This is a genomic window from Streptomyces sp. NPDC052016 (assembly GCF_044548445.1).
GTDB lineage: Bacteria > Actinomycetota > Actinomycetes > Streptomycetales > Streptomycetaceae > Streptomyces.
This window is the reverse complement of record NZ_JBIUBX010000010.1, coordinates 114,447-228,597: the sequence shown is the minus strand read 5'-3', so window position 1 is coordinate 228,597 and position 114,151 is coordinate 114,447. Positions and strand designations below refer to the sequence as shown.

Genomic DNA, 114,151 nt, shown 5'->3' with positions numbered 1-114,151 from the left:
CCTCGCCCGGGGCATGAGCCTCAAGGAGGCCCTGCACTACGACCCCGGGGCCCGCTACGTCCCCCTGGGCGGAGCCAAGGGCGGCATCGACTGCGACCCCCGGGACCCGGAGGCGTACGGGCTGCTGGTGCGGTACCTGCGCGCGGTGCGGCCGTACGTCGAGAGCTGCTGGACCACCGGCGAGGATCTGGGGCTCACGCAGGACGTGGTGGACCGGGCGGCCGCCGAGGCGGGGCTCGTGTCGTCGGTCCAGGCCGTCTACCCCCTGCTCGACGACGAGGCCGCGGCCCGGGGACGGCTCGCGGACGCCTTCGCGGTCGAGGTGGACGGCATCGGCCTGGACGAGCTGGTCGGCGGCTGCGGGGTCGCCGAGGCGGTGCTCACGGCCCTGGACCGGGCCGGGGCGGCGTACGCCGGGACGCGCGTCGCCGTCCAGGGTCTGGGCACCATGGGCGGGGCCACGGCGCGCTTCCTCACGCGCGCGGGGCTGACGGTCGTGGCCGTCGCCGACGTCAAGGGCACCATCGCCCACCCGGCGGGCCTGGACGTGGAGGCGCTGCTGGCCGCGCGGGACGCCCACGGCACCGTCGACCGCGGCGTGCTGCGCCCCGGCGACCGCCAACTCCCGGGCGACGCCTGGCTGTCCGTGGACGCGGAGGTCCTGGTGCCGGCGGCCGTGTCGTACGCGATCGGGGTCCGGGAGCAGGAGCGGATCAGCGCCCGGTGGATCGCCGAGGCGGCCAACATGCCCGTCCTGCCCGAGGCGGAGGAGCTGCTCCACGCGCGCGGGGTGCGCGTCCTGCCGGACGTCGTGGTCAACTCCGGGACCAACGCCTGGTGGTGGTGGACGCTCTTCGGCGACATCGGCGCGGACGCGGACGAGGCGTTCGCGCACACGCGCCGCGCGATGCGGACGCTGGTCGAGCGCGTCCTGGCGCGTGCGGAGGCCGACGGGACGACGCCCCGGGCGGCCGCGCACGCGATCGCCGCGCAGCGGCTCGCGGTGATCGCGGAGCGGTTCGGGCGTACGGACGGCGGTCCGGTCCGTACCGGCGGCGGCTCGGCCCGTATCGACGGCGATTCGGCCTGTACCGACAGCGGTTCGGCCCGTACCGACAGGGGTCGGGCCCGTACCCCCGGGGGTTCGCCCTCTCCCGACCCGAAGGGTCCGCCGCCTCCCGGTGAAAAGGCTCCGCCGTCTCCCGAAGAGGGCGTCGGCGCAGGTCGCGGGCCCTGTGTAGGGTGACGGCGTGGCGAGGGTCCGGTTGAGTGTGGCCGAGCGGCGCGAGGAGCTGCTGCGGGCCGCCATCGAGCAGATCGAGGCGCGGGGCGTGGCGGCGGTCAGGATCGCCGACGTGGCCGCGGCGCTCGGCGTGAGCAACGCGCTGGTGCTCTACCACTTCTCGACCAAGGAGAAACTGGTCGCCTCCGCGTTCGCGTACGCGGCCGAGGACGACCTGGCGCGCCTGCGGGCACTGCTCGGCCGCCGCACCACCGCCCTGCGCCGCCTTCGTTCGGCCGTGCGCTGGTACGCCCCGACGGGCCAGGCCAAGGGCTGGCGGCTGTGGATCGAGGGCTGGGCGGTGTCGCTGCGCGAGCCCGCCCTGCGCGAGGTCGCCCGCGACCTCGACCGGCAGTGGAAGGCGGCGCTGGCCGAGGTGATCGCGGAGGGTGTGGCCGCGGGCGAGTTCGACTGCCCGGACCCGACCGGAACCGCCCTGCGCCTCACCGCCCTGCTGGACGGCCTCGCCGTCCAGTTGACGTCGTACCAGGGGGCGGTGTCGCGGGCGCGGGCGCAGGGGTGGGTGGACGAGGCGCTGATGCGCGAACTCGGGCTGGGGGCGCGGACGCCGGACGCCCGGGAGCGCTAGCCCTGAGGGGCGAGGCATCCGCCCCCTGGGGGTGCGGTGGCCGGGTGCTCGGCCGCGACACGTGCCCCCCGGCGGGAGCACCGGGCGCCCAGCCGGAAGCCCGGCGTACGGGCGTACTGGCCCGAGTCCAGGCGCAGGTCCGGAGTGCAAGCGCACGCCCGGAGTTCAGGCGTCAGGACCGCGGTTCGCGGGTGATGCCCGGAGTTCAGGTGAGGCCCGGACGCCCGGACGGAGGCCCGGACACCAGGGGAGGCCCCACACATCCCGGAAGCCCGAACGCCACGGACCCTCAGCCGGCGGCGCCGGACGCTCAGTCGGAGGGCTTGATGTCCCCCGCGAACACGATCACCTGGTCGATGAGGTTGCGCCGCAGGTGGACGACGTCCGTACCCGCCAGCCGGGGCCCCTGGCCCGGTGTCGTGAAGACCCACTGGTACCGGGCCCACTCGTCGGGCATGTCCACTCCCGAGCAGCGGACCATCGTGCCGGCTCCCGCCGGATGGCGCCGGATGTCCAGGACGAAACGCTCGACCTCCTCGATCCCCTCCCGGCGCCCCAACGGCCCCCAGAAGACCACGTCGGGGGTCAGGGCCTGGGAGAGCAGAGCGGTCACATAGGCGTCCTCCGAAGCGTTGAACGCGGAGATGAACGTGTCGATCGCCGACTGCGCGGTCTCTACCTGCATGCCCCAGTCATACCAGTCGCCCGCCCGGCACCCGCACCCGTCGCGCCGACCCGCCCTCCCGGCGGGGGTCCCACCGTCGGGCACCGGCCGCCCCGGCGACACTCCACCGCGGCACCAGCCACCCCGACGACACTCCCCGCCCGGGCACCAGCCACCCCGGCGACACTCCACCGCCGGGCACCAGCCACCCCGGCGGCACTCCCCCATCGCCCACCGCCCCTACGCCGGCCCTCCCCCACGACACACCGACCGCCTCCGGCCGCGGCCCCCGTCGGACACCGGCCCGACCCTTCGTCGCGTTCCCCCGCCGACCACCCTGTTCGTGCGCGATCTCTTGACCTGGTCCGAGGCACCGGTCTAGCGTTCCGGCGTCGATCATGATTGAAACGATTCAATCACCGTTTCAATCCTGCACCCCTTCTCTCCCTTCGAGGCGCACATGCACGAACGCATTTCGCAGCGCGGCGGAATACCCCGGCGCACGGCCCTGGCAGCGGGACTCGCGGTGGGGGCCGGAGCGACGGTCCTCGGCGCGTTGCCCGCCGCGGCCGCCGTGCCCGCCGCCCCCGGGACCGCGGACGCGGGGCGCGCCCCGGGCGCCGACTGGTTCGCGACGCCTCCGCGGTCCGTGCGTCCGAAGTTCCGCTGGTGGTGGCCGGACGGTCTGGTGGACCCGGACGAGATCGCCCGGGAGGTCGACCAGATCGCGGACGCCGGGTTCGGCGGCATGGAGATCGCCGCCGTCCACCACAGCATCAAGGACAAGTCCGTGCTGGACACCGCGCGCCGCGGCTGGGGCAGCCGGGCGTGGCGCGACGGCATCGAGGCGGCCCTGGCCAGAGCCGCCAGACGCGGCGTCACCATCGACCTGACCCTGGGCCCGAGCTGGCCCGTCGCGGTCCCCGGCGTCTCGCCGGACGACGAGGCGGCCGCCCAGGAACTCGCCTACGGCCGGGCGTCGTTGCCCGCCCGAGCCACCTACCGGGGGCCGGTGCCCCCGCCCGTGCACGCGCCCGCCTCCGGTGTCACCCGGCAGCGGCTCGTCGCCGTGCAGGCGGCACGCGTCGACCCCGCCCACTCCACCCGCAAGGAGACCGGGCTGGACCTGGCCGGCGTCCGGGACCTCACCCCCCTCGTGTCCGAGGGCGGCACCCTCACCTGGACGGCGCCGGGCGAGGGCGACTGGGTGCTGATCTCCTACTGGCGGCGCGGTTCGGGACAGCAGCCCGAGTCCGGTCCGCACTCCTCACCGGCCGCGTACGTCGTCGACCACCTCGGGGCCGCGGGCACCGCGGCCGTCACGGGCCACTGGGACCGCGAGATCCTGACCCCGTCCGTGCGGAGGCTGCTGAAGGCGGCGGGCGGCGCCTTCTTCGAGGACTCCGTGGAGCTGGAGACCGACGGGCTGGTCTGGACGTCCCGGCTGCCCGAGGCCTTCGAGCAGCGCACGGGACGACCGCTGCTGCCGTACCTGCCGGCGCTCGTGCTGGACAACAGCAACCAGGTCTTCGCCTTCGAGGCCCAGCTGACCCGCCAGATCCGGCACGACTTCTGGCAGACCGTCTCCGACCTGTTCAACCGTCACCACCTGGGCGCCCTGCGGGACTGGGCGCACGGCCTGGGCATGGAGCTGCGCTCGCAGCCGTACGGCCTGCAGACCGACGCCATCGCCTCGGCGGCCCTGCTCGACATCGCCGAGGGCGAGTCCCTCGGCTTCAAGAACCTCGACGACTACCGCTGCCTGGCAGGCGGGCGCGACATGGCCGGCCACACGGTGCTGTCCTGCGAGGCGGGCGCCTACAACGGCTCCGCGTACAGCACGACCTGGGACCGGTTCCTGCGCACCATGGGCGGCGCCTACGCGGCGGGCGTCAACCAGACGGTCCTGCACGGCTTCTCCTACGCCACCGCGCCCGGGGTGAGCTGGCCCGGCTTCGCGGCCTTCAGCCCGTACAACGGCGCCGCCGGCTACGGCGAGTCCTGGGGACCGCGCCAGCCGACCTGGCAGCACGTGGCGGACGTGGCCGGCTACCTCGGCCGCGTGCACCGCGTGCTCCAGACGGGCACGGCCCGGGCCGACGTGGCGGTCTTCCGGCAGACCGGTTACACCGCCACCGGCATCGGGGCCTCCTGGTTCACCTCGACGGGCGTCCCGCTCGGCTGGACCCACCAGTTCCTCAGCGGCCCGCTGCTCGACCTGCCCAGCGCCACCGTGAAGGGAGGCCGCCTGGCCCCCGACGGCCCCGCGTACAAGGCCCTGTTCATCGAGGGCGACTTCTTCTACGGCTCCACGCCCACCCTCTCCGTCGACGACGCCCGCAAGGTGCTCGCCCTGGCCGAGGCCGGGCTCCCCGTCGTCCTGCTCGGCGCGTTCGACCAGGGCCTGACCCCGGGCGTGCCCGCGGACGGCGAGACGGAACGGCTGCGCGAGGTCCTCGGCCGGCTGCTCGCCCTGCCGAACGTCGCCCGCGTCACCGACAAGACGGCGGTCGGGGACACCCTGAACCGGCTCGGCGTCACCCCGGACGTCCGGCACGCCACGCCGTCCACGCTGCTCAACGCCCACCGCGCGACCGCGGAGGCGGACTACTACTACTTCTGCAACGGCAAGCACGCCGAGACCGTCAAGCCGCCCGTCGCGGCAGTCGACCACGAGGTGACGCTGCGCCGGACCGGGCCGGGGGCCACGGTGCCCTACCTCCTCGACCCGTGGTCGGGCGAGGTCACCCGCCTCGCCCGGTACACGCGGGACGGCGACGACGTCACCCTGCGGATCGCGCTCCAGCCGGGCCAGTCGACGATCGTCGCGCTGGGGCGCCCCGGACTGTTCGGGAACCGCGACGGCGCCCGGCCGCACGTCGTCGCCACCGACGCCGACCAGGCGCTGTTCACCCCGGAGGGCCTGGCCGTGCGGGTGGGCTCCGCCGGCACCTGCACGACCCGCCTGGACCGGGGCCGGACGGTCACCACGACGGTCCGCTCCGTCCCCGCGGTGGTCACCCCGCAGAGCTGGCGGCTGGACGTGGAGGACTGGCGCCCCGGCACCTCCGCGACACGCACCGAACGCGTCGCGGTGACGGTGACCCTCGACGCGCTGCTGCCGTGGTCGCGCATCCCCGCACTGGCGGACAGCGCGGGCATCGGCCGGTACCGGACCACGGTCGACCTGCCGGCCGACTGGGACTCCCGCCACGGGGCACGCCTGGAACTCGGCCAGGTCAGCGACACCTGCCGGGTCACCGTCAACGGCACGCCACTCACGCCGGTGGACCGCCTGAATCCCGTCGTCGACCTCGGCACCGGCCTGCTGCGGCCCGGAGCCAACGTCATCGAGGTCGAGGTGGCGACTCCCCTGATCAACCGTCTGCGGGTGGCCCAGCCGGCGGTGTTCGGGGCCGTCGCCCGCCAGGACCACGGCCTCGTCGGACCCGTCCGGCTCGTGCCCTACGTCCAGACCCACGTGGCCTGACCCGGGAAGCGGGGCGCGCCCTACCGACCCCGTCGGACGGGCACACCCTCCCGGCCCCCACGGACGGCATACCCTCCCGTCCCTCCGCGGACGGCGGCACCCTCCCGGCCCTCGACGGACGGGCGCACCCTCCCGACGCCAAGGGACGGGTGCGCTTGTCCGACGCCAAGGGACGCGTGCGCGTGTCCGACGCCAAGGGACGGGTGCGCCCGCCCGCCGAACCCCTCCGACGAAGAAGAGCCGTGTGCCCGGGCGGGAGGCCCGGGCACACGGCTTTCGGAGCGTGCGGGTGTCAGCGGCCGTTCCCCGGTGCGCTGTGTGCGGTGTGGCGGGCGCGGGCCTGGAGCGGGCCGGGTCGGAGACCGCGGAAGCGACGGAGACGACACGTCCCGCCTCGGCCATGGCGTCGATGAGCACCGGCACAACGGCCCCGGCCCTCCGCTGACGGATCGCCAGGCAGCAGTGGCAGGCCTGGTGACCCATCACGCGTGGGTGCCGGTAGGCCCGGGCACACGGAGGACGGAGGCCGTTCGGTGCGGCTGTCCCGGTCGGCGACAACGTCAGCGCGACCGGCCTTCAGCAGCGCGCCGGCCATCCGGCCCGGGCGTCCAAGGCCGTCCTCGCGCCCGGGCGAAGGTCACCGATGTAACGGCACCCGGCACCCGGCCGGTCGGCACGCGCGTCACTCCCGGGCGCTCACGCCACCCATGGCACGGCCGGCCGTCCGGGGTGGACGGCCGGCCGTGCCGCGGCGCGACGGCTCACGCCACCGCCGCGATCCGCATCTTGATGTCGTCCGGCGACAGCGTGCCCTTGGCGGTCACGTGGTCGCCCGAGGACTCCCCGCGCAGCCGGCGCCCGATCCAGGGCACCAGGTACTCGCGCGCCCAGTGGACGTCGTCGCGCCGGACCTCGAGGGTGCCGCGCGGCGGGAGCGGCGGCCAGGGCTGCTCCGGGTCGGCCGGCACCTCGAGTCCGAGGACCTGCCCGGCGCGCAGGGCCACGCGTGTGTGCCCCTCCGGGGACAGGTGGAGCCGGTCGCCGTCCCAGGCCCGGCGGTCCTGGACCGACTTCAGGGACCACAGGTCGAGCACCGGGCAGCCGTACCGGTCCGCGATGGCGCGGACGTGCCCGTTGTAGGTGGCGATCTTGCCGCGCAGGTGCTTGAGCACGGGGACGCCACGGGTGTCGAAGCCTGTCGTCACCATGACCGTGCCGGCCGCGGAGGTCAGCGCGGCGATCGCGCGTTCGAAGCGCTCGGCGACCTCGTCCGGGTCGGTGCCCGGACGCAGGATGTCGTTGCCGCCCGCGCAGAAGGAGACGAGGTCGGGCGCGAGCTCCACGGCCTTCGGCAGCTGGTCGGCCATGATCTGGTCGAGCAGCTTGCCGCGCACCGCCAGGTTCGCGTATTGGAAGTCGCCTTCGGGTCGCCGGTCCGCGAGCAGCACCGCGAACCGGTCGGCCCAGCCCACGAACGCCCCGTCGGGGCCGGGGTCGCCCACGCCCTCGGTGAAGCTGTCCCCCACCGCCACGTACGACCCGATCACTGATCTGCTGTCATTCTTCGAATCGTCTGCCACAGGAGTGCATGATTCACCGTCGAATGTGACTTACGCGACCGTAGGCAGGGGTTGACGGGCGGTGAGATAAGCCACTCCTAAAGAATTTGCCAACCAGGGAATAGACCGTCCGTCAGCCCCGTCGGTGCGGTGACCACACCCGGAAGCCGCTGATCCGGAAATGGCTCCAGGTGGTGCGGAACGCGAAGTGCCCGCCGGTGTACGGCTCCGGGTCGGCGTGATCGAAGACGAGCCGCCCGTTGTTCCACCACTGGACGGTGGCGCCGTCGGAGACGATCCGGACATGGTTCGGCTCGTTGGCCACGAGGAGCGGCTCGGTGTAGTCGTACACGAGGGGTCGCACCCCCGCCCGGCCCACGTAACGGCGCAGCCGGGTGGTGGTGTTGTAGTTGGCGCCGTAGCCGGAGTAGTACGCCTTCAGATGGTCGTACTCCGCCAGCGCCCCGGCCCTCGGGGTGGCGAAGAGGTCGTCCGGGGAGCGGACGTCGACGGCGTTCCAGAAGTTGTTGAGGTCGGAGACGCGGTCGTTGACGCCGCCCGCGGAGACGGGGGTGGCGGTGTACTCGAGGACGTACGGCCCTTCGAGGCGCTGCCTGAACCAGACCGTCGCGCCGGCGGGTACGTCGACCTCGAGGATGCCGCGGGAGGCGGTGACGGTGCCGCCCTTCTCGAGTTCGACGGCCCACCGGCCGAGGCCGTGGCGGAAGTCGTCGCGGGCGACGAGGCGCCGGTGGCGGGGCGCGGCGGCGGCGGGCGCGGGCGCGGGGGCGGGGGGCGCGGGGGCGAGGGCGGCCAGGGCGGCGCCGGCGGCCAGGGCGCCGAAACCTCTGCGGGTGGTGGTCACGGGACACGGCTCCTTCATGCGCGGCAGAAAGCGCTTGCTCGACGGTGATCACTGTGTCCGCACACCGCCCCGGCTGTCGATACCCCCGCGCGTTCCGCCATGAGTCCGCAATGCCGCGGTCACCAACCCGGGTGCAACGCTTCGATGCGCCCCCAGGCGGGCTTCGGCCGGCCCGGGATCGCCGAGCGGACCCGGCGGCGCGTACGCCGAAGGCCGGACCCGGGATCGGGGTCCGGCCTTCGGCGTGCGTGTCGGACGGGTCGCCGCGCGGAGGGTCAGCGGACGGAGAGGCCGTGCGTGCGGAGGTAGGCGACCGGGTCGATGTCCGAGCCGTAGTTCGGCGTGGTGCGGATCTCGAAGTGCAGGTGCGGGCCGGTCACGTTGCCGGTCGCGCCGGACAGGCCGATCTGCTGACCGGCGGAGACGGTCTGGCCGGCCGAGACCGAGAGCGAGGACAGGTGGGCGTACTGCGCGTAGTAGCCGTCGGCGAGCCTGATGACGACCTGGTTGCCGTACGCGCCGCCCCAGCCCGCGGAGACGACGGTGCCCGCGCCGACGGCCTTGAGCGAGGTGCCGGTCGGGACGACGAAGTCGACGCCGGTGTGGTAGCCGCTGGACCACATGCTGCCGGACATGCGGTACGGGGTGCCGACGGTGGCGCCGGCGACGGGGAGGCTGGAGCCGCTGGAGGCGGCGGCGCTTCCGGCGGCCTGGGCGGTCGACGTGTTCGACGACGAGGACTGCGAGGACTGGGAGGCCTTCGTCGACTGCGAGGCCTTCGACGACTGCGCCGACTTCTGGGACGTCGCCGACTTCGAGGACCCGCCGGCCTTCGACGAGGAGGAGGAACCGGACGTGGCCGACGGCGACTTGGTGGCGCCGGTCGTGGCCTTCTTGCCGATCGACAGCTTGAGGCCGGGGTGGATCAGCGACGGGTCGCCGCCGACGGCCTCGCGGTTGTCCTCGTACAGCCGCTGCCAGCCGCCGCTGACGTTCTGCTCGTCCGCGATCTTCGAGAGGTAGTCGCCGGCCCGCACCGTGTACGTCCGGGTGCTCGTGGCGGCCTTCGACCCGTCGGCGCTCTGCTGCGCGACCGGCACGGTCTGGACGGCCTTCTCCGGCATCGAGGAAACCGACCGGGCCGCCGACTCGGCGGGCGCCGCCTGGGCGCCGGCGGCGCCGATGAGCGGGAGGGCGAGCGCGGCGCCGCCGGTTCCGGCGACGGCGATGGAGCGGGTGAAGCGCTGGGTCTTCGGGCGGCGGTGCTTACCCTTCGCGGGCATGACGAATTCCTCTCCGGCGCCTGCGAGGTGAGCTGTCGGGTGCGGGCTGGAGATGCCCGGCCGCGCCGAGGCACGGCTTTACCCCTAGCCGTTCCGGAGACCGGAACAGGCGGTTCTACCTGTGGGTCCCCCGCTCCTGCCGTGCACGGGTGAGTGTGTGCGGGCTCCGGGCGGCGGCAGGATTCGGCGTCCGTCCGGATTGGTGTGGAACGTAAGCGACCACGACGCACAGGGACAAGCAGAGGTTGTACCCGTCACGCCGTTCTCTTGATCCGCTGTGGGAATTCCCGGTCACCCTCCGTGCATCACACGGCCCGCAATTCACCTAACACCCCTGAGAAACAGCAGAATTATGTGAGCATGACGGGCGACGCACGGTCACGAATATGACGCTCCTCACGTGACACGTCTCCAGGTTTCCTTATTACACAGCGAGTTGTAACGAAGGATTCAATTCGGACAGATCTCTCAGATGCGACGCAGACGGATAACCGCCGCATCGAGGTCACCGCGCAGCCCGGTACGCAACCCGTGGTGCAGCAGCACCGCACCCCGGTGCACTTCGCCCGTTTCGAGGCATTCGTACGCCGCCGCCGGGTCGAGGCCGCGCAGCCGCAGCGCCGGCACGGGTTCTCCGTAGCGCTGCGCCTGGAGCCAGGCGAGAACGACGGTCTCGCCCCCGCGCACGTACTGCACGGCACTCAGTCCGCCCTCCGGGGGCCGCAGCCGGTAGAGGTCGCCCCGCTGCACCAGGGGCCTGATCTCCTTGTAGAGCTCGACCCAGCGCCGCGCCTCGGCGAGCTCCTCCTCGGTCCACTCGGAGAGGTCGCCGCCGACGCCGAGCACGCCCGCCATCGCGCTGACGAACCGGAAGCGCAGCGAACTGGCCCGGCCGTTGAGCTGGGTGTTGGGGCTGTCGGTGACCCAGGCGGCCATCACGCGCGCGGGATGCACCTGGCTGAAGCCGTGCTGGATGGCGAGCCGGTCCAGGGGGTCGGTGTTGTCGGAGGTCCACACCTGGTCGGTGCGGCTCAACACGCCGAGGTCGATCCGGCCGCCGCCGCCCGAGCAGGACTCGAAGGCGACGCCGGGGTGGGCCGCCCGCAACCGGTCCAGCAGGGTGTACACGCCACGCACGTGGTCGACCCAGAGCCGCTGCGGATAGGCGTCGTCCGGCCAGCCCGCGTCGGTGAAGCAGCGGTTGAAGTCCCACTTGACGTAGTCGATGGGCGCGCTGGACAGGAGCGTGTCGAGCTGCTGCCACAGGTACTCCTGGACGTCCTCGCGCGCGAGGTTGAGGACGAGCTGATTGCGCAGTTCCGTCCGCTTTCGTCCCGGTTGGAACTGCACCCAGTCGGGGTGCGCCCGGTACAGGTCGCTGTCGGGGTTGACCATCTCCGGCTCGACCCAGATGCCGAACTGCATCCCCAGCTCGTGCACGTGGCGGGCGAGCGGCGCGAGGCCTTCGGGGAAGCGGTCGGGGTTGGGGTGCCAGTCGCCGAGCCCGGCGTGCTCGCCGGTGCGCGCCCCGAACCAGCCGTCGTCCACCACGAACAGTTCGACGCCGATGTCCGCCGCGCGGCGCGCGAGGGCCGTCTGCTGCTCCTCGGAGATGTCGAAGTAGGTGGCCTCCCAGGAGTTGAACAGCACGGGCCGGTCCCGCCCGGCGTCCGGGATGACGTACGCGCGCTGGTAGGCGTGCCAGGCGCGGCTCGCGCCGCCGAAGCCGCCGTCGGTCCACAGTCCGGCGAAGACGGGCGTGGTGAAGGACTCCCCCGCCGCGAGCCGCAGCAGGCCGGAGTCGTCGTATCCGGCGCCGCCGGTGATCTGCACCCGCGCGTCGGGGAGTTGGGCCACGGCGATCCGCCAGGAGCCCGACCAGCCGAGCGCGCAGCCGTAGACCTCGCCGCGCTCCTCGGTCGCGTCGGTGTCCAGGGCGACCCAGGGCAGGTGCTGGTGGCCGGTGTGGCCGCGGCGGCTGCCGATGACCTTCTCACCGTAGGTGAGCGGGGCCCGGGCGAGGCGGGACTCGGCGGCCCAGCGGCCGTGCAGCTGGGACAGGCGCCAGCCGTCGCGGTCGGGCAGGGTCCAGGTCGCGGAGTCGGCGCGCAGCAGTTCCAGGTGCTCCTCGCCCTCGTTGACCAGGGTCGCCCAGCGTTCCACGACGTCGTCGCGCATCCGGTAGTGGAGGGTGACGGCGAGGCCGGCGTCCCGGAAGCGCAGCCGCAGCTCGTCGCCCTCGGTCTCGTGCCCCGCGAAGGACCACTCCGTGCCCCGCCGTTCGGCGGTGCGCACGGACAGGGCGGGCCGTACGAAGCGGGCGCCGCCCTCGACCGGGTACTCCTCCCGGCCGTCGAGCGGGGACTCGAAGGGCCAGTAGTCCGGCAGCGGGCGCACGGCGAGGGCCTCGGCGTCGGCGAGCGCGAGCCGCGGGCCCCAGTGCAGGTGCACGAGCTCGTCGGCCTCGGTGACATGGACGGCGTAGCTGCTGGCGGGCCCCGAGAGGAGCCAGGTACGGCCGTCGGCGGCGGACTCGGGCATCACAAACCCCCACTGATTCGAACAGGTGCGATCAAGCACCAACATCATCAGGGGCCGGTGTCCCACGGGGCAAACTTGTGACCACCCGTCACGAACAGGGGCGGGGCCGCGCCCCTGTGGGCAACCAGACACCTCTCACCCGCGGGCGACCGGTTGCCCCGTGAATCCTTGTCGTATCGTCGGGGAAGTGTTCCGACGGCCACCCGAGCCGCGCCGGCCGGACCGACGACTGGAGGAGCCCCTGTGACGCAGCAGATCCCGTCGACCGAGCCCGATCTGTCCGGTGTGCGCAACTTCCGTGACGTGGGCGGCCTGCCGACCGTCGACGGACGGCGGGTGCGCCACGGCGTCCTGTTCCGCAGCGGCCACCTCGCGCACGCGACCGACGAGGACGCCGCGTTCCTCTCCTCCCTGGGCCTGCACACGATCTTCGACTTCCGCAACGCGGCGGACCAGAAGCTGGAGGGCCCGGACGTCGAGCTGCCGGGCGTGCGCAACGTGAACCTGCCGCTGTCGGACCCCGCGGACGGCGCCGAGTTCTGGAAGATGGTCCGCGACGGCGACCTCGACCAGCTGCGCGGGATCCTCGCGGACGGCAAGGGCGCGGACCGGATGATCGCGTCCTACCGCACGATCGTCGTGGAGCGCACCGCCGAACACTCCCAGGTGGTGCACGCCCTCGCCGAGGACAGCGTGCCCGCCCTGATGCACTGCGCGGCCGGCAAGGACCGGGCGGGCCTGTCCATCGCGGTGACGCTGCTCGCCCTCGGGGTGGAGCGCGACGCGATCCTCGACGACTACCTGAAGTCGAACGCCAAGCACCGCCGTTACAAGGTCCACCGCAGCGGCTCCTCCGCCTCGGCCTACTCCCCCGAGGTGATGGAGCTGCTCAATCCCCTGTTCGACGCCCGCGCCGAGTACCTCCTCGCGGCGATCGAGACCATCGAGAAGACGTGGGGCGGCGTCGACGCCTACCTGGAGCAGGGTCTCGGACTCACCCCCGAGACGCGCGGGCGGTTGCGGGAGCGCCTGCTCGACTGAGGCCGGCCGCGGGCTACTGCTTCGCGCCGACCTCGAACAGCAGCCAGAGGAAGGCGGCGAAGACGTGCCCCACCGCGATGTAGATGATCAGCCGGATCCAGAGGCTCCGCGGGAACCTCTCCTCCTTGTCGCTCATGGTGTCTCCCCAGGGGTGATGCCGAGGCACAGCGCGGCCGTCGGGCTCTGCAGCAGGGTGTGGACGAACAGGAGCTCCACCCCGCCGGGGTCCTGCGCGGCGATGCGGTGCGGGGTCAGCGAGTCGAAGTGCGCCGCGTCGCCGGGTCCGAGCAGGTGCGTGGCGTCCCCGAGGCGCAGCCGCAGCCGTCCGGTGAGGACGTACAACCACTCCTCACCGGGGTGCACCCGCACGATGTCGCCCTGCGAGCCGTACGGCACCTGCAGGCGCAGGGCCTGCATGCCGCGCCCGGACGCACCGGCCTGCCAGTACGTCCACCCGCCGGCGGGGCTCGGTTCCATGTCGGCGGCGCGCACGACGGCGTCCCGGCCGGCGACCGTCTCACCGAGCAGTTCCGAGACGGTCGTACCGTAGACACGGGCGAGCGCGAGCAGCATCGGCAGCGAGGGCTGCCGGTTCCCGGTCTCCAGGCGGGAGAGGTGGGCGGGCGACAGCCCGGCGGCGCGGGCGGCGGCCTCCAGGGTGAGTCCGGCCCGTCGGCGCAGGGCCCGCAGCTGCGGTGCGACGACGGCGAGGCCGTCGCCCGGGCCGGGACCCATGCCGGAAGCGGTGCCGGTGTCGGCGTCGGCGTCGGCGTCGGCGTCGGAGGAGTTCATGACTCCATTGAGCCCGAACTTTGCCCCTGGGACAAATTTCTTGCCTCAGAGGCAAAGTGCCCGGGGACCTGTCCGGGCGCCCTCGCCCGCGTGCTCAGCGGTTGGCCACCGCCTGTTTGACCAGCGTCTTGCCGAAGTCCCACATCAGACCGCCCCCGCTGTGCGCGTCGTCCATCACCTCGGTGAAGGCGTCGACGAACCGGTCCACCTCCTTCTCCCCGATGACCAGCGGCGGGATCAGCTTGATCACCTCCAGCTCGTCGCCGGAGACCTGGGTGAGGATCCGGTGCCGCTGGAGCAGCGGCACCACCACCATCTGCGCGAACAGGCCCTTGCGGGCGGCCTGGAGCATGGCCCAGCGGCTCCGCAGCTTCAGCGACCTCGGCCGGCCGAACTCGATGCCGATCATGAGCCCGCGGCCCCGGACGTCGGCGAGCAGCTCGTACTTGCCGACGAGTTCCGCGAGCCGCGTCTTCAGCAGGTCTCCCGTGGCCCGGGCGTTGGCCACGATCCGCTCGTTCTCCATCACCGACAGCACGGCCAGGCCCGCCGCCATGGCCTGCGCGTTGGAGCCGAAGCTCGCCGAGTGCACCAGCACCCGGTCCATGGACGAGTAGACCTTCTTGAAGATCCAGTCCGTGCCGAGCGTGGCGCCCACCGGCACATAGCCGCCGGAGAGCGCCTTGGCCACGCAGACCAGATCGGGCTCGACGCCCTCCTCGTGCTGGTGGGCGTAGAAGGCGCCGGTCCGGCCGAGGCCGGTCTGCACCTCGTCCGCGATGAGCAGCGCCTTGTTCCTGTGCAGCACCTCCTGGGCGGCGCGCAGATAGCCGGGCGGGGCCTCGGTCACGCCCTTGCCCTGGATCGGCTCGACGATCAGGGCGGCGACGTCGCCCTTCCCCACCTCCCTCGCCAGTGCGTCGAGATCACCGAGCGGGACGGCGGTGTCGGGCAGCAGGGGGGCGAACCCGTCCCGGAAACCCCGCTCGCCGTTGACCGACAGGGAGCCGGTGGTCAGTCCGTGGAAGGCGTGGTCGCAGTACAGGATCCGCGGCTTCCCGGTCGCGTACCGGGCGAACTTCAGCGCGGTCTCGACGGCCTCGGTGCCGCTGTTGCCGAAGAACACCCGGTCCAGGTGCGGGCTGTGGGCGAGGAGCCTCTCGGCGAGCAGTCCGGGCAGCGGCTGGCAGTCGAAGCGGGTGAGGTCGGCGAGTTGCGCGTCGAGGACGTCGTGCAGCGCCCTGCGGACGACGGGGTGGTGGCGGCCCAGGCCCATCACCCCGAACCCGGCCAGCATGTCCAGGTAGTCGTTGCCGTCGGCGTCCCAGAAGTAGGCGCCCTCGGCCCGCTCGTACACCTTGTCGAAACCGATCGTGTGCAGCACGCGCGGCAGCTGGTGGTTGAGGTACTTGCCGTGCAGGGCGTAGCGCTCGGCTCCGCGCTCGGCCAGCAGGGCGCGCAGGTCGAACTGCCCGGCCCGCGGCGAGGGCGACTCGGATGCGGCGGTCGTCATTCCTGTTGCTCCTTGGACTGCTCTTCCTTCACGGCCAGGCTCGCGCTGATCCGGCCGGCCACCTCCACGGGCGTGAGGCCGATGTCGGCCAGCACCTCGGCCCGCTTGGCGTGCGCGAGGAACTGCTCCGGGATGCCGAACCGCCGTACCGGCACGTCGACGTCCGCGTCGCCCAGGGCCAGCGCCACCGCCGAACCGACGCCCGCGGCACGGCTGTTGTCCTCCACGACGGCCACCAGGCGGTGTCCGGCGGCGAGGGCGGGCAGGGCCGGGTCGACGGGCTTGACCCAGCGGGGGTCCACCACGGTGCAGTGGATGCCCCGCGCCCGCAGCAGCCGGGCGGCCTGCAAGCACACCGGCGCCATCACGCCGACGGCCACCAGCAGCACGTCGGCCCGCTCGCCACGGTGCAGGACGTCCATGCCGCCCACGCGGTCGACCGCCGGGATCTCCGGTCCCACCGACTCCTTCGGGAAGCGGACCAGGGTCGGCGCGTCGTCCACCGCCACGGCCTCCCGCAGCTGGGCGCGCAGCTGCTCGGCGTCGCGCGGGGCCGCGATCCGCAGGCCCGGGACGACCTGGAGGACGGACATGTCCCACATGCCGTTGTGGGACGCGCCGTCGACGCCGGTCACCCCGGCCCGGTCGAGCACGAACGTCACTCCGCAGCGGTGCAGGGCCACGTCCATCAGCAGCTGGTCGAAGGCGCGGTTGAGGAAGGTGGCGTAGACGGCGACGACGGGATGCAGTCCGCCGGTCGCGAGCCCCGCCGCGCTGACCGCCGCGTGCTGCTCGGCGATGCCGACGTCCCACACCCGCTCCGGGAAGCGCTCGGCGAACGTGCCGAGGCCCACCGGGTGCAGCATGGCCGCCGTGATCGCCACGACGTCCTCGCGCTCCTCCCCGATCCGGACGATCTCTTCGCCGAACACCGACGTCCAGGACGGCCCACCGGCGGGCACGAGCGGTGCGCAGGTCATCGGGTCCATCACACCGACGGTGTGGAAGTGGTCCTCCTCGTGTGCGAGGGCCGGTTCGTAGCCGCGGCCCTTCTCGGTGAGGCAGTGGACCAGCACCGGGCCGTGGAAGCGTTTGGCCCGCCGCAGCGCCGACTCGACGGCCCTGATGTCGTGCCCGTCGATCGGGCCGACGTACTTCAGGCCGAGGTCCTCGAACATGCCCTGGGGGGCGAAGGCGTCCTTGAAGCCCTTCTTCGCGCCGTGCAGGGACTCGTAGAGCGTGGGGCCCACCACCGGGGTCCGCTGCAGGACGTCCTTCCCCCAGGCCAGGACCTTCTCGTAGCCGTCGGTGGTGCGCAGGGTGGCCAGGTGGTTGGCGAGGCCGCCGATGGTCGGCGCGTAGGAGCGCTCGTTGTCGTTGACGACGATGATCAGCGGCCGGTTCTTGGCGGCCGCGATGTTGTTCAGTGCCTCCCAGGCCATGCCGCCGGTCAGCGCGCCGTCGCCGACGACCGCGACGACGTGCCCCTTCTCCCCCTGCACCTGGCGGGCCTTGGCGAGCCCGTCGGCCCAGCCGAGGGCGGTGGAGGCGTGGCTGTTCTCGATGACGTCGTGCTCGGACTCCTCCCGGGACGGGTAGCCGGACAGGCCGCCCTTCCCCCGCAGCTTGGAGAAGTCCTGCCGTCCCGTCAGGAGTTTGTGGACGTAGCTCTGATGGCCGGTGTCCCACAGGATGCGGTCGGCCGGCGACTCGAAGACCCGGTGGAGCGCGATGGTCAGTTCCACCACGCCCAGGTTGGGCCCGAGGTGGCCGCCGGTCCTGGCGACCGCGTGCACCAGGAAATCCCTGATCTCGTCGGACAGTTCACCGAGTTCCGCCTCGGACAGCGCCTTCAGGTCGCGTGGTTGCCGGATGTTCTCCAGGATCGTCACGCTCGGGCCCCCTTCGGTCCGTGCTGCTCAACTCACGGTGACGGCCGGCTCCCCCGCCGCGACGCCGTCCTGTCGCATCTGCTCGGCGATCTTCATCGCCTCCTCCACGAGGGTCTCGACGATCTTCGACTCGGGGACGGTCTTGACGACCTCGCCCTTCACGAAGATCTGCCCCTTGCCGTTGCCGGAGGCGACCCCCAGGTCCGCCTCCCGCGCCTCGCCGGGGCCGTTGACCACACAACCCATGACCGCGACGCGCAACGGGACTTCCATGCCCTCCAGACCGGCCGTGACCTCGTCGGCGAGCCGGTAGACGTCGACCTGGGCACGGCCGCAGGACGGGCAGGAGACGATCTCCAGCCGCCGCTGCCGCAGTCCCAGCGACTCCAGGATCTGGATGCCGACCTTGACCTCCTCGGCGGGCGGCGCGCTCAGCGAGACGCGGATCGTGTCGCCGATGCCCTGCGAGAGCAGGGCGCCGAAGGCGACCGCCGACTTGATCGTGCCCTGGAACGCGGGGCCTGCCTCGGTCACACCGAGGTGGAGGGGGTAGTCGCACTGGGCGGCGAGCTGCCGGTAGGCCTCGACCATCACGACCGGGTCGTTGTGCTTGACGGAGATCTTGATGTCCCGGAAGCCGTGCTCCTCGAAGAGGGACGCCTCCCACAGGGCGCTCTCCACGAGCGCCTCCGGGGTAGCCCTGCCGTGCTTGCGCAGCAGCCGCCTGTCCAGCGATCCCGCGTTGACCCCGATCCGGACCGGCGTGCCGTGGTCCTTCGCGGCCCGCGCGATCTCCTTCACCTTGTCGTCGAACTGCTTGATGTTGCCCGGGTTGACGCGGACCGCCGCGCAGCCGGCCTCGATCGCGGCGAACACGTACTTCGGCTGGAAGTGGATGTCCGCGATCACCGGGATCTGCGACTTGCGCGCGATGGTCGCGAGGGCGTCGGCGTCGTCCTGCGTGGGGCAGGCGACGCGGACGATCTGGCAGCCGGACGCGGTGAGTTCCGCGATCTGCTGCAGGGTGGCGCCGACGTCGGACGTACGGGTCGTCGTCATCGACTGCACCGACACCGGGGCCCCGCCCCCGACCGCCACCGGACCGACCTGGATCCGCCGCGACGCGCGCCGCTCGGCGATCGGCCGGACCGGTACCTCGGGGACGCCCAGGGAGACGGCGGTCACGGCGTCACTCCCGGTTTCCGGAGACGGTCTCGCGCATGGCGCGCAGCGACTCCTTCAGCGAGCCCATGGTGGCGAGGACGGCGGTGGGTTCGTAGCCGCAGTGCGCCATGCAGTTGGCGCAGCGCGGGTCCTTGCCGCGGCCGTACTTGTCCCAGTCGGTCTCCTCGATGAGTTCGCGGTACGTCGGCACGTACCCGTCGCTCATCAGGTAGCAGGGGCGCTGCCAGCCGAAGAGCGAGTAGTTGGGGATCGCCCAGGCCGTGCACGGGAAGTCGACCTTGCCCTCGAGGAAGTCCAGGAAGAGCGGCGAGTGGTTGAGGCGCCAGCGGCGGCGGTTGCCGCCCGCGAAGGCCTTCTTGAACAGTTCGCGGGTCTGCTCCACGCCCAGGAAGTGCTCCTGGTCGGGCGCCTTCTCGTAGGCGTAGGCGGGCGAGATCATCATCTCGTCGACCTCGAGGTCGTCGTTGAGGAAGTCGAGCACCTCGACGATGGTCTGCGGGGTGTCGGTGTTGAAGAAGGTGGAGTTGGTGGTGACCCGGAAGCCGCGTCGCTTGGCCTCCTTGATCGCTTCCACGGCCTCGTCGAACACGCCTTCCTTCGCCACCGACTCGTCGTGCCGCTCCCGCAGCCCGTCGATGTGCACGGCGAACGCGAAGTAGGGCGAGGGCCGGAACTTGTCGATCTTCTTGCGCAGCAGCATGGCGTTGGTGCAGAGGAAGACGTACTTCCTCTTCGCCACCAGCTGCCGCACGATCTCGTCGATGTGAGGGTGCATCAGCGGTTCACCGCCGGCGATCGACACCATGGGCGCGCCGGACTCGAGCACCGCCCCCACCGCCTGGGCGACCGGCATGCGCTGCTTGAGCACTCCCGCCGGATGCTGGATCTTGCCGCAGCCCTCGCACTTGAGGTTGCAGGCGAAGAGGGGTTCCAGCTCGACGATGAGCGGAAACTTGTCCCGCTTGCGAAGCTTCTGTTCAGCCAAGTATGTAGCGACCTTGATGGACTGGCGCAGCGGCATGGCCATCTGGCTCACCTCCGGGGGAGCAGCACATTGCGGTGCCATTCGAAGAATGCAGGCAGGACGGAACGAAGGACACGGAAAGCCGATATTCCACCGCGTACCGTGCCGATCCGGACGAGTTCATGTTCAGGAGCGTCCACGACCACCCGGACGGCCGCAACCGGGCGCGTCCCCGCGCCGACGGCGCTCAGCAGCGTGGCCGCCGACTCCATGTCGACCGCGATCGCGCCGGTAGCGAGCAGGTCGGAGCGCTCGGGGCCGCGCACGACGTGGTCGGAGCCGGTGAGAGGGCCGGTGTGGACGGTGCGTCCGGGCAGCGTCCGCACGAGTTCCTTGACGAGCAGTTCGGTGGCGACGCACGGCACGGTGCCGCGCGGGTCGCGGGTCTCCTCGGCGACGACCAGGTCGCCGGGGTGCATGCCGGGCGCGAGACCGGCGCAGAAGCCGGTGGCCAGCACGGCCGCGCCGCCCAGCACCGGGTCGGCCAGGACCCGGGTGACGGAGCGCTCGGCCGCCCTGGGCCCCATGCCCGTGCGCAGGACGGTGACCGGCCCGCCCGCTCCGCCGTGCTCGCCCATGCGCAGGGCGAGGTGCTCGATGCCGAGCGCGCAGGCGATCAGCAGCGGGGCGGAGGCGGGCCGCGCGCTCATCAGCCCCCCTCGACCTCGACGGGAACGGGGATCGTGGCCTTGGCGGCGAAGGGCTCCCCGTGGACGTACCGGCCGAGCGCGGTGAGCGGGAACACCTGCCGGTAGAGGTGGTAGTTGATGGAGAAGTCCCACGGGAAGCCGGTGCCGGTGAAGTGGGGCTCCTCCCAGGAGCCGTCCTCCCGCTGGGTCGTCGCCAGCCAGGCGACGCCCCGCTCGACGGCCTTGGACTCCTTCTCCCCCGCCGCCAGCAGCGCCATCAGCGCCCACGCGGTCTGGGAGGCGGTGGAGGCGCCCCGGCCGCTCCACCTCCCGGCGTCGTGGTAGGAGCGCAGGTCCTCGCCCCAGCCTCCGTCGTCGTTCTGCACCCGCTCCAGCCAGGCCACCGCCTTGCGGATCGCCGGGTGCTGGGCGGGCAGTCCCGCGGCGGTCAGCGCCGGCACCACCGAGCCGGTGCCGTAGACGTAGTTGACGCCCCAGCGCCCGAACCACGATCCGTCCGGCTCCTGCTCGGCCAGCAGCCACTCGACGCCGCGCCGGGTGCGCGGATCGTGCGCGAGCCCTTCGACGGCGAGCATCTCGACGACGTGCGCGGTGACGTCCGCGGACGGCGGGTCGATGACCTCGCCGAAGTCGCAGAACGGCAGGCGGTTGGGGAACGGGCTGGTGTTGTCGACGTCGAAGGCGCCCCAGGCGCCGCCGCGCGACTGCATCCCGAGGTTCCAGCGCACCCCGCGGCCGATCGCGCTCTCCACCCGATCCGGGTCGTGGTGCTGGACCCGGCGCAGCGCCAGGACGACCTCGGCGGTGTCGTCGATGTCGGGGTAGTTGTCGTTGTGGAACTCGAACGCCCAGCCGCCGGGCGGAAGTTGGGGTCTGCGCACGGACCAGTCACCTGGGCGCACGATCTGCTCGCCGAGCATCCAGTCCGCCGCCTTGACCAGTTGGGGGTGATCGGCGGGCACCCCCGCGTCGGCCAGCGCGATGGTGGCCAGGCAGGTGTCCCACACCGGCGACTGACAGGCCTCGATCATCCGGGCGCCGTCCTCGCGCCACACCGCGTACCGGTCCAGGGACTCCAGTCCCGCCCGCATCACGGGGTGCCGCAGGTCGTAGCCCAGCAGGTGCAGGGCGATGACCGAGTACACGGCCGGCGGCTGGATACCGCCCCAGCAGCCGTCGTTCTCCTGCCGTTCGACGATCCAGCGCGCCGCGGAGTTCATGGCGGCCCGGCGCAGCCGGCGCACCGCGACCGTGCGGTAGCCGCGCACGACCTTGTCCAGCCGCTGGAAGAGACCGTCCCAGCTGTTCACCGGCGCGAGGGGCCGGGGAGGGTTGGGGTGGGCCGGGTCGGTGTGCAGCTCGTCCAGCGGGAAGGGCGCGGGGCGGACCGGGCGCTTCGCCGAGACGATCGTGAGCGGGACGATGGTCTGCCGGGCCCAGCAGCCGAAGTTGTAGATGCTGAGCGGGAACCACTTCGGGAAGTACAGCAGTTCCGGCGGGAGTTCGGGCAGGTCCTCCCACTTCCACCAGCCGAAGAGAGCCAGCCAGATCCGGGTGAAGACCCGGGCGGCCGCGATACCGCCCTGGTCGCGGATCCAGGCGGAGGCCCTCGCCATGTGGGGCGCGTCGGGCGCGTCACCGGCCAGGCGCAGGGCGACGTACGCCTCGATGGTCGTGGAGAGTTCCCCGGGGCCGCCGTAGAAGGTGGCCCAGGTGCCGTCCTCGCGCTGCTCGCCCCTGATGAAGAGGGCGGCGGCACGGGTTGTCGACTCGTCGCGGATTCCCAGGAACTGACGGAGCAGCAGGTCCTCGGCGTCCATCGTGACGTTGGTCTCGAGGTCGCCCTTCCACCAGCCCTCGGCGTCCTGGCGAGCGAGCAGGAAGTCGGTCGCACGCCGCACCGCGCGCTCGGCGGCTTCTTGTACCCCGGCCGCCACGGGGGTGTCGATGTCGGTTTCGCTGGCCGCGGCAGCGCGGGGCGGCAGCGCCCCGGTGCTTCCGTCGGTCGTCGCTGTCATGGCTTCCCCTTCGTGCAGTGTGCATGTCGTTGCGTCTGCTGTGGGTCCGCCGTCGGCCGGTGTGCGTCTCCTCCCGCGACACCGGCCGGCGACTACGCGAGGGCTATTCGCCCGTTGGTGATCATCTCTTTCGTACGACGACGAAGTCGGCCAGCGCCGTGAACCGGTCCCGCACCTGCTCGGGCATGTCGACGGCGTTCAGGGCTTCGACGGCGATGGTGTGCTGACGACGTGCCTCCTCGGCGGTCCACTCGCGGCCGCCCGCCTCCTCGATGAGGGCGGCCCGGGCCGCGAACTCCTCCTCGGAGAAGTGCGCGACGTCGCTGTTCTTGGCGTCGGCGGCGAGGATCTCGCCGAGCCGCTCGGAGGCGGGTCCGCCCGCCGCCAGCGCGGCCACCACGGGCAGGGACTTCTTGCGCTGGCGCAGGTCGCTCCAGGTCTGCTTGCCGGTGGAGACCGGGTCGCCCCAGATGCCGAGGAGGTCGTCGACGGCCTGGAAGGCCAGGCCGAGGTGGTAACCGTACGTCTCCAGCGTGTCGGCGGTGCGCTCGTCGGCGCCGCCGAGCACGGCGCCGATGGAGCTGGCGCAGGCCAGCAGGGCGCCGGTCTTGTTGCCCTCCATCTCCAGGCACTCCTCGACGCTGACGCGGTCGCGGTGCTCGTAGGAGATGTCCTGTGCCTGACCGTCGATCAGGGCGCGGGTCGCGGTGGTCAGACGGCGGGTGGCCCGTCCGGCGTCGACGGTGCCGAGCTCCAGCAGGACCTCGTTGGCGAGGGCGAAGAGGGCGTCGCCGACCAGGATGGCCTGGGCGGGGCCGTGCACCTTCCAGACGGTGTCGCGGTGGCGGCGCTGCTCGTCGCCGTCCATCAGGTCGTCGTGCAGGAGCGAGAAGTTGTGGACCAGCTCGACGGCGACCGCACCGGGCACGCCCACCTGGGGCCCGGCGCCGGTGACCTCCGCGGAGAGCACCGCGAGCGCGGGACGCACGGCCTTGCCGCCGTCCCCGTCGGTCGGGTTGCCCTGGGCGTCGATCCAGCCGAAGTGGTAGGCGGCGACCGTGTCCATGGGCGGCGCCAGACGGTCGACGGCCGCCCGCAGCACCGGCGTGGCCAGGGTCCGGCCGCGCTCCAGGAGCGCGGTCACGTCCACCGCGGGCCTTTGAGCGACCGTCGAGGCCGGGGGCACAGTGGGCACAGTTTCTCCTCTTGTTGCGGTACCGGAGGGGGTGCGGGGATGTGCCGAGCCGTGCTGATTCTGATCGAACTTCACCGGTTACCACCTCGCAGTGGAACGCCGGTTCCCTCCGGTTCTCGGCCGGGGGTCCGGGGGGCGTCCCCCGGAACGATGCAGTACGCCGCCTCGTCGAACGCGAAGACGTGGCGGGGGCGGGGCCGGCCGAGGGCGCCGAGCGCGGCGTGCGCCGCGCTCACACCGCTGCGGACCGCACTCTCCATGGTCGCGGGCCACCCGGTGGCGGTCCACGCTCCGGCCAGGAACAGGCCGGGGGCCTCGGTGCGGGCGCCGGGCCTGAGCCGTCCGACGCCGGGGGTGGGGGCGAACGTCGCCGTGCGCTCCCTGGTCACGAAGAAGTCCTTCACCTCGGCGCCACGCGCGCCCGGCAGCAGCCGCCGGAGCTCGGGCAGGTAACGCGCGCGCAGCGCGGCGACGGGTTCGTCGATCTCGTCCTGGGCGGCGGACTGCGACAGCGCGAGGTACTGCCCCTGGTCCAGACCCGAGGGCCCGGTGCGGTCGAACACCCACTGCACGGGCGTGCCGAGCGCGGCGAGGAAGGGTGCGTCGAGCACCTTGCGGTCGTAGACGACATGCACGTTGAGGATCGGCGCGGTCCCGATCTCCAGCAGCCGCTCGGGCGCGTCCAACGCCCCGTCCGGCAGCAGGTCGTACGCCTCGCGCTGCGGTACGGCGAGCACGACCGCGTCCGCGCGGAGCGTCCCGCCGGGAACCCGGACGCTCCACGTCCCGTCGCCGTCGCGGGAGAGGGAGGTGACGCGGGTGCGGACCTCGGTACGCACGCCCGCGGCGTCGAGCGCCTTGCGCGCGAGCCGGTCGTGCAGGTCGCCGAGGGGGACGTGCGCCCAGCCGATGTCGGCCGCGCCCGGGTCGGACAGCAGACCGGTCTTGAACACCATCGCGGCGAGCGCCAGGGAGGCGTCGCCCGCGACCGCGTTGAGGGTGGCGACCCCGACCAGGTCCCACAGGGCCTCGACGGCACGCGCGGACTGGCCGTGCGCGGTCAGCCAGCTGCCGAAGTCCTGTGCGTCCAGGCTCGGATCGGCGAGGTCGAGCCCCTTGAGCGCGAGGGCGGCCCGGCCCACCCCGGCGCGTTCGGCGAGCGAGAGGTGCGGGTACGTGGCGAGGCTGCGCCCCAGGTGGAGGGGGACGGGCAGCGCGTCGCGCCGGAGCCTGCCGAGCCGCCGCCCCTCGGGCCTCGCGACGTCGACGACGGGCACGTCGAGGCGATCCTGCAGGGGTGCCAGCGACGCGCCCTCGATCCGGTCGAGGAACCAGCGGTAGGCGGTGCAGCAGCGCAGGTACACGTGCTGTCCGTTGTCGACGGTGAGACCGCCGCGCCGGAACGAGAAGGCCAGGCCGCCCAGCCGGGGCCGGCCTTCGAGCAGGGTGACGCGCACCCCCGCGTCGGCCAGCGCGAGCGCGGCGGTGACGCCGGCGAGCCCGCCGCCGACGACGACGGCCTCCCGGCCGGACGTCCCGGAGCCCTTCGGGACGTCGGAGATCAGCGCGTCGCTCATGGTGCACCCTCCCCCGCACGCCCGCCGTGGCGCCGGCACCGTGCCCGGCGGGTCGTCGCAGTCAGGGACGCCGCGCCGCGCCGGAGGGTTGCGTGCCGCTTCTCGCCGGTGCCGTCGCCCCGGCCCGCCGACGCGTCCTGGGTGTCCATCAGGGCTGCCTCCTGACGGTCAGCCGGGACACGTGCCGGGTGTCGAGGCCCGACAGCCCGCGCACGGCGACATAGGCCTTCTCCCGTCCGGGCAGGGAGACCCGGCCGCGCAGGACCGCCTCGGGGTCGCGTTCGATGCGGTCGAGGAGGCGCCGGTAGATGCCGGCCATCGCGGCGACGCAGGCGCCGCTGCGCCGGTCCAGCATGGGCAGCAGCCGGTAGCCCTCGGCGAAGAGGGCGCGGGCCCGCCGTACCTCGAAGTGCACGAGGCCCGCGAAGTCGGAGCCCTCCGGCGGTCGCGGCCCGTCGAACCCGGCCGAGCAGCCGAACTTGGCGAGGTCGTCGGCGGGCAGGTAGGTGCGGCCGCCCACGGCGTCCTCACGGACGTCCCGGAGGATGTTGGTGAGTTGCAGGGCGAGGCCGAGGGTGTCGGCGTACTCCGGCGCGCGCTCGGCGCCGCGTGCCCCCGGTTCCGTGCCGAACACGCCGAGCGAGAGCCGGCCGATGGCGCCCGCCACACAGCGGCAGTACACCTTCAGGTCGTCCCAGGTCTCGTAGGTCTCGCCGCGGACGTCCATCAGGACGCCGTCGATCAGCTCGTCCAGACCGCCCAGCGGGATCGGGAAGACCTGCGCGGCGTGCGCGAGGGCGACCGCGACGGGGTCGGTGTCGTCCTCCTCGACCTCGCCCGCGCGGACCCGGGTGAGCAGGGCGCGGGTGTCCTCGAGCCGGGCGACCTTGACGTCGTCGCCGAGCGCGCCGTCGCCGATGTCGTCGACGCGGCGCGAGAACGCGTACAGCGCGGACATCGCGCGCCGCTTCGGCGTGGGCAGCAGCCGGATGCCGTAGGCGAAGTTGCGGGCCTGCTGCCCGGTGACGGCCTCGCAGTAGCTGTAGGCGGCGAGTACCGGCGCGGACACGTGTGGCGGTGAGTCCACGGTCCGGATCACCCCTCTCCTCGCAGGGTCACGCCCGCCTCGCGCAGCAACCGGAGCTTGCCGGGCCTGGGCGGGCCGGGAAGGACGTCGTACTCGGCGGCGGCGATCGCCCGGATCGCCGCCCTTCCCCCCGCCACGAACCCCGCGAGCAGCAGCCTCAGTCTGCCGTGGACGCTACCCACCAGGGGGGCGCCCTCATTCAGCAGCTCGCGGGCGCGTTGCGCTTCGTAGGCGACCAGGGCGCGCACCGACGCGCCGGCGGTGGGCGCGGCGAGGTCGGCCTCCCGGACGTGGAAGCGCCTCATGTCCTCGGCGGGCAGGTAGACGCGGTCGCGGCCGAGGTCCTCGGCCACGTCCTGGAGGTGTTCGACGATCTGCAGGGCGGTGCAGACCGCGTCGGAGCGGCGGACGCGCTCGGGGGTCGAGGTGCCGGTGACGGCGAGGACGAGCCGGCCCACGGGGTTGGCGGACAGTTCGCAGTACGCGAGGAGGTCGTCCCAGGTCTCGTAGCGGCTGACGAGCTGGTCCTGGCGGTTGGCGGCGATCAGGCCGAGGAAGGGCTCGGGCGTGAGCGCGCGACGGCGCACGGTCGGCTGGAGGCGGCGCAGCAGGGGGTGGCGGGGCGGGCCGTCGGCGCCGCCGAAGACACGGCGCAGGTCGGCCTCGAAAGCGTCCAGCAGGACGAGGCGGTCCTCGGCGTCGGTGGCCGACACGCCGAGCAGCCGGGCGTCGGAGCCGCCCGGGGCAAGGTCGCCGTCGCCGATGTCGTCGACGAGGCGGGCGAAGCCGTAGACGGCCATGAGGTCGTCGCGCCAGGCGCGGGGGAGGAAGAACGGGGCCACGGGGAAGTTCTCGGCCGCGGCCTTGGCGAGGGTGCCGCGCTCCGGATCCACCGTGCGCGACAGGGTCGGGGCCGTCACCGCCGGCTGCCCGGGGCAGGGACGGCGCATGCTGCGTTGAGCTGGGGAGTTTCCGTAGCCATTGCCGTCACATCTCCCGTTCTACACCGACAACCCGATACCCACTATTTCGGACACGCCGCCCAACCGTCCGCACGGCAGCCCCGTCCGAGGGTGTCGCGCATTATCGACCCACTTGACGCGTTTCGGGACCGGTACAGCTTACGTTGTACAACGCAGCGGGGATCGCGGGGGTGTCCCGCGGATCACAACAACACACCGATTGGCGTCAAGCTTCCCGGAAAAGGCCGGAGTTGACGTTTCCTTTGCAGACGCCGGGCCCCGCCGGACGGTTCCGGCGGGGCCCTGGACGAACCGGGCTACTTGCCCGTGAACTTCTCGTACTCCTTGAGGACCTCTTCGGTGGGGCCGTCCAGGCGCAGCTCGCCGCGTTCCAGCCAGAGCACGCGGTCGCAGGTGTCTCGGATGGACTGGTTGCTGTGGCTGACCAGGAACACCGTGCCGGCCTGCTGGCGCAGCTCCCGCACCCGGGCCTCGGAGCGCTTGCGGAACTTGGCGTCACCCGTGGCCAGGGCCTCGTCGATCATCAGGACGTCGTGGTCCTTGGCCGCGGCGATGGAGAAGCGCAGCCGGGCCGACATGCCGGAGGAGTAGGTGCGCATCGGCAGGGTGATGAAGTCGCCCTTCTCGTTGATGCCGGAGAAGTCGACGATCCCCTGGTAGCGCTCCTTGATCTGCTCCCGGGACATCCCCATCGCCAGACCGCCGAGGACGACGTTGCGCTCGCCGGTGAGGTCGTTCATCAGTGCCGCGTTCACGCCGAGCAGCGAGGGCTGGCCGTCGGTGTAGACCTTGCCGCTCTCGGGCGGCAGCAGGCCGGCGATGGCGCGCAGCAGCGTGGACTTGCCGGAGCCGTTGGAGCCGATCAGACCGATGGCCTCGCCGCGGTAGGCGACGAAGGAGACGCCCCGCACCGCGTGCACCTTGCGCACGCCGCGCTCCTCGCCGCGCTTGACGATGCGGCTCAGGGCGGCGGTGGCGCTGCCCTTGCCCGTCTTGGCGCCGTTGACGCGGTAGACGATGTGGACGTCGTCGGCGATGACGGTGGGAATACGCTGCCCGGGAAGCTGATCAGCCACGGCCGTACCTCTCCTCCGCCTGCCAGAAGTACACGAAGCCGCCGACGGCGAACAGCACGGCCCAGCCGCCCGCGACCGCCCAGACGTGGTCGGGGAGGTTCTCGGCGCCGTACTCCTCGATGAGGGCGAAGCGCATCAGGTCCATGTAGATGGCGGCCGGGTTCCACTGGAGGATGTTCGCGATCCACTGCGGCTTGTCGGCGAGGAAGACCGGGATGGAGAACATCACGCCGGACGCGTACATCCAGGTGCGCATCACGAACGGCATCAGCTGCGCCAGGTCCGGGGTCTTCGCGCCGGCCCGGGCGAAGATCAGCGCCAGACCGGTGTTGAAGCAGAACTGCAGGACGAGCACCGGCACGATGAGGGCCCAGGAGGCGTCCGGGTAGCTGCCGAAGCCGATCGCCACGGCGAACAGCACGATCATCGAGTACAGCAGCTGCTGCAGCTGCTGGAGCGCGAAGGAGATCGGCAGCGAGGCGCGCGGGAAGTGCAGGGCGCGCACCAGGCCGAGGTTGCCGGAGATCGCGCGGACACCGCTCATGACCGAGCTCTGCGTGAAGGTGAAGACGAACACGCCCGTGACGAGGAACGGGATGTACACCTCCTTGTCCATCCCGCGGCTGGCGTTGAGGATCACGCCGAAGATCATGAAGTAGACGGCCGCGTTCAGCAGCGGAGTCGCCACCTGCCACAGCTGACCCAGCTTGGCCTGGCTGTACTGGGCGGTCAGCTTCGCCTGGGAGAAGGCCAGGATGAAGTGACGGCGCCCCCACAGCTGGCGGACGTACTCCCGCAGCGCCGGCCGGGCACCGCTCACGGCCAGCCCGTACTTGGCGGCCAGCTGCGCCGCCGTGAGGCCCTCGTCGGGCGACGGGGGCGCACTCACCGCGACTCCGCCGTCATGCGTTGTCTCACTCACCAGTAGGAAACTTTCGTCTTCGGGATGCGCAGCCTGGACGGGTCTGGCATGAGCCGGGGGGCCGCGGCACGCTCCGGGGCCCTCGGGGACGAGCTTGTCAGATCACGGGAGGCCGGCCCAGTCGGGTCAGCCGCCACACCGTACGCCACTTCATGGGCCGGCGCGGTCCGCACGGTGTGGCCCACCCTTCCCTGAATCCGCCGAGCCACGCCTTGAGGGCGGGCCCCGAAGGGCGGCGCGCCAGCGTGAGCAGCAGCCAGACCGCGAGGTAGACGGGGACCAGCGGGACGGGCAGGTTGCGACGGGCCAGCCAGACACGGTTGCGGGCGACCATGCGGTGGTAGACCGCGTGCCGCGAGGGCGCGGTCGTCGGGTGGTGCAGCACCATGTCGGACCGGTAGTCGATCATCCAGCCCGCGTCGAGGGCCCGCCATGCCAGGTCGGTTTCCTCGTGGGCGTAGAAGAACTCGTCCGGGAGTCCGCCGACCTCGGCGAGGACCCGGGTGCGGACGGCGTTGGCGCCGCCGAGGAAGGTGGTGACCCGGGAGGAGCGCATCGGGTCGGAGGCGCGCAGCCGGGGCACGTGGCGGCGCTGGGTCACGCCGGTGTCCGGGTCGGCGATGCGGAAGCTGATGATGCCGAGGCGGGGGTCGGCCTCGAAGGCCCGGCGGCACAGCTCGGCGGTGTCGTGGTGGGCGAGGAGGCCGTCGTCGTCGAGGAAGAGCAATATGTCGACGTCGCGGCCGCTGGGGCCGAAGGCCTCGATGCCGACGTTGCGGCCGCCGGGGATGCCGAGGTTCTCGGGCAGCTCGACCGTCCGTACGCCCTCGGGGACGTCGGGGACGGGTGAGCCGTTGCCGACCACGACCACCTGGACCGGGTCGCCGTCCTGCCGGGCCACCGAGTCGATCAGGGCGCGCAGCTCGTCGGGGCGGTTGCCCATGGTGATGACGACCGCGCCCACCTTGAGGGAGGAGGAAGGGGCCATGGCGCTCACCGCAGCCTGCTGGAGACGAGGATGGACACCAGGTGCAGCACGGTCTGCAGGAGCGCGATCCCGGCCAGCACCGCGACGCCGAGCCGCGAGAAGAACAGGTCGCCGCGCACCTGGTCCAGGACCGCGAGGGCCAGGATCAGCAGGGACGCCTCGATGCCGAGGATCAGCCGGTGGAACTTGAGCGCCGAGGCGGCCCGGCGGGCCAGCGCCATGCCGGAGGAGCGCGGCTCGGACGCCGCCTCCTTCACCGGCGGCAGGCCGCCCTGGTGGCGGGCGACGCCGACCAGGTCGGTCTCCGCCTTGATCAGGATCGCGCCGAGGGCGGCCAGGGTGCCGAGGAAGGCCCACAGCCAGTCGATCCGCCCGGAGCCCCACAGGTCGGCGGCGCGCAGACCGAAGCCGACGAGCACCGCCGCGTCGGTGAGGTAGGCGCCCACCCGGTCCAGGTAGACCCCGCCGAGCGAGTACTGCTTCTTCCAGCGCGCGACCTCGCCGTCGACGCAGTCCAGCAGCAGGTACAGCTGGACCATGACCACGCCGAGGACGGCGCCCGCGATCCCCGGCACCAGCAGGGCCGGGGCCGCGAGGACGCCGCAGACGGTCATCAGGTACGTGAGCTGGTTCGGCGTGACCCTGGTGTTGACCAGGTAGCGGTCGACCCGCAGGGACACCTCGCGCATGTAGAGGCGTCCCATCCAGTGCTCACCGCTGCGCCGGTCCTTCACCCCCGGGGGGTGGACGACCGGTCTGAGTTCAGCTACCGATGGCCTTGACATAGTCGGCGTAGATGTCCTTGATCTGTTCGGTCTTGAGGTCGAGGTGTTCGAGGATCGTGTAGCGGCCGGGCCGGGTCTCGGGGGCGAACTCCACGGCGCGGACGAACTCGTCCGGGGTGAAGCCGATCTCCTCCGGCAGCACCGGCAGACCGTGCCGTCGCAGCACCTCGGCCATGTAGGCCGACTCCTCGTGGGCTCCGCGCAGATACATCGCGAAGGCCGCGCCCAGTCCGCACTGCTCGCCGTGGGCGGCGGCACGCCGGGGGAAGAGCAGGTCGAAGGCGTGGTTGATCTCGTGGCACGCGCCGGAGGACGGCCGGGAGTCGCCCGACACGGACATGGCGATCCCGCTGAGGACCAGCGCCTCGGCGAGAACCTGGAGGAAGTCGGTGTCCCCGACGCCGCCCGGGTGCCTGAGGACCGCCTCGCCCGCCTGCCGGGCGATCGCGGCGGCCAGGCCGTCGATCTTCTCGCCCTTGACGCGGTGCGCGAGCTCCCAGTCGGCGATCGCGGAGATGTTGGAGACGGCGTCGCCGATGCCCGCGCGCACGAAGCGCACCGGGGCCTCGCGGATGACGTCCAGGTCGATGACGACCGCGATCGGGTTCGGGACGCCGTAGGAGCCGCGGCCCGCGTCGTTGTCGAGCGTGGCGACCGGCGAGCACAGGCCGTCGTGGGCGAGGTTCGTCGGGACGGCGACCAGGGGCAGGCCGACGCGTGCGGCGGCGAACTTGGCGCAGTCGATGATCTTCCCGCCGCCGAGCCCGACGACCGCGTCGTAGTGGCCGGCCTTTATGTCGCTCGCCAGCCGTACGGCGTCGTCGAGGGTGCCGCCGCCGACCTCGTACCAGGTGGCACCGGGCATCGACGTGGCGAGCCGTTCGCGCAACCGGGCGCCCGAGCCGCCGCTGACGGCGACGGCGAGCTTGCCGGAGTGCGAGATGCGCTCGTCGGCGAGGACACAGGCCAGGTCGTCGAGGGCACCCGGGCGGATGTCCACGACGACCGGCGAGGGGATGAGCCGGGTCAGTACTGGCACGCGATCTCCCGTCCCCGGGCGAGGTCGTCGTGGTTGTCGATCTCGACCCACGCGACGTCGCCGATCGGCGCCACGTCGATCCGGAAGCCGCGGTTGACGAGCTCCTGGTAGCCGTGCTCGTAGAACTGCTGCGGGTCGGTCTCCCACACGGTCCTCAGCGCGTCGGCGAGCTCGGGCGCCGCGTCGCCCTCGATGAGGGTGACGCCGATGTACTCGCCGGTGGCCTCGGCGGGGTCCATGAGCTTGGTGATCTTCCGGACGCCCTTCTCGGGGTCGACGACGACCTTCATCTCCTCGTCGGCCAGCGACTTCACCGTGTCGAGGGCCAGGATGATCCGCCGGCCGTCGCCGCGGGCGGCGAGCAGCGTCTTCTCGACGGAGACCGGGTGGACGGTGTCGCCGTTGGCGAGGATCACGCCGTCCTTGAGGGCGTCACGGCCGCACCACAGGGAGTAGGCGTTGTTCCACTCCTCGGCCTTGTCGTTGTCGATGAGGGTGAGCTTGAGGCCGTACTTCCGCTCCAGGGCCGCCTTGCGCTCGTACACGGCCTCCTTGCGGTAGCCGACGATCACCGCCACCTCGGTCAGTCCGATCTCGGCGAAGTTGCCGAGGGTCAGGTCCAGGACCGTGGGTTCGCCCTCTATGCCCGCGGGCCCCACCGGCACCAGCGCCTTCGGCAGGGTGTCGGTGTAGGGGCGCAGACGCCGTCCGGCGCCGGCCGCCAGCACGAGGCCGATCATGCGGGTTCTCCTTCGTCGTGTACGGCGGGGGCCCCTGCGGACACCCAGAAGCGGATGCTCTCGGCGAGCACCAGCAGGGCCACGGCCACGGCGAGGACCGTGAGCGCGACCGTGAACTGCGAGGCGGTGAGCAGCGCGGCCAGTACGGCGACGAGCAGCGTGCGCCCCTCCTGCCCCCCGACGGCGCTCACCAGCCAGGCCGGCGGCGCTCCGGCGTTCCCGCGGATGCGGTACACCGTGTCGTAGTGATGGTAGGCGACGGCGGCAACCAGTCCGAAAGCCGCCGGTAGCGCTCCGTTCACATCGGACTTGGCCGCCAGGGCCAGGACGGTGAGGTACTCACCGGCGCGGAACAGCGGGGGGACCAGCCAGTCGAGGGGGCCCCGGAGGGGGTGGGAGACGGCCTGGGCGGAGAAGAGCAGATACGCGCCGGCGGCCAGGACGACCCACCAGCCCGGTCCGGCGGTCCAGGCGACCGTCACCACCGTGGCGGCGCCGAGGGCGGCGCCGAGCGGCGCCATGGAGGGGACGCGGCCCCGGAGCAGGCGGGCCGGCGGCCCGGCGAGCGGGCCGCTGTCGGCCAGGTCCGCCAGCGCCTGCGCCGCACGGTCGGTGCGCTCGGCCCTGCGGGTCAGGGAGCGCAGCACGCGCCCGGCCGTGGTGTACGTCGCCGCGAAGGCGCAGCCGATCAGCAGGGCGTAGAAGGTGATGCGGGGGGTCGTCGCGGCCGTCAGGACGGCGATCATGGCCCATCGTTCGCCGATGGGCAGGACTATCATCCGCCGCACCCACACCGTCCAGCCGACGCTGTCCAGCCTGCCGGAGAGCGCGGCGGTGGGGCTGGTGTTGGCGGTGGCGTCGTGGTTGGCCTCGTTGAAGGAGAAGTCCACGACGTGCCGGCAGGTCTGCAGGACCATCGCGCCGAGGGCCAGCGCCCAGACGTCGTCGCCGCCGCGGGCGGCTCCCAGGGCGAGGCCGGCGTAGTAGGCGTACTCCTTGGCCCGGTCGAAGGTGGCGTCGAGCCAGGCGCCGAGGGTGGAGTACTGCAGGGAGTAGCGGGCGAGCTGCCCGTCGGTGCAGTCCAGGACGAAGGAGCAGATCAGCAGGAGGCCGGCGGCGACGAAGCCGCCGCGCGTCCCGGTGGCCGCGCAGCCGGCCGCGATGAGCGCGGTGATCAGCGAGGCGGTGGTGACCTGGTTGGGGGTGAGGCCCCGGCGGGCGCACCAGCGGGCGATGTAGCGGGAGTACGGGCTGATGAAGAAGGTAGTGAAGAAGCCGTCGCGGGCCTTCACGGCCGACTTCAGGCGGACGGCCTCGTCGTCGACGGCGGAGACGGCCTGCCGTGCCTCGTTGCGGGCCTGCGGGTCGGTGGGTACCGCGGCGACGAGGCTGCCGAGCTCGGGCCGGTGGACGCCGGCCCCGTCGGCGTCCAGGGCGGTGACGACGCGGTCGGCGAGGCTGTCGACGTCCCCCACGCTCGACTTCGCTCGCGCGGGGGCACCCCCGTGCGCCGTACCGCCGGTCGCGGAGTGCTCGCGGGCCATCGCGCGGGTGAGCGCCTGACGGCCGGCGGGCTGGGCGGCGACGGCGCCCGGGATCGCGGCGAGCGGGAAGCGCGGGTCGGTCAGGCCGAGGCGCAGCGCGTGCAGGTGACCGACGAAGCGCGGGTCGACGACGGCGACGCGCTGGTCACCGGGGACCGCGGCGAGGAGTGTCTCCGCCTCGGCGGCGTCGGCGGCGGTCCGGACGTCGAAGCCGAGGGACCGCAGGTCCGACTCGATCGACGATCCGGGGACCGGCTGACCGGTGAGGATGGCGGTCGGCAACCGAACTCACTCCCTGGGTCCCGACGCGTCCACGTCGGTCATTCGCATGGTGGGCGCCCCTTGGCTGAACCAGCCGGGCGGCATGTCGGCAGAGGCTATCGGATGCCGCGAAGGCCGTGTTCACCGGCCGTTCAGGTCGGTGCGCGGTCCGGCGGCACGGTGCACCGCTCTTTGCCGAGATCATCATGGGTGATCGGCGGCCCGGCCGACAAACCGCGGTCCGGGCAGCTCGCGCGAGGCGGCCGGACCGGAGGGGAGGCCAGCCTGACCTGCGGTTCGTTTCCGCAGGTCAGAGCAGATGACAACGGTGTTCAGTGCCGCGTTGCCCGGTACCCCCCGCCCGTAGTTCACTGAAGCTTCCGGACGGATCACAGGAGGGCTTTCCGCATGGGGGCTGGGCACGACCACGGCCATACGCACGCGCACGCGCCGACGAACGGCACGGCGGCGGCGGCGTACCGCGGAAGGCTGCGGGTGGCGCTGGCGATCACGCTCACCGTGATGGTGGTGGAGATCGTCGGCGGGGTCCTCGCGGACTCCCTCGCCCTGATCGCGGACGCGGCGCACATGGCGACGGACGCGGTGGGCCTCGGCATGGCGCTGCTGGCCATCCACTTCGCCAACCGGCCCGCGAGCACCAACCGCACGTTCGGCTACGCCCGCGCGGAGATCCTGGCCGCCCTCGCCAACTGTCTGCTGCTGCTCGGGGTGGGCGGCTACGTCCTGTACGAGGCGGTCCAGAGGTTCTTCACGCCGGCGCCCACCGAGGGCGGGCTGATGCTCGTGTTCGGCGGGATCGGCCTGGTCGCGAACATGGTGTCGCTCACGCTGCTGTTGCGCGGCCAGGCGGAGAGCCTGAACGTGCGGGGCGCGTTCCTCGAGGTGGCGGCGGACGCGCTGGGCTCGGTGGCGGTGCTGCTCTCGGCGGCGGTGATCCTCTCCACCGGCTGGCAGGCCGCGGACCCGATCGCCTCGCTCGTCATCGGCCTGATGATCGTGCCGCGGACGTGGAAGCTGCTGCGCGAGACGCTGGACGTGCTGCTGGAGGCGGCGCCCAAGGGCGTCGACATGGCGGAGGTGCGGGAGCACATCCTGGCGCTGGACGGGGTGGAGGACGTCCACGACCTGCACGCCTGGACGATCACCTCGGGGATGCCGGTGCTGTCCGCGCACGTGGTGGTGAGCTCGGAGGCGCTGAGCGCGATCGGCCACGAGAAGATGCTGCACGAGCTCCAGGGCTGCCTGGGCGACCACTTCGACGTCGGCCACTGCACCTTCCAGCTCGAGCCGGGCGGGCACGCCGAGCACGAGGCGCGGCTCTGCCACTGAGCGGCTCCGGCCCGGGCCCGAGGTCCGCGATCCGCACAACCGTTCCGTGCGGTTCCCCGCGTACCCGCGCGGGGAAGCTCAAGCGGGCCCTCCTGCCGTGGCGGGACATGCGGTCGTTCGTGTGGAGTGCCGGGAGTGCCCGACGCGTACGGCAGACTGGGGGCGCGAGGACCGATGCTAAGGATGGGTATGCCGATCACACCTGCCACCGCGACGACCGGCTCGTCGAACGGCGCCGCGGACGCGATTCTGCTGGAGCTGGTCGACGAGGACGGCGTGACCATCGGCACCGCGGAGAAGCTCGACGCCCATCAGCCGCCGGGGCGGCTGCACCGGGCGTTCTCCGTGTTCCTCTTCGACGAGCGCGGCCGGCTGCTGCTCCAGCGGCGGGCGCTCGGCAAGTACCACTCCCCCGGTGTCTGGTCCAACACCTGCTGCGGTCATCCGTTCCCGGGTGAGGCGCCGTTCGCGGCGGCCGCGCGGCGCACCTTCGAGGAGCTGGGGGTGTCCCCGTCGCTGCTCGCGGAGGCGGGCACGGTCCGTTACAACCACCCGGACCCGGCCTCGGGCCTGGTGGAGCAGGAGTACAACCACCTGTTCGTCGGGATGGTGCAGCAACCGCTGCGGCCGGACCCGGAGGAGGTCGGCGGCACGGCGTTCGTGACGCCCGCAGAGCTGGCCGAGCGGCACGCGAAGGACACGTTCTCCGCGTGGTTCATGACCGTGCTGGACGCGGCCCGGCCGGCGGTCCGGGAGCTGACGGGCCCGTCGGCCGGCTGGTGACCTGAGCGCCGGCCGGTCTAGAGGGCGCCCGCGGTCTTGAGCGGCAGGGCGGCCCAGATCACCTTTCCGCCGCTCGCGGTGTGCTCGACGTCGCACACCCCGCCCGCCTCCCTGGTGATCTCCCGTACCAGGAGCAGTCCGCGGCCGCCCGTCCGGCCGTGGTCGGTCTCCAGGGCGGTCGGGCGGTAGGGGTGGTTGTCCTCCACGGACACCCGCACCCATTCGGCGCCGACGGCGACCTCCACCGCGAGCACCGGCGACAGCAGCGCCGCGTGCCGGACGGCGTTGGTCACCAGTTCCGAGACGATGAGCAGCAGTCCCTGGACGAGGTCCTCCGAGACCGGCACCCCCTGGCGGAACAGCAGGTCCCGCACGGCGTGCCGCGCCTGCGGGACCGAGGCGTCCACGGCGGCGGCGGTGAACCGCCAGACCCCTTCGTACGGCAGCGGTCGCGCCACGCCGGTCCCGAGGGGTTCGGTGTGCTCCGGGTCTCCGGGAGGTGTGCCTGTCCCGCCCTCCGGGCGTGGGGCGGGCCCGCGCCCGTGGTCGTCCATCGTCCGGTCGCCACCCTCGCGCTCGATTGTCACCACACGTCGAGTGTTGGTAACGCGGCGCTCCCCTCCGAATGACTGAACACAAGTCAGCACTTATCGACTGCTCCCGACCGGTGATGTCCGAGACGGTCCGGCATTCGGCGTCTCCTGCCGCGTTCGCGCCGCCTTCGCGCACTAATCGGGTTGTACGGGTTCGGCGGGACACGCTCGCCCGGTTCGTCCCTCGATGTGGCGGCGCTCACCCGGACGCGGTCGATGACGCCTGGGAGCGGGCGGTTAGCATCCGGCGCATGGAGCCCGAGCTGCTGCACGGCGTCGCCGACGACGTCGCCACCGTCGTCCTGCACCACCCGGCCAAGCGCAACGCCATGACGGCCGCGATGTGGCGGGCGCTGCCGCCGCTGCTGGACAAGCTGGCCGCCGACCCGGGCGTACGGGCGCTCGTGCTGACCGGCGCGGGCGGCACCTTCTGCGCGGGGGCCGACATCTCCACCCTCCAGGGGTCGCCGGACGAGGCGCAGAACCTGGCCGTGCGCGCCGAGGAGGCCCTCGCCGCGTTCCCCAAGCCGACGCTGGCGGCGGTGAAGGGCCACTGCGTCGGCGGCGGCGCGCAGCTCGCGGCCGCCTGCGACCTGCGGTTCGCCGAGGACGGCGCCCTGTTCGGGGTGACACCGGCCAAGCTCGGGATCGTCTACCCGGCGTCCGCGACGCGCAGGCTGGTGGCGCTGGTGGGGCCGGCCACCGCCAAGTACCTGCTGTTCTCCGGCGAGTTGATCGACACGGAGCGCGCGCTGCGCACCGGGTTCGTCGACGAGGTGCTGCCGGCCGGCGAACTCGACGAGCGCGTCGCGGAGTTCGCGCGCGTGCTGGTGTCCCGCTCACAGCTCACGCAGGCCGCCGCCAAGGAGTTCGCGAACGGCCGCACGGACCGGGACGCGCACTGGGCCGCGCAGGCCCGCGGCAGCGGCGACACCGCCGAGGGCGTCGCCGCGTTCCTCCAGCGCAGGGAGCCGCGCTTCACCTGGACTACGTCAGGATGAAGCGGCTCCTGGACCGGAACTCCTCGACGAGGTGCGCGGGCGCCTTCTGCGGGGACCCGGCGTCGTAGGGCGGCTGCGGGTCGTACTCGGTCAACAGCTGTACGGCCTGGGCGTGCTCGTCGCCCGCGAGCCTGCCGAGCAGGGTGAGGCCCATGTCGATGCCCGAGGAGACGCCGGCCGCGGTGACGTACTTCCCGTCGGTCGCCACCCGCTCCCCCGTCGGCTCGGCGCCGAACCGCCTGAGGTGGTCGAGCGCGAGCCAGTGCGAGGTCGCGCGGCGGCCTTCGAGGAGTCCGGCGGCGGCCAGCAGCAGGGAACCGGTGCACACCGAGGTCGTCCAGGTGCTGGCGGCGTCGGCGGCGCGCAGCCAGTCCAGCAGCACGGTGTTCTCCATCTGCGGGGTCTGCCCGGGCCCGCCGGGCACCACCACGATGTCGGGACTCGGCACCTCAGCGAACGTCCGGTCGGCGACCAGCGCGAGGGTCCCGGTGTCGGTGCGCACGGGGCCGGCCCGCTCGGCGACGAACACGGTCCGCGCGTCCGGGAGACGGCCCAGGGTCTCGTAGGGGCCGACGGCGTCCAGGGCGGTGAAGCGGTCGAAGAGGACGATGGCGATCTGCATGAGGGCCTCTCTCGGTGTCGGGGGCGGTGTGCCGCCGGCGTGGGTCAGTGGGTGTGCGCCGGGTGGAATCGGCGCCGGTACTCGGCCGGGGCGGTGCCGAGGGCCCTGACGAAGGCGCGGCGCATCGCCTCGGGGGTGCCGTAGCCGCTCGCCCGGGAGATCTCCTCGACGCCGTCGCCGGTGTCCTCCAGGAGGCGGCGGGCGTGTTCGAGGCGGACCCGGTCGACGTAGCGGCCGGGCGTGGTGCCGGTCTCGGCGCGGAAGGCCCGGGCGAAGTGGCGGGGCGACAGGCGGGCGCGGGCGGCGAGCGCCTCGACGGTCAGGTCGTCGGCGGGATGCTCGGTGATCCACTGCTGGACTTCCCGCAGCGGTTCGCGCTGCGCGGTCTGGGCGGCGAGCTGGGCGCTGAACTGGGCCTGGTTGCCGGGCCTGCGCAGGAAGACGACCAGGTGGCGGGCGACGGTGAGGGCCGCCTCCCGGCCCAGGTCCTCCTCGACCAGGGCCAGGGCCAGGTCGATGCCCGAGGTGACGCCGGCCGACGTCGACACGTGCCCGTCCCGTACGTAGACGGGGTCGGCGTCGACCTCGACGGCCGGGTGGTCGCGGGCCAGGGTGTCGCAGTACGCCCAGTGGGTCGTGACGCGTCGGCCGTCCAGCAAGCCGGCCTCGGCGAGCAGGATCGCGCCGGTGCACACGGAGACCAGCCGTTCGGCCCGGGGGCCGTTCTCGCGCAGCCAGCCGGTCAGGCGCGGGTCGGGACGGCGGGTGCCGCGGCCGCCCGGGACGAGCAGGGTGTGCGGGCCGGGCGCGCCGGCGAGCGTCCCGTCGGGTACGAGCGTGAGGCCGCTGGAGGTGCGCACCGGCGCGCCGTCCAGGGAGGCGGTGCCGATGCGGTACGTCCCGGGGACGAGCTGCTCGGCTCCCGCGAAGACCTCCACGGGCCCGGTGACGTCGAGACTCTGGACGCCGTCGAAGAGGACGACGAGAACGGTTCGCTGCGCCATGCGGTCGATTCTTGACGGACCGACAGATGGCGGCAATGACCGGTTCCCCACCTTTCCTGCCATGCCTCCCCGAGGGATGACGGGCATGCCCGGGCGCCCTCGAGGTACCCGTGCCTCTCCGGCCGTGGCGGCCGGAGACGAAAGGAGAGTCACGTGTTCCGTGCGATCGCAGACGTCCTGCGACAGATCGGCGGCGCCGCCGCCACCGTGGTGACCCTGCCCTTCCGGGCCCTGGCCCGGCTCTTCGGCGGGGCGTCGGCCTCGACTCGGCACGGCAGGGCCTGAGCGGTCCGGGCCGCCGGGGCGGTGGGGCGCCCGCGACACGGGACGCGCCGGGACCCGGCGCCGACGGGAGGCGGGGGCGCGGCGGACGAGGACGCTCGCGCCCGCCCTGCCCGCCTCCCCGGCCCGCCGGGAGTCCGCCCTGATCCCCGAGTGTCGGTGTCACCTGCCACAATTGCCGCGCAACCTCAGTGGAGAAGGCGGTACGGGATCGTGACGACACCCGGGTCCATCGAAGTAGGGTCCATCGAAGGCAGGATCGCCGAGGAGCTCGGCGTACGGGAGCGGCAGGTGAAGGCCGCCGTGGAGCTGCTCGACGGCGGTTCGACGGTGCCTTTCATCGCCCGCTACCGCAAGGAAGCGACCGAGATGCTCGACGACGCGCAGCTGCGCACGATCGAGGAGCGGCTGCGCTATCTGCGGGAGCTGGAGGAGCGCCGGGCGGCGATCCTGGAGTCCGTGCGCGAGCAGGGCAAGCTCACCGAGGAGCTCGAGGCGCGGATCCTCGGCGCCGAGACCAAGGCGCGGCTCGAGGACGTCTACCTGCCGTACAAGCCGAAGCGGCGGACGAAGGCGCAGATCGCGCGGGAGGCCGGGCTGGAGCCGCTGGCCGAGGGGCTGCTCGGCGACCCGACCGTGGAGCCCCTCGCGGCGGCGGCCGCCTTCGTGGACGCCGGCAAGGGCGTCGCCGATCCGCAGGCCGCGCTGGACGGCGCGCGGGCGATCCTCACCGAGCGGTTCTCGGAGGACGCCGACCTGATCGGCGAGCTGCGCGAGCGCATGTGGGTGCGTGGGCGCCTCGCCGCGAAGGTGCGGGAGGGCAAGGAGGAGGCGGGCGCGAAGTTCGCCGACTACTTCGACTTCGCCGAGCCGTTCACGGAGCTGCCCTCGCACCGCATCCTGGCGATGCTGCGCGGCGAGAAGGAGGAGGTCCTCGACCTCGTCCTGGAGCCGGAGGAGCCGACGGACGGGCCCTCGTCGTACGAGGGGATCGTCGCGCACCGCTTCGGCATCGCCGACCGCGGCCGCCCCGCCGACAAGTGGCTGACCGACACGGTCCGCTGGGCCTGGCGGACGCGGATCCTCGTGCACCTCGGCATCGACCTGCGCCTGCGGCTGCGTACGGCCGCGGAGGACGAGGCCGTCGACGTGTTCGCCGCCAACCTGCGCGACCTGCTGCTGGCCGCCCCGGCCGGCACCCGCGCCACGCTGGGCCTGGACCCCGGCTTCCGTACCGGTGTGAAGGTGGCCGTGGTCGACGCGACCGGCAAGGTCGTCGCCACCGACGTCATCCACCCGCACGTCCCGGCGAACCGGTGGGACGAGGCGATCGCCAAGCTCGCGCGGCTGGCGAAGGAGCACGCGGTCGAGCTGGTCGCGATCGGCAACGGCACCGCGTCCCGCGAGACCGACAAGCTCGCCGGTGAACTCATCACGAAGCACCCGGAGCTGAAGCTGACCAAGGTGATGGTGTCGGAGGCGGGCGCCTCCGTGTACTCGGCCTCCGCCTTCGCCTCCCAGGAACTGCCCGACATGGACGTGTCGCTGCGGGGCGCGGTGTCGATCGCACGGCGGCTGCAGGACCCGCTGGCCGAGCTCGTCAAGATCGACCCCAAGTCGATCGGCGTCGGCCAGTACCAGCACGACCTGTCCGAGGTGAAGCTGTCGCGCTCGCTGGACGCGGTGGTGGAGGACTGCGTGAACGGCGTCGGCGTGGACGTGAACACCGCGTCGGCCCCGCTGCTCGCCCGCGTCTCCGGCATCACCTCCGGCCTCGCGGAGAACATCGTGGCGCACCGCGACGCCAACGGGCCCTTCCGGTCGCGGCAGGAGCTGAAGAAGGTCGCGCGGCTCGGCCCGAAGGCGTACGAGCAGTGCGCGGGCTTCCTGCGGATCCGGGGCGGCGACGACCCGCTGGACGCCTCCAGCGTGCACCCCGAGGCGTACCCGGTGGTCCGGCGGATGGTGAAGACGTCCGGGCAGGAGGTGGCGGCCCTCATCGGCAACACGTCGGTGCTGCGCTCGCTCAGGCCCGACGACTTCGTCGACGAGACGTTCGGTCTGCCGACCGTCACCGACATCCTCAAGGAGCTGGAGAAGCCCGGTCGCGACCCGCGGCCCGCCTTCAAGACGGCCACCTTCAAGGAGGGCGTGGAGAAGATCTCCGACCTGTCGTCCGGGATGATCCTGGAGGGCGTGGTGACGAACGTGGCGGCCTTCGGCGCCTTCGTCGACGTCGGTGTCCACCAGGACGGTCTGGTGCACGTCTCCGCGATGTCGAGGACGTTCGTGAAGGACCCGCGGGACGTGGTCAAGCCCGGTGACATCGTCAAGGTGAAGGTCCTCGACGTCGACATCCCGCGCAAGCGGATCTCGCTGACCCTGCGCCTGGACGACGAGGCGGCCCCGAAGGGCGCCTCCGGCGAGGGCCGGCCGCAGCGCGGCGGGGGCGGGCGCCCGCCGCAGCAGCGGCAGGGCTCCGGCCGGCGCGGCGAGGGCGGCGGTCAGCGCGGCGGCGGCGCCCGCCAGGCTCCGGCACCGGCGAACAGCGCGATGGCCGACGCACTGCGCCGCGCGGGACTGCTCGACCCGAAGAAGGGCCGCGGCTGACGGCCGCGGGACGGGTCCCGGCGGGCGCCGGGGCCCGCGGTTGACGGGTGTGGGCCCGACCTCAAAAGCCGCCGGGCCCACGGCCGCGGGACGGGTCCCGGCAAGCCGCCGGAGCCCACGGCTCACGAGCGCGGGACCGACCCGGCGAGCCGCCGGAACCCGCGGCTGACGGCTGCGAGACGGGTCCCGGCACGGCGCCCGCGGCCCACGGCCGACGAGCGCAGGACCGACCCGGCGAGCTGCCGGAACCCGCGGCTGACGGCTGCGGGACTGGTCCCGGCACGGCGCCCGCGGCCCACGGCCGACGAGCGCAGGACCGACCCGGCGAGCTGCCGGAACCCGCGGCTGACGGCTGCGAGACGGGTCCCGGCACGGCGCCCGCGGCCCACGACCGACCAGCGCAGGACCGACCCCGACACGCCGCCGGGACCCACGGCCGACGACGCGGGCCCGACCCCGAAAACCGCCGACACACACAACTGACGGCTGCGGGACGGGTCCCGGCACGGCGCCGGGACCCACGACCGACCAGCGCGGGCCCGACCCCGACACGCCGCCGGGACCCACGGCCGAGACGCGGGCCCGACCCCGAAAACCGCCGACACACACAACTGACGGCTGCGGGACGGGTCCCGGCAAGCCGCCGGAGCCCACGGCTCACGAGCGCAGGACCGACCCCGGCGAGCCGCCGGAACCCGCGGCTGGGGCGAGTCTGACTCCGGCGAGCCGCCGGGGCCCACGGCTGGGGTGGGTTTGGCCTCGGGAGGCCGCCTGGGCCGGGAGCGCTCGTACAGTGACGGTATGACCACTTCACGTGTCCTGACGTGGGATGTCACGGCGAGCGGCGGATACGAGACCGCGTGGACCGAGGTCGGCGACGGGGTGCTCCGGGCGCGGGGACGTGCGGTCGGGACCGTGCCGGAGCCGTACTGGGTCTCGTACGAGCTCGAGACCGCCGACCGGTTCGTGACGCGACGGCTGGCGGTCACGGTCGAGACGGCGCAGCGGAAGCGGTCGCTCGATCTGCGGCACGACGGCCGGGGAGGCTGGACGGCCGACGGGGAGCGGCTGCCCGGGTTCGAGGACGCCCTCGACTGCGACCTGGGACTGTGCCCGCTCACCAACACGATGCCGGTGCTGCGGCACGGACTGCACCGGGGGCCGGGCGAGCGGCGGTTGCTGACGGCCTGGGTGTCGGTGCCGGCACTGACCGTGCGGCCGTCGTGGCAGACGTACACGTATCTCGGGCCGACGGGCTCGGGCGCACGGGTCCGGTTCGCTTCCGGGACCTTCCGCAGCGAGATCGAGTTCGACGAGGACGGCTTCGTCCTCGACTACCCGGGGCTTGCCGCGCGCCTGGTCTGAAAACGGCTTGCCGGAGATCGTCCGGTCGGCAGACTGGTCCGCATGACCGAGCCGGATCCCAAGGCGGACCTGCGGACGAATCTGCAGGACGCCCGCGATGTGCTGCTGTGGAAGCTCGACGGGCTGCCGGAGTACGACGTGCGGCGGCCCATGACCCCCACCGGCACCAATCTGCTGGGACTGGTCAAACATCTGGCCGGTGCGGAGGCGTTCTCCTTCGGCACGGTGTTCGGGCGGCCCTTCCCGGGCGCGCCCCTGTGGATCACCGGGGACGCCGAGCCCAACGCGGACCTGTGGGCCCGCGCCGACGAGACGCGCGAGGAGGTCGTCGGGCTGTACCGGCGGGCCTGCGCGCACGCGGACGGGACGGTCGCGGCGCTGCCCCTGGACGCGGTCGGCCGGATCCCGGGTGCCGGGAAGGGTGAGGTGACGCTGCACCGCGCCCTCGCCCACATGATCGGTGAGACGCACCGGCACGCCGGGCACGCCGACATCGTGCGGGAGCTGATCGACGGGGCGGCCGGACAGCGCCCCGGCGGCCTCAACACGCCTGAAGGGAACGCGTTGTGGTGGGCCGCGCACCGGGACCGCGTGGAGCGGGCCGCGAAGGAGGCCGGCGGGTCGTGAGCCGACGCCGAGGTCCGAAGTCGTCAGGGACAGGCCCCGCCGGGGGCGCGGGGAACCGCGCGACCGGCCATGCGGCGCCCGCACCGCGCGAGCGGCCACGGCCCACCCGCAGCGGGCGCCTGTGCTCCCGCCCCCGCGGAGCGCTACCGCTCCGTCACCTTGCCGTCGGCGACCTCCAGGCGGCGGGTGACGCGGACCGCGTCGAGCATGCGCCGGTCGTGGGTGACCAGGAGGAGGGTGCCCTCGTAGGCGTCGAGGGCGGACTCCAGTTGCTCGATGGCCGGCAGGTCGAGGTGGTTGGTCGGCTCGTCGAGGACCAGGAGGTTGACGCCCCGGCCCTGCAGGAGGGCGAGGGCGGCGCGGGTGCGCTCGCCCGGTGACAGGGTCGCCGCCGGCCTCAGGACGTGGTCGGATTTCAGGCCGAACTTGGCCAGGAGCGTGCGTACCTCGACCGGTTCGGTGTCGGGGACGGCCACGCGGAACGCGTCGAGCAGCGCCTCGGGTCCGTGGAACAGCTTGCGGGCCTGGTCGACCTCGCCCACCAGGACGCCGGAGCCGAGAGCGGCGTGCCCGGCGTCCAGCGGGATCCGGCCGAGCAGCGCGCCGAGCAGGGTCGACTTGCCGGCGCCGTTCGCACCGGTGACGGCGACCCGGTCCGCCCAGTCGATCTGCAGGGACACCGGGCCGAAGGTGAACGCGCCGCGCCGCACCTCCGCGTCCCGCAGCGTGGCCACGACCGCGCCGGAGCGCGGGGCGGCCGCGATCTCCATCCGCAGCTCCCACTCCTTGCGGGGCTCCTCGACGACCTCCAGGCGTTCGATCATGCGCTGGGTCTGCCGGGCCTTCGCGGCCTGCTTCTCGCTGGCCTCGCTGCGGAACTTGCGGCCGATCTTGTCGTTGTCATTGCCCGCCTTGCGGCGCGCGTTCCGCACGCCCTTGTCCATCCAGGCGCGCTGCATCTGCGCGCGGTCCTGGAGGGCGGATCTCTTGTCGGCGTACTCCTCGTAGTCCTCCCGGGCGTGCCGGCGGGCCACGTCGCGCTCCTCCAGGTAGGCGTCGTAGCCGCCGCCGTAGAGGTTGATCTGCCGCTGGGCGAGGTCGAGTTCGAGGACCTTGGTGACGGTGCGGGTGAGGAACTCGCGGTCGTGGCTGACCACGACGGTGCCGGCGCGCAGGCCGGTCACGAAGCGTTCGAGGCGTTCGAGGCCGTCGAGGTCGAGGTCGTTGGTGGGCTCGTCGAGGAGGAAGACGTCGTAGCGGGACAGGAGGAGGGAGGCCAGGCCCGCGCGGGCGGCCTGGCCGCCGGACAGGGACGTCATCGGCTGGTCGAGGCCGACGCCGAGGCCGAGGGAGTCGGCGACCTCCTCCGCCCGCTCGTCGAGGTCGGCGCCGCCGAGGCCGAGCCAGCGCTCCAGACTCGCCGCGTAGGCGTCGTCGGCACCCGGGGCCCCGTCGACCAGTCCCTGCGTGGCCTCGTCCATCGCGCGCTGCGCCTCCGCGACACCGGTGCGGCGGGCGAGGAACTCCCGCACGCTCTCGCCGGGACGGCGCTCCGGCTCCTGGGGCAGATGACCGACGGTCGCGGTCGGCGGGGAGAGCCTGAGCTCGCCACCCTCCGGCGCGGTGAGCCCGGCGAGCAGCCTCAGCAGCGTGGACTTGCCGGCGCCGTTGGCTCCGACCAGCCCGATCACGTCCCCGGGGGCGACGACGAGGTCGAGGCCGGAGAAGAGGGAGCGGTCGCCGTGCCCGGCGGCGAGGTTCTTGGCGACGAGAGTGGCGGTCACAGTAGGTGGATCCTAGTCGGCCCGCCGTGCCGCGGTCGCGGCGGTTTCGCCCCGTCGCCGCCGGGCGGGACGCCGGGTTACCGTGCGGACGTGGACATGCGTGCGAACGGCGGGGTCGTCGTGGTCGGGGGCGGGGTCATCGGACTGACGACGGCGGTCGTCCTGGCCGAGCGGGGCCGTCGTGTGCGGGTGTGGACGCGGGACCCGGCCGAGCGGACCACCTCGGCCGTCGCCGGCGCCCTGTGGTGGCCGTACCACATCGAGCCGATGGCGTCGGCCCGCCGGTGGGCGCTGCGCTCGCTGGAGGTGTACGAGGAGCTGGCCCAGCGGCCCGGGGAGACCGGTGTGCGGCTGGTCGAGGGCGTCATGGGCGGCACGGAGCCCGCCGACGTCGAAAGCTGGACGGCCGGCCGGCTGACCGGGCTGCGCCGGGCGACCGCGCGGGAGTGCGGCACGGGGACGGCCGTCCGGGCGCGGCTGCCGCTGATCGACATGGCGGTCCATCTGCCGTGGCTGCGCGAGCGGTTGCTGCGCGCGGGCGGCACGGTCGAGGAGCGCACGGTGACCGACCTGGCGGAGGCCGACGCGCCGGTCGTCGTCAACTGCGCGGGCCTGGGAGCGCGGGAGCTGGCCGGGGACACGTCGCTGCGGCCGCAGCGGGGGCAGTTGGTCGTCGTGGAGAACCCGGGGATCCACACCTGGCTCGTGTCCGCCGCCCCGGACAGTGCACCGGCCTACCTCTTCCCGCAGCCCGGACGGCTCGTCCTCGGCGGCACCGCGGAGGACGACGTGTGGTCGCTGGAGCCGGATCCCGCGGTCGCCGAGGAGATCGTGCGGCGCTGTGCCGCGCTCCGGCCGGAGGTCGCCGGGGCGCGGGTGCTGGAGCACCGGGTGGGGCTGCGGCCCGTGCGGGACGCGGTGCGGCTGGAGCGGGAGGCGACGCCGGAAGGGCGGGTGCTGGTGCACCACTACGGGCACGGCGGGGGCGGGGTGACCGTGGCCTGGGGCTGCGCGGAGGAGGCGGCCGCACTGGCCGCCCCCTCCTGACGGGCCGACAGTTGCCTGACGGTGTGCGCCTTACGGGACCCGGTAGGGGTTCTGCGTCGCCCGCACGCCGTCCAGCAGCCCGGCGCCGGGGGCCGTCGCCGCGGATCCCGTCGTGGCGGCGGCGAACGCCCCGGCACCGCCGACCAGCGGGACCCGGGCGGAGGTGCGGGAGAGGTCCAGGGTGAGGGTCGGGGTGTCGGCCGGCGGGTCGATCAGGTCCTTGTCGGTGCCCGCCACGATCAGCGCCAGCCGGTGGCCCGCCGGTACGACGTGGTCGGTGGCCGCCAGGTCGAGGGTGAGGGTGTAGGCCCTGCCCGGGGTGAGGGGGCCGCCCTTCCCCGCGTCGGCATGGGTGCCGAGATCGGCCCAGCCGCGGCTGACGACCGTGTGGTCGACGTCGGCGGTCCGCGCCTTCGTCTCCTTGAAGCAGGCGCTGTCCCCGGGGGTGCTCTCGCCCCAGCAGGTGCGGTCGGTGAGCGTGGTGATGCCCTCGCCGCTCGCCGCGTAGTCGCGGATGGTGGCGGGGCCGAGGTCGACGAGGACGGCGCTCAGGTGGGCCGTCGCCGTGGTGGGCGTGGCGGTGACGGTGACCGTGGAGGAGCCGGACAGGCGCAGGTCCCGGGTGAGGGGCCGGGTCACGAAGCCGGCCTTGTCGGGAGTCGGGGTGTCGATCCGGGCGGCCCAGTCGGTCTCGCCGAGCCGCGGGTCGTCGGTGAAGGTCGCGGTGCCCCCACCCTTGCGGAGGCCGAGGGTGCCGACGCCCGCCTGTTCGCCGGCGGCCGGGCGCAGCGTCGTCGCCCGGGCGCCCTTCGGCGGCCAGACGTCGGCGGTGACCCACTGGTCGGGGTGGCGTTCGATGTCGGCCATGGGCTCGCGGTCGATGCCGTTGTCGTAGCCGAGGAGTTCGTGGTCGAACCAGCGGTGCAGGGTCTTCACCCAGTCGGCGCGGCGGAAGTCGAAGGGGTCGACGTGGCCGGTCTGGGAGAGCCAGATCTTGCGCTCGACGCCGTGCTCGGCGAGGGCGTCCCACCACTGGCCGACGTGCTTCATGCGGACGTTGAGGTCCTGGAGGCCGTGGATGAGGAAGACGCTGGCCTTCACCTTGCCGGCGTCCTCGACGTAGTCGCGCTCGGACCACAGCGGCGTCCGGTCGCCGGTCCTGGGGGCTCCGTCGACGAGCTTCCGCTGGGTCGCGGCGCACCTGGCGCGGGCGTCGGGGCTGTTCACGTAGTTCGAGAGCCAGTCGGGGCCGGAGTCGTACAGCGGGGCGCCCTGCTGGAAGTAGTAGTCGTACCAGGAGGAGATGGCACTGATCGGGACGATGGTCTTCAGGCCCTTCACACCGGTGGCGGCGACGCCGTTGGCGATGGTGCCGTCCCAGCTCTTTCCGATCATGCCGGTTCTGCCGTTGGTCCAGCCCGCCGCGACGGTGGTGGCTCCGGTGCGGGTGGTGTACGCCGTGCCGCGCCCGTTCAGCCAGTCGACGACGGCCTTCGCGGAGAGGATGTCGGAGCGGCCGCCGACGTCGACGCAGCCGTCGGAGCGGTTGGTGCCGGCCAGGTCGACGCCGACGAAGGCGTAGCCGCGGGGCACGAAGTAGTTGTCGTAGAACAGCGGCATCTGGACGACGTCGCCGTTCGCGTCGTACGTCTTGCGCTGGCTCTCGTTGCCGCGTCCGCAGCAGGAGTAGTAGGGGCTGGCGTCCATGATGACGGGCACCTTGCGGCCCCGCTCGGCGGGTTCGCGGGGGCGGACGATGTCGACGGCGACCCGGTCGGTCCTGCCGTCGCCGTCGCCGTCGAGGCGGGTGTCGACCCAGACGGCCTCGCGGACGGCGTTCTCGTAGGAGTAGACGGGTCGGCTCTCGCGTGGGGTGGTGGCGTGGGCCGTCGCCGGGGTGAGGACGGCGGCCACCAGGGCGGTGACGGCGGCGGCCGCGAGCGGTCTCCAGATCGTGAAGCGCGTGCGTGTCGGCATGCGCGGGACGGTACCCCGGTCAACTCCCGTGCAGAAGAGGGCGATTCCGCGTCGGCTGTGACCGGAGGCGCCCGGGGGGAAAGGGTTCGGTCATGACGGCCGGATGGCGTTCGTGTGACAGGGCCGGCCGTGGGCAGGTCTCGGGCACAGGAAGTCAATAGGCTCCGAACAGACTTCCACCCCCCACGACTTGGAGCTCTCGTGCACCGCAGATTCATCGCGCCGGGCGCATGCGCCGCCGCGTCCGTCCTGCTGGCGGTCCCGGCATCGGCCGCGAGCGTCTCCCCCGGCGCCCCGGGCATCGGCGACCCCTACTACCCGGCCTACGGCAACGGCGGATACGACGTCTCCCACTACGACCTGCGGCTGAAGTACCGGCCCGCCACGGACGAACTGGAGGGGACCGCGACGATCCTGGCGAGGACCACGCAGGACCTGTCGCGGTTCAATCTGGACTTCCTGCTCGACGTCGGGGAGGTACGGGTCAACGGCGCCGAAGCGGCGTTCACGGCCTCCGGCGAGCACGAGCTGGAGATCACGCCCCGAACACCCCTGGCCAAGGGCACCGCGCTCACCGTGGTGGTGCGCTACAGCGGCGTCCCGTCGTCGAAGCGGGCGTACGGCTTCACCAGCTGGCACCGCACCCCCGACGGCGGGGTCGGCGCGAACGAACCCGAGGCGGCGTGGTGGTGGTTCCCGAGCAACGACCACCCGCTCGACAAGGCCACCTACGACGTGTCGGTCCAGGTCCCGGACGGCACACAGGCCATCTCCAACGGCACGCTCCAGTCGACGAGTTCACGCGCCGGCTGGACCCGCTTCAACTGGCGCTCCAACAAGCCGCAGGCGACCTATCTGGCCACGCTCGCGGTCGGCAGGTTCGACCTCACGACCGGCACGACCGACAGCGGCATCCCCGTCGTCAACGCCTACAGCAAGGACCTGGGCGACAACGCCGGTGCGGCGCGCGCGAGCATCGAACGCACCGGGGAGATCGCCGACTGGCTGGCCGGGTACTTCGGGCCGTACCCCTTCAACGCGCTCGGCGGATACGTCCCGAACACCACCACCGGGTACGCGCTGGAGACGCAGACCCGGCCCTTCTACAGCCCGCGGCAGTTCGCGAACGGCTCGAACACCTCCGTGGTCGTGCACGAGCTGGCCCACCAGTGGTACGGCGACCTGGTGTCCGTCGCCGGGTGGAAGGACATCTGGATCAACGAGGGCTTCGCCCGGTACGCGCAGTGGCTGTGGTCCGAGCACGAGGGCGAGGGCACGGCACAGGAGATCGCGGACTACGTGTACGCCTCACGCCCGGCGGACGACCCGTTCTGGACGGTGAGGCCCGGGGACCCGGGTCCGGACAACCAGTTCCATCTCGCGGTGTACGACCGGGGCGCGCTCGCCCTCCAGGCGCTGCGCAACGAGATCGGGGACGAGGCGTTCTTCACCGTCCTGAAGGGCTGGCCGCGGAAGCACGCCCACGGCAACGCGACCGTCGCGGACTTCCGGCGGTACGCGGAGGAGGTGTCCGGCACATCGCTGGGCACGCTCTTCGACACCTGGCTGTTCCAGGCGTCGAAGCCGGCGGCGCCCGCGGCGGCGGACGCGTCGATCACGACCCGAACCCTCGGCACGCGGGGGGCGCCCACGCGGCCGAGGTCGTGGAAGAAGATCGCCGCGACGAACGGTGTGCACGCGCACGCACCCGCGCACGAGGACGCCGGTGAACACGCACCCGAGCGCGCGGACGAACACGCGCCCGAGGGCGGGCACTGAGGGACCGGCGGGCGGCTCAGGGGGCGAGGCTTCCCTGGGCCGCCCGGGCGAGGAGTTCCGCCGTGCCGATGGCGTCGGTCTCCGTCGAGGGCACCGTGCAGGCGTACGCTCCGGCCACCGCGCCGTACAGGGCGCACCTGCGGGGTGGTTCGCCGGTGAGGCGGCCGTAGAGGAAGGCGGCGGCGAAGGCGTCGCCGGCGCCGTTGCTGTCCACCACCGGGGCGGGCGGGGTCACCGCCGGCACGTGCGTCAGCTCGTCGTCGGCCAGCAGGTACGCACCCTCGGCACCGGCGGTGGCGACGACCACCTCGGCCCGGCCCCGCTCGACGATGCGGCGCATGGTCCGCTCGGGGTCGGCCAGGGCCGCCGTCGACAGGAAGACGACGTCGGCCGCGAGGGCGAACTCCTCCTGGTAGGCGTTCTCCCCGTCCCAGTTGTGCAGGTCGGTCGAGATGCTCACGCCGGCCGCGCGCAGCACGGGCAGGGCCTGGGCGCAGGGCTGGGTGATCGAGACGTGGGCGTGCCGGCTCGACTCGGCCAGGGGCCGCAGGACGTCCGGCGGGAACCGGTCGTCCGGGTGGGAACGGCTGCTGTCGTACAGGGACAGGCGCCGCCCGTCGGGGCCGACCAGGTTCACCGCGCGCTTGGTGCCGGCGGGCTGCGGGATCGCGGTCAGGGCGAGGCCCTTGTCGCGGTGCAGCGCGCGCACCAGCTCCCCCTCGGGGTCCTCGCCCAGGAAGTCGACGTGATGCGTGCGCAGACCCAGCGCGCTCAGTCCGAGCGTGACGAAGTCCCCGGTCTGTCCCGCGCGGGGGCGGATGCCGCTGTCGATCATGTAGCTGTCGGCGTACGGGAGCGGCAGCTCCGGCACGTACACGATGGTGTCCACGCCCGCGCCGCCCAGCACGAGGACGTCGGTGTCACGGCTCAACTCGAACCCTCCCCATGGTCGTAGACCGTGACCGCGATCCCCCGCCGCACCAACCGCTCGGTGATCAGCGGTTCGACGCGGGACCACTTGCCCCCGGCCAGGCCGCAGCCTATCCGGGGCATGTGCACGGAGGCGTCGAGTTCCGCCGCCTCGCCGGCCAGGCGGGCCAGCGCCGCGTCGATCGCCTCGTACCGGACGGGGACGCCCTTGCTGCCCGTCCGGACGCCGCGCTGGGCGACCATGTTGGCCACCCACACGTACGGCTCGACCTGGACGAGCTGGACCGCGCCCAGCCCGAAGTCGTTCGAGGCGCGCCGCCGGTGCCAGGCGCGGTAGGCCGCCTCCGGCTCCGGCCAGCGGCGTGAGAGCGCCAGGACGAAACCCTTCCCCCATCCCCCGATGTCGTCGCAGACATGGGCGATCACCTTGACGCCCTTCACCGACGGCGCGGTGGCGTCACCCCGGACATAAGTGATCTCCGACATGACGCCACCGTAGGCGATGCCACCGACAGTGGCCGGGTCCGCTACTTGGTGAGGTCGGCGAGCTCCTGCTCGGCCGTCCTCGCCACCCGGCGGCGGACGGCGAACCAGCCGCCGACGAGCGCGGCCGCGATGACCGGGACGAGCAGGACGGTCTTGCGGCCGACCTCGGGGTCGTTCCACATCAGGCCGAGCACGGCCAGCAGGAAGGCGATCGTGACGATCTCGGTGACCGGGCTGCCGGGGAGGCGGAAGGAGGGACGGGCGACCAGGCCGGCCCTGGCGCGGCGCACGAAGACCAGGTGGCAGACCATGATGATCACCCAGGTGCTGATGATGCCGAGGGAGGCGACGTTCAGCACGATCTCGAAGGCCTGGTCGGGCATGAGGAAGTTCAGGCCGACGCCGAGGACGCACACCGCGCAGGTGAGGAGGATGCCGCCGTAGGGGACCTGGCTGCGGTTCATGCGCGCGGTGAACTTCGGGGCCGAGCCCGCCATGGCCATGGAGCGCAGGATGCGGCCGGTGGAGTACAGGCCGGAGTTCAGGGACGACATGGCGGCGGTGAGGACGACCAGGTTCATCACGTCACCCGCGCCGGATACGCCGATCTTCGACAGGACGGTGACGAAGGGGCTCTCGTCGGCGGAGTAGACCGAGCCGGGCAGCAGCAGGGCGAGCAGGACGACCGAGCCGACGTAGAAGAGGCCCACGCGCCACATGATGGAGTTCACCGCGCGCGGGACGACCTTCTCCGGCTCGGCGGTCTCGCCCGCGGCGACGCCGACCAGCTCAAGGGCCGCGTACGCGAAGATCACACCCTGCATGACGAGGACGACGGGCATCAGGCCGTGCGGGAAGACGCCGCCGTTGTCGGTGATCACGTGCAGGCCGGGTGTCTGGCCGCCGACCTCGTGCTGGGTGGCGAGCAGGAAGATGCCGACGCACATGAAGGCGACGAGGGTGGCGACCTTGACGATCGCGAACCAGAACTCCATCTCACCGAAGATCTTCACCGAGATCAGGTTCACGGCCAGCACCACGGCGAGGGCGATCAGCGCGAGCACCCACTGGGGGACGCTCGTGAACATGCTCCAGTAGTGCGTGTAGAGCGCGATGGCGGTGATGTCGGCGATGCCGGTGGTCGACCAGTTCAGGAAGTACATCCAGCCGGCGACGTAGGCGCCCTTCTCGCCGAGGAACTCGCGCGCGTACGACACGAACGACCCGGAGGACGGGCGGTACAGGACCAGCTCGCCGAGGGCGCGGACGACGAAGAAGGCGAAGACGCCGCAGACGAGGTAGGCGAGGGCGAGCGCCGGGCCCGCGTTGTGGAGGCGTCCTCCGGCACCCAGGAAGAGGCCGGTGCCGATCGCGCCGCCGATGGCGATCATGTTGACGTGGCGGTGCTTGAGGTCCTTGCTGTAGCCGGCGTCGCCCGCGTCCGCGGGCGTCGCGGTCGCCTGGGGATGGGCGGCGACCCTGGCCGTGTGCACGGTGTCCTTGCTCACGGGTTGTTCCACTCTCTGGTGCGCCCGGGCGTCGTGGCCCGGGTGTCCTTACGGTCATGGCCCGCGGCTCCCGGGTCGGGGCACAGACCAAGGCAGCAGCTTCCCAGAGCGGTCGCGCTCATGCGGTGGCTCACGTCACTTAGCGTTGCTTCTCACACCACGGTCACGGGATCGCCGTCCCGTCCCCGCAACCCCGTGAGGTGTCACAGCACCGGTGTGACAGCGATACTGCTGCCCATGACGATCGAGACCGAGGAGCCGGCCCTCACGGTCGACGAGCTGGCCGCCCGGGCGGGGGTCACGGTGCGGACGGTGCGGTTCTACAGCACCAGAGGTCTGCTGCCGCCGCCGGTCATCGGTCCGCGGCGGGTGGGTCACTACGGTCCGGAGCACCTCGCGCGCCTGGCGCTGATCGAGGAACTGCAACGACAGGGCATGACGCTCGCCGCGATCGAGCGCTATCTGCGGCGGCTGCCGCCGGACCTCGGCCCGCACGATCTCGCCCTGCACCGGGCCGTGGTCGCCTCCTGGGCGCCGGACGCGGTGGAGGCGGTGACGCGGGAGGAGCTGCGGCGGCGGGCCGGGCGGCCGCTGAGCGAGGAGGACGTCGACCGGCTCGTGGCGATGGGCGTGGTCGCGGTCGGCGCCGAGGACGGCGGCGGGGGCGGCGACGGCTCCTACCGCGTCGACTCCGGGCTGCTGCGGCTGGGCGTCCGGCTGCTGGACGTCCCCCTGTCGCAGGAGGCGATCCACGCGGCCCGCACCGTGCTCCTGGACCATGCGCGCGCCGCCGCCCACGAGCTGTCCCGGCTGCTGCGCGAGGAGGTCACGGAACGTGACGCGCGGGCGGTCAAGTCGCTGTCGGCGCACATGCAGCCCCTGGTCGTCCAGGCCCTGCTGACGGCTTTCCAGCGGTCGCTGAAGGAGGAGCTGCGGGAGTGGCTCGGGGAGCCGCCGGCGGACGGCTCCCCGTGACCCGCGGCGGCTCCCTTGCACCGCGGGCGGGTTCCCTGACCCGCGGACGGCTTCACTCACCCGCGGACGGTTTCACTGACCCGCGGACGATTCACCGCGAACGGTTTCACTGACCCGCGGACGGTTTCCCCGACCCGCGGACTGGTCCCCATGACCAGCGGGCAGAAACCCCCTTGCCCGCGGGCGGCAGCCCTGATCCGCGGGCGGCTCCTCCCGACCCGCGGGCGGGTCAGCGCCCGTCCGTGAAGGTCTCCCCCCGCTCGGCCTTCTCCACCAGCAGCGCGGGCGGGGTGAAGCGGTCGCCGTAGCGTTCGGCGAGTTCCCGCGCGCGTGCCACGAAGCCCGGCAGGCCCCCCTCGTAGCCGTTGATGTACTGCAGCACGCCGCCGGTCCAGCCGGGGAAGCCGATGCCGAAGAGGGAGCCGATGTTGGCGTCGGCGACCGACGTCAGGACGCCTTCCTCGAGGAGCCGGACGGTGTCGAGGGCCTCGGAGAAGAGCATGCGCTCCTGCATGTCCTCGAACGGGATCTCCGCGCCCTCCCGCGTGAAGTGCTCCCGCAGGCCCGGCCACAGACCCGCCCGCTTGCCGTCGGCGTAGTCGTAGAAGCCGGCGCCGCCGCTGCGGCCGGTGCGGCCGAACTCGTCGACCATGCGGTCGATGACGGCTTCCGCGGGGTGCCCGGGCCAGGTGCCGCCGGCCTCCTCGACGGCGCGCTTCGACTCGTTGCGGATCTTGCGGGGCAGGGTCAGCGTCAGCTCGTCCATCAGGGACAGGACCTTGGCCGGGTAGCCCGCCTGGGCCGCCGCCTGCTCCACGGACGCGGGCTCGATGCCCTCGCCGACCATGGCGACGCCCTCGTTGATGAAGTGGCCGATCACCCGGGAGGTGAAGAAGCCGCGCGAGTCGTTGACGACGATCGGCGTCTTCTTGATCTGCCGGACGAGGTCGAAGGCGCGCGCGAGCGCCTCGTCGCCGGTGCGCTCGCCCCTGATGATCTCGACGAGCGGCATCTTGTCGACGGGTGAGAAGAAGTGCAGCCCGATGAAGTCGGCCTGGCGCTCGACGCCCTCGGCGAGGACGGTGATGGGGAGGGTGGAGGTGTTGGAGCACAGCAGGGCGTCCGGCGCGACGATCTGCTGGATCTCCTGGAAGACCTTGTGCTTGAGGGAGGTGTCCTCGAACACCGCCTCGATGACGGCGTCGCAGCCGGCGAGGTCCTGCGGATCGGCGGTGGGCGTGATGCGGGCGAGCAGCGCGTCCGCCTTCTCCTGCGTGGTGCGGCCCCGGGAGACGGCCTTGGCGCACAGCTTCTCGGAGTAGCCCTTGCCCTTGACGGCCGCCTCTGGGGAGACGTCCTTCAGGACGACGTCGATGCCGGCGCGGGCGCAGGAGTAGGCGATGCCGGCGCCCATCATCCCGGCGCCGAGGACGGCGACCTTGCGGACCTGGCGGGGCTCGACGCCCTGCGGGCGGTTGGCGCCGGAGTTGACGGCCTGGAGGTCGAAGAAGAAGGCCTGGATCATGTTCTTCGAGGTCTGGCCGGCGGCCAGCTCCACGAAGTAGCGGGCCTCGATGACCTGCGCGGTCTCGAAGTCGACCTGGGCGCCCTCGACGGCCGCGGCGAGGATGTTGCGCGGGGCCGGGTAGGGGGCGCCGTTGGTCTGCTTGCGCAGGGTGGCCGGGAAGGCGGGCAGGTTGGCCGCGAACTTCGGGTTCGACGGGGTGCCGCCGGGGATGCGGTAGCCCGGCTTGTCCCAGGGCTGCTGCGACTCGGGGTTCGCGTCGATGAAGGCGCGGGCCCTGGCGAGCATGTCCTCGGGGGTGGCGGCGACCTCGTGGACCAGGCCGTTCTCCAGGGCGCGCCGCGGGCTGTACTGGGTGCCCTGGAGCAGGACCTTCAGGAGCGCGTCGGCGATGCCCAGCAGGCGTACGGTGCGCACCACGCCGCCGCCTCCGGGGAGCAGGCCGAGGGTGACCTCGGGACAGCCGATCTTGGAGCCGGGCGCGTCGAGGGCGATCCGGTGGTGGCAGGCCAGGGCGAGTTCGTAACCGCCGCCGAGGGCCGCGCCGTTGATGGCGGCGACGACCGGCTTGCCGAGGGTCTCGATGCGGCGCAGGTTGCGCTTGATCTCCAGTCCGCCGTCGAAGAGCTCCTGGGCGGTCTCGGGGGTGACGCGGATCAGGTCGCGCAGGTCTCCGCCGGCGAAGAAGGTCTTCTTCGCGGAGGTGATGATGACGCCCCGGATGCTGTCCTTCTCGGCCTCCAGGCGGTCGGTGATCACCGCCAGGGAGTCGCGGAACGCCTGGTTCATGGTGTTCGCGGACTGGTCGGGGTCGTCCAGGACGAGGGTGACGAGGCCGGTGCGGTCCTGTTCCCAGCGGATGGTGGTGCTCTGTGTCATGACAGGGTCTCCGTTGAAGTCTCGTGGTTCCGCCGGGGTGGTCAGACGCGTTCGACGATCGTCGCGATGCCCATGCCGCCGCCCACGCAGAGGGTGGCGAGGCCGTAGCGCTTGTCCTGGCGCTCCAGTTCGTCGACGAGCGAGCCGAGGATCATGGCGCCGGTGGCGCCGAGGGGGTGGCCGAGGGCGATCGCGCCGCCGTTGACGTTGACCTTGTCCAGGGACAGGCCCATGTCCTTCACGAAGCGCAGGACCACCGCCGCGAAGGCCTCGTTGATCTCGACGAGGTCGATGTCGTCGATGGTCAGACCGGCCTTCGCCAGCGCCTTGCGGGTGGCGGGGGCGGGGCCGGTGAGCATGATGGTCGGCTCGGAGCCGGAGACGGCGGCGGAGACGATCCGCGCGCGCGGGGTGAGGCCGTATCGCTCGCCGACCTCCCGGGAGCCGATCGCGACGAGGGAGGCGCCGTCGACGATGCCGGAGGAGTTGCCCGCGTGGTGGACGTGGTCGATCTTCTCCACCCAGTGGTACTTCTGCAGCGCCACGGCGTCGAAGCCGCCCAGGTCTCCGATGTCGGCGAAGGAGGGCTTCAGCCTGGCGAGGGAGTCGGCGGTGGTGCCGGGGCGCAGGTGCTCGTCGTGGTCGAGGACGACGAGGCCGTTGCGGTCCCTGACCGGTACGACGGAGCGGTCGAAGCGGCCCTCCTTCCAGGCCGTGGCCGCCCGCTCCTGGGACAGGGCCGCGTACTCGTCGACGTCGCGCCGGGAGAAGCCCTCGATGGTGGCGATGAGGTCGGCGCCGATGCCCTGCGGCACGAAGTTGACGGCGAGGTTGGTCATCGGGTCGTTGAACCAGGCGCCGCCGTCGGAGGCCATGGGCACCCGGGACATCGACTCCACGCCGCCCGCGAGGACCAGGTCCTCCCAGCCCGAACGGACCTTGGTGGCGGCCAGGTTGACGGCCTCCAGGCCCGACGCGCAGAAGCGGTTCTCCTGCACGCCCGCCACGGTGTCGGGCAGGCCCGCGGCGATCGCGGCGATCCGCGCGATGTCGGAGCCCTGGTCGCCCACGGGGCCGACGACACCGAGCACGATGTCGTCGATCGCGGCCGGGTCGAGGCCCGGGAAGCGGTCGCGCAGTTCGTGGATGAGGCCGACGACGAGGTCGATCGGCTTCGTTCCGTGCAGGGCGCCGTTCGCCTTGCCGCGACCGCGCGGGGTGCGGATCGCGTCGTACACGTACGCTTCGGTGCTCACTGGCAAGCCTTTCGGAGAGGGTGGGCCGAGCGGGTCAGTCGCCCTGCGGGAGGTCGGTCACGAGGCGGGGTGCGTCCCAGTCGCGGGCCACGCCGGCCGTGTCGGCGCCGGGCCGCGCGGGACCGCTGCGGACGGCCGTGGGGGTCGCGGAGAAGCGGGGAGCGGGGGCGGGCTGGGTGATGCCGCCGTGGTCGGTGAAGGTGCCGCGGGCGGCCAGGTGCGGGTGGTGCGGGGCCTGGCGCAGCGACAGCACGGGGGCCACGCACGCGTCGGAGTCCTCGAAGACGGCCGTCCACTCCTGCCGGGTACGGGACTTGAAACGGGCCGCGACCGCTTCGCGCAGGTCGCCCCAGCGGGTCCAGTCCCTGCGGGCGTCGGCGAAGTCCTCCAGGTCCAGCAGGCGCACGAACTCGTCGTAGAACTGCGGCTCCAGGGCGCCTACGGCCATGTGGCCGCCGTCGGCGGTCTCGTAGGTGCCGTAGTAGGGGCAGCCGCCGTCGAGGAGGTTGGCGCCGCGGCGGTCCTGCCAGCCGCCGGCGGCGAGCATGCCGTGGATCATGGCGGAGAGGTGCGCGGTGCCGTCGACGATGGCGGCGTCGACCACCTGGCCGGTGCCCGTCGCGCGCGCGTGGTGCAGGGCCGCGAGGACGCCGACGACGAGATAGAGGGAGCCGCCGGCGTAGTCGCCGAGGAGGTTGGCGGGGACGGCCGGGGGCGTGTCCGGGGCGCCGATCATGCCGAGAGTGCCGGTGAGGGCGATGTACGCCACGTCGTGACCGGCGCGGTGGGCGAGCGGGCCGTCCTGTCCCCAGCCGGTCATGCGGCCGTAGACCAGGCGGGGGTTGCGGGCGTGGCAGGCCTCGGGGCCGACGCCGAGCCGTTCGGCGACGCCGGGGCGGTTGCCCTCGATCAGCACGTCGGCGCGGGCGGCGAGGTCGAGCACGCGCGCGGGGCCGTCCGGGGACTTGAGGTCGACGATCACCGAACGCTTGTTGCGGTTGGTCACGTCGTGGGCCGGGTCGATCGCGAGGGAGGACCCGCCGGGGCGGTCCACGCGCACGACGTCGGCGCCGAGGTCGGCGAGGAGCATGGCCGCGAACGGGCCGGGGCCGATGCCGGCCAGTTCGACCACGCGCACACCGGTGAGCGGGCCGTGGCCTGCGGTGGCGGCGGTACCCGCCGTGCCTGCCGTTGTCATCCAGCCCCCTCGCTGTGACACAACCGATGTAACACCAGTGATGCTAGGAACGTGTTCCAGTGGACACAAGGCCTGAGCGAGCAAGCGCTTAGCCAGTTTAGGTCGCCCGGCTCTCCCGGTGACCGTCCAGCTCCGCCGTCAGCCGTTTGGGTGCCACGGTCCGGTAGCTCTCCTCCACCCAGTCGCAGAGCAGGTCGGCCGCGGGGGCGCCCTGCCGCTCCAGCGGGATGCTCACCCATCCCGCCCTGCCGAGGCCGTATCCGGCCGGTTCGGCGCCCGGGCAGGACAGTGCGTGGGCGTGGGCCGTCTCGTCCCTGAGCTTGACCGTGACGCCCAGCGGGTGAGTGCCGTCGTCGACCCCGAGGAAGACGAACACCTTCCTGCCGACCTTGGCGACGGTCTCGCCCCACGGGAACTCCTCGGTCGCGCCCGGCAGGCCGAGGGCGAACGCGCGCACTTTCTCCCGCTTTCTCAGGGCGTTCCTGGGTACGGCCACCTGCTGCCTCCGGGCTCGTCGTCGGGCTCCGCACTCCTCACGCTAGCCTCAGCCACCGACAGCGGCGCGTGCTGCGGGACCAAGGGGTGTCATGAGCAGGCTGAAAAGGACGGATCGTCCGTACGACATCGTGCTCTTCGGAGCCACCGGCTTCGTCGGGACGCTCACCGCGGAGTACCTCGCGGCCCACGCGCCCGAGGACCTGCGCTGGGCGATCGCCGGCCGGGACGAGACCGGGCTGCGGCGGCTGCGGGACCGGCTGCCCGGCGGCGCACGGCCCGGGGTGCTGCGGGCCGAGGTGTCGGACACTGCGTCGCTGCGCGCCCTCGCCGAGCAGGCGCGCGTGGTGGCGACGACGGTCGGGCCCTACGTGCGCTACGGCGAGGAGCTGGTGGCCGCCTGCGCCGACGCCGGCGCCGACTACCTCGACCTCACGGGTGAACCGGAGTTCGTGGACCTGACGTACGTCCGGCACGACGCCCGCGCGCGGGAGACGGGCGCGCGCCTGGTGCACGCGTGCGGGTTCGACTCCGTCCCGCACGACCTGGGCGTGTACTTCACCGTCCGGCAGTTGCCGGAGGGTGTGCCGCTGACCGTGGACGGCTTCGTGACGGCCGACGCCGCCTTCTCGGGCGGCACGTTCGCGTCCGCGCTCGGCCAGTTCGCCCGGGGCCGGCAGATGGCGGCCGCCGCGCGGGAACGCCGCCGGCACGAGCCACGGCTGATGGGCCGCCGGGCCACGGCACCGCTCGGGACGCCCCGGTTCGCGCCGGAGGTCGGTGCGTGGGCGCTGCCCCTGCCGACCATCGACCCGCAGATCGTGCGCCGGTCCGCGAAGGCGCTGGAGCGCTACGGCCCCGACTTCCGCTACCGCCACTACGCCGCCGTACGGCGGCTGCCGGTCGCCGTGGGCGGCACCGCGGCCGTCGGGGCGCTGTTCGCCGCCGCCCAACTGCCGCCCGCCCGGCGCTGGCTGTCGGACCGGCTGAAGCCCGGCGAGGGGCCGAGCGCCGAGAAGCGGGCGCGCAGTTGGTTCTCGGTCCGGTTCGTGGGCGAGGGCGGTGGCCGGCGCGTGTTCACGGAGGTCTCGGGCGGCGACCCCGGCTACGACGAGACGGCGAAGATGTTCGCCGAGGCGGCGCTCGCCCTGGCCTTCGACGACCTTCCGGAGACCGCCGGCCAGGTCACGACGGCGGTGGCGATGGGCGACGCGCTGACCGGACGGCTGCGCGCGGCGGGCATCGGCTTCCGGGTGGCCGCCCGCCGCTGACCGGTACCGCCCCGCGTCGGACCGGCCCGCGGTCCGTCGGGCCGGTCCCCGTGCCTCGGGCCGGCCCGCGGTGCGTCGGGCCGGGGTACCGGTGCGTCAGACGGGGGCCCGCCTGCCCCTCACCAGGCCACGAGTGCGTCGGACCGGCCCACCTTGGCTCAGACCGGCCACTCCACCAGCGTGTAGACCATCCCGGCGATCCAGCCCAGCCCGGCCAGGACGGCGAGGATCAGCGCGGCGTTCACGGCGCGCTCGACGGGACGGTCGGGGTCGGCGAGGGGCTTCGGGGAGCGGTGCGTCGTCATGCGGGTCAGCCTGCCGGGCGGCGGTCGCGCTCACATCCGTACGGGTACTCAGACAACGTACTCAGGCGGCGTACTCAAACGACCAGTTCGGACCCGTGCGGCCCGTGGCCGGGCCGCGTCCTGACCCCCCGTTCGAGACGTGCCACCCCACTCCCCCGGACCCGCGCGGGAACCTTCGCCACCACACCGTGGAGCCTCGCGGCGGGTCGTCGATCCGCGATTCGGAGTACCGAAGGATCGGTCAGGGGCGGGTCGTCGCCTCCTGAAGCGCCCGGCGGCACAGCGCGTCCGCCCTGCGGGTCGTCTCCGGCAGGCGGAACTGCGGGGTGAGGGCGAGGGTGTGGGCACAGGCGTTGTCCAGGCTCACCCGATGGCCGACGGACACGAACACCGGCTTCACGCCCCGACGGGTCCGCAGGGCGCGGCCCACCTCCTCGGTGCCCGCCAGCAGCGGTGAGGTGGATCCGCGCGGGGCGTCGGGGTCGTCGTAGGTGAAGGTGAAGGGGTTCTTCGCGACGCCGATCGTGGGCAGGCCGGTGAGGACCCCGAGATGGCTGGCGAGGCCGAAGCGGCGGGGGTGGGCGAGGCCGTAGCCGTCGCAGACGATCAGGCCGGGCGGGCAGGGCAGGGCCTCGAGGGCGGCCAGGACGGTGGGGATCTCCCGGAAGGCGAGCAGGCCGGGCACGTACGGGAAGGAGATCCGCCCGACGGCCGTGGCCTCGGCGACGACGTCGAGGCTGCCCGCGTCCAGCACCACGGCCGCCGCCGCCACGACGTCGCGCTCGTCGTCGTAGGCGACGTCCACCCCCGTCACCCGCCCGGTGCCGGGCGGGGGTCCGGGTTCGTCGAGCACCACCTCGGCCCGCAGCTCGTCCTGGACGGCTCGGGCCTCTTCCTCGTCCGCGGGCCAGCCCGCCGGAATGTCTACGGTCGTCATGGTGGTGACGAGCGTACGCATCACGGGGGCCGGCCCGCGATCCTGTTCCGGTGCGGCCGCGTCAGCCCTTGCCGAGCGCCCGCTGCAGCTGGCTCTTGTTCATGTCCGAACGACCGTGGATGTTGCGGCGCTTGGCCTCCTCGTACAGCTGGTCGTACGTGGGCCCCTGCGAGCCCTTGCCGGACCGCTGGCCGCCGCGCTTGCCGGACGACATGTCCTTCGTGGAGGTGCGGCTGGCGGTCTTCGACTCACCGGACCGGGCGCGTTCCTTGTTCACCGTCCGAGCGGCGATCTCCTTCGCCCGCTCGGTGCTCTCCCCCCGGTCCTGCGCACTCTCCTTGATGTGCTCGTACTGGCGCTCCCGCTTGGGGCTGGAACCGCGTGGCATGTGCGCTCACTCCTTTCGCCTGCACCCGACGGGTACCCCGAAACGGCGCTTCGAGCGGCTCAACTCTCCAGCCGCGCCACCCTCCCCTGTTCACCGGCGGCCCAGCACGCCAGGTCGGGGGTGCAGTCGACGGTGTCGTACGAGCCGGTGTCGACCGTGCGCCAGGTGCGGCCGGCGTCGGTGGTCAGGTCCGTGCCGGTCGGGCCGACCGCGAGGGCGGCGGTGCGGCTGTGCGGCAGCCAGGCGACGCCGGAGCGGTAGGCGGGCGGGGATGTGGCGCTGGACCGCCAGGTCCGGCCCGCGTCGCCGGTCACGGCGGCGGCCCGCGGCGACGGCTGGTCCGGGCGGTAGTCGCCGCCGACCGCGAGGCCGTGGGCGCGGTCGTGGAAGGCGAGGGCGAAGACCCCGCGCGCGGGATCGCCCGCGGGGATCGGGGCGTCGGTGGCCGTCCAGGTCAGTCCGCGGTCGGAGGAGTGCAGTACGCGCGCGCGTGCGGCGCCGCCGGTGGCCAGCCAGACGTCGTGGGAGCCGGCGGAGACCAGGCACTGGCCACCGGCGGCGAACCCGGCCTCGCCGTCCAGGGCGGGCGGCATGCCGTCGTCGGGCAGCACCGTCCAGGAGCGGCCGCCGTCGCTGGTCGACAGGATGCGGAACCTCCCGTCGACCGGGTCGCTCATCGCGAGGCCGTGGCGGCGGTCGAAGAAGGTGAGGCAGTCGTAGAAGGCCCGTGCGTCGGTGTTGCGGAAGGACTCCGTCCAGGTCGCGCCGCCGTCCTCGGTGCGGTACACGCGGGAGGCCTCGCCCTCGCCGATGGCCAGCACCACGGCGCGCCACGCGTCGAACGCCTCGACGTCCCGGAACTGCAGTGCGGCGGCGCCGGGCGGTGAGACGTTGCGCCAGCTCCCGCCGCCGTCGGTGGTGCGCAGCACGGTGCCCTGGCTGCCGGCCACCCAGGCGGTCCTCCGGTCGACCGCGGCCAGGCCGCGGAAGCGCACGGAGGGGGTGCCGGTGTCCTTGAGAGCCCACGCGGGGCCGTGCGCCCCTGCGGGGCCGTGCGCCGACGCGGTGGCGTCGTCCCGCGCCTGGGCGGGTGCCGCGGTCAGGACGGCCAGCGCCGCCGCACAGGCCGCTGCGGCGGCCGCCGCCCTCCGCCCCCCGCGTCGCGCCCGTGCCGATCCCACCGTGCGTCGCGTCTTCCCCAAGCGCCTCATGGCGGGCGAAGCTAGCCCAGGCCCGCGATGCCGTCCAGAGGACCTCCGGCGCCTCAACCGCCCTGTGGGGCACGGGAGGAGAAGTGAGTCACTCCCGTGCATGAAAGGCGGTGACCGAGGTCACTCGCATTGCGTGTGCACGGATCGGCCGGTTCCGGCGTCTCTTCCAGTGTCCGGCCCCACCGCCCGGAAGTTCGTCCCGCCGTCACGAGGGAGCAAGGCGTTGTCCACCGTCATCGAGCAGCCCGTTGAGGCCCGCCTGGTCGCCGCCGCGCCTCGGATGCAGAGCATCCCCGCCACGCTGCACTACGACCGGCGTGATCCCTTCGCCGTCCGCATGACCTTCCCGGCCCCGGCCACCCTGGAAGGCGTGGAGGTGTGCTGGACCTTCGCCCGCGAGCTGCTCTCCGGGGGGCTGCACGAGGCGGAGGGACACGGCGACGTCCGCGTCCGCCCCTACGGCTACGGCCGTACGGTGCTGGAGTTCCACGCGCCCGAGGGGACCGCGATCGTGCACGTGCACTCGGAGGAGATCCGGCGCTTCCTGCGGGCCACCAGCGAGCTGGTGCCGGCCGGTCTGGAGCACCTCCAGCTCGACCTAGACCACGACCTGGCGGAGCTGATGCGGGACGCCTGACCTTTAATGCGTTGACAGCCCTTCCTCGCCCTCCTACGGTGTAGAACGCTTCTGTTGCCGCCGATTGGAGAAGGACGTTGCTCGTCTGAGGTCCTGAGACACCGCACCACACCCGTCAGGTGTGGATGCCGCGTGCGACCTCGGCGCTCGAGCCGTCCTTGCGGAGCAGGGGCTTTCCCATGGGTTCGCTCTCCCGTGGATCCGCCTCTCCCTTGGATCCGCCGTTCCCGGCGACGCACGGACCTGTCCGTGACCCCCGGCTCGCCCGATCCCACGATGGTCGCCCCCTCCGGTGTCTCGATACGCGTTGCCCTTGACCGCACACGCAACCGCGAGGCCCGCTTGTCCATTTCGATCACCTGTTCCTCCCTCTCCTTCGCCTGGCCGGACGGCACCTCCGTCTTCGAGGGACTCGACGTCGCCTTCGGCCCCGGCCGCACCGGACTCGTCGGCGTCAACGGCTCCGGCAAGTCCACCTTGTTGAAGCTGATCGCCGGGGAACTCGGCCCCACCGACGGCACCGTGCGCGTCGCCGGCGAGGTCGGCCACCTCCCGCAGAACGTCACCCTCGACACCTCCCTCCGCGTCGACGAGGCCCTCGGCATCGCCGGCCGGCGGGCCGCGCTGCACGCGATCGAGGCGGGTGACGTGTCCGAGGAGCACTTCGAGACGCTCGGCGACGACTGGGACGTCGAGGAACGCGCCCTCGCCACCCTCGGCGAGCTCGGACTCGGCCACGTCGACCTCGACCGCACCATCGGCGAGGTGTCGGGCGGCGAGTCGGTGCTGCTGCGGCTGGCCGCGCTGCTGCTGCGCCGCCCGGACGTCCTGCTGCTCGACGAGCCCACCAACAACCTCGACCTCCACGCCCGTCGCCGGCTGTACACGGCCGTCGCGTCCTGGCCGGGCGTGATGGTCGTGGTCAGCCACGACCGGGAACTGCTGGAACACGTCGACCAGATCGCCGACCTGCGCGCCGGGGAGGTCACCTGGTACGGCGGCAACTTCTCCGCCTACGAGGAGGCACTCGCCATCGAGCAGGAGGCCGCCGAGCGCATGGTGCGCGTCGCGGAGGCCGACCTGCGCAAGCAGAAACGCGACCTGGCCGACGCCCATCTCAAGCTGGCCCGCCGCAAGCGGTACGGGCAGAAGATGTGGGACAGCAAGCGCGAACCGAAGATCATCATGGGGGCGCGCAAGCGCGCGGCACAGGAGTCCGCGGGCAAGCACCGCGTCATGCACGAGGAGAAGCTCGCCGAGGCCAAGGAGCGTCTCGACGAGGCGGTGGAGGCCGTACGGGACGACGACGAGATCCGCGTCGACCTGCCGTACACGGCCGTACCGCCGGGCCGTGACGTCCTCACGCTCCAGGACCTGCAACTGGCGTACGGCGCGCGCGTGGAGGGCGGTTTCGACCTGCGCGGGCCGGAGCGGGTCGCGCTGGTCGGGCGCAACGGGGCGGGCAAGACGACACTGCTGCGCACCATCGCCGGGGAGCTGGCGCCGGTGGCGGGCGAGGCACGCGCGCACGTGCCGCTGCGGTTCCTGCCGCAACGGCTGGACGTCCTCGACGGCGAGCTGACCGTCGCCGAGAACGTCGCCCGGTTCGCGCCCGGCGCCACCAACAACCGGGTCCGCGCCCGGCTGGCCCGCTTCCTGTTCCGCGGCGCCCGCGCCGACCAGAAGGCGGCGACGCTGTCCGGCGGCGAGCGGTTCCGGGCCACCCTGGCGGCCCTGATGCTGGCCGAGCCCGCGCCGCAGCTGCTGATGCTCGACGAGCCGACGAACAACCTCGACATGGCGAGCGTCCGGCAGCTCACGACGGCCCTGGCGTCGTACGAGGGGGCGCTGATCGTGGCCAGCCACGACCTGCCGTTCCTGGAGTCCATCGGCATCACCCGGTGGCTGCTGCTGGACCGGCGGTTGCGGGAGACCTCGGCGGAGGAGGTGGCGGACCCGGCCTGACCCGCGGGGCCCGGGAGTGGCAGGGCCGGCCGCGAGGGTTTTGTCCTCGTGGACCGGCCCTGCATGATGGCTGACCGGCGCCGTGTCAGGGGCGCCGGTCAGGGTCCGCCCTGAGCCACCACCGATTCGGAGACCTGGACGTGCCCAGCAAGAAGGCCCTCATCCGCCGCCCCAGCCCGCGCCTCGCCGAAGGTCTGGTGACGCACCTGGAGCGGGAGAAGGTCGACGTCGGGCGCGCCCTCGAGCAGTGGGAGGCCTACGTCGAGGCCCTGCGCACGCACGGCTGGGAGACCGTCGAGGTCGACCCCGCCGACGACTGCCCGGACTCCGTGTTCGTCGAGGACACGGTGGTGATGTACAAGAACGTCGCCCTGATCGCGCGGCCGGGCGCCGAGTCCCGGCGGGACGAGACCGCCGGCGTCGAGGAGGCCGTCGCCCGTCTGGGCTGTTCGGTGAACTGGATCTGGGAGCCGGGCACCCTGGACGGCGGGGACGTCCTGAAGATCGGCGACACGATCTACGTCGGCCGGGGCGGCCGCACCAACGCGGCCGGGGTGCAGCAGGTGCGGGAGGCCTTCGAGCCGCTGGGGGCGCGGGTCGTGGCGGTACCGGTGAGCAAGGTGCTGCATCTGAAGTCGGCGGTGACCGCGCTGCCCGACGGCACGGTGATCGGCCACATCCCGAAGGTGGACCGGCCGGCGCTGTTCCCGCGGTTCCTGTCGGTGCCCGAGGAGGCCGGCGCCCATGTGGTGCTGCTGGGCGGCCCCGCACTGCTGATGGCGGCGAGCGCGCCGAGGACGGCCGACCTGCTCACCGATCTCGGGTACGAGCCCGTCGTGGTCGACATCGGCGAGTTCGAGAAGCTCGAGGGGTGTGTGACATGCCTCTCGGTGCGCCTGCGGGAGCTGTACTCCTGACCGGGCCGACCCCATTCCGCTCTCAGCCCCGGGACCTGCGGATCCCGGGGCTGTTCCGCACGCCCGTGAATCTCTTGGGGGATGACCCGAACGGCGGCTGATCAGCGATCCTTACGGCGCTCTTAACCTACGGCTTCGTAACCTACGGACTCGTAGCCTACGATCCCGTAAGTTCCGGCACCGCCTGCCGGACGGTTACCGCTCTGCATCACGTCCCCTGGAGTACCCGTGACGATCACTTCCCCGCACCTCGGCAGCCCCTCCGTCTGGACCGACGCCAAGCTGCTGTACGCCCTGGAGGAAGTGGTGGAGACGGAACTGAACAGGCATCTGAAGGTTGCCAAGGACTGGATGCCCCACGAGTACGTCCCCTGGAGCGACGCCCGCAACTTCCCCGGCTTCTTCGAGGACGGCGAGGCCTGGGAGAAGGAGCAGTCGCAGGTCACCGAGATCGGCCGGATCGCGCTGGTGGTGAACCTCCTGACGGAGGACAACCTCCCCAGCTACCACCACGAGATCGCCACCCTCTTCGGCCGGGACGGCGCCTGGGGCACCTGGGTGCACCGCTGGACCGCGGAGGAGGGCCGGCACGGCATCGTGATGCGCGACTACCTGCTCGCCTCGCGCGCGGTGGACCCGGACAAGCTGGAGCAGTTCCGGATGGCCCACATGAGCGAGGGCTTCGAGTCGGACAACCGGCACTCGATGCTGCACTCGGTCGCCTACGTCGCCTTCCAGGAGCTCGCCACCCGCATCTCGCACCGCAACACCGGCCACCAGTCCGGCGACCCGGTCTGCGACCGCATGCTGGCGCGCATCGCGACCGACGAGAACCTGCACATGGTCTTCTACCGCAACCTCCTCAAGGCGGCCTTCGAGCTCGCCCCCGACCTCACCATGCAGGCCGTGCGCGACGTCGTCGTGAACTTCCGCATGCCCGGCCACGGCATGCCCGGCTTCGAGCGGGCCGCGGCGCAGATGGCGATCGGCGAGGTCTACAACCTGCGCATCCACCACGACGACGTCCTCCAGCCCGTGCTGCGCCACCTGAAGGTCATGGACATCGACGGCCTCGGCGCCGAGGGACGGCAGGCGCAGGAGGAACTCGGCCTGTTCTTGGGCGGCCTGGACGCGGAGGCCGCCAAGTTCGACGAGAAGCTGGCCGCGCGCAAGGCGCGGATGGCGGCGCGGGCCGGCGGCTGACCCGGCCCCGTCCGCCCGGCCGACGGCTCGCACGGGGAACCGATTTCCCGGTGCGGGCCGTTCGCGGCCTGCGGCATCATGCCGCCATGCACTACAGCCACACGGTCCAGCAGGCGCTCGGTTTCCTGCTCGGTCTGACCGACGAGGACACGGCCGGGCGGATCAGGGAGCGCATCGGCCTGCCCGCGCCCGCACCGGAGAGCCCCGCGGAGACCCGGCGCAGGATGTACCGCGTCTGGTCGTGGCCGCGGGTGCCGGCCTCCCTGCCGCTGTGGATCCTGCAGGAGGACGATCCCGAGCTGAACGCCGTCGTGTGGTACCACATCGGCCTCGACGCCGGCCTGCGCCGGGCCGTCGCCCGCGGGATCCCCTTCGGACCGGGCCGCACCGAACCCGTGCCGGTGAAACGCGACCTGCCGGGCGAGGAACCCGAGGTCCCCGAGAGCTACGTCCGCCACGGCCTCGTCGGCGCACTGCGCGCGACGACCGGCATGGCCGCCGGCCGCGCCGCCGCGTCCATGGTCCTGACCCCGGCCGACTGGCACACCGTCACCGAGGCCGACGCCGAACGCCCTCTGCCCGGCTACGCGCGCTGGGCGCTGTCGGTACGTCCCGACTGCCCGCCCGCGCTGCGCGCGCAGTTCGGCTCGCACCCCAAGTTCGCCCACCGGGTGCGCCAGGCGGGTGTACTCGCCGGCCCGGCCGCGTATGCGACGGACCACGGCCCCGCCGCCGGCGTCCTCGAGGTCCTGGCCATGGGTCGTCTGATGTTCCCCACGCGGATCGGCGAGGCCGAGGACGCCCTGCGGCCGCTGGTGCGCCACCACTTGGGCGACGACGAGGAGGCCTGGGCGGTGCTGGCGCAGATCGTCGGCACGTTCCACGGGACCGCGCCCGAGCTGGTGGTGGCCGCGGGCGCCATCGCCTGAGAGCCGCCTCGGGGAGGGGGCGGGGCGGCTGGATTCGAACCAGCGTGTTCTGGTTTTGGAGACCGGTGCGCCTGCCTCTGCGCTACGACCCCGCCCTTGCGGCTCAGCGTAATGCCTTGGCCCGTTGTCAGCAGGGCCTGGTACTCATGAGGCACTGGGGAAGAGCACGGCACGGGGGGCCTGACATGGGGTACGGGGAGCGGGAGCGACGGCGTCCGCCGGTGGTGGACCTCGCCGACCGCCGGGCGCTGGAGGCGTACCGGCCGGCCGTTCCGGCGGTCGTGGAGGAGGCGAGGCGGCTCAAGGAGGCCGCGCTGCTGGACTTCGGGCTGACCGAGTCGGCGGTGGCGTCCTGGCTGTACGCCAAGTGCCATCACCAGATCCCGACGACGGCGGTGGACACGGCGGCCGTGGTCGCCTCCGGCGACGGCACCTGCCTGCTGCTGTACAACCCCGACTTCTTCGTCGGACTGGGCCTGGCGGGCGTGAAGTTCGTCCTCTTCCACGAGGCCCGCCACCTCGTGCACCGGCATCTGCTCGCCGACCCGGAGCTGCGCGACGACCCGGTGTTCACCCTGGCCGCCGAGGTCTCCATCAACCACGTGGCCCTGGTGCGGCTCGGCCGCGAGGACCTCCCCCTGCTGGACGGCCGGCCCACGGGCGTCGACCCCCGCCGGATCTACGACGCCTACGTCGAGGACCTGACGACCCACGGCCTCGAGCCGGTGGCGTACGAGACGTTCACCGAGACGGACACGCGGGTGTACGGCGAGCTGAGGCGGATGCACCACCCGCCCGTCCCCGACGAGCGGCTGTGCCTGCACCTGGTGGAGGACGGTGTCCCCGCCGACCAGGAGACCGTCGACGCGGTGACGTCCTCCGCACTGCTCAACTCCCTGCTGGCGGCCCGGCGCGGACACGCCGGCGCGGAGCGCGAACTGCTGGACCTCATGGGGCGCACCGAGGAGGGCTCGGCGCGGGCCGCCCGCCTGTGGGGCAACCTGGGCGCCGGGGCGCTCCGGGGAGAGACCACCCGCACGCGGACCGTCGACTGGTGGCAGCGCTGGCTGGTCGACGTGCTCGGCTCGAAACTCCGCGACGGCGAGCGGCTGGTGTATCCGAAGAAGCGCGGCGCGCTGCTCGCGGCCCTCGGCCAGGACCCGATGCTGGCGCGCCGCGGCCCGGTCCGCGAGAAGGTCCTGGTGATCGCCTACGACACGTCGGGCTCGATGCCCGACCGGGTGATCCGCTGGCTCACCGACCTGGTCGGCCGGATCGACGGCGTGGAGGCGCACTGGCTGTCCTTCGACGCCGTGGTGATGCCCTTTCGGCCGGGCGAACGGGTCTACGGCGGGGGCGGCACCAGCTTCCGGGCGGTCGCGGACTACGTGGAAGGCCGCACGGACGTGAACGGCCGCCGGTGCGAGGTGACTCCGGACGCGGTCGTCGTCCTCACCGACGGGTACGCGCCGCCGATCACACCCGCCGAGCCGGACACATGGATCTGGCTGATCACGGAGGGCGGCAGCGAGTGGCCCGAGACGCACACCCCGGCGATGGCCTGCCATCGGGTGACCACGGCATCGCGGTGAAGGAAGACGACGGCACGGGAACCAGCGGGGGACGGGGAGATGAGCACGCGGGCACAACGCTCCGCCGGCACGGGTGACCACGGCGGCACCGCCGAGGTCGACCGGCTGGAGGCCTTTATCGACGCCATGATCGACCTCGGGCAGACCGGGCAGGTCTTCGGCGAGCACGGCATCGGCAAGACGGCGACGTTCTTCTCCTACGTCGCGCGCTCCCGTCCGGACACCACGCTGGTGTACGTTCCGGCGGCGAACCTGACCCCGGACGACCTGCTGGTCAACGCGCCGGTGCGCGACCCGCACTCCGGCGAGCTGGTGCTGCGGCAGCTGGTGATGAGCCAGTTGAAGCCGGGACGGCCGTTCGTGCTGCTCATCGACGACTCCCTGCAGGCCGGGGACACCATCCAGTCGCAGCTGATGCAGATCGCCTGCAACTGGACGCTCGGCGAGCACGACCTGCGCGCCCTGGGCTGCGTCGGGGTCTTCCTCACCGACAACGAGTCCCTCGCGGAGACCTCGGCCCGGCGCGGCGACCTGGCGCTCCTGGACCGCATGGTGACGATGCGGATCACGGCGAACGACACCTCCTGGCGCCGGCATCTGGCCGCCAAGTACCGCCCGTGGGACCTGCGTCCGGTGTTCTCTTTGTGGGCGTCGCTCTCCCCGGCGCTGCGCGAGCTGCTCTCCCCGCGCACGCTCGACCACGTCCTGGCCAACGCCCGTGAAGGTTTCCCGCTGCGCTGGGGCCTGCCCCTGGTCGACGGCGAGCGGCTGCGGCTGGCCGAGCCCGGCCGGGACGGCAGACCGGGCCACCACCGCACCGCCGAGATCCTCGACCGGATCGCCCAGGCCCTGGGCGTGCCCAACCCGGCCACGGTTCCCGACCCGGTGCGGCAGGTGGTGCGGGCGGCGCTGCGCAACCGCTGGACGGTGCTCCTGCAGGGCCCGCCCGGGTGCGGCAAGACGGAGCTGGTGCGCGAGACGGTCCGGGAGGGGCTGGGCCGGGACGCCCTGTACTTCTCGCTGCCGGTGACCAACGTCGAGGACCTCTGCGCGCCGGTGCCGTCGGCGGACGGCACCCTGGACAACCTGCTCGCCGCGAAGTTCACCGGGCCGGAGCCCAAGGCGATCGTGTGGGACGAGTACAACCGGCCCAAGGACAAGGCCGCGTTCGCGAAGCTGATGGAGATCACCCAGGAGTGGTCCCTGGCCGGGCGGCGCATCGAGAACCTGCGGGCGCAGATAGCCGTGCAGAACCCGCCGTACCACCTGGGCCGCAAGCTGCTGGTCTCGCGGAACAACATCGCGCAGGCGACCCGCTTCACGGCCTCGCTGGAGGTGGCGCCGGAGGACATCCCAGCCAACGAGTGGCTGCTCGCCCGGTACGGGACGGACGCCGAGACGGTGCTGGAGTGGTGGAAGCACGACATCGACGAGGAGGGCCGCGCCTGGATCACCAAGCGCACCCTGGAGCGGCTGATCAAGCTCCACCGGCGGGGCCTGCCGCTGGAGATGGCGACGGTCTACCTCGGCGACGGCGAGTACGCGCCCGTGCCGCTGTCCGCCCTGATCGACCGGCTGCGGGGCCGCCCGGTGACGGGGCTGCGCGAACTCGCCCGGGACGTGGACGTGTGGGAGGACCGGCTGCGCCGCGCCGCCGAGCGGTCCGCGGAGGGCGGCAACGACAGCGACGTGGTCCACCAGATCCTCGCCAACGCGGAGCTGTCCCAGCTGAAGAAGCACCGCGGGGTGGTGACGCGCCTGGTGGCTCTTCTGCCGGCGAAGCTGCGGGCGACGTATCTGGTAGGGGCGTCGGAGCAGCAGCAGAAATTCTGGACGGGGGTGTTCACCGGGATGCGGCGGTAGGGGAAGCCCGCCCGGGCCGGACCGTGGTTCAGTCCTCGTGGCGTGGTGGGCCGTCCGGTGCCGTGCGGTGGACGCTGCGCACGGCTGCCACGTCGGCGGGCACGGTCGGCGGGGGGATGTGGGCGCTGCGGGCCGTCAGACGGCGTTTCACGCTGGCGGCGATGCCCGAGCCGAGGACGAAACGGGTGGGGGTGGTGGCGCGGGGCGCGTGGTCCAGGAGGCGGTGGGCCTCGCGGCTGCGCAGGCCCGTGTGGCGCAGGACCAGGTGGCGGAGCCGGTGGTCGCCGGCCGCCAGCGCCTGCCCGATGGTCTCGGCGGCCGCCAGGTCGATCCGGTTGTCGGCCGCGCCGAGCACCGCCGCGGCCCGGACCCGGCCGAGATCCAGCAGGGTGACGCCGGCCGTGGTGGCCGCGACGGCCAGCCGGGCCGCGGCGGCCGGTCCGATGCCGTTGCTGGCGACCGACAGACGGTCGAGCCGACCGTGCGGCGCCCGTTCCAGCGCGGTGGCGAGACGCAGGGCGCCGGCGTCGCCCAGCCGGGCGGCGGAGACGTACAGTTCGTCGATCGCCCCGGCGGCGATCACCTCGGCGAGGGCGTCCGCGCCCGCCTCGCCCAGCGGGTTGCCGCCGGCGAAGAGGCGCTCGACGCGCCGCCCGGTGCCGGCGGCGGCCAGCAGCGCGTCGGCGAGGACGGCGACGCCGGCCGGGTCGAGGCCCGTCTGGACCAGGTCGAGGGTGCGCAGGGTGCGGGCGGAATCGACGAGTTCGGCGGCCGCCCGGCCTCCCCCGCCGCCCAGCGGGTTGCGTTTGAGCCACACACCGGTCACGACCTGCGGCGAGGCGCGCAGCTGGTCGGCGATGCGACAGGCGCCGCCCGCGGTGATGCCGTTGCAGCCGAGGTAGAGCGTCTCGACCGGCGCGTCGGTGCCCGCCACCGCGGCGGCGCCCTCGTCGCCGAGGGCGTCCGTCCAGCAGCAGGTGCCGTACGGGCGCGGGGCCGTCGGCCAGAGCCTCGGCGACGAGAGCGGCCCCCTCCGCGCCCAGCCCCTGCTTGCACAGGTCGAGACGTCCGTCGGGCAACGCCGTGCCCGCGGCGAAGTCCAGCCGCTCCCCCGCCGGGCGGCCGGCCCGCAGCCAGGCGAGGAGCGGGGCGAGGTCGGCCAGGGGGCGCGGCACGACGTGCGGCACGCCGGCGAAGCCGGGCGACTGCGCCCGCGGGTCCGGCCGCGTCCCCGGTCCGGGTTCCCCGGTCACCACTCCGCCTCCCGGTAGTCCTTCAGGAACACGCCCGACACCGGGTCACCGGCCTCGCCGCGCACGATCGGGTCGTAGACGCGGGCCGCCCCGTCCACGACGTCCAGCGGGGTGCGGAAGCCGGCCGCGGCCATCCGGGCCTTCTTGGGCGCCGGGTTCTCGTCCGTGATCCAGCCGGTGTCGACGGCGCACATGTGGACGCCCCGCTCGGCGAGTTCGGCGGCGCTGGTGCGGGTGAGCATGTTCAGGGCGGCCTTGGCCATGTTGGTGTGCGGGTGGCCGGGCATCTTCTGGCGCACCGCGAAACGGCCCTCGACGGCGGTGACGTTGACGACGTAGCGGCGCGGGTGCGGGGAGGCGAGGAGCAGCGGCAGCAGCCGGTCGCACAGCAGGGCCGGGGCGAGGGCGTTGACGAGCTGCGTCTCCAGGACCTCCGCCGGGTCGAGGGCGCCGAGCCGGGCCGACCAGGAGTTCTCCGGGGAGGGGTCGGGCAGCAGTCCCGCCTCGTCGGCCTCGCGCAGCGCGGCGGGCAGGGCGGAGACGGAGCCCCCGAGTCCCTCCAGCATCCGCATCGGCGTGAAGCCGGGCGCCCGGCGTGCCCTCCCGGGCAGGGCGTCGTACTCGCGGGAGGCCAGCAGGGCGTACGACTCGGGTGGGCGGCGTACCGTCTGGGCCGCGTTGTTGACCAGGACGTCGAGCGGCTCGCCCTCCGCGCGCAGCTCCTCGCACAGGCCCAGCACCTGGCGGGGGTCGCGCAGGTCGACGGCGAGGACGGTGAGCCGGTCGAGCCACGCGCCGCTGCCCGGCGCCGCGCGGAAACGGCGCACGGTGTCGTGCGGGAAGCGGGAGGTGACGAGGACCTCCGCGCCGTCCCGCAGCATCATCAGCGCCAGCTGGAAACCGATCTTCACCCGGCCGCCGGTCAGCAGGACCCGCCGGCCGCTCAGGTCGGTGCTCAGGGCGCGGCGGGCGGTGTTGTCGGCGGCGCAGGCCGGGCAGAGCCGGTGGTAGAAGGCGTCGACCTGTCGATAGGGCGACTTGCAGACATAGCACGTGCGCGGTCGCCGGAAAACGCCGGCGCCGCCGGTCCCGGCCTCGGGCAGGGGCGCGTCCTCGCGCCGGTCCAGGGCGCCGGTCGCGGTCGCGGCCATCGCGGCGGCGTCCGCGGCCGAGGCCTCGGCGCCCCGCGCCTTGCGCCGCCGCAGCCGTCCGTCCCGCGCGAAGGACGCGGCGACCTGCTCGGCCCTCAGCCGCAGGGGATCGTCGACGGGCAGCGCGCGCAGCCTGCCCACGAGGTCGTGGAAGACGGCCAGCTCGGCCTCGGAGACTTGCTCGGTCACCATCGCGACGACCGGCTCCGCCTCGGAGACCCGCTCGGCCACCGGCCCGACGGCCGCCCCCGCCTCCGAGCCCCGCTCGGTCACCGGCCCGACGACCGGCTCCGCCTCGGAGACCCGCTCGGTGACCGGCCCGACGACCGGCTCCGCCTCGGAGACCCGCTCGGTGACCGGCCCGACGACCGGCTCCGCCTCGGGGACCTGCTCGGTCACCGTCGCGACGACCGGCTCCGCCTCGGAGACCCGCTCGCTGACCGACCCGACGGCCGCCCCCGCCTCCGAGCCCCGCTCGGTGACCGGCCCGACGACCGGCTCCGCCTCGGAGACCTGCTCGGTCACCGTCGCGACGACCGGCTCCGCCTCGGAGACCCGCTCGCTGACCGACCCGACGGCCGCCCCCGCCTCCCAGCCCCGCTCGGTGACCGGCCCGACGACCGGCTCCGCCTCCGAGCCCCGCTCGCTGACCGACCCGACGGCCGCCCCCGCCTCCGAGACCCGCTCGCTGACCGACCCGACGGCCGCCCCCGCCTCCGAGCCCCGCTCGGCCACCGGCCCGACGGCCGCCCCCGCGCCCGTCCCGGTGATGTCCTCGCCCATCCGTGTCCGCCCCGACCTGCCCGCCCCGTGCTCGCCGTGCCGTGGTCCCGACCGGATTCGAACCGGCGTGACCGCCCTGAGAAGGCGGCGAGTCTGCCTCTGCTCTACGGGACCGCAGGCGCATCCGGACGGCCGGATTCGAACCGGCGTGCTTCGCCTTGGCAAGGCGATCGCGCCTGCCTCTGCGCTACGTCCGGACGCGCCCAGGGATCTTAACCGCACCCCCGCGATGCGGTCGCACGGATTTGCGAGCTCAGTGCGATGTGCGCCGGAGCTGCAACCGTTCCTTCTCGGACAGGCCGCCCCACACGCCGAAGCGCTCGTCGTGGGCCAGGGCGTACTCGAGGCAGGCGGAACGCATCGCGCACATACCGCAGATGCGCTTGGCCTCCCGCACGGAGCTGCCCGGCTCCGGGAAGAAGAAATCCGCCCCGGTCTGCGCGCACAGCGCCTCGAGCTGCCAGGCGAGATCGGGCGTGGGGATCGTGTCGGTGTACATGGCGAGGATCGTGCCCCGCGGCGAAAAACGTTCGATCAACGCCGGATATACGCCGCCGTGCAGGGCCTCCGGCCGCCCCGATGGTGCCCCCGGCGCGGGCCGTCGCGCACGGCGGCGCGCGGGAGCCGGGACGACGAAGAATTCCTCCGCCCGCGACCGACCAGGACGGACCGCGGCCGAAGGCGACCGCCGGCCCGCCCCCTGCGCCACCGCTCCCCGCGCCATCGCTCCGGCAGGACCACCACGGCAGTACCGACCACGGCAGGGCCCACCACCGCCGTACCGACCACCGCAGCACCCACCACCGCCGTACCGACCACGGCAGGGCCCACCACGGCAGCGCCGCCGAGGCGCGCCCCCGGCCGCGCCTCGGCGGCGATCGTCAGTGGCGGGTGCGAGACTCGGCAGTGCACAGGCGGGACTCCCACGAGGAGGGCGAAGATGCTCACCACCCGTTTCGTCAACGGCGCTCCGAACTGGATCGACGTCGGTACGACCGACATCGACCGCGCCCGCGCCTTCTACGGCGCCCTCTTCGGCTGGCAGTTCCGGTCGGCGGGGCCCGACGCCGGCGGCTACGGCTTCTTCCAGTCGGACGGCAGGACCGCGGCGGGCGGCATGCAGACCACCCCCGAACAGGGTCCGCCGTCGTGGACGGTGTACTTCCGCTCGCCGGACGCGGAGGCCACGTGCAAGGCGGCCGAGCAGGCGCACGGCAGGGTGCTGTTCCCGCCGATGGACGTGACGGGCCGGGGCACCATGGCGATCCTCGCCGACCCGGCGGGCGCGCCGTTCGGCATCTGGCAGCCCGCACAGATCCAGGGCGTCGACGTGGCGGGCGAGCCGGGGTCGCTGTGCTGGGTCGAGCTGTACACACCGGACATCCCGGCGGCGGCCGCCTTCTACCACGCCACGCTGGGCCTGGAGACCGCGGCCGTGTCCTTCCCGGGCGGCGTCTACACCTGCGTCCACCCGGCGGGCGCCGGGGAGGACGCCATGTTCGGCGGCATGGTCCCGCTGGCCGACGATCCCACGGAGGCGGAGTCGGGGGCGTCCTGGCTGCCGTACTTCGAGGTCACCGACGTGGACGGGGTGGTCGCGCGGGCGGAGGAACTCGGCGGCACGGTCCGGGTGGCGGCCACGGACGTCGAGGGCGTCGGCCGGATCGCCCGCCTCGCCGACCCCTACGGGGCCCGCTTCGCGGTGATCAGAACCGCGCCGCGGCAGGAGCCGTGAGGCGGGCCGGGCCGCAGCGGCCGGTCACGCCGAGGCGCGGCGCACCAGCGTGGTCGGCAGGACCACACCGGGGGACGGGGCGTCGGGCTCGTCGCCCGGCGCGGGGGGCGGCGTGCGGCGGTCCAGGCCGCGCAGCAGAAGACGCGCCATGATCCGGCCCATCTCCTCGATGTCCTGACGGACCGTCGTCAGCGGCGGGTCGGTCTGCTCGGCGACGGGCAGCATGTCGTCGAAGCCGACCACGGCGACGTCCTCGGGCACCCGGCGGCCCCGTTCGCGCAGCACCCGCAGGGCGCCCGAGGCGGTGAGGTCGTTGGCGGCGAAGACGGCGTCGACGTCGGGGCAGCGGTCGAGCAGTTCCCGCATGGCCCGCTCACCCCCGCCGGGGGTGAAGTCGCTCTCCACGACGAGCCGCGGATCGCCGTCCCCCATGACGTCCCGGTACCCCTCGAGACGGTCCGCCGCGGACGTCTGGTCGAGAGGGCCGGTGATGTGCCCGATCCGGGTACGGTCCAGGGCGGCGAGATGGCGTACCGCCTCGCGGGCGCCGCCGCGGTTGTCGCTGTCGACGTACACGACGTCCCGCGTGCCGTCGCTCCAGCCGGGGCGGCCGCCGAACACCGTCGGCACCCCGGCGCCCTGGATCAGCCCGGGCAGCGGGTCGTCGAGGTGCAGCGAGAAGACGAGGGCGCCGTCGACATGGCCGCCGGCGAGATAGCGGGCGACCCGGGCGTGGTCGTCACGGCCCTCGGTCAGCAGGAGCACGAGCTGGTTGTCACAGGCCGTCAGCTCCTTGCTGATGCCGCGGAGCTGCAGCGCGAAGAACGGGTCGGCGAAGACGCGGGTCTCCGGTTCGGCGATGACGACGGCGACGGCGTCGTGCCGCCGCGTCACCAGGCTGCGGGCGGCCTGGTTGGGGACGTACCCGAGTTCCTCCACCGCCCGCCGGACCCGCTCCACCAGCGGCTCGCGCACGCCGTCCCCGCCGTTGACGACCCGCGAGACGGTGGCTCTGGAGACCCCGGCCCGGGCGGCCACGGCCTCCAACGTCGGACGCGGCGCTGTGTCGGTCACTGCGGGGCTCCTCCTCGGTGGATGGGGGCCAGGATAACCGCGCCGGGACACGGAGGTGAGGTGGCGCAGAGAGCGCTCTCGCGACCGGGAAGGGGCTTGCACACGGAAGGGCCCTCGGCGAAGATCACGGCATGACGACGAGAAAGGCCCATGGCCGCTGACCTCCTCACCCCGTACGCCCGGCTGCCCCGCGCGTACCGGGACCGAACCGTCCTGCACAGCACCGTCGACGCCTTCGGCCGCGCCCACTGGCTGCTCCGCACCGCCCCAGGACGCGACGACCTCTACGACGCCGTGGTCGTCACCGTCGAGGACGGCCGCTCCGAGGAAACGCATCTGCACTCCGTCCGCGCCCGCTTCCCACGGCTCGACGCCCTCCCCGACGGGGGTTTCGTCGTCGCCGACGCGCGCAGACGCACGGGGCAGGGGGACGGAGACGGGGACGGCGACGACGACGAGCAGGTGCAGGTCTTCGACGCGTTGGGGCGCCCTTCATGGGGCTTTCCCGTGGGCGACGCGATCGAGCACCTGCTGACCGACCCGGAGGGCAGGGTGTGGGTCGGCCACTTCGACGAGGGCACGTGCGGCGACGACCCGCTCAGCTTTCCCGGCGTCCGCTGCTGGAGCAGCACCGGCGCTCCCGTGTGGACCTACGAACCGCTGCCCGGAGCGGGATGGCTGGTCGACTGTTACGCCCTCAACGTCGCCCGGAGCGCGACCTGGGTGTATCCGTACACCGACTTTCCCCTCATCGAGGTGAGGGAGGGCCGGCCGCCGCTGGTGCGCGGCACGCCGGTGCCGGGCGCGCGGGGCTTCGCCGTCCACGCAGACCGGGTGGTCTTCTTCGGCGGCTACGACGAGAGTCGCAGCCGCCTCGTCGACTGCCGTCTCACGGACGACACCGTCGAGGTCGTGACCGAGGGCCGGCTGCTGCGCCCCGACGGCGGTGAACCCGGCCGAAGCCGGGTCGTCAGCCGCGGCCCGCGCCTGTACGTCCAGGAGGAGCCCTTCACCGACTGGGCCGTGTACGACATCGGGTGACCGCCGGCGGCCCGAGACCGACAGGCCCCAGACCGACAGGCCCCAGACCGACAGGCCCGAGACCCACAGGCCCGAGCCCGACAGGCCGGTCCGCCGTCAGGTGCCGTCCCGTCCGGCCCGTCGGCGGACCGGTCTCAGTCCCGGCATTCCCGGCATCCCCGGCAGGACCCCGACCCCGCCCGGCTCGTCCACGCCCCCTCAGTGCTCGTGGGTGACGCCGCCCCCGGCGGCGCCGGGGGTGGCGGGGGTGCCGGACTTCCCGGTGGTTCCGTGTGATCCGTGCGGATGGTGCGGCTCGTAGCCCGGGATCGTGCCGTCCGGCTTCTTCACCAGGAACAGGCCCACCATCCCCATGTCGGAGTGGCTCTGCACATGGCAGTGGTACATCCACGCGCCGGCGCCCACCCCCTCCCCCGCGATCACCTGGAAGCCGAAGGAGTCGGCCGGGCCGACGATCTTGTTGTCGATGACCTGACTGGGGTCGTCCGGGCCGGTCAGCATGCCGGTGCGGTTGTCGGCCCAGCGGTGTCCGTGCATGTGGAAGGTGTGGTAGTACTCGCCGTGCGTGAGCACCACGAACTCGACGCGGTCGCCCACCGTGGCCTCGAAGTCGGGCCCCGTGTGGGCCGGCCTGTTGTTGATCGTCATGTCGTTGAAGACGATCGTGTGGGTCGCGTCGGGCAGGACGTCCCCCTTGCGCCGGACGATCACGGGACCGTACAGGCCCTTGCGGATGCCGCCGGTGCCGTGTTCCGTGCCGACGACGTGATCGTGGTAGTGCCAGTAGCCGGCGCTGCCCGCGCGCCAGGTGCCGTCCGCACGGCGTCCGGGGGCGTGGGTGCGCCAGGTGTAGGTGCGGGTGCCGCCGGGTTCGACGTGGCTGCGGTTCAGCGTCGTCCCGTCGCTGGAGGTCTCGTAGTCGAGGCCGTGGACGTGCAGGCTCGCCGCCACGTCCAGGGTGTTCTCGAACTCGATGTGGAGGGTGTCGCCCTCGGTGACTTCGATCAGCGGCCCCGGGATGGAGGCCTTGCCCTTCTCGAAGCCGTAGCCGAGTTGCCCGTCGGGGAGCTTCTCGGCATACAGCTTCAGATGTCTCACCACGCCTCCGGGAGGGGCCGTTCGCTCCGGTGCGTCGACACTGACCGCCTCGGGCGCCAGGGACAACGATGTCGCGACCGTCGCGCCGCCCAGCAGCACCCGTCGGTTGAAACTGCGTCTGTCCATACGGAACTCCCCACCCGGGTAAGGAAGTTGACAAGGATCATGCGGAGGCGTACCTGTGATGAACCTGTGCGACGGTACCGGCCGTTCCGCCGTTCATCCACACTCAGGACAAAGTTCGTGCCATTGCGGTCATAGGTATTGGCGACCGCGGCGAAGGGGTCTAGCTTCTTGGCGCTGTCGCCGTGACCGAGGAGGTGCCCGTGCGCTTACGAGGGTGGAGCACGAACAGCGCGACGAGGACGACGAGCGCGAGAAGTACACCGAGGGCGAGAAACACGACCAGACGGGTCTGGGTGACCGGTGTGACCGCCGGGGCCGTCGCCGCCGGACTGCTGTCCGGCCCGGCCGCGAGCGCGCGCCCCACCCCGGAACCGCCCCTGACAACGATGTCGATAAAGTCGCCGCCGGGCGGTGCCGACGTACGGGTGCTGGTCTTCCACGGGTCGGCGGCGGCCGGGGAGGAATCGCCGGTGGTCAACGCCGGGATCGAGGCGATCGAACGGATCGGCCTGTCCGGCCCGGCGGACCAGCGCTTCGCGATCGAGGCCACCGACGACGCCTCCGTCTTCACCAGTGAGGCCGAGCTGAGCGGTTACAACGCCGTCGTCTTCCTGACCGGCGGCGGCGACGTCCTCGATCCGGAACAGGAGGCGGGCCTGGAGGCCTACATGGAGGCCGGCGGCGGATTCGTCGGCATCCACGACGCGGCCCGCGCGGAGCCGTACTCGGACTGGTTCACCGGCCTGATCGGCGCCCGCCCCGCCGCCTCGAGCCCGACGGCGGCGCAGCGGGCCACCGTCGAGGTCGGCGACCGGCTGCATCCGGCCACCCGGGGTCTGCCGGTCGAGTGGAAGCGCCCCGACCGGTGGCCGAACTGGGTGCGCAATCCGTCCGGTTCGGTGCACACCGTCGCCCGGGTGCGCGAGTCGACGTACCAGCCGGGGGCGGGCGCCAACGGCTGGGACCACCCCATCAGCTGGTGCCGCGACTACGACGGCGGCCGCTCCTTCTACACGGGGATGGGCGGCACGGTGTCGTCGTACGACGAGACGGACTTCCGGACGCATCTGCGCGGCGCGCTGCTGTGGACGACTCGGCTGGTGCAGGCCGACTGCAAGGCCACCATCACCGGCAACTACAAGGCCGAGCGCCTCACCCAGCCCAACCAGCCGGGGCAGAACGACCAGATCGGTGAACCGCACGGCCTGGTCACCGCCCCCGACGGCCGGGTGTTCTACATCGGCCGCGGCGGCGCCGACTCCTCCCAGCCGGTGATCACCGACTGGAACAACCCGGACGTCGGCAAGGGCAAGGGCCAGATCCACGTCTACGACCCGAAGACCCGCAAGGTCACCCTGGCCGGCGAGCTGACGGTCTTCGGCAACAAGGGCGGCGGCGACGAGCTGGTCAAGGTGGAGGAAGGTCTCCTCGGCATCGAACTCGACCCGCGCTTCGAGCAGAACGGCTGGATCTACCTCCATTACACACCCCACGCCCGGGTCGACCGCGAGACGCGGATGGCCGAGCGGCGCGTCTCCCGCTTCACGCTGGACCAGGCCACGAACAGGCTGGACCCGAACAGCGAGAAGGTGCTGCTGAAGTGGCCGGTGCAGGTGCACAGCTGCTGCCACGCGGGCGGCGGGATGGCCTGGGACTCCGGGGGCAACCTGTACATCGCGACCGGTGACAACAACTCCAGCGGCTTCAGCGGTGGTTACTCCGGCAACAACCCCCAGCCGAACTACAAGGGCGTCTCCTTCGCCGACGCGCGCCGCACCGCCGGCAACACCAACAACCTCAACGGCAAGATCCTGCGCATCCACCCCGAACCCGACGGCACGTACACGCTGCCCGAAGGGAACCTCTTCACGGGCCGGGAGACCGACGAGGGCGGCGGCAAGACCCGCGGCGAGATCTACGTGATGGGCGTGCGCAACCCCGCGCGCATCTTCGTCGACCGGACCACCGACATCCTGTACGCGGGCTGGGTCGGCCCGGACGCGAGCGAGCCGTCGACGACCTGGGGACCGGCTAAGTACGACACGTTCGCCGTCATCACCGAGGCGGGCAACCGGGGCTGGCCCTACTGCATGGGCAACGAGCAGCCCTACCGTGACCGCAACCTGCCGGACCCCTCGCGGCCGCTGGGCTGGTACGACTGCGACCACCCGAGGAACGAGTCCCCCAACAACGACGGACTCGTCGACCTGCCGCCGGTGACCGGCAACAACATCTGGTACTCGCCCCAGGGCGGCGCCCCCGACTACCCGCGTGACGCGAGCGGCGTCCCCTCGTACAAGAAGGAGGAGGCCACCTACCGGCTGCCGTGGCTCAAGGGCGGCGGGCAGGCCGCGATGAACGGACCCGTCTACCGCTACGACGCCACGAGCGCGAGCGCCGCCAAGTGGCCGGCGTACTGGGACGGCAAGTGGTTCGTCGGCGACTTCTACGACGCCGACCAGCCGCGCAACGCGGTCCTGATGAACCCGGCCACCCAGGGCGACGGCGGTCTGCCCGTCCACTCGGAGTCGCTGAAGCGGATCGTGCCGGTCGGCAACGACGGCATCAAGAACCTCATGGACTGGAAGTTCGGTCCCGACGGCGCCCTGTACCTCCTCGACTACGGCCGCGGCTTCTTCACCTCCGACGCCAAGTCGGCGCTGTGGCGGGTCACTTACACGGGCGGCGGACCCACGCCCGCCGCCGGCCACCTGGTGGGGGGAGCCCGGTGATGCGGCAACGAGGAGTCCTGGCGGCCCTGCTGGCCGCGCTGCTGACGGTGCTGGGGCTGCAGGCGGTGCCCGCGGCCGGCCAGGCCGAACCGTCGTCCGGGCGGGCCGCCGCCCAGGTCCTCACCTGGACCGCCGGCGACGACATCACGAAGTACACCTCGGCGCCCGCGACGGCGGTGGCGGGACCGGCGACGATCGTCTTCGAGAACAGCGAGGCGACCGGCAACACCACCGGGATGCCGCACACGCTGACGTTCGTGACGTCCGATCCCGAGTTCAACGGCGACGTCGAGCTGAACATCCTCGCCAACCCGGGCGACGACCAGGGCGGCCGCCACACCGCGGAGGTCACGCTCACTCCGGGCCGCTACTTCTACCACTGCACGATCCCCGGCCACGGCCAGATGCAGGGCATCCTCGTGGTGACCGATGGCAGCGGTGAGGACACGACGCCGCCGCAGACGTCGGCTCGGGTGAACGGGACGCAGAACACGCAGGGCGAGTACGTGGGGTCGGCGAGCGTCGAGATCGCGGCGACGGACGACGACGGCGGGTCGGGGGTCGACAGGATCCAGTATGCGGTCGGCGCCACCGGCGACTGGATCCCGTACACCGCACCGGTCGTCGTCGACCAGCTCGGCCGCCACACGTACCGCTACCGGGCGTTCGACAAGGCCGGCAACGTGTCGGCGGAGAAGAGCGTCGAGTTCACCGTGGTTCCGCCGCCCTCGGACGACGTCACACCGCCGGAGACGTCGGCGACGGTGAGCGGTGAGCAGAACGCCGACGGGACGTACGTCGACATGGCCACCGTCACCGTGACGGCCTCCGACACGGGGTCCGGCGTCGACCGCATACAGTACGCGGTCGGCTCGACGGGCGACTGGATCCCATACACGGCCCCCGTCATGGTCCACCGACCCGGCACCCACACCCTCCGTTACCGCGCCGTCGACAAGGCCGGCAACGTCTCCCCCGAGAGGACCGTCACCTTCACCATCGTCTCGGCGCCCCCGCAGGACACCACTCCCCCGGTCACGGGCGCGACCGTCGACGGCACACGCAACTCCGCCGGGGCGTACGTCGGCAGCGCGCGGGTGACCGTCGGCGCGACCGACCACGGCGGTTCGGGTGTGGCCGGCATCGAGTACTCGCTCGACGGTGGACCGTACATCGCATACACCGCCCCCGTGGTCGTCGACCGTGTCGGCACACACACGGTGGCCTACCGGGCGAGCGACAAGGCGGGCAACACCTCCGCGGCGCTCAGTGTCATGTTCTCGGTGGTGGCCGGTGGCGGGGTGCCCGCGCCCACCTGCCCCGAGTGGGACGAGCGGTTGACGGTGATCGTCGGCACGGTCGACACGGGCGTGCCGAACCGGGTGACGAACAACCGCTGCCGGATCAACGAGCTGATCGAGGACGAGAGGGAGTGGACGTCCCACGCGCTCTTCCTCAAGCACGTGAAGTCGGTCCTGGACCGGCTGTTCCGGGACGGGGTCGTCGACGAGCGGGAGTACGACGCCGTCCTCGAGGCGGCCCGCGCCTCCGGCATCGGCAAGCCGGGCCAGACCGAGGGCTACCGCACGATCCTCGACGGCAGCGCGGAGTCCTTCGCGCAGTGGGAGCAGACCGGCGGCGGATCGTTCGCGCTGAACGCCGACGGATCGATCACCTCCGGCACGACGAGACCGGGACTCGGCATGCTGTGGTTCCCGCAGCGCAAGTACGGCGACTTCTCCCTCAGGCTCCAGTGGCGTGACGACGCTCCGGGCACCGCCAACGCCAACTCCGGTGTCTTCGTGCGCTTCCCGTGGATCCACGGTCATCCCGAGGAGCCGCGTCCGGAGTGGGTCGCCATCAAGTACGGGCACGAGGTGCAGGTGCTGGACCGCCCGGACGGCGACATGTACAAGACGGGCTCGGTCTACGGCTTCGACCGGGTGGGGCTCGCCGGCGCCGGCGTCACCCAGAAGGGCACCTGGAACGACTACGAGATCCGCGTGGTCGACCAGCACTACTCGGTGTACCGCAACGGCGTGCTGATCAACGAGTTCGACAACATCGGCGGCCTGGCGTTCTCCCCGCCGCGCGCGGACGACCCGGGCACGGACGGGCGGCGGTTCGCCTCCGGTTACGTCGGGCTCCAGGTGCACGGCACGACGGACGTGGTGTCGTACCGCGACATCCGGATCAAGGAGCTGTAGCGGTCGCGGGAGGTGCGACGGAGCGAGGGGCCGCGGCGGTTCACGGTGCCGCAGGCGGCTCCTTGCGCGCACGGCTCGGCTGTACCCGCCTGGGTTCGCCCGGCATCTTCGGATACTCGGGCGGGTACGGCAGATCACCGAGCCCGTGGTCGCGTTCGTCCTTGGCGGCCAGCTCCAGCAGCGCCTCGAGGGAGTGGGCGTGGTCGTCCATGCCGGCGTGGACGTCGCCGAGCTCGGCGTAGCGGGCCGGCATCGTCGCGATGTCGAAGTCGCGGGGCCGGGCGACGCCGACCTCCTCCCAGCGCAGGGGGGCGGAGACCGGGGCGTGCGGGCGGGGGCGTACGGAGTAGGCGGAGGCGATGGTGCGGTCGCGGGCGGTCTGGTTGTAGTCGATGAAGATGCGCTCGCCGCGTTCCTCCTTCCACCACTTGATGGTCACGTGCCGCGGCATGCGGCGTTCCATCTCCCGGCCGACGGCGATGGCGGCGCGCCGGACCTGGGTGAAGGTCCAGCGCGGCTCGATCGGCACGAAGACGTGCAGGCCTCGACCGCCGGAGGTCTTGGGCCAGCCGCGCAGGCCGCCGAACTCGTCGAGGACGGCGCGCAGTTCGTGGGCGGCGCGGACGGCGTCGTCGTAGTCGGTGCCGGGCTGGGGGTCGAGGTCGATGCGCAGCTCGTCGGGGTGGTCGACGTCGTCGCGGCGGACCGGCCAAGGGTGGAAGGTGAGGGTGCCGTACTGGGCGGCCCACAGGACGGCGGCCTGCTCGGTGGGGCACATCTCGTCGGCGGTGCGGCCGCTGGGGAAGGTGATGTGGGCGGTCGGGATCCAGTCGGGCATGCTCTTGGGGGCCCGCTTCTGGAAGAAGGACTCGCCGGTGACGCCGTCCGGGTAGCGCTCCAGGGTGGTGGGGCGGTTGCGCAGGGCGCGCAGGATCCCGGGGGCGACCGTCTGGTAGTACCGGGCGAGGTCGAGCTTGGTGAATCCGCGCTCCGGGAAGAAGATCTTGTCCGGGCTGGACAGCCGTACGGTCCGGCCGCCCGCCTCCAGTTCCACCGCATCACCCATGCCGGCCACGGTAGGCGTACCTCCCAGACCTCGCACGCCGGGCGTTCCGGGCGTCGCGGGCGCAGAATCGGACCATGGACCTGCCGGTGATGCCTCCCGTGAAGCCGATGCTCGCCAAGTCGGTGGCGGCCATCCCGCCGGGCATGCAGTACGAGGCGAAGTGGGACGGGTTCCGGGCGATCGTGTTCCGCGACGGGACCGAGGTCGAGCTGGGCAGCCGTACGGGGAAGCCGCTGACCAGGTACTTTCCCGAGCTGGTGATGGCGGTCCGGGAGCGTCTGCCCGCGCGGTGCGTGCTGGACGGGGAGATCGTGATCGCGCGGGAGGGACGGCTGGACTTCGACGCGCTGACCGAGCGCATCCATCCGGCGGACTCCCGGGTGCGCACGCTCGCGGAGCGCACTCCGGCGTCGTTCGTCGCCTTCGACCTGCTGGCGCTGGCGAACGAGTCGCTGCTGGACGTGCCGCAGAGCGACCGGCGGGCGCTGCTGGCCAGGGCGCTGACCGATGTGACACCGCCCGTGCACCTGGCGCCGGCGACCACGGACATCGAGGTGGCGCGGCAGTGGTTCGAGGAGTACGAGGGCGCGGGCCTGGACGGGGTGGTCGCCAAGCCGCTCACGCTGCCGTACCTCCAGGACGAGCGCGCCATGTTCAAGGTCAAGCACGAGCGCACGGCGGACGTGGTGGTGGCCGGCTACCGCCTGCACAAGAGCGGTCCGGTGGTCGGCTCGCTGCTGCTGGGCCTGTACGACGACCGGGGCGCCCTCCAGCACGTCGGGGTGTCCGCCGCGTTCTCCATGAAGCGCCGGGCGGAGCTGGTGGAGGAGCTGGAGCCGCTGCGGCTGGAGGACGCCGAGGGGCATCCCTGGGCCGCCTGGTCGGACGAGACCGCCCACGAGACGGCCCGGCTGCCGGGCGCGCCGAGCCGCTGGTCGGGCAAGAAGGACCTGTCCTGGGTGCCGCTGCGGCCCGAGCGGGTGGCGGAGGTGGCGTACGACCACATGGAGAACGGGGCGCGTTTCCGGCACACGGCCCGCTTCCGCCGCTGGCGCCCGGACCGCACGGCGGAGAGCTGCACGTACGCGCAACTGGAGGAGCCGGTGCGCTACGACCTCACGGAGATCCTGGGCGCGCCGCCCCGGACGCCGCCGTCCGGCGCCTGACACCCGAGGCGACCGGCACCTGACGACCCGCGGCTTCCCGTGCCCGGCCGGCCTACGGCGTCATGAGGATCTTCACGGCGCCGTCCCGCTTCTGCTGGAACATCTCGTACGCCTTCGGCGCGTCCGACAGCGGCACCCGGTGGGTGGCGAAGTCGTCGACGCCGAGGACGTCCTCGTCGGTGAGGTACGGGATGATGTCGTCGGTCCAGCGGCGCACGTTGGCCTGGCCCATGCGGATCTGGAGCTGCTTGTCGAACATGGTGAGCATGGGCAGCGGATCGGCCATGCCGCCGTAGACACCGACCAGGGAGAGGGTGCCGCCGCGGCGCACCAGCTCGATGGCGGTGTGCAGGGCGGCGAGCCGGTCCACGCTGAACCGCTCGGCGAGGGGGCCGCTCAGCTTGCGGGGCAGCAGGGCGGAGGCGTTCTGCACGAGGCGGGCGGCCGCGCTGCCGTGGGCCTCGGTGCCGACGGCGTCGATCACGGCGTCGGGGCCGCGGCCGTCGGTCTCGTCGCGGATCGCGGCGACCAGTTCCTTCTCGCTGTCGAAGTTCCTGAGGTCGAACGTCTCCACGCCCCGCGCGCGGGCCCGGCGCAGCCGGTCGCCGACCAGGTCGACGCCGAACACCCTTCCGGCGCCGCGCACCTGGGCGACGCGGCAGGCCATGTCGCCGATGGGGCCGAGGCCGAGCACGGCGACGCTGCCGCCCTCGGGGATGTCGGCGTAGGCGACAGCCTGCCAGGCGGTGGGCAGGACGTCGGAGAGGTAGACGAAGCGGTCGTCGGGCGGCCCCTCGGGGACCTTGATGGGGCCGAACTGGGCCTGCGGGACGCGCAGGTACTCGGCCTGACCGCCGGGCACCGCGCCGTACAGGCGGGTGTAGCCGAACAGGGCGGCGCCCATGCCCTCGCCGACGACCTGGGTGGTCTCGCACTGGGTGGGCAGGGCGTTCAGGCACATCCAGCAGGTGCCGCAGGCGATCTGGAACGGCACCACGACCCGGTCGCCCGCCCTGAGGTCGGGCACGCCGGGGCCGACCTCCTCGACGATGCCCATGGGCTCGTGTCCGAGGATGTCGCCCGGGGTCATGAACGGGGTGAGCACCTCGTAGAGGTGCAGGTCGGAGCCGCACAGTCCGGTGGACGTGACGCGGATGACGGCGTCCGTCGGTTCCTGGATCGCCGGGTCCGGCACGGTCTCCACCCGTACGTCCCGCTTCCCCTGCCAGGTCACTGCCTTCATCGTGCCGCGCTCCCTCCACCGAGTTCGGGGTCCCGCCGTGCCGGGGGGCCTGGCCCACCTGGGTCGCCGCCCGGGTACCCGGCGGTCCGGTCCCCGAACCGCCGCCCGCGCGCCGCGACTCGGACGATCCGGCCCCACCTCCCGCGAACGGTCAGAAGCGTTCACGTATGGCCACCGAAGAACCGATAAGCGCACAATCAAGTCACGGAACGGGGTGGCGACCATGGACGTGGCAACCAGCGACACGGCGTCGAGAGGCGGCGCGCCGAACGACACGCCGACGAACCGCGCGGTGACGAACGGCGCGGCGACGAACGGCGCGGTGACGAACGGCGCGGCGACGGTGAGCGCGCCGACGACGGGCACGGCCACGACAGGCACGCCGACGGAAGGCACGGCTTCGCCGGACGCTGCGGCAACGCCGGACGAGGCAGCAACGGAACCGTCGCACAGGACCGGCGCGACGAGGACGGCCGCGACCGCGGACGCGAGACGCGGACCGCGCCGCGGAGGCGCCGCGGAGGCGGGCACGGGAACGGGTACGGAACCCGGCACGGTCCGCAGGCGCACCCCGCCGGCCGGTACGGAACCGCGCACGCGCCGCAGACCCACCACGCCCACCGGTACGGAACCCGGAGCCTGCCGTGGACGCACCACGCCCACCGGTACGGAACCCGGCGCGCGCCGCAGACGCACCACCCCCACCGGTACGCAACGCGGCAGGCGCCGCCGCCCCGCCCGGGCTGCCAGGCCGGCCGTCGCCGTGGTGGCGCTCCTGGCCTGTCTGGCGGCGGGCTGCACCACGGGAGGCGGTCCGGCCGACGACAGGGGTGGGGCGGACCGCGAGCCGAGCCGCAGCGACGGCCCGCGTCCCGCCGCCGGTCCGGTCCTCGCCGTGAAGATCGACAACGCCCGCCCGGCCCGGCCGCACACCGGCCTGAACGCCGCGGACATCGTGTACGTCGAGCCGGTCGAGGGCGGTCTGAGCCGGCTGATGGCGGTGTACGCGACGACACTCCCGGAGGTCGTCGGGCCGGTACGCAGCGCCCGCGAGTCCGACCTGGAGCTGCTGCGCCAGTTCGACCGGCCGGTGCTGGCCTTCTCCGGCGCGCAGGGCAGGCTGCTGCCGCTGATCGACGGGGCGCCGCTGGAGGCGGCCACGCCCGGCGCGGCGAACGGCGCCTACCACCGCGACCGGGACCGTCCCGCGCCCCACAACCTGTACCTGCGTCCCGAACGGGTCCTGCCCTCCGCACCGGGCGCGGCGGCGCTGACGACCGGCTTCCGTCACGGGGCGGCGCCCGCCGGAGGCACCCCGGAGACCTCGCGGACCGTGCGCTACCCGGCGGCCCGCTTCACCTTCACCTGGTCCGAGGAACGGCGGCGCTGGCTGGTGTCGACGGACGGCACGCCGGCCGTGACGACCGACGCGGGACCGGTGGCGCCGGCGACGGTGGTCGTGCAGTACGTCAAGGTGCGCACGTCGGACTTCCGCGACTACCTCGGCAACCACACGCCGTACACCGAGACGGTGGGCTCGGGCCGGGCGGAGGTGCTGCGTGACGGGCGCGCCTACGACGTCACCTGGAAGCGGCCGAAGGCGACGGACGGCACGGAGTTCACCACCCGGGACGGAGGGCGCGTCGCCTTCGCCGAGGGCCAGGTGTGGGTCGTGCTGGCGAAGGCGTGAGGCAGGGCCGGCGAGGGGGTGCCGGTCAGGAGGGCGTGACGAGGGGTTCCGCGGGGTGGCGCAGCCCCTCGGCCGCGTCCGCGACCCGCCGGATGAGGTCGAAGAACACGGTCTGCTCCTCGGCGGAGAGCGGGGCCAGGAAGACCTGGTTCATGCGGGCGGTGCGCACGCCGAGCCTGCGGTGGGTGCGCAGCCCTTCGTCGGTGAGGCGCAGCAGGAAGCGGCGGCCGTCCTGCGGGTCGCGGACCTTGTCGAGCAGTCCGCGCCGGCCCAGCCGGCTGATCACCTCGGCGATGGTGGACCGGTCCAGGCCGACCCGCTCGCCCACCGTGCGCTGGTCCAGGCCGGGTTCGGCGACGAGCGCGTTCAGCACCGCGAACTGCGGTGAGGTGATCTCCTCGGACACCATCGTGTTCCACAGCAGGTAGTGCGCCTGCTGCAGCCGTCGGGCGAGGTGCCCGGGGTGGGTGGAGAGGTCCACCGCGGCCATGTGCGCTCCCGAGGTCGTCTTCGCCGGTGTGCCGATCGTCTTCGCCGGTGCCCGGAACATTCGTTGGTGCACTGAACGATACCCGTCAACGCCGCGACTGTCTCCCGGCTGGGAACATGAACTGACCTCGTCTTTCTGCAGGGTCTTGACGCCTCGCTCCCCCGGTGGCAGCGTGAAGGACACCTCGCTGAAATAATCAGTGCGCTGATTAATCACTGGCCTGAGCGCTCGAACGGATGGGGCTTCACGGATGGACAAGGTGGTCGCCACGGCCCAGGAGGCCGTGGCCGATGTGCCGGACGGCGCGTCGCTCGCGGTCGGCGGCTTCGGTCTGAGCGGTGTGCCGAACGTACTGATCCAGGCGTTGTACGAGCGCGGGGTCGGCGGCCTGGGCGTCGTCTCCAACAACTGCGGGGCGATGGAGTCGGGTCTCGCGGTGCTGCTCGCGGCCGGGCGGATCGCCCGGGTGACCGGCTCGTACATCGGGGCGAACAAGGAGTTCGCGCGCCAGTACCTGGCGGGCGAGCTCGAGGTCGAGATGATCCCGCAGGGCACCCTCGCCGAGCGGCTGCGGGCCGGCGGCGCCGGGATCCCCGCCTTCTACACCCCGGCCGGGGTGGGCACCCAGGTCGCCGACGGCGGGCTGCCCTGGCGCTACGACGGCGAGGGCGGTGTCGCGCTGGCCTCGCCCCCGAAGGAGGTACGGGAGTTCGACGGCACCGAGTACGTGCTGGAGCGCGGCATCCGCACCGACTTCGCCCTGGTCCGCGCGGTGAAGGGGGACCGGCACGGGAACCTGGTGTTCAACAAGTCCTCCCGGAACTTCAACCCGCTCGCCGCGATGGCCGGCCGGGTGACGATCGCGGAGGTGGAGGAGCTGGTGGAACCCGGCGCGATCGACCCGGACGCGGTGCACCTCCCCGGCATCTTCGTGCAGCGGGTGGTGGCCCTGACGCCCGAGCAGGCGGCCGACAAGAAGATCGAGCAGCGGACGGTGAGCAGCTGATGGCCTGGACGCGTGAACAGATGGCCGAGCGCGCCGCGCGCGAGCTCGAGGACGGGAGTTACGTCAACCTCGGCATCGGTCTGCCGACCCTGATCCCCAACTACCTCCCCGCCGACGTCGAAGTGGTCCTGGAGAGCGAGAACGGCATCCTCGGCACCGGCCCGTACCCGGCCGAGGACGCCGTCGACCCCGACCTGATCAACGCCGGCAAGGAGACCGTCACGGTCCTGCCGGGCGCCTCCTTCTTCGACTCCGCGCTGTCCTTCTCCATGATCCGCGGCGGGCACATCGACGTCGCCGTGCTGGGCGCCATGCAGGTGTCCGCCCGGGGCGACCTGGCCAACTGGGCCATCCCCGGAAAGCTGATCACCGGCATCGGCGGGGCGATGGACCTCGTCCACGGCGCCCGCACGGTCATCGTGGTGATGACCCACACCGCCAAGGACGGCAGCCCGAAGATCCTCTCCGAGTGCGCGCTGCCGCTCACCGGCAAGGCGTGCGTGAACCGGATCATCACCGACCTCGGCGTCCTCGACGTCACACCCGACGGCCTGGTCCTCGTCGAGACCGCGCCCGGCGTGGACGTCGACGAGGTCATCGCGAAGACCGACGCCGAACTGACCATCGCGGAGGGTGTCTCGTGAACCCCGTGTACATCGTGGACGCGGTCCGCACCCCGATCGGCCGCTACAACGGCGCTCTGGCGGGCGTGCGCCCGGACGACCTGGCCGCCCACGCCGTCCGGGAACTCCTCGCCCGCACACCGGAGCTGGACCCGTCCCGCGTCGAGGACGTCTGCTTCGGCAACGCCAACGGCGCCGGCGAGGAGAACCGCAACGTAGGCCGCATGGCCGCGCTTCTGGCCGGACTGCCCACCTCCGTGCCGGGCGTCACCGTCAACCGGCTGTGCGCCTCCGGCCTGGAGGCCGTGATCCAGGCGGCCCGTGCCATCGCCGTCGGCGACGCCTCGATCGCCGTGGCCGGCGGTGTGGAGTCGATGACCCGCGCGCCGTACGTGCTGCCCAAGTCCGACCGGCCGTTCCCGGCGGGGCACACGGAGCTGTACTCGACCACCCTCGGCTGGCGCATGGTCAACCCGAGGATGGACCCGCAGTGGACGATCCCGCTGGGCGAGTCGGCCGAACTCATCGCCGAGAAGCACGGCATCAGCCGTGAGCAGCAGGACGAGTTCGCGCTCGCCTCCCACCGGAAGGCGGCCGGGGCGCAGGCCGGGGGCCTGTTCGACGCCGAGCTCGTCCCGGTGCCGATCCCGCAGCGCAAGGACGACCCGGTGGTCCTCGCGGCCGACGAGAGCGTACGGGCGGACGCCTCACTGGAGGCGATGGCCAGGCTGAAGCCGTCCTTCCGCACGGAGAACGGCACGGTGACGGCCGGGAACGCCTCGCCCCTCAACGACGGCGCGGCGGCCCTGCTGCTCGTCGACGAGGAGGGCCTGAGGGCCACCGGCCGCGAACCGCTCGCCCGTGTGTCGGCCACCGGCGTCTCGGCGATCGACCCGCAGTACTTCGGGCTGGCCCCCGTGGAGGCGGTCGACCGCGCACTCGCCAAGGCCGGCAAGGGCTTCGACGACCTGTCGGTGCTGGAGCTGAACGAGGCCTTCGCCGCCCAGGTGCTGGGCTGTGTGGCCGAGTGGCCCGAGTTCGACCCCGGGATCCTCAACCCGCAGGGCGGCGCCATCGCCCTCGGCCACCCGCTCGGCGCCTCCGGTGCCCGCCTCGCCGGCACGGTCGCCCACCAGCTCGCCCGCCGGGGCTCCGGCGTCGGCGTCGCCACCCTCTGCATCGGCGTGGGCCAGGGCCTCGCCCTCGTCCTCGAACGCTAGGCGCCCGCCGGGAAAACCGCGCGGACCCGGGGTCCCGTGGTGCGGCCGCCCGCGCCCGCGCGGCGTCCCCGCACCACGACACGGTCCCCACACCACGACACGGTCCCCGCGCCCCGCACGGGGCGCGGCACCACCCCAGACTTCGACGAAGACGTCAGGACACCCAGGAATCCCCCATGACCCTCACCCAGCACGACATCGACGTGGAGATCGCGGCCGAGCGCGCCGCGTACGAGAAGCGGATCGCCGACGGCGCCCCCGTCGAGCACCACCCGCGCCGCGACTACGCCCCCTACCGCTCCTCCGTGCTGCGCCACCCGAAGCAGCCGCCGATCGCGATCGACGTGAGCAAGGACCCGGAGCTGGTGGAGCTGTCCTCCCCCGCCTTCGGCGAGCGGGACATCACCGAGATCGACAACGACCTCACCAAGCAGCACCACGGCGAGCCGATCGGCGAGCGCATCACCGTCTCCGGCCGCCTCCTGGACCGTGACGGCCGCCCGGTCCGCGGCCAGCTGATCGAGATCTGGCAGGCCAACTCGGCCGGCCGGTACGCCCATCAGCGCGAGCAGCACGACGCCCCGCTGGACCCGAACTTCACCGGCGTCGGCCGCACCCTCACGGACGACAGCGGCTTCTACCGCTTCACCACCATCCAGCCCGGCCCCTACCCGTGGCGTCAGCACGTCAACGCCTGGCGGCCGGCCCACATCCACTTCTCCCTCTTCGGCACGGCCTTCACCCAGCGGCTCGTGACGCAGATGTACTTCCCGAGCGACCCGCTGTTCCCGTACGACCCGATCATCCAGTCGGTGACGGACGACGCGGCCCGGCAGCGACTCGTCGCCTCCTACGACCACAGCCTGTCGGTGCCGGAGTTCTCCATGGGCTACCACTGGGACATCGTGCTCGACGGACCGAACGCCACCTGGATCGAAGAGGGACGCTGACCCGCCATGACGAAGATCGACACCAGCCGTCCGGAAACCGTGCTGCCCACCCCGTCGCACACGGTCGGCCCCTTCTACGGCCACGCCCTGCCCTTCCCCGGCGGCGGCGACATCGCCCCCGTCGGCCACCCGGACACCATCTCCGTGCAGGGCTACGTGTACGACGGCGAGGGCAACCCGCTGCCGGACGCCTTCGTGGAGCTGTGGGGTCCCGACCCGGACGGCCGTCTGCCGCAGGTCGACGGCTCGATGCGACGCGACCCGGCGACCGGCGGGTTCCTCGGCCGCAACGGCGTGGAGTTCACGGGGTGGGGCCGCGTCCAGACGGACGCCAACGGCCATTGGTCCGCGCGCACGCTGCGCCCCGGCGCGCGCGGGCAGAGCGCCCCCTACCTCAGCGTGTGCGTCTTCGCACGCGGCCTGCTCGTACACCTGTTCACCCGCATCTACCTGCCCGGGGACACGGCCGCGCTCGCCGCGGACCCGCTGCTGTCCCGGCTCGACGAGGAGCGCCGCGCCACGCTGGTCGCCGCGGACGACGGCAGGGGCGCCTACCGTTTCGACATCCGTCTCCAGGGCGAGGGCGAGACGGTCTTCCTGGAGTTCCGGTGACCCCGCCGCCGTCACCCGGCGCTGCGCCCGGTGACCCGTCCGACGCCGGTCTGCTCGCCCCGGGGTGGGCCGGCTCCCCCGCCGCCGCCGCGACGAGCGACACGGCCTTCCTACGGGCGCTGCTCGACGCGGAGGCCGCGCTGACCCGCGCCCAGGCGTCACTGGGACTGGCCCCCGACGAGGCCGCGACGGCGGTCACCGAGGCGGCCGGCGCGGACGCCTTCGACGCCGCGTCCCTGGCGCAGCGCGCCCGGGGCGGCGGAAACCCGGTGATCCCGCTGGTCGCGGATCTCACGCAGGCGGTCGGCGCGGAGTACGGGCCGTACGTCCACCGGGGCGCCACCAGCCAGGACATCATGGACACGGCGATCATGCTGGTCGCCGCGCGCACCCTGGACCTGGTCCTGGCCGACCTCGACCGCACCCAGCACGCACTGGCGCGCCGCGCGGCCGAGCACCGGGACACGCCGATGCCGGGGCGCACGCTCACCCAGCACGCCGTCCCGACGACCTTCGGGCTGAAGGCCGCCGGGTGGCGGTCGCTGGTGCTGGACGCCCGGGACCGGGTGACGGCCGTGCGGGACGCGCTGCCCGCCCAACTCGGGGGCGCGGCAGGCACGTTGGCGGCCTTCACGGCGTACGGCGCCGAGGACGCGACCGCGCTGCCCGCCGCCTACGCCCGTCAGCTCGGCCTGCGGGCCCCGCGGTTGCCGTGGCACACCCTGCGCACGCCGATCGCCGACCTCGCCGGCTGCCTGGCCTTCACGGCCGGGGCACTGGGGAAGATGGCGGTCGACGTCCTCACCCTCGCCCGCACCGAGATCGCCGAGGTGGCGGAGGGCAGCGGGGGCGGATCGTCGGCCATGCCGCACAAGGCGAACCCCGTGCGGTCCACGCTGATCGCGGCCGCCGCCCGGCGGGCCCCGCAGCTCGCGGCCACGCTGTACGGGGCGCTGGCGGCGGAGGACGAGCGGCCGGCCGGCGCGTGGCACGCCGAGTGGGAGCCGCTGCGCGACCTGCTGCGGCTGACCGGCGGAGCCGCCCGGGACGCCGCCGAACTGGCGGAGGAGCTGCGGGTGCGGCCGGACGCCATGCGCGCGCACCTCGGCCTCACCCACGGGCTGATCGTCTCCGAGCGGCTCTCCGCCGAGCTGTCGGCCGTGCTCGGCCGCGCCCGCGCCAAGGAGCTCCTCACGCGGCTCGCGCCGCGCACCTACGCCGAAGGCCGCTCCCTCGCCGAACTGCTCGCGGAGGAGCCCGAGGTGAAGGACGTCGACCTCGGCGACCTCACCGACCCCGCCCGTTACACCGGCTCCGCCGGAGCCCTCACCGACCGTGCGCTGGAGCGACGTTGACCGAGAAGATCCTCAACCACCGCGCCGAGGGCCCGGCTTCCGCTCCCCCGCTGCTGCTCGGCCCGTCCCTGGGGACGTCGTACGCCCTGTGGGACAAGGTCGCGCCCGAGCTGTCCCTCACGCACCGGGTGGTCCGCTGGGACCTTCCGGGCCACGGGGGCTCCGCGGCCGGGCTGATCGGTCCCGGCGCCACCGTCGGCGACCTGGCCGGCCTGGTGCTGGCGCTCGCCGACTCCCTCGGCCTGGAGCGGTTCGCGTACGCCGGGGTGTCGCTCGGCGGGGCGGTCGGACTGCATCTCGCGCTGCACCACCCCGAGCGGGTGTCGTCGCTGGCGGTGATCTGCTCGTCGGCCCACTTCAACGGGGCCGGGCCGTGGCAGGAACGGGCCGCGCTGGTGCGGCGCGAGGGGCTGGCCGGGCTGGCGGAGAGCGCGAACGCCCGCTGGTTCACGCCCGGCTTCACCGTTCCGCGGCTGGTCGCCGACCACCGCGATGCCGACCCGCAGGCGTATGCCGCCTGCTGCGACGCGCTCGCCGCGTACGACCTGCGGGAGCGGCTGCCCGAGATCGCCGCGCCCACCCTGCTGGTCGCCGGCCGCGAGGACCCGGCGACGCCGCCCGCGCATCTGCGGGAGATCGCGGACGCGGTGCCGGGCGCCGGGCTCGTGGAGATCCCGGGCGCCTCGCACCTGGCGCCCGCGGAGCGGCCGGAGGCCGTGCTGACGGCCCTGCGCGCCCACTTCGACGGGGGCGCGAAGCGGGGCATGGAGGTACGGCGGCAGGTGCTCGGCGACGCGCACGTGGACCGGGCGCAGGCGCGGCAGACCCCTTTCACCGCCCGCTTCCAGGACTTCATCTCGCGCTACGCCTGGGGCGAGATCTGGACCGACCCGACCCTCAGCCGCCGCGAACGCAGCATGATCACGCTGACCGCGCTGGTCGCGCACGGCCACTACGACGAGCTGGCCATGCATGTGCGGGCGGCCCGGCGCAACGGGCTCTCCCCGGAGGAGATCGGCGCCGTCCTGCTCCAGACGGCCGTCTACTGCGGGGTCCCGGCGGCGAACTCGGCGTTCGCGACGGCCCAGCGGGTGCTGGCCGAGGAGGACGGAACCACCTGAGGTGCCCTGCGGGCCACAGGCCCGGCGTGGGCCCGCGCGACTTCCCGCCGCGTGGGCCCACGCCGGGCCACGCCCACCGTCGCCCCCTCAGGTCCCGACCGGCACACCACCTATGAACCGGTGCACCCCGGCCGCCTCTCACTCGCCCACAGCAAGGTGCCGCGCCGCGCCGTCACGGGCGCGACCCGCGACGGCGCGCCGGTCGTACGGGACGCCCGCACCGGACCCGCGGCCCGGCATTCGGCCGCAGACGACACGGCGGCTTACCGGCTCCCCGGCCCTGGGCCTCGGGCATACACCACCCACCGAACGGTCGGCCGACCGACGCCGAACGCACGCGCAGGTTCTCGATGGCGCATCGACCGTCGCGGGCGCCTCCCGCGACGGCGCACCCGTCCTACTGGACGCCCTCAGCGGGCCCGCGGCCCGGCGTTCGGCCGCAGGCGACACGGCGGCGTACCGGCAGACCCGCAACCGAGCCGCCGCGGGACGTCCGCCACCCGCCGACCGGGCGTCGCCGAACACGCGCAGGTTCTCGCTGGCACACCAGCCGTCACGGGCGCGACCCGCGACCGGCGCTCCGGTCGTACCCGACGCCCGAACCGGGCCCGCGGCCCGGCGTTCGGCCGCAGAGGACGCGGCAGGGTGCCGACACACCCGCATCCGAGCCGCCGCCCGACGGCCGGCCGGTCGTCTCCAACGCGCGCGCAGGTTTTCGGTCACCTGCCGGCCGTCACGGGCGCGACCGGCAGGACCGGCGCGCCGGTCGTACCCACGCCCGCGCCGGGCGCGCGTTCGCCGGGGTCGGCCCGTCAGTCTCGTCCCCGTGCCTGGCCCGGCACGCGGCCCACCTGTGGGGCGCCCAGGCCGTCCAGTGCCTGTCGGGCGCGGGCGGCCAGGGCGTCGGCGCCGCAGGAACGTGCCAGGGTCAGGCCGCGGTTGAGTTCGGCCACCGAGCGGGCGGCGATGCCGTGCTCGATGCGGGCGGCCGCGTGTTCGTACTGGCAGGGCGAGGACTCCAGGTAGGCGACCGCCTGGGCGGTGAGCCGCACGGCGCGCTGGCCGGTCTCCAGGGCGGCGGCGCAGCGCAGGGCCTCGCCGATGGCGGTGTCGGTGCCGAAGCGCTCGGCCTGACGGCGGGCGTCGGAGGCGAGACGGGCCGCGCGGGCCGGGTCGTCGGCGGCGAGGGCCCGGGCCAGGTCGGCCGCCCAGGGCACCATCACCGGGTTGAGGTGGCCGCGGACGGCCGCCGCCTTCCCGGCCTCCTCCAGCTCGTTGACGCCCTCCTGGGTGCGGCCGACGGCGAGCAGCAGGCGGCCGCGCACCGAGCGGGGGTCGGGCAGCACGATCGTGGAGGGGTAGGGCGGGCCGAAGCCGTGCTCCTCGGCGATCCGCCAGGCCTCGTCGACGTGGCCGCGGGCGAGCAGCGTGTCGATGAGGTTGCAGGTCGCGGACCAGTACAGGGGCAGGCCGCGGCCGACGCGTTCGGCGATGCCCAGCGCCTGCCGCAGGGATTCCTCCGCCTCCTTCAGCCGGCCCCGGCGGCGCAGGCCCAGGCCGACGTAGGCGTGGGCCAGGGCGAGATGGCCGCCGCTCCAGCCGGCGGACTCGTAGGCGCGCAGGGCCTCGTTGAAGAGGGCTTCGGCGCGGTCGAGCCGGTCGGTGTAGACGTAGGAGCTGGCCAGCATCATGGGCAGCTCGATGCCCCATTCGGTGTCGGTCCAGCCGAGGCCGGGGGCGAGGCGGCCGTTGACGAGGGCGCGGTCGCACAGTTCGACGACGATCTCCGCGTTCTCGCCGTGCGTCATGGCGTCGAATCCGCGCAGGACGAGCAGGGCGCGCTCGGCGTTGTCCCGTCCGGTGCAGGTGGAGGCGAGGGCGGCGAGTTTCTCCGAGCGGCGCGGTGACGTGCTCTCCCCGGCGTGGATGCCCTCCCACATGAACTGCACGGCCTGCAGCCGCATCCGCGCCGGCCCCGCCGGCTGGCGGGCGGCCTCCGCCTCGACGGTGCGGACGGCCTCCTCCAGCTGGTCGTTGTGGAGGAGCGCCTGGGAGAGGCGGTAGACGGCGTCGACGCGCTGGCCTCCGGCGAGGCCGGGCAGGGCGAGCGCCTCCCGCAGGTGGCCGATGGTCCGGGCGGGCGCGGTGAGGAGGGTGGCGCAGCCGAGTTCGTACAGCACGTGGGCGTGGGCGTCCGGGCTGGGCGGCTCCTGCAGGGCGCGCTCCAGGCAGCGGCGGGCGGCGTCGGGCGCGCCGACGGCGACGTGTTCGCGGGCGGCCTCACGGAGCTGCTCGACGAGTTCCTCGTCGTCGTCCGGGTGGACCTGGAGGAGGTGGCGGGAGGCGGCCGCGACGCCCCGGCCGGCGTCCAGGACGACCTTCGCGGCGATGCCGTGCATCGCCCGGCACAGGCCGTCGGGGATGGAGTCGTAGACGGCGCTGGCGATCAGCGGGTGGACGAACTCCAGTCCGCCGCCTTCGGCGACGGGACCCACCGCGGGGTCGGGGTGGGTGAGGATGCGCGCGTTGCGCAGCAGTTCGGCGCAGCGTTCCGCGTCCTCGCGGGCCATGCCGGCGAGGAGGGCGGCCTCGTCGACGGAGATGTCGGCGCCGAGGATGGCGGCGGCCATGGCGAACCGGGTGGCGTCGACGCCGAGTTCCTCGAGGCGGTCGACGAGTCCGCCGCCGCGGGCGGCGCGGTTCAGGGGGCGCAGTTCGGTGGCCGAGGCCTCGCTCGGCTCGAGTTCGCTGTCGCGGACCTTGGCGAGGAGTTCGACGGTCTCGTAGGGGTTGCCGCCGGTGACGGCCCACACCTCGCGGCAGAACGGGTCGTCGGCGTGGGCGCCGACGGTGGCGCGGGTGAGGCCGGCGACCGCGTCCGGGGTGAGGGCGCTGAGGCTGGTGACGGAGTGTCCGGCGGCGCGGGCGACGGCGTCGAGGTAGCGGGCGCTGGTCCCCTTGACGTCGGCGGGCCTGCGGGCGACGACGACCAGGACGGAGAGGTCGTCGAGGCGCTGGACGAAGGCGGCGAGCCAGCGCAGGGTCTCCTGGTCGGCCCAGTGCGCGTCGTCCACCAGCAGCACGAGCGGCCAGTCCCGCCGGGCCAGCCGGGCCACCGCGGCGACCAGGCCGTCGCACACGTTCTGCGGGTCGGCCTGCCGCTCGACGGGGTCCGCTATGCCGAGGGCGGGGCCGGCGATGTCGTACCAGTCGCCGAGGTACTCGCGGGCCTCCTCCGGGTGCAGGGACAGCAGCGCCGGCTGCAGCAACTGCCGTACCACGTTGAAGGGGACGGACCTGAGGGTCTCGCCGCCGCGGGCCGACCACACCGTGCAGCCCCGGGACTCGGCGATACGGCGTGTCTCGGCCAGCAGCGCGGTCTTGCCGAGTCCGGCCTCGCCGCGCAGCACGTGCACACGGCCCGAGGACGACCGGTCGGCGCAGAGTGTCTCCACCGCCCGCGCGATGGCGGCGATCTCCTCGTCGCGCTCCCACAGGGAAGCCGAGGCGGCCGCCGCCGGCCGTACCTCCGTCATCCCGCTACCTCCCCAAGTCGCCCGAACGACGTACAGACCTCGAGCGTAGCCCTCCGGGGGCCCGTGCGGAGTGTGGTCCGCCCAGCTGTTGCACCACCGGGTGACGCGGGGCGGGCCTCGACGCCCCGACGGGCCTGCGGGGGAGGAGCCTGAACGTCAACGGCGGGTGACGCGCCGCGAATTGACGCCGTTTCCGCGCCGGCCGGGCACGGGGTGCCGGGCCGGGCGGTGGCGCAAGCCCCCATCCCTCTCATACGACTTTCACCGACGCCTCATACGGTGGGGGCATGACGCAGGTGACTCCTCCCGGGTGGTACCCCGATCCCGGGCAGACAAGTGACGGTCCCGCCACCGAGCGCTGGTGGGACGGCGGGGCGTGGACGGACCGGACCCGCCCCGCGGCCTCGGCCGCCCCATGGGGTCCGCCGGCGCAGGGGCCGACCGCCGGGACCGGTCCGGCATACCCGGCGTATCCGGCATATCCGGGCCTTCCCACCTCGTCGGCGGGCACGGGCGGGCGGCGCGGGCTGCGCACCGGCATCGCCGTCGCGGCGGCCGCGGCGGTCCTCGCGAGCATCGGGTTCGGCGTGTACGCGCTGACCAAGGACGACGGCGGCTCCGGCGGGCAGGAGACGGCGCAGGGACCGGGCGGCCAGGACGGACCGGGCGACTCGGGAGGGCAGGACGGCGGCCAGGGCGGGCCGTTCGGCGACTCGGGCGGTTCCGGCGGTCCGGGCGGGTCCTCTCCCGCGCCGGACGAGTCCGAAGCGCCCGAGATCAAGAGCGGTGCGGTGACGGACGCGCTCAACGGGATCAGCATCCCCATCCCGGACGGCTGGACCGGGCAGGAGCTGAGCGTGGGCGCGCAGATCACCTCCGACTCGTCCTACAAGTGCCCCGGCGACACGTCGAAGACCTGCACCAAGGGGGGCGTGTACTCGGCGCCCGCGGAGGCGCTGGGCACCAAGGGGGACACGGCCGAGGAGGTCGCCAAGGCGGACATCGCGGCCAACGCGGAGGAGTCCTACGGCGGCAGCACCTACGGCGAGATCACCTCGCACCAGGTGATCGCCTCCAAGGCGGTCACCGTGGCCGGGCAGAAGGGCTACATGGTGCGCTGGAAGGCGGTCACCAGCAAGGGCGCCGACGGCTACGTCGAGTCGCTGGCCTTCCCGGCGCCCGCGGACACCGGACGGCTGGTGGTGCTGCGGTTCGGCGTCGACGCCGACCAGTCGGTGTCCGTCATCGACACCATCACCCGGGGCATCAAGGTGTCCACGGGCGGCGGCAGCGGACAGGACGTCTGACACCCGGCTGCCGCGCTCCGGCGGCCGTTCGCCGCGTGAACGGTCCGGCCGGGTGGGGCGCCCCTCCGCTCAAGGGGAACCCCACCCGGCCGGGGGGTGCGCGCCGCCCCCGTCCCCACGGTGCGGCGCGAGCAGGTCACCGTCCGGTCATCCCGCGGACGGCGGCCTGGGTCCTTCCTGGGTGAGGCCCAGAGCCGGCAGTACGGCGGCCTCCACGAAGCACACCAGGTAGTTCTCGTCGGCGTACGTGCCGTCCACGACGGGACGGGCGCGGACGACGCCGAACATCTGTGCCGGGATGTAATCCAGCGCCGGGTGGTCGGCCGGGATCTCACCGCGTTCGACACCGCGCCGCAGGATGTCCCGCAGAGCGGCGATCTCGGGCTCGACGAGCGCCTCGCGCAGCGCCCGGGCGAGCTCCTGGTCCTGGGTGACGGCGTGGCCGAGTGCCTGCAGCAGCTTGGTGTCCGTGATGGACCACCGGGCCGCGGCCCGCGCGGCCTCGCGCAGGTCGCCGGCGAGCGACCCGGTGTCGATGCCGGCGAGGCGCGAGCGGCGGCGGGAGCGCAGCGCGGCCACCACGAACTGCGGCTTGGTCTTCCACTGCCGGTACAGCGTGGACTTGCTGCACCGGGTGCTGAGGGCGACGCCCTCCATGGTGACGGACTCGTACCCGCACTCGCGGATCTGGTCGAGGACGGCGTCGAAGAACTCCTGCTCGCGCTCGGGCGTGAGCTTGGAGCGGCGCGAGGCGGTGACCGGCTCCGGTCCGTCCGCGGCCTGCGACGTCATCACTTCTTCCCCTCGTCGCGAGTGCACTGTCCGTGGGCCCGCCGGGGGCCCGACTCCAGTGTGTCCTATGTCAATCGATACGCCAGTGTACCGGTACTCGAACGTATCGGTACACTGCCGTATCGGTACGATATCGTATCGATGGCTGGGGACGGGTCACGGGCCCGTGCCGTGCCACCACGCGCACCACCGTCAATGAAGGGGCCGGGGGATGAATGCCCGCACCGAGCCTGCCGAAGCGGAGCCGGCCACACCGGTACGGCCGCCCATAGTCCGGGAGCTCCTGCTCGTCGCCGGACTCTTCCTCGTCTACAAGTTCGGCCGGCAGCTCGCCACGGGGCACACCGGCGAGGCCTTCCGCAACGCGCACCGCGTGTGGGACACCGAACGACTGCTCCGCCTCCCCGGTGAGGGCGCGGTGCAGTCCCTGCTGCTGCACGGCGACACCCTCGCCCGCGTCGCGAACACCTACTACGCGACCGTGCACTTCCCCGCCACCGCGGCCTTCCTGGTCTGGCTCTACCTGCGGCGCCCGACGCACTACGCATGGGCCCGCCGGACGCTGGCCGCCGTCACGGCCGCCGCCCTGGCGCTCCACCTCCTGTTCCCGCTCGCCCCGCCGCGCATGCTCACGGCGACCGGCCTGATCGACACCGCCCGGGTGTACGGGCCGTCCGTGTACGGGCCGCCGCAGACCGACCACCTGTCCAACCAGTTCGCGGCGATGCCCTCGCTGCACTTCGGCTGGGCGCTGATGCTGGCGGTCGGCCTGATCGCCGCGACCCGGTCGCGCCTGCGGTGGCTGTGGCTGCTGCACCCGCTGGTGACGCTGCTGGTGATCGTGGGGACGGCGAACCACTACTGGCTCGACGCCCTGGTGGCCGCGGCTCTGCTGGGCGCCGCCCTCGCGGTGGTCCGCGCGCCCCGGCGCACGACCGCCACGGCCGCGATCGGGGCGCCGCGGCGCGTACCGGCCGAGGAGCGGGTGCCGGTGGGGGCGGGCCGATGAGCGCCACGGTCCTCGCCGTCGCCCTGTCCCTGCTGTCGGCCGTCGCCTACGCGAGCGCGGCCGTCGCCCAGGAGAGGCTGGCCTCCCGCTCCCCGGGCCCGGGCCTGCTGCGGTTGCTCGGCAGCGGCGCCTGGTGGGCGTCCGTGGGACTGAACGGGGGCGCGGCGCTGCTGCACGTGGTGGCGCTCCGGTACGGTCCGCTCACCGTGGTGCAGCCGCTCGGCGCGCTGACGCTGGTCGCGGCGGTGCCGCTGGGCGCGCGGATCGCGGGGCGGCGGGTCGGCGCGGCGGAGTGGCGGGGCATCGCGTTCACTCTCGTCGGACTGGCCGCGCTGCTGGTCACGGCGTCCGGGCCGGCGCCCCGGGAGGTGCTGGGCGTGCCCGAGGCGGTGGCGGTGGCGGGTGCCACGGCCGCGCTGATCGGTCTTGTGGCCCGCCCCGGGACGCGGCCCGGGCTGCGGCACGCGACCGCGTCCGGGGTCGCCTCCGGTGTCGCCTCGGCGCTCACCCAGACCGTGACGGTGGCCGCCACCGACCGGTCGGGCTCGCCGTTCGGCGTGCAGGTGGTCGGGGTGGCGCTGCTGGTGGCCGCGTTCGCGACGGCCGGGCTGCTGCTGTCGCAGACCGCCTACCGGGACGGTCTCGGCGCCCCGCTCGCGGTGGTGACGCTGGCGAACCCGGTGGCCGCCGTGGTGATCGGCCTCGCACTGCTGGGCGAACGGCTCCAGGGCGGGGCGGCGGGCGTGCTGCTCGCGCTGGCGGGAGCGGGCCTCGCCGGCCGGGGCGTGGTGGTGCTGTCGCGGTCGGCGCCGGAGCCCGCCGCGGACCCCGCGCCGGTCGGCGAGGAGCATCCCGTGGCGGCGGTGCTGGCGCTCGGGGCGGAGGCGGCCTCCCCCGAACCCGCGCTGCTGCCCCGGCCGACACCCGGGCCGGGGCACCTCACACCCCTGTAGACCTCACGCCTCTCCAGCGGGTGTCAGCAGGTCAGCCGAAGCCGCGGGCGTCCTGCTTGAGCGCGGTGTCCACGGTCAGGGCCGTGGCGACGACCAGGCTCAGCAGCGGCTCGGGGAGCTGGTAGTGGATCTGCAGGACGTAGTTGTCGGCGGTGGTGAACAGCGTCTTGGCGAGGCCCTCCCAGGTCTTGGTGATCCGGGCGACCTCGTTGTCCGCGTGGTCGACGATCGCGAAGTTCCAGGCCCGCCAGTTCTCCGCCTTGATCGCGCCGATCCGCTGACCGCCGGCGTCGCTGATCGCGAAGTTGATCTTCCCGAAGACGTTCTGCTGGGCGATCTCCCCGACCGGCTGCCCGTCGGGACGCGTGACGACCACCCGCGACCTGAAGACCTTCCGGGGCCGGGTCAGCAGCAGCACCGGCTGCCCGTGGGCGTCGCGGATCTCCAGCCTGTGCGTCAGGAACTGGTCGATGCTGGCGACGAAGCGCAGCACCTTGCGCAGCGCGCTCTGCCCGACCTGGACGACCGAGCCCAGCTGGTTGCCCTGCTGGTCCATGACCTTGTACTCGTTGGTCAGCTCGATGAGTTTGGCCTTCTGGTTGACCACCAGCACCGGCTCGCTGAACAGCGAGCCGCCGCCGGGGCCGCTCGGGGCGACCCCGGCCTGCTGCTGCACCTGACGCTGCACGCGCGGGTCGGGCCCGGCCTGCTGCGCCGGCACCTGGGGCAGGGGCTGCGCCGGTGCCTGCGCGGGCTGCTGCGCCGGCGCCTGCTGGTCGGCGTGGGTGTGCTCGGTCCACTGGGACCCGTCCCAGTAGCGCAGGGTGCGGGCGGCTCCGTGCGGATCCGGGTACCAGCCTGCAGGTGTGTTCGAATGCGTGGTCACCGGGGCACACTATCCCGAGCCCACCCGGACCTGACCAGCCCCCACGATCCGGTGTTCACCGGGCCTTTACCCGCCCATCGCCTCAGTCCGTGGCGATGGCCGGGTCGCTGACGCCGGGCCGACCGTTCTCGACGTGCCCCGCGAACCGCCGCAGGAAGGACGGGTCCGCGGCGGAGGTCACCGTGAGGTCGTACCAGCGGTGGCCGCCCCCGAGGCCGACGGTGCGCCGCAGGACGGCGCCGGCGCGCACCTCGACGGTGACCGTGCGCCCGCGGTAGCCGTCGGCCACCTGCAACCGAACGGTCGTGGAGCCCCGGTTGGTGAAGGTCAGCTCCAGGCCGTCGCCGACGTGCCGGGCGACGACCTCCGGCCCGGCCTGCTTGCCGGGACCCTTGAAGACGCGCAGGAAACCGTTGGGGCCGTGCACGGTCAGGTCGTGGGTCCCCCGCGAGTACGCCGAGTTCCAGGTGTCGGAGATCTTCTTGCCGGCCTCGGTGGTGTACGTCCACGGCCCGTCCGCGCGGTTGCCGGACGTGACGAGGAAGGCGGCGCCCGCCTTGGGCCCGGAGGCGAAGGTGAGCGTGAGCGTGCCGGCGGGCGCGTCGGCCGAACCGTCCACCGCGGGGGCGTACTCGAGCGGGCGGGTGGGCCGCAGGCCGCGCTCCTGCCGGGGCAGGACGCCCTCGGCGGGCGGGGTCGGCCGGTAGTCGGGGTGGCGCTCGCGGTCCGGGGGCTCGTAACCGTCGGTGTCGGGCAGCGCGACCGGCCGGGTGTCCGTGCGGGAGAAGTCGAAGGCCGACGTCAGGTCACCGCATATGGCCCGCCGCCAGGGCGAGATGTTCGGCTCGTGCACCCCGAACCGGCGCTCCATGAACCGGATGACCGAGGTGTGGTCGAGGGTCTCGGAGCAGACGTAACCACCCTTGCTCCAGGGGGAGACGACGAGCATCGGCACGCGCGGGCCCAGCCCGTAGGGGCCGGCGACCCGGGTGCCGCCGCCGGGGAAGAGGTCGAGGGTGACGTCGACCGTGGAGCGGCCCTGCTCCGCGGACCGCGGCGGAAGCGGCGGTACCAGGTGGTCGAAGAAGCCGTCGTTCTCGTCGTACGTGATGAACAGGGCGGTCTTCGCCCACACGGCCGGGTTGGAGGTGAGGGCGTCCAGGACCTGGGAGATGTACCAGGCACCGTAGTTGGAGGGCCAGTTGGAGTGTTCGGAGAAGGCCTCCGGGGCGGCTATCCAGGAGATCTGCGGCAGCGTGCCGGCCCTGACGTCCGCGCGCAGCCGGTCGAAGTAGCCGTCGCCGTTCTTGACGTCGGTGCCGGTGCGGGCCTTGTCGTACAGCGGGTCGCCGGGCTGGGCGGTGCGGTACTTGTTGAAGTACAGCAGCGAGTTGTCGCCGTAGTTGCCGCGGTAGGCGTCCTGGATCCAGCCCCAGGAGCCCTGCGCGTCGAGGCCGTCGCCGATGTCCTGGTAGATCTTCCAGGAGATGCCGGCCTGCTCCAGGCGCTCCGGGTAGGTCGTCCAGTCGTAGCCGAGCTCCTCGTTGCCGAGGACGGGGCCGCCGCCCTTCCCGTCGTTGCCCGTGTGACCCGACCACAGGTAGTAGCGGTTGGGGTCGGTCGATCCGATGAAGGAGCAGTGGTAGGCGTCGCAGACGGTGAAGGTGTCGGCGAGCGCGTAGTGGAAGGGGATGTCCTCACGGGTGAGGTACGCCATGGTCGTGGTGCCCTTCGCCGGCACCCACCGGTCGTAACTGCCCCCGTTGTAGGCGTCCTGGCCGTCGGGCCAGCTGTGCGGCAGGCCTTCCAGGAACTGCATTCCGAGGTCGTCGGCGGTCGGGTGGAAGGGCAGCACCTCTGTGGCGCCGTCCGACTGGTGCCACACCGACCTGCCGCCGGCGAGGGTGACCGGATGCGGGTCGCCGAAGCCGCGCACGCCCCTCAACTTGCCGAAGTAGTGGTCGAAGGAGCGGTTCTCCTGCATCAGGACGACGATGTGCTCGACGTCCTCGATCGACCCCGTGCGGTGGTTCGCGGGCAGGGCGGCGGCACGCTCGATGCTGCTCGCCAGCGCGCTGAAGGCCGTGGTGGCGCCCGCGATCCGCAGGAATCCGCGCCGGTTGACTTCGGGCATGGGTGAGGGACCTCTCGTGCGAGGGGAGTTCGACGACCGGCCGGTGTCGGGGGAAGGCGCGCGCAAGGAGTGTTCCAGGGGCACGCAACGGCAGGGAAGGGCCGGATGTCGCCGATGTGAAGGCCGACGGTACGGGCGGTGAGGGGCGGGCCGGGCTCCGCCGGGCGCCGTGCCTCCCGCACAGGGAGGAACCGGTCACCGTCGAGCCGTCAGCCTGTCACCTCTCCCGTCCTGCGCCCCCGGTGGCGGCCGGAGCGGGTTCCCTCGTGCCGTCGCGCCGTCACAGCACCTCGTTGCCGTACATCTCCCCGAGGGGGTCGGCGATGAGTTCGAGGCGGGCGCCGTCGGGGTCGCGGAAGTAGACGGAGACCTCGCTGTGCACCACGTGGTCGACACCGGCGTCGGCGAGCTTGCCGACGAGGTGGCGCCAGCGGCCGGGCTCCACCGAGATCGCCACGTGGTGCAGGCCGCCCAGGACCTCGGCGTAGGGGCCCACGTCGAGGCCGGGGAAGTCGAAGAAGGCGAGCAGGTTGCCGTTGCCGATGTCGAAGAAGAAGTGCGAGGAACCGGGGTAGTCGCGGTTCTCGATCAGCTCGGTCAGCGGGAACTCCAGCACGTCCTGGTAGAAGCGGATCGTCCGCTCGACGTCGCTGCTGATCAACGCGGTGTGGTGCAGCCCCCGGGCGGACGACGGGGGCCGTTCGCCGCCCGGCCGCAGGTACCGGTCACGGATCCGCCGCCGCCTCGCCTCGAGGGCGGAGCGGTCCGGCTGGGCGTCCCCTTGTGCGCTGGTCATGGCTCTCCTCGGCGGCGATGGTGGCGCCCGTCCCGCACACCGGAACGCGGCCGGATCTCCTCGTACCGCAGCATAACCACGTAGTACACAGTTCAACCAAGTCGTCGGGCGGTTCGTCGTCCGCCCCTTCGCCCGGCCCCCGAACTCCCCGGGTACCCTGCTCCGGTGAACGGCATCCCCCCGGGCGATGCTCGGCGGAGCGGCGGCCCCGCTGATCGTCACGGCGCTCGCCGAGAACTACAGCGCCGTGGTGGGCGGCTGGTTCATGAGCGGCATGGCCCTGCTCTCCCTGCTCTGCGTCCTCGCCCTGCCGGAGACCGGCGACCGCGACCGCGATGCGATCTGACGGCCCGGCCGCTCCCCGCCCGACGGTCCGACGGGCGGGGCGGTCGTCCCGGCGCGGAGGTCACGCGCGCAGCCAGACAGCCGTGTCCTCGGGCAGGCGGCCCCTCGCGTCGAGCGGACCGCTGGTGAGGAGACGGGCGCGGTGCGGGGGCAGCTCCAGCGGGGTCGACGACAGGTTGACCAGGCACGTCAGGCCGTCCGTGCGGCGGAAGGCGAGGACTCCGGCCGGGGCGGGCAGCCACGTCAGGGGGCCGTCGCCGAAGCCGGGTGCGGCGCGCCGCAGGCGCAGGGCCTCGCGGTAGAGCGCGAGCATGGAGGCGGGATCGGCGGCCTGCCGGTCGGCCGCGTAGGCGGGCCAGTCGCCGGGCTGCGGCAGCCAGGGCTCCGCGGTGGATCCGAAGCCGCAGTACGGTGCGTCGGCGGCCCAGGGCATCGGCACCCGGCAGCCGTCGCGGCCCGGGTCGACGCCACCGGAGCGGAAGTGCATCGGGTCCTGGATGCGGTCGAGGGGGATGTCCGCCTCGGGCAGACCGAGTTCCTCGCCCTGGTACAGGTAGACCGATCCGGGCAGTGCCAGCGTGAGCAGTGCGGCGGCCCGGGCCCGGCGGGTGCCCAGGGTGAGGTCGGTCGGGATGCCGAAGGTCTTCGCGGCGAAGTCGAACCCGGTGTCCGCACGGCCGTACCGGGTGACGGTGCGGGTGACGTCGTGGTTGCACAGGACCCAGGTCGCCGGGGCCCGGACGGGGGCGTGCTCGGCGAGGGTGTCGTCGACGGCGCGGCGCAGCCGGTCGGCGTCCCAGGGGCAGGTGAGGAAGTTGAAGTTGAAGGCCGTGTGCAGTTCGTCGGGGCGGAGGTAGCGCGCGAAGCGTTCGGCGTCGGGCAGCCACACCTCCCCCACGAAGACGGCCCCGTACTCGTCGGCGATCGCCCGCCAGGAGCGGTAGACGTCGTGGAGTTCGTCCCGGTCGATGAAGGGGTGCGGGTCGGTGCCCTCCTGGAAGTCGGGCAGTGCGGGGTCCTTCGCGAGGAGCGCCGCGGAGTCGATGCGGACGCCGGCCACGCCCCGTTCGAACCAGAAGCGCAGGACGTCCTCGTGCTCCTGCCGGACGACGGGGTGGGCCCAGTTGAGGTCGGGCTGTTCGGGGGCGAACAGGTGCAGGTACCACTCGCCGTCGGGGACGCGGGTCCAGGTGGGGCCCGCGAACTGGGACGGCCAGTCGTTGGGCGGCAGTTCGCCGTTCTCCCCGCGGCCGGGCCGGAAGTGGAAGAGCTCGCGTTCCGGGCTGCCGGGTCCGGCGGCCAGGGCCGCCCGGAACCAGGGGTGCTGGTCGGAGACGTGGTTGGGCACGATGTCGACGATGGTGCGGATGCCCAGTTCCCGGGCCTCGGCGATGAGTTTCTCCGCCTCGGCGAGGGTGCCGAAGGCCGGGTCGATGGTGCGGTAGTCGGCCACGTCGTAGCCGCCGTCGACGAGCGGGGAGAGGTACCAGGGGGTGAACCAGACGGCGTCGACACCGAGTTCGGCGAGGTAGGGCAGTCGTGCCCGGACGCCCGCGAGGTCCCCGGTGCCGTCGCCGTCGCCGTCGGCGAAACTGCGGGGGTACACCTGGTAGATGACGGCGTCGCGCCACCAGTCGTCGGCGCGGTGCGGAAGGGGGGCTGCCACGTGGCGGTCCTTTCGGGCAGGGTGGATCTTCGCCGCCGGCGCGGACAGCGGGGCGTCGGACGGGCCGGCGGCGAAGTCTTCAGGGGCGGGTGAGGGTGCGGCGGCGGGCGGTCAGCCCTTGAGTCCGCCTGCGGTGAGGCCGCTCATGATGTTGCGCTGGAAGACCAGGAAGATCAGCAGGGTGGGCAGGGAGGCGATGGTCAGCGCGGCGATCAGCACGTTGACCGGGACGCCGTTGGAGAGCGAGTAGATGCCGACGTTGAGGGTCTGCTTGTTCGGGTCGGGCAGCGTGAGCATGGGCCACAGGAAGTCCTTCCAGACGCCCACGACCGCGAAGATGGACACCACGCCGAGGATCGGCCGGGAGATCGGCAGCACGATCGAGCGCAGGGTTCGCATCGGACTCGCGCCGTCCATCTGGGCGGCGTCCAGGAGTTCCTTGGGGATCGAGTCGAAGAACCGCTTCAGCAGGAAGATGTTGAAGGCGTTCGTCACCGACGGGAGCCAGATCGCCCACGGTGTGTTCAGCAGGTTGCGTTCGAAGACCGGGACGTCGAGCACGGTCAGGTACTGGGGTACGACGAGCACCGTCGCCGGGATCATCAGGGTCGCCAGCATCATGGCGAGGATGGCCTTGCCGAAGACCGGGCGGAGCTTGGAGAGCGAGTAGGCGGCGGCCACGTCCAGGACGAGCTGGAAGGCCAGGGCGCCGAACGCGTAGTAGAGGGTGTTGCCCAGTAGCTTGGCCAGGTCCATGACCTCCCAGGCCCGGGTGTAGTTGTCCGGTGCGAACGATCCGGGGACCAGGGTCGGCGGGGTCCGGACGACCTCCTGGGCGTCCTTGAAGCCGCTGGAGACCATCCAGTACAGCGGGCCGAGGAAGACCAGGGTGAAGCCGCCGACGACGACGGCGAACGTCACCCGGTAGAGGACCTTGCCGCGGGGCCGGGCGAGCTGGGCCGGTGAGATGAGGGTGCGTGTGGACATGCTGGGCCTCCGGTCCTACTCGTCCTCGGCGCGGCTGAGCTTGACGTACGCCGCCGAGAACCCGGCGAGGAGTACGAGCAGGAGCAGGCCGAGGGCCGCCGCGGCACCGTAGTTGTTGA

95 protein-coding genes, 3 tRNA genes, 1 pseudogene and 1 riboswitch (2 of these 100 only partly in view) are annotated in these 114,151 nt (G+C 73.0%); of the genes and pseudogenes, 39 read left to right on the top strand and 60 right to left on the bottom strand.

All coding sequences use genetic code 11. From position 1 onward, the window contains the following. Positions 1–1,024, top strand: a pseudogene (locus tag ACIHAR_RS15160) (Glu/Leu/Phe/Val dehydrogenase dimerization domain-containing protein); its annotated part reaches 143 nt to the left of the window's first position; the annotation flags it as partial. A gap of 226 nt (positions 1,025–1,250) precedes the next feature. After that, a complete protein-coding gene (locus ACIHAR_RS15155; RefSeq protein WP_365458482.1) occupies positions 1,251–1,871 on the top strand; it encodes a TetR family transcriptional regulator C-terminal domain-containing protein in 621 nt (206 codons plus the stop codon). Between the two features lie 310 nt (positions 1,872–2,181). Here the strand turns inward: ACIHAR_RS15155 and ACIHAR_RS15150 are convergent, their stop codons facing one another. Continuing rightward, on the bottom strand, positions 2,182–2,556 hold the full coding sequence (locus ACIHAR_RS15150) for a nuclear transport factor 2 family protein (RefSeq protein WP_365458479.1): 375 nt from the start codon (positions 2,554–2,556) through the stop codon (positions 2,182–2,184). Positions 2,557–2,995: 439 nt separating this feature from the next. On the opposite strand from ACIHAR_RS15150, the gene ACIHAR_RS15145 reads away from it, so the two are divergent. After that, positions 2,996–6,025 (top strand): glycosyl hydrolase, encoded by a 3,030-nt coding sequence (locus tag ACIHAR_RS15145; protein ID WP_400019641.1) that lies wholly within the window; start codon positions 2,996–2,998, stop codon positions 6,023–6,025. A 761-nt stretch (positions 6,026–6,786) separates the two neighbouring features. Here ACIHAR_RS15145 and ACIHAR_RS15140 read toward each other — a convergent pair. The 4 genes from ACIHAR_RS15140 to ACIHAR_RS15125 form a co-directional block, all read right to left on the bottom strand. After that, positions 6,787–7,572 (bottom strand): SGNH/GDSL hydrolase family protein, encoded by a 786-nt coding sequence (locus ACIHAR_RS15140; RefSeq protein ID WP_365458591.1) that lies wholly within the window; start codon positions 7,570–7,572, stop codon positions 6,787–6,789. A 145-nt stretch (positions 7,573–7,717) separates the two neighbouring features. Continuing rightward, positions 7,718–8,449 carry a DUF6250 domain-containing protein gene (locus ACIHAR_RS15135; RefSeq protein WP_400019639.1) on the bottom strand — a complete coding sequence of 244 codons (732 nt, stop codon included), beginning with the start codon at positions 8,447–8,449 and terminating at the stop codon, positions 7,718–7,720. A 275-nt stretch (positions 8,450–8,724) separates the two neighbouring features. After that, complete coding sequence (locus ACIHAR_RS15130) at positions 8,725–9,732, bottom strand: peptidoglycan DD-metalloendopeptidase family protein (protein WP_400019638.1); 1,008 nt, start codon at positions 9,730–9,732, stop codon at positions 8,725–8,727. A 4-nt stretch (positions 9,733–9,736) separates the two neighbouring features. Continuing rightward, a riboswitch (cyclic di-AMP (ydaO/yuaA leader) is annotated at positions 9,737–9,894 on the bottom strand. A 306-nt stretch (positions 9,895–10,200) separates the two neighbouring features. Beyond that, positions 10,201–12,273, bottom strand: coding sequence for an alpha-galactosidase (locus ACIHAR_RS15125; RefSeq protein ID WP_400019636.1), 2,073 nt, complete (start codon positions 12,271–12,273; stop codon positions 10,201–10,203). 243 nt (positions 12,274–12,516) lie between these two features. Here ACIHAR_RS15125 and ACIHAR_RS15120 point away from each other — a divergent pair, with 243 nt between their 5' ends. Further along, positions 12,517–13,314 (top strand): tyrosine-protein phosphatase, encoded by a 798-nt coding sequence (locus tag ACIHAR_RS15120; protein WP_400019634.1) that lies wholly within the window; start codon positions 12,517–12,519, stop codon positions 13,312–13,314. 13 nt (positions 13,315–13,327) lie between these two features. On the opposite strand, the gene ACIHAR_RS15115 is transcribed toward ACIHAR_RS15120, so the two are convergent. The 20 genes from ACIHAR_RS15115 to ACIHAR_RS15020 form a co-directional block, all read right to left on the bottom strand. Beyond that, positions 13,328–13,450: a DUF6126 family protein gene (locus tag ACIHAR_RS15115; RefSeq protein WP_365458461.1), complete on the bottom strand. Its 123-nt coding sequence runs from the start codon at positions 13,448–13,450 to the stop codon at positions 13,328–13,330. Then, positions 13,447–14,049, bottom strand: a complete 603-nt coding sequence (locus ACIHAR_RS15110; protein ID WP_400019684.1) for a helix-turn-helix domain-containing protein — start codon at positions 14,047–14,049, stop codon at positions 13,447–13,449. The genes ACIHAR_RS15115 and ACIHAR_RS15110 overlap by 4 nt, the downstream gene beginning before the upstream one ends. Positions 14,050–14,200: 151 nt before the next feature. After that, complete coding sequence (locus tag ACIHAR_RS15105) at positions 14,201–15,619, bottom strand: aspartate aminotransferase family protein (RefSeq protein WP_400019631.1); 1,419 nt, start codon at positions 15,617–15,619, stop codon at positions 14,201–14,203. Further along, the gene (gene dxs, locus ACIHAR_RS15100; protein ID WP_400019629.1) at positions 15,616–17,511 is read right to left on the bottom strand and encodes a 1-deoxy-D-xylulose-5-phosphate synthase; all 1,896 of its coding nucleotides are present in this window, start codon (positions 17,509–17,511) and stop codon (positions 15,616–15,618) included. Before dxs ends, ACIHAR_RS15105 begins: the two co-directional genes overlap by 4 nt. 27 nt (positions 17,512–17,538) lie before the next feature. Then, positions 17,539–18,696, bottom strand: coding sequence for a flavodoxin-dependent (E)-4-hydroxy-3-methylbut-2-enyl-diphosphate synthase (gene ispG, locus ACIHAR_RS15095; RefSeq protein WP_400019627.1), 1,158 nt, complete (start codon positions 18,694–18,696; stop codon positions 17,539–17,541). A 4-nt stretch (positions 18,697–18,700) separates the two neighbouring features. Beyond that, positions 18,701–19,723 carry an adenosyl-hopene transferase HpnH gene (gene hpnH / locus ACIHAR_RS15090; RefSeq protein WP_400019625.1) on the bottom strand — a complete coding sequence of 341 codons (1,023 nt, stop codon included), beginning with the start codon at positions 19,721–19,723 and terminating at the stop codon, positions 18,701–18,703. A gap of 5 nt (positions 19,724–19,728) precedes the next feature. Beyond that, positions 19,729–20,370 carry a 1-hydroxy-2-methyl-2-butenyl 4-diphosphate reductase gene (locus ACIHAR_RS15085; RefSeq protein ID WP_365458446.1) on the bottom strand — a complete coding sequence of 214 codons (642 nt, stop codon included), beginning with the start codon at positions 20,368–20,370 and terminating at the stop codon, positions 19,729–19,731. Continuing rightward, on the bottom strand, positions 20,370–22,388 hold the full coding sequence (shc, locus tag ACIHAR_RS15080) for a squalene--hopene cyclase (protein WP_400019623.1): 2,019 nt from the start codon (positions 22,386–22,388) through the stop codon (positions 20,370–20,372). Before shc ends, ACIHAR_RS15085 begins: the two co-directional genes overlap by 1 nt. 121 nt (positions 22,389–22,509) lie before the next feature. Further along, positions 22,510–23,574: a polyprenyl synthetase family protein gene (locus ACIHAR_RS15075; RefSeq protein ID WP_365458585.1), complete on the bottom strand. Its 1,065-nt coding sequence runs from the start codon at positions 23,572–23,574 to the stop codon at positions 22,510–22,512. Between the two features lie 80 nt (positions 23,575–23,654). Beyond that, positions 23,655–25,160 carry a hydroxysqualene dehydroxylase HpnE gene (hpnE, locus tag ACIHAR_RS15070; protein WP_400019621.1) on the bottom strand — a complete coding sequence of 502 codons (1,506 nt, stop codon included), beginning with the start codon at positions 25,158–25,160 and terminating at the stop codon, positions 23,655–23,657. After that, positions 25,157–25,309, bottom strand: coding sequence for a DUF6380 family protein (locus ACIHAR_RS15065; protein WP_365458437.1), 153 nt, complete (start codon positions 25,307–25,309; stop codon positions 25,157–25,159). The genes hpnE and ACIHAR_RS15065 overlap by 4 nt, the downstream gene beginning before the upstream one ends. Beyond that, entirely contained in the window at positions 25,309–26,259 is a 951-nt protein-coding gene (gene hpnD, locus ACIHAR_RS15060) for a presqualene diphosphate synthase HpnD (RefSeq protein WP_365458434.1), read from the bottom strand. Before hpnD ends, ACIHAR_RS15065 begins: the two co-directional genes overlap by 1 nt. Continuing rightward, positions 26,256–27,197, bottom strand: coding sequence for a squalene synthase HpnC (gene hpnC / locus ACIHAR_RS15055; protein ID WP_365458431.1), 942 nt, complete (start codon positions 27,195–27,197; stop codon positions 26,256–26,258). The genes hpnD and hpnC overlap by 4 nt, the downstream gene beginning before the upstream one ends. Positions 27,198–27,526: 329 nt before the next feature. Further along, positions 27,527–28,306, bottom strand: coding sequence for an ABC transporter ATP-binding protein (locus ACIHAR_RS15050; RefSeq protein WP_365458428.1), 780 nt, complete (start codon positions 28,304–28,306; stop codon positions 27,527–27,529). Beyond that, complete coding sequence (locus tag ACIHAR_RS15045) at positions 28,299–29,228, bottom strand: ABC transporter permease (RefSeq protein ID WP_365458425.1); 930 nt, start codon at positions 29,226–29,228, stop codon at positions 28,299–28,301. Before ACIHAR_RS15045 ends, ACIHAR_RS15050 begins: the two co-directional genes overlap by 8 nt. Before the next feature lie 97 nt (positions 29,229–29,325). Continuing rightward, on the bottom strand, positions 29,326–30,216 hold the full coding sequence (locus ACIHAR_RS15040) for a glycosyltransferase family 2 protein (protein WP_400019617.1): 891 nt from the start codon (positions 30,214–30,216) through the stop codon (positions 29,326–29,328). Between the two features lie 5 nt (positions 30,217–30,221). Further along, positions 30,222–31,001, bottom strand: a complete 780-nt coding sequence (locus ACIHAR_RS15035) for a CDP-alcohol phosphatidyltransferase family protein (protein WP_365458419.1) — start codon at positions 30,999–31,001, stop codon at positions 30,222–30,224. Then, the gene (locus tag ACIHAR_RS15030; RefSeq protein ID WP_365458416.1) at positions 30,979–32,040 is read right to left on the bottom strand and encodes an iron-containing alcohol dehydrogenase family protein; all 1,062 of its coding nucleotides are present in this window, start codon (positions 32,038–32,040) and stop codon (positions 30,979–30,981) included. The genes ACIHAR_RS15035 and ACIHAR_RS15030 overlap by 23 nt, the downstream gene beginning before the upstream one ends. Continuing rightward, positions 32,028–32,780, bottom strand: a complete 753-nt coding sequence (locus tag ACIHAR_RS15025) for a phosphocholine cytidylyltransferase family protein (protein ID WP_365458413.1) — start codon at positions 32,778–32,780, stop codon at positions 32,028–32,030. The genes ACIHAR_RS15030 and ACIHAR_RS15025 overlap by 13 nt, the downstream gene beginning before the upstream one ends. After that, a complete protein-coding gene (locus ACIHAR_RS15020) occupies positions 32,777–34,606 on the bottom strand; it encodes a DUF5941 domain-containing protein (protein WP_400019613.1) in 1,830 nt (609 codons plus the stop codon). The genes ACIHAR_RS15025 and ACIHAR_RS15020 overlap by 4 nt, the downstream gene beginning before the upstream one ends. Before the next feature lie 387 nt (positions 34,607–34,993). On the opposite strand from ACIHAR_RS15020, the gene ACIHAR_RS15015 reads away from it, so the two are divergent. Together ACIHAR_RS15015 and idi are read left to right on the top strand one after the other, a co-directional pair. Beyond that, positions 34,994–35,935, top strand: a complete 942-nt coding sequence (locus ACIHAR_RS15015) for a cation diffusion facilitator family transporter (protein WP_365458407.1) — start codon at positions 34,994–34,996, stop codon at positions 35,933–35,935. A 189-nt stretch (positions 35,936–36,124) separates the two neighbouring features. Then, a complete protein-coding gene (gene idi / locus ACIHAR_RS15010) occupies positions 36,125–36,718 on the top strand; it encodes an isopentenyl-diphosphate Delta-isomerase (protein ID WP_365458404.1) in 594 nt (197 codons plus the stop codon). 17 nt (positions 36,719–36,735) lie between these two features. Here the strand turns inward: idi and ACIHAR_RS15005 are convergent, their stop codons facing one another. After that, complete coding sequence (locus tag ACIHAR_RS15005) at positions 36,736–37,272, bottom strand: ATP-binding protein (RefSeq protein WP_365458582.1); 537 nt, start codon at positions 37,270–37,272, stop codon at positions 36,736–36,738. 290 nt (positions 37,273–37,562) lie between these two features. Here ACIHAR_RS15005 and ACIHAR_RS15000 point away from each other — a divergent pair, with 290 nt between their 5' ends. Further along, a complete protein-coding gene (locus ACIHAR_RS15000) occupies positions 37,563–38,312 on the top strand; it encodes an enoyl-CoA hydratase/isomerase family protein (protein ID WP_365458401.1) in 750 nt (249 codons plus the stop codon). On the opposite strand, the gene ACIHAR_RS14995 is transcribed toward ACIHAR_RS15000, so the two are convergent. Then, positions 38,299–38,934 (bottom strand): DJ-1/PfpI family protein, encoded by a 636-nt coding sequence (locus ACIHAR_RS14995; RefSeq protein ID WP_400019610.1) that lies wholly within the window; start codon positions 38,932–38,934, stop codon positions 38,299–38,301. The two genes, ACIHAR_RS15000 and ACIHAR_RS14995, sit on opposite strands and share 14 nt — an antisense overlap. Before the next feature lie 44 nt (positions 38,935–38,978). Then, positions 38,979–39,938 (bottom strand): GlxA family transcriptional regulator, encoded by a 960-nt coding sequence (locus ACIHAR_RS14990; RefSeq protein WP_400019608.1) that lies wholly within the window; start codon positions 39,936–39,938, stop codon positions 38,979–38,981. 153 nt (positions 39,939–40,091) lie between these two features. On the opposite strand from ACIHAR_RS14990, the gene ACIHAR_RS14985 reads away from it, so the two are divergent. From ACIHAR_RS14985 to ACIHAR_RS14970, 4 genes are all read left to right on the top strand, one after another. Then, the gene (locus ACIHAR_RS14985; RefSeq protein WP_365458392.1) at positions 40,092–40,223 is read left to right on the top strand and encodes an LPFR motif small protein; all 132 of its coding nucleotides are present in this window, start codon (positions 40,092–40,094) and stop codon (positions 40,221–40,223) included. 210 nt (positions 40,224–40,433) lie between these two features. Then, on the top strand, positions 40,434–42,830 hold the full coding sequence (locus tag ACIHAR_RS14980; protein ID WP_365458389.1) for a Tex family protein: 2,397 nt from the start codon (positions 40,434–40,436) through the stop codon (positions 42,828–42,830). Between the two features lie 801 nt (positions 42,831–43,631). After that, positions 43,632–44,195 (top strand): putative glycolipid-binding domain-containing protein, encoded by a 564-nt coding sequence (locus ACIHAR_RS14975; RefSeq protein WP_365458386.1) that lies wholly within the window; start codon positions 43,632–43,634, stop codon positions 44,193–44,195. Between the two features lie 42 nt (positions 44,196–44,237). Next, positions 44,238–44,822 carry a DinB family protein gene (locus ACIHAR_RS14970; RefSeq protein WP_400019605.1) on the top strand — a complete coding sequence of 195 codons (585 nt, stop codon included), beginning with the start codon at positions 44,238–44,240 and terminating at the stop codon, positions 44,820–44,822. A 143-nt stretch (positions 44,823–44,965) separates the two neighbouring features. Here ACIHAR_RS14970 and ACIHAR_RS14965 read toward each other — a convergent pair whose 3' ends face one another. After that, complete coding sequence (locus ACIHAR_RS14965; RefSeq protein ID WP_400019603.1) at positions 44,966–46,606, bottom strand: ABC-F family ATP-binding cassette domain-containing protein; 1,641 nt, start codon at positions 46,604–46,606, stop codon at positions 44,966–44,968. Between the two features lie 96 nt (positions 46,607–46,702). Here ACIHAR_RS14965 and ACIHAR_RS14960 point away from each other — a divergent pair, with 96 nt between their 5' ends. Next, the gene (locus tag ACIHAR_RS14960) at positions 46,703–47,653 is read left to right on the top strand and encodes an NAD(P)/FAD-dependent oxidoreductase (protein ID WP_400019681.1); all 951 of its coding nucleotides are present in this window, start codon (positions 46,703–46,705) and stop codon (positions 47,651–47,653) included. 30 nt (positions 47,654–47,683) lie between these two features. Here the strand turns inward: ACIHAR_RS14960 and ACIHAR_RS14955 are convergent, their stop codons facing one another. Continuing rightward, complete coding sequence (locus tag ACIHAR_RS14955) at positions 47,684–49,630, bottom strand: Xaa-Pro dipeptidyl-peptidase (protein WP_400019601.1); 1,947 nt, start codon at positions 49,628–49,630, stop codon at positions 47,684–47,686. Between the two features lie 201 nt (positions 49,631–49,831). Between ACIHAR_RS14955 and ACIHAR_RS14950 the strand changes: the two genes are divergently transcribed. Beyond that, positions 49,832–51,409 (top strand): M1 family metallopeptidase, encoded by a 1,578-nt coding sequence (locus ACIHAR_RS14950; RefSeq protein ID WP_365458374.1) that lies wholly within the window; start codon positions 49,832–49,834, stop codon positions 51,407–51,409. Between the two features lie 16 nt (positions 51,410–51,425). Here the strand turns inward: ACIHAR_RS14950 and ACIHAR_RS14945 are convergent, their stop codons facing one another. Genes ACIHAR_RS14945 through ACIHAR_RS14935 form a run of 3 tightly spaced genes read right to left on the bottom strand, consistent with a single transcriptional unit; the run spans position 51,426 to position 54,333 of the window. Beyond that, complete coding sequence (locus ACIHAR_RS14945) at positions 51,426–52,340, bottom strand: PfkB family carbohydrate kinase (protein ID WP_365458371.1); 915 nt, start codon at positions 52,338–52,340, stop codon at positions 51,426–51,428. Then, positions 52,337–52,825 (bottom strand): macro domain-containing protein, encoded by a 489-nt coding sequence (locus ACIHAR_RS14940; protein ID WP_400019597.1) that lies wholly within the window; start codon positions 52,823–52,825, stop codon positions 52,337–52,339. The genes ACIHAR_RS14945 and ACIHAR_RS14940 overlap by 4 nt, the downstream gene beginning before the upstream one ends. A 41-nt stretch (positions 52,826–52,866) precedes the next feature. Beyond that, positions 52,867–54,333, bottom strand: a complete 1,467-nt coding sequence (locus ACIHAR_RS14935; protein ID WP_365458366.1) for an amino acid permease — start codon at positions 54,331–54,333, stop codon at positions 52,867–52,869. 237 nt (positions 54,334–54,570) lie between these two features. Between ACIHAR_RS14935 and ACIHAR_RS14930 the strand changes: the two genes are divergently transcribed. Further along, positions 54,571–55,308, top strand: a complete 738-nt coding sequence (locus tag ACIHAR_RS14930) for a MerR family transcriptional regulator (protein ID WP_400019594.1) — start codon at positions 54,571–54,573, stop codon at positions 55,306–55,308. Between the two features lie 229 nt (positions 55,309–55,537). Here the strand turns inward: ACIHAR_RS14930 and ACIHAR_RS14925 are convergent, their stop codons facing one another. From ACIHAR_RS14925 to ACIHAR_RS14910, 4 genes are all read right to left on the bottom strand, one after another. Then, positions 55,538–57,712, bottom strand: coding sequence for a 3-hydroxyacyl-CoA dehydrogenase NAD-binding domain-containing protein (locus ACIHAR_RS14925; protein ID WP_365458360.1), 2,175 nt, complete (start codon positions 57,710–57,712; stop codon positions 55,538–55,540). 41 nt (positions 57,713–57,753) lie between these two features. Continuing rightward, complete coding sequence (locus tag ACIHAR_RS14920; protein WP_400019591.1) at positions 57,754–58,968, bottom strand: acetyl-CoA C-acetyltransferase; 1,215 nt, start codon at positions 58,966–58,968, stop codon at positions 57,754–57,756. Positions 58,969–59,002: 34 nt separating this feature from the next. Then, a complete protein-coding gene (locus ACIHAR_RS14915; protein WP_400019589.1) occupies positions 59,003–60,166 on the bottom strand; it encodes a CaiB/BaiF CoA transferase family protein in 1,164 nt (387 codons plus the stop codon). A 97-nt stretch (positions 60,167–60,263) separates the two neighbouring features. Next, positions 60,264–60,662, bottom strand: coding sequence for an MmcQ/YjbR family DNA-binding protein (locus tag ACIHAR_RS14910; protein ID WP_400019587.1), 399 nt, complete (start codon positions 60,660–60,662; stop codon positions 60,264–60,266). Between the two features lie 91 nt (positions 60,663–60,753). On the opposite strand from ACIHAR_RS14910, the gene ACIHAR_RS14905 reads away from it, so the two are divergent. Further along, positions 60,754–61,932, top strand: coding sequence for a saccharopine dehydrogenase family protein (locus ACIHAR_RS14905; RefSeq protein WP_400019585.1), 1,179 nt, complete (start codon positions 60,754–60,756; stop codon positions 61,930–61,932). Between the two features lie 158 nt (positions 61,933–62,090). Here the strand turns inward: ACIHAR_RS14905 and mmpA are convergent, their stop codons facing one another. From mmpA to ACIHAR_RS14885, 4 genes are all read right to left on the bottom strand, one after another. Beyond that, on the bottom strand, positions 62,091–62,237 hold the full coding sequence (mmpA, locus tag ACIHAR_RS14900; RefSeq protein ID WP_365458345.1) for a morphogenic membrane protein MmpA: 147 nt from the start codon (positions 62,235–62,237) through the stop codon (positions 62,091–62,093). Positions 62,238–62,478: 241 nt separating this feature from the next. Continuing rightward, complete coding sequence (locus ACIHAR_RS14895) at positions 62,479–63,174, bottom strand: endonuclease V (RefSeq protein WP_400019583.1); 696 nt, start codon at positions 63,172–63,174, stop codon at positions 62,479–62,481. Between the two features lie 61 nt (positions 63,175–63,235). Next, positions 63,236–63,562, bottom strand: coding sequence for a plasmid stabilization protein (locus ACIHAR_RS14890; RefSeq protein ID WP_400019581.1), 327 nt, complete (start codon positions 63,560–63,562; stop codon positions 63,236–63,238). A 59-nt stretch (positions 63,563–63,621) separates the two neighbouring features. Next, positions 63,622–64,773, bottom strand: a complete 1,152-nt coding sequence (locus tag ACIHAR_RS14885; protein WP_400019579.1) for a WD40/YVTN/BNR-like repeat-containing protein — start codon at positions 64,771–64,773, stop codon at positions 63,622–63,624. Positions 64,774–64,996: 223 nt separating this feature from the next. Between ACIHAR_RS14885 and ACIHAR_RS14880 the strand changes: the two genes are divergently transcribed. The 5 genes from ACIHAR_RS14880 (at position 64,997) to ACIHAR_RS14860 (ending at position 70,424) form a co-directional block, all read left to right on the top strand. Next, on the top strand, positions 64,997–65,410 hold the full coding sequence (locus ACIHAR_RS14880; RefSeq protein WP_365458333.1) for an SsgA family sporulation/cell division regulator: 414 nt from the start codon (positions 64,997–64,999) through the stop codon (positions 65,408–65,410). A gap of 342 nt (positions 65,411–65,752) precedes the next feature. Beyond that, on the top strand, positions 65,753–67,375 hold the full coding sequence (locus tag ACIHAR_RS14875; RefSeq protein ID WP_400019576.1) for an ABC-F family ATP-binding cassette domain-containing protein: 1,623 nt from the start codon (positions 65,753–65,755) through the stop codon (positions 67,373–67,375). A 140-nt stretch (positions 67,376–67,515) separates the two neighbouring features. Continuing rightward, positions 67,516–68,292, top strand: coding sequence for a dimethylargininase (ddaH, locus tag ACIHAR_RS14870; RefSeq protein ID WP_365458327.1), 777 nt, complete (start codon positions 67,516–67,518; stop codon positions 68,290–68,292). A 228-nt stretch (positions 68,293–68,520) separates the two neighbouring features. Then, positions 68,521–69,495, top strand: a complete 975-nt coding sequence (locus ACIHAR_RS14865; RefSeq protein WP_365458324.1) for an acyl-ACP desaturase — start codon at positions 68,521–68,523, stop codon at positions 69,493–69,495. Between the two features lie 86 nt (positions 69,496–69,581). Then, the gene (locus ACIHAR_RS14860; protein ID WP_400019573.1) at positions 69,582–70,424 is read left to right on the top strand and encodes a hypothetical protein; all 843 of its coding nucleotides are present in this window, start codon (positions 69,582–69,584) and stop codon (positions 70,422–70,424) included. Between the two features lie 18 nt (positions 70,425–70,442). Here the strand turns inward: ACIHAR_RS14860 and ACIHAR_RS14855 are convergent. Then, positions 70,443–70,518: transfer RNA gene (locus tag ACIHAR_RS14855), tRNA-Trp, on the bottom strand. Positions 70,519–70,609: 91 nt separating this feature from the next. On the opposite strand from ACIHAR_RS14855, the gene ACIHAR_RS14850 reads away from it, so the two are divergent. Together ACIHAR_RS14850 and ACIHAR_RS14845 are read left to right on the top strand one after the other, a co-directional pair. Then, positions 70,610–72,016: a hypothetical protein gene (locus ACIHAR_RS14850; protein WP_400019571.1), complete on the top strand. Its 1,407-nt coding sequence runs from the start codon at positions 70,610–70,612 to the stop codon at positions 72,014–72,016. Positions 72,017–72,055: 39 nt separating this feature from the next. Beyond that, positions 72,056–73,879, top strand: coding sequence for an AAA family ATPase (locus ACIHAR_RS14845; RefSeq protein WP_400019569.1), 1,824 nt, complete (start codon positions 72,056–72,058; stop codon positions 73,877–73,879). Positions 73,880–73,907: 28 nt separating this feature from the next. Here the strand turns inward: ACIHAR_RS14845 and ACIHAR_RS14840 are convergent, their stop codons facing one another. The 5 genes from ACIHAR_RS14840 to ACIHAR_RS14820 form a co-directional block, all read right to left on the bottom strand. Further along, complete coding sequence (locus ACIHAR_RS14840; protein WP_400019567.1) at positions 73,908–74,813, bottom strand: ribonuclease inhibitor; 906 nt, start codon at positions 74,811–74,813, stop codon at positions 73,908–73,910. Positions 74,814–75,128: 315 nt separating this feature from the next. Then, positions 75,129–76,475 carry an SDR family NAD(P)-dependent oxidoreductase gene (locus tag ACIHAR_RS14835; protein ID WP_400019679.1) on the bottom strand — a complete coding sequence of 449 codons (1,347 nt, stop codon included), beginning with the start codon at positions 76,473–76,475 and terminating at the stop codon, positions 75,129–75,131. Between the two features lie 633 nt (positions 76,476–77,108). Beyond that, a tRNA-Glu gene (locus tag ACIHAR_RS14830) sits at positions 77,109–77,180 on the bottom strand. 9 nt (positions 77,181–77,189) lie between these two features. After that, positions 77,190–77,263 (bottom strand) — tRNA-Gly (locus ACIHAR_RS14825). Between the two features lie 56 nt (positions 77,264–77,319). Next, entirely contained in the window at positions 77,320–77,565 is a 246-nt protein-coding gene (locus ACIHAR_RS14820) for a WhiB family transcriptional regulator (RefSeq protein WP_365458309.1), read from the bottom strand. Between the two features lie 441 nt (positions 77,566–78,006). Here ACIHAR_RS14820 and ACIHAR_RS14815 point away from each other — a divergent pair, with 441 nt between their 5' ends. Continuing rightward, the gene (locus ACIHAR_RS14815; protein ID WP_400019565.1) at positions 78,007–78,801 is read left to right on the top strand and encodes a VOC family protein; all 795 of its coding nucleotides are present in this window, start codon (positions 78,007–78,009) and stop codon (positions 78,799–78,801) included. A gap of 24 nt (positions 78,802–78,825) precedes the next feature. Here the strand turns inward: ACIHAR_RS14815 and ACIHAR_RS14810 are convergent, their stop codons facing one another. After that, entirely contained in the window at positions 78,826–79,875 is a 1,050-nt protein-coding gene (locus ACIHAR_RS14810) for a LacI family DNA-binding transcriptional regulator (RefSeq protein WP_400019563.1), read from the bottom strand. A 150-nt stretch (positions 79,876–80,025) separates the two neighbouring features. On the opposite strand from ACIHAR_RS14810, the gene ACIHAR_RS14805 reads away from it, so the two are divergent. Further along, positions 80,026–80,916, top strand: coding sequence for a hypothetical protein (locus tag ACIHAR_RS14805; protein ID WP_400019561.1), 891 nt, complete (start codon positions 80,026–80,028; stop codon positions 80,914–80,916). Between the two features lie 198 nt (positions 80,917–81,114). Here ACIHAR_RS14805 and ACIHAR_RS14800 read toward each other — a convergent pair whose 3' ends face one another. Continuing rightward, entirely contained in the window at positions 81,115–82,140 is a 1,026-nt protein-coding gene (locus ACIHAR_RS14800) for a multicopper oxidase domain-containing protein (protein ID WP_400019560.1), read from the bottom strand. A gap of 302 nt (positions 82,141–82,442) precedes the next feature. Here ACIHAR_RS14800 and ACIHAR_RS14795 point away from each other — a divergent pair, with 302 nt between their 5' ends. After that, positions 82,443–84,872, top strand: coding sequence for a ThuA domain-containing protein (locus tag ACIHAR_RS14795; RefSeq protein ID WP_400019677.1), 2,430 nt, complete (start codon positions 82,443–82,445; stop codon positions 84,870–84,872). Further along, positions 84,872–87,079, top strand: coding sequence for an OmpL47-type beta-barrel domain-containing protein (locus tag ACIHAR_RS14790; protein ID WP_400019559.1), 2,208 nt, complete (start codon positions 84,872–84,874; stop codon positions 87,077–87,079). Before ACIHAR_RS14795 ends, ACIHAR_RS14790 begins: the two co-directional genes overlap by 1 nt. A gap of 40 nt (positions 87,080–87,119) precedes the next feature. On the opposite strand, the gene ligD is transcribed toward ACIHAR_RS14790, so the two are convergent. Then, complete coding sequence (gene ligD / locus ACIHAR_RS14785; protein WP_365458291.1) at positions 87,120–88,145, bottom strand: non-homologous end-joining DNA ligase; 1,026 nt, start codon at positions 88,143–88,145, stop codon at positions 87,120–87,122. A gap of 74 nt (positions 88,146–88,219) precedes the next feature. On the opposite strand from ligD, the gene ACIHAR_RS14780 reads away from it, so the two are divergent. Then, positions 88,220–89,311: an ATP-dependent DNA ligase gene (locus ACIHAR_RS14780; protein ID WP_365458288.1), complete on the top strand. Its 1,092-nt coding sequence runs from the start codon at positions 88,220–88,222 to the stop codon at positions 89,309–89,311. 52 nt (positions 89,312–89,363) lie between these two features. Here the strand turns inward: ACIHAR_RS14780 and ACIHAR_RS14775 are convergent, their stop codons facing one another. After that, positions 89,364–90,554, bottom strand: a complete 1,191-nt coding sequence (locus tag ACIHAR_RS14775) for a zinc-dependent alcohol dehydrogenase (RefSeq protein WP_365458285.1) — start codon at positions 90,552–90,554, stop codon at positions 89,364–89,366. Positions 90,555–91,317: 763 nt separating this feature from the next. Here ACIHAR_RS14775 and ACIHAR_RS14770 point away from each other — a divergent pair. Next, positions 91,318–92,244 (top strand): DUF3048 domain-containing protein, encoded by a 927-nt coding sequence (locus ACIHAR_RS14770; RefSeq protein ID WP_400019675.1) that lies wholly within the window; start codon positions 91,318–91,320, stop codon positions 92,242–92,244. A gap of 25 nt (positions 92,245–92,269) precedes the next feature. Here ACIHAR_RS14770 and ACIHAR_RS14765 read toward each other — a convergent pair whose 3' ends face one another. Further along, a complete protein-coding gene (locus tag ACIHAR_RS14765; RefSeq protein WP_365458570.1) occupies positions 92,270–92,734 on the bottom strand; it encodes a MarR family transcriptional regulator in 465 nt (154 codons plus the stop codon). Positions 92,735–92,984: 250 nt separating this feature from the next. Here ACIHAR_RS14765 and ACIHAR_RS14760 point away from each other — a divergent pair, with 250 nt between their 5' ends. From ACIHAR_RS14760 to pcaD, 7 genes are all read left to right on the top strand, one after another. After that, on the top strand, positions 92,985–93,740 hold the full coding sequence (locus ACIHAR_RS14760) for a CoA transferase subunit A (protein ID WP_365458279.1): 756 nt from the start codon (positions 92,985–92,987) through the stop codon (positions 93,738–93,740). Continuing rightward, positions 93,740–94,384 (top strand): CoA transferase subunit B, encoded by a 645-nt coding sequence (locus ACIHAR_RS14755; protein WP_365458276.1) that lies wholly within the window; start codon positions 93,740–93,742, stop codon positions 94,382–94,384. The genes ACIHAR_RS14760 and ACIHAR_RS14755 overlap by 1 nt, the downstream gene beginning before the upstream one ends. Continuing rightward, a complete protein-coding gene (locus ACIHAR_RS14750; RefSeq protein WP_400019555.1) occupies positions 94,381–95,583 on the top strand; it encodes a thiolase family protein in 1,203 nt (400 codons plus the stop codon). Before ACIHAR_RS14755 ends, ACIHAR_RS14750 begins: the two co-directional genes overlap by 4 nt. Before the next feature lie 176 nt (positions 95,584–95,759). Then, positions 95,760–96,533, top strand: coding sequence for a protocatechuate 3,4-dioxygenase subunit beta (gene pcaH / locus ACIHAR_RS14745; RefSeq protein WP_365458270.1), 774 nt, complete (start codon positions 95,760–95,762; stop codon positions 96,531–96,533). 6 nt (positions 96,534–96,539) lie between these two features. Next, positions 96,540–97,145 carry a protocatechuate 3,4-dioxygenase subunit alpha gene (gene pcaG / locus ACIHAR_RS14740; protein ID WP_365458267.1) on the top strand — a complete coding sequence of 202 codons (606 nt, stop codon included), beginning with the start codon at positions 96,540–96,542 and terminating at the stop codon, positions 97,143–97,145. Beyond that, a complete protein-coding gene (gene pcaB / locus ACIHAR_RS14735; protein WP_400019552.1) occupies positions 97,142–98,500 on the top strand; it encodes a 3-carboxy-cis,cis-muconate cycloisomerase in 1,359 nt (452 codons plus the stop codon). Before pcaG ends, pcaB begins: the two co-directional genes overlap by 4 nt. Beyond that, the gene (pcaD, locus tag ACIHAR_RS14730; RefSeq protein WP_365458261.1) at positions 98,497–99,621 is read left to right on the top strand and encodes a 3-oxoadipate enol-lactonase; all 1,125 of its coding nucleotides are present in this window, start codon (positions 98,497–98,499) and stop codon (positions 99,619–99,621) included. The genes pcaB and pcaD overlap by 4 nt, the downstream gene beginning before the upstream one ends. An 812-nt stretch (positions 99,622–100,433) precedes the next feature. Here pcaD and ACIHAR_RS14725 read toward each other — a convergent pair. After that, positions 100,434–103,157 (bottom strand): AAA family ATPase, encoded by a 2,724-nt coding sequence (locus tag ACIHAR_RS14725; RefSeq protein ID WP_365458258.1) that lies wholly within the window; start codon positions 103,155–103,157, stop codon positions 100,434–100,436. A gap of 287 nt (positions 103,158–103,444) precedes the next feature. Here ACIHAR_RS14725 and ACIHAR_RS14720 point away from each other — a divergent pair, with 287 nt between their 5' ends. Next, positions 103,445–104,464 carry a DUF2510 domain-containing protein gene (locus ACIHAR_RS14720; RefSeq protein ID WP_400019549.1) on the top strand — a complete coding sequence of 340 codons (1,020 nt, stop codon included), beginning with the start codon at positions 103,445–103,447 and terminating at the stop codon, positions 104,462–104,464. Between the two features lie 147 nt (positions 104,465–104,611). On the opposite strand, the gene ACIHAR_RS14715 is transcribed toward ACIHAR_RS14720, so the two are convergent. Next, complete coding sequence (locus ACIHAR_RS14715) at positions 104,612–105,256, bottom strand: TetR-like C-terminal domain-containing protein (RefSeq protein WP_400019547.1); 645 nt, start codon at positions 105,254–105,256, stop codon at positions 104,612–104,614. A 211-nt stretch (positions 105,257–105,467) separates the two neighbouring features. Between ACIHAR_RS14715 and ACIHAR_RS14710 the strand changes: the two genes are divergently transcribed. Together ACIHAR_RS14710 and ACIHAR_RS14705 are read left to right on the top strand one after the other, a co-directional pair. Then, positions 105,468–106,265, top strand: coding sequence for a phosphatase PAP2 family protein (locus tag ACIHAR_RS14710; protein ID WP_365458249.1), 798 nt, complete (start codon positions 105,468–105,470; stop codon positions 106,263–106,265). Continuing rightward, the gene (locus ACIHAR_RS14705) at positions 106,262–107,218 is read left to right on the top strand and encodes a hypothetical protein (RefSeq protein WP_400019545.1); all 957 of its coding nucleotides are present in this window, start codon (positions 106,262–106,264) and stop codon (positions 107,216–107,218) included. The genes ACIHAR_RS14710 and ACIHAR_RS14705 overlap by 4 nt, the downstream gene beginning before the upstream one ends. 31 nt (positions 107,219–107,249) lie before the next feature. On the opposite strand, the gene ACIHAR_RS14700 is transcribed toward ACIHAR_RS14705, so the two are convergent. From ACIHAR_RS14700 to ACIHAR_RS14690, 3 genes are all read right to left on the bottom strand, one after another. Further along, a complete protein-coding gene (locus ACIHAR_RS14700; RefSeq protein WP_400019543.1) occupies positions 107,250–108,104 on the bottom strand; it encodes a phospholipid scramblase-related protein in 855 nt (284 codons plus the stop codon). A gap of 82 nt (positions 108,105–108,186) precedes the next feature. Next, complete coding sequence (locus ACIHAR_RS14695; RefSeq protein WP_400019541.1) at positions 108,187–110,238, bottom strand: phosphocholine-specific phospholipase C; 2,052 nt, start codon at positions 110,236–110,238, stop codon at positions 108,187–108,189. Between the two features lie 280 nt (positions 110,239–110,518). Next, positions 110,519–111,034 (bottom strand): VOC family protein, encoded by a 516-nt coding sequence (locus ACIHAR_RS14690; RefSeq protein ID WP_365458237.1) that lies wholly within the window; start codon positions 111,032–111,034, stop codon positions 110,519–110,521. A 187-nt stretch (positions 111,035–111,221) separates the two neighbouring features. Between ACIHAR_RS14690 and ACIHAR_RS14685 the strand changes: the two genes are divergently transcribed. Next, on the top strand, positions 111,222–111,380 hold the full coding sequence (locus ACIHAR_RS14685) for a hypothetical protein (protein WP_400019539.1): 159 nt from the start codon (positions 111,222–111,224) through the stop codon (positions 111,378–111,380). A 60-nt stretch (positions 111,381–111,440) separates the two neighbouring features. Here the strand turns inward: ACIHAR_RS14685 and ACIHAR_RS14680 are convergent, their stop codons facing one another. The 3 genes from ACIHAR_RS14680 to ACIHAR_RS14670 form a co-directional block, all read right to left on the bottom strand. Further along, on the bottom strand, positions 111,441–113,045 hold the full coding sequence (locus ACIHAR_RS14680; RefSeq protein ID WP_365458231.1) for a glycoside hydrolase family 13 protein: 1,605 nt from the start codon (positions 113,043–113,045) through the stop codon (positions 111,441–111,443). A gap of 111 nt (positions 113,046–113,156) precedes the next feature. Next, positions 113,157–114,032, bottom strand: coding sequence for a carbohydrate ABC transporter permease (locus ACIHAR_RS14675; RefSeq protein WP_365458228.1), 876 nt, complete (start codon positions 114,030–114,032; stop codon positions 113,157–113,159). A gap of 15 nt (positions 114,033–114,047) precedes the next feature. Further along, positions 114,048–114,151, bottom strand: partial view of a sugar ABC transporter permease gene (locus ACIHAR_RS14670; protein WP_365458225.1) — the final stretch only. 856 nt of this gene lie beyond the right edge of the window; the window shows 104 of its 960 coding nt (coding positions 857–960); its start codon lies beyond the right edge, outside the window — the gene reads right to left on this strand; it ends in the stop codon at positions 114,048–114,050.

What these genes read in the sequence shown, in the direction of transcription:
- ACIHAR_RS15150 (WP_365458479.1), bottom strand. Translation starts at nt 2,556, where the DNA reads ATGCAGGTAGAGACCGCGCAGTCGGCGATCGACACGTTCATCTCCGCG.
- ACIHAR_RS15145 (WP_400019641.1), top strand. Translation starts at nt 2,996, where the DNA reads ATGCACGAACGCATTTCGCAGCGCGGCGGAATACCCCGGCGCACGGCC.
- ACIHAR_RS15130 (WP_400019638.1), bottom strand. Translation starts at nt 9,732, where the DNA reads ATGCCCGCGAAGGGTAAGCACCGCCGCCCGAAGACCCAGCGCTTCACC.
- ACIHAR_RS15125 (WP_400019636.1), bottom strand. Translation starts at nt 12,273, where the DNA reads ATGCCCGAGTCCGCCGCCGACGGCCGTACCTGGCTCCTCTCGGGGCCC.
- ACIHAR_RS15115 (WP_365458461.1), bottom strand. Translation starts at nt 13,450, where the DNA reads ATGAGCGACAAGGAGGAGAGGTTCCCGCGGAGCCTCTGGATCCGGCTG.
- ACIHAR_RS15110 (WP_400019684.1), bottom strand. Translation starts at nt 14,049, where the DNA reads ATGGGTCCCGGCCCGGGCGACGGCCTCGCCGTCGTCGCACCGCAGCTG.
- ACIHAR_RS15105 (WP_400019631.1), bottom strand. Translation starts at nt 15,619, where the DNA reads ATGACGACCGCCGCATCCGAGTCGCCCTCGCCGCGGGCCGGGCAGTTC.
- hpnH (WP_400019625.1), bottom strand. Translation starts at nt 19,723, where the DNA reads ATGGCCATGCCGCTGCGCCAGTCCATCAAGGTCGCTACATACTTGGCT.
- ACIHAR_RS15085 (WP_365458446.1), bottom strand. Translation starts at nt 20,370, where the DNA reads ATGAGCGCGCGGCCCGCCTCCGCCCCGCTGCTGATCGCCTGCGCGCTC.
- shc (WP_400019623.1), bottom strand. Translation starts at nt 22,388, where the DNA reads ATGACAGCGACGACCGACGGAAGCACCGGGGCGCTGCCGCCCCGCGCT.
- hpnE (WP_400019621.1), bottom strand. Translation starts at nt 25,160, where the DNA reads ATGAGCGACGCGCTGATCTCCGACGTCCCGAAGGGCTCCGGGACGTCC.
- ACIHAR_RS15065 (WP_365458437.1), bottom strand. Translation starts at nt 25,309, where the DNA reads ATGGACACCCAGGACGCGTCGGCGGGCCGGGGCGACGGCACCGGCGAG.
- hpnC (WP_365458431.1), bottom strand. Translation starts at nt 27,197, where the DNA reads ATGCGCCGTCCCTGCCCCGGGCAGCCGGCGGTGACGGCCCCGACCCTG.
- ACIHAR_RS15040 (WP_400019617.1), bottom strand. Translation starts at nt 30,216, where the DNA reads ATGGCCCCTTCCTCCTCCCTCAAGGTGGGCGCGGTCGTCATCACCATG.
- ACIHAR_RS15035 (WP_365458419.1), bottom strand. Translation starts at nt 31,001, where the DNA reads ATGTCAAGGCCATCGGTAGCTGAACTCAGACCGGTCGTCCACCCCCCG.
- ACIHAR_RS15025 (WP_365458413.1), bottom strand. Translation starts at nt 32,780, where the DNA reads ATGATCGGCCTCGTGCTGGCGGCCGGCGCCGGACGGCGTCTGCGCCCC.
- ACIHAR_RS15015 (WP_365458407.1), top strand. Translation starts at nt 34,994, where the DNA reads ATGGGGGCTGGGCACGACCACGGCCATACGCACGCGCACGCGCCGACG.
- idi (WP_365458404.1), top strand. Translation starts at nt 36,125, where the DNA reads ATGCCGATCACACCTGCCACCGCGACGACCGGCTCGTCGAACGGCGCC.
- ACIHAR_RS15005 (WP_365458582.1), bottom strand. Translation starts at nt 37,272, where the DNA reads ATGGACGACCACGGGCGCGGGCCCGCCCCACGCCCGGAGGGCGGGACA.
- ACIHAR_RS15000 (WP_365458401.1), top strand. Translation starts at nt 37,563, where the DNA reads ATGGAGCCCGAGCTGCTGCACGGCGTCGCCGACGACGTCGCCACCGTC.
- ACIHAR_RS14995 (WP_400019610.1), bottom strand. Translation starts at nt 38,934, where the DNA reads ATGCAGATCGCCATCGTCCTCTTCGACCGCTTCACCGCCCTGGACGCC.
- ACIHAR_RS14990 (WP_400019608.1), bottom strand. Translation starts at nt 39,938, where the DNA reads ATGGCGCAGCGAACCGTTCTCGTCGTCCTCTTCGACGGCGTCCAGAGT.
- ACIHAR_RS14975 (WP_365458386.1), top strand. Translation starts at nt 43,632, where the DNA reads ATGACCACTTCACGTGTCCTGACGTGGGATGTCACGGCGAGCGGCGGA.
- ACIHAR_RS14970 (WP_400019605.1), top strand. Translation starts at nt 44,238, where the DNA reads ATGACCGAGCCGGATCCCAAGGCGGACCTGCGGACGAATCTGCAGGAC.
- ACIHAR_RS14960 (WP_400019681.1), top strand. Translation starts at nt 46,703, where the DNA reads ATGCGTGCGAACGGCGGGGTCGTCGTGGTCGGGGGCGGGGTCATCGGA.
- ACIHAR_RS14955 (WP_400019601.1), bottom strand. Translation starts at nt 49,630, where the DNA reads ATGCCGACACGCACGCGCTTCACGATCTGGAGACCGCTCGCGGCCGCC.
- ACIHAR_RS14940 (WP_400019597.1), bottom strand. Translation starts at nt 52,825, where the DNA reads ATGTCGGAGATCACTTATGTCCGGGGTGACGCCACCGCGCCGTCGGTG.
- ACIHAR_RS14930 (WP_400019594.1), top strand. Translation starts at nt 54,571, where the DNA reads ATGACGATCGAGACCGAGGAGCCGGCCCTCACGGTCGACGAGCTGGCC.
- ACIHAR_RS14925 (WP_365458360.1), bottom strand. Translation starts at nt 57,712, where the DNA reads ATGACACAGAGCACCACCATCCGCTGGGAACAGGACCGCACCGGCCTC.
- ACIHAR_RS14915 (WP_400019589.1), bottom strand. Translation starts at nt 60,166, where the DNA reads ATGACAACGGCAGGCACGGCGGGTACCGCCGCCACCGCAGGCCACGGC.
- ACIHAR_RS14905 (WP_400019585.1), top strand. Translation starts at nt 60,754, where the DNA reads ATGAGCAGGCTGAAAAGGACGGATCGTCCGTACGACATCGTGCTCTTC.
- mmpA (WP_365458345.1), bottom strand. Translation starts at nt 62,237, where the DNA reads ATGACGACGCACCGCTCCCCGAAGCCCCTCGCCGACCCCGACCGTCCC.
- ACIHAR_RS14895 (WP_400019583.1), bottom strand. Translation starts at nt 63,174, where the DNA reads ATGACGACCGTAGACATTCCGGCGGGCTGGCCCGCGGACGAGGAAGAG.
- ACIHAR_RS14890 (WP_400019581.1), bottom strand. Translation starts at nt 63,562, where the DNA reads ATGCCACGCGGTTCCAGCCCCAAGCGGGAGCGCCAGTACGAGCACATC.
- ACIHAR_RS14885 (WP_400019579.1), bottom strand. Translation starts at nt 64,773, where the DNA reads ATGAGGCGCTTGGGGAAGACGCGACGCACGGTGGGATCGGCACGGGCG.
- ACIHAR_RS14860 (WP_400019573.1), top strand. Translation starts at nt 69,582, where the DNA reads ATGCACTACAGCCACACGGTCCAGCAGGCGCTCGGTTTCCTGCTCGGT.
- ACIHAR_RS14850 (WP_400019571.1), top strand. Translation starts at nt 70,610, where the DNA reads ATGGGGTACGGGGAGCGGGAGCGACGGCGTCCGCCGGTGGTGGACCTC.
- ACIHAR_RS14845 (WP_400019569.1), top strand. Translation starts at nt 72,056, where the DNA reads ATGAGCACGCGGGCACAACGCTCCGCCGGCACGGGTGACCACGGCGGC.
- ACIHAR_RS14835 (WP_400019679.1), bottom strand. Translation starts at nt 76,475, where the DNA reads ATGGTGACCGAGCAAGTCTCCGAGGCCGAGCTGGCCGTCTTCCACGAC.
- ACIHAR_RS14820 (WP_365458309.1), bottom strand. Translation starts at nt 77,565, where the DNA reads ATGTACACCGACACGATCCCCACGCCCGATCTCGCCTGGCAGCTCGAG.
- ACIHAR_RS14815 (WP_400019565.1), top strand. Translation starts at nt 78,007, where the DNA reads ATGCTCACCACCCGTTTCGTCAACGGCGCTCCGAACTGGATCGACGTC.
- ACIHAR_RS14805 (WP_400019561.1), top strand. Translation starts at nt 80,026, where the DNA reads ATGGCCGCTGACCTCCTCACCCCGTACGCCCGGCTGCCCCGCGCGTAC.
- ACIHAR_RS14800 (WP_400019560.1), bottom strand. Translation starts at nt 82,140, where the DNA reads ATGGACAGACGCAGTTTCAACCGACGGGTGCTGCTGGGCGGCGCGACG.
- ACIHAR_RS14790 (WP_400019559.1), top strand. Translation starts at nt 84,872, where the DNA reads ATGCGGCAACGAGGAGTCCTGGCGGCCCTGCTGGCCGCGCTGCTGACG.
- ligD (WP_365458291.1), bottom strand. Translation starts at nt 88,145, where the DNA reads ATGGGTGATGCGGTGGAACTGGAGGCGGGCGGCCGGACCGTACGGCTG.
- ACIHAR_RS14780 (WP_365458288.1), top strand. Translation starts at nt 88,220, where the DNA reads ATGGACCTGCCGGTGATGCCTCCCGTGAAGCCGATGCTCGCCAAGTCG.
- ACIHAR_RS14775 (WP_365458285.1), bottom strand. Translation starts at nt 90,554, where the DNA reads ATGAAGGCAGTGACCTGGCAGGGGAAGCGGGACGTACGGGTGGAGACC.
- ACIHAR_RS14765 (WP_365458570.1), bottom strand. Translation starts at nt 92,734, where the DNA reads ATGGCCGCGGTGGACCTCTCCACCCACCCCGGGCACCTCGCCCGACGG.
- ACIHAR_RS14760 (WP_365458279.1), top strand. Translation starts at nt 92,985, where the DNA reads ATGGACAAGGTGGTCGCCACGGCCCAGGAGGCCGTGGCCGATGTGCCG.
- ACIHAR_RS14755 (WP_365458276.1), top strand. Translation starts at nt 93,740, where the DNA reads ATGGCCTGGACGCGTGAACAGATGGCCGAGCGCGCCGCGCGCGAGCTC.
- pcaH (WP_365458270.1), top strand. Translation starts at nt 95,760, where the DNA reads ATGACCCTCACCCAGCACGACATCGACGTGGAGATCGCGGCCGAGCGC.
- pcaG (WP_365458267.1), top strand. Translation starts at nt 96,540, where the DNA reads ATGACGAAGATCGACACCAGCCGTCCGGAAACCGTGCTGCCCACCCCG.
- ACIHAR_RS14725 (WP_365458258.1), bottom strand. Translation starts at nt 103,157, where the DNA reads ATGACGGAGGTACGGCCGGCGGCGGCCGCCTCGGCTTCCCTGTGGGAG.
- ACIHAR_RS14720 (WP_400019549.1), top strand. Translation starts at nt 103,445, where the DNA reads ATGACGCAGGTGACTCCTCCCGGGTGGTACCCCGATCCCGGGCAGACA.
- ACIHAR_RS14715 (WP_400019547.1), bottom strand. Translation starts at nt 105,256, where the DNA reads ATGACGTCGCAGGCCGCGGACGGACCGGAGCCGGTCACCGCCTCGCGC.
- ACIHAR_RS14710 (WP_365458249.1), top strand. Translation starts at nt 105,468, where the DNA reads ATGAATGCCCGCACCGAGCCTGCCGAAGCGGAGCCGGCCACACCGGTA.
- ACIHAR_RS14705 (WP_400019545.1), top strand. Translation starts at nt 106,262, where the DNA reads ATGAGCGCCACGGTCCTCGCCGTCGCCCTGTCCCTGCTGTCGGCCGTC.
- ACIHAR_RS14695 (WP_400019541.1), bottom strand. Translation starts at nt 110,238, where the DNA reads ATGCCCGAAGTCAACCGGCGCGGATTCCTGCGGATCGCGGGCGCCACC.
- ACIHAR_RS14690 (WP_365458237.1), bottom strand. Translation starts at nt 111,034, where the DNA reads ATGACCAGCGCACAAGGGGACGCCCAGCCGGACCGCTCCGCCCTCGAG.
- ACIHAR_RS14685 (WP_400019539.1), top strand. Translation starts at nt 111,222, where the DNA reads ATGCTCGGCGGAGCGGCGGCCCCGCTGATCGTCACGGCGCTCGCCGAG.
- ACIHAR_RS14675 (WP_365458228.1), bottom strand. Translation starts at nt 114,032, where the DNA reads ATGTCCACACGCACCCTCATCTCACCGGCCCAGCTCGCCCGGCCCCGC.